This window comes from Streptomyces sp. NBC_01707, from assembly GCF_041438805.1.
Classification (GTDB): Bacteria; Actinomycetota; Actinomycetes; order Streptomycetales; family Streptomycetaceae; genus Streptomyces.
This window is the reverse complement of sequence record NZ_CP109190.1, coordinates 4,301,351-4,416,693: the sequence shown is the minus strand read 5'-3', so window position 1 is coordinate 4,416,693 and position 115,343 is coordinate 4,301,351. Positions and strand designations below refer to the sequence as shown.

Annotated in this window: 97 protein-coding genes and 1 riboswitch (2 of these 98 running past the window's edge); of the genes, 57 read left to right on the top strand and 40 right to left on the bottom strand. The window is 70.9% G+C overall.

Annotated features, from left to right (window positions below):
* The 4 genes from OG963_RS19720 to OG963_RS19705 form a co-directional block, all read left to right on the top strand.
* On the top strand, window positions 1-61 hold the final stretch of the coding sequence (locus OG963_RS19720) for a response regulator transcription factor (protein ID WP_003948568.1). The gene continues 551 nt to the left of window position 1, outside the view; 61 of the gene's 612 nt are visible here — the last part of the coding sequence; its start codon lies off the left edge, out of view; it ends in the stop codon at window positions 59-61.
* A gap of 278 nt (window positions 62-339) precedes the next feature.
* Complete coding sequence (locus tag OG963_RS19715; protein ID WP_030084428.1) at window positions 340-915, top strand: sigma-70 family RNA polymerase sigma factor; 576 nt, start codon at window positions 340-342, stop codon at window positions 913-915.
* 139 nt (window positions 916-1,054) lie between these two features.
* Window positions 1,055-2,560: an IMP dehydrogenase gene (gene guaB, locus OG963_RS19710; protein ID WP_030914320.1), complete on the top strand. Its 1,506-nt coding sequence runs from the start codon at window positions 1,055-1,057 to the stop codon at window positions 2,558-2,560.
* A 115-nt stretch (window positions 2,561-2,675) separates the two neighbouring features.
* Window positions 2,676-3,800, top strand: coding sequence for a GuaB3 family IMP dehydrogenase-related protein (locus OG963_RS19705; RefSeq protein ID WP_030914322.1), 1,125 nt, complete (start codon window positions 2,676-2,678; stop codon window positions 3,798-3,800).
* A 76-nt stretch (window positions 3,801-3,876) separates the two neighbouring features.
* On the opposite strand, the gene OG963_RS19700 is transcribed toward OG963_RS19705, so the two are convergent.
* Both OG963_RS19700 and OG963_RS19695 read right to left on the bottom strand, forming a co-directional pair.
* Entirely contained in the window at window positions 3,877-4,467 is a 591-nt protein-coding gene (locus tag OG963_RS19700; protein ID WP_093773227.1) for a hypothetical protein, read from the bottom strand.
* A 111-nt stretch (window positions 4,468-4,578) separates the two neighbouring features.
* The gene (locus OG963_RS19695) at window positions 4,579-5,841 is read right to left on the bottom strand and encodes a nucleotide sugar dehydrogenase (RefSeq protein ID WP_030914328.1); all 1,263 of its coding nucleotides are present in this window, start codon (window positions 5,839-5,841) and stop codon (window positions 4,579-4,581) included.
* Window positions 5,842-6,089: 248 nt separating this feature from the next.
* Between OG963_RS19695 and OG963_RS19690 the strand changes: the two genes are divergently transcribed.
* Complete coding sequence (locus OG963_RS19690) at window positions 6,090-7,796, top strand: glycerol-3-phosphate dehydrogenase/oxidase (RefSeq protein WP_030914330.1); 1,707 nt, start codon at window positions 6,090-6,092, stop codon at window positions 7,794-7,796.
* Here the strand turns inward: OG963_RS19690 and OG963_RS19685 are convergent.
* Window positions 7,733-8,902 (bottom strand): serine hydrolase, encoded by a 1,170-nt coding sequence (locus OG963_RS19685; protein ID WP_093773225.1) that lies wholly within the window; start codon window positions 8,900-8,902, stop codon window positions 7,733-7,735. The two genes, OG963_RS19690 and OG963_RS19685, sit on opposite strands and share 64 nt — an antisense overlap.
* A 119-nt stretch (window positions 8,903-9,021) precedes the next feature.
* On the opposite strand from OG963_RS19685, the gene OG963_RS19680 reads away from it, so the two are divergent.
* The 5 genes from OG963_RS19680 (at window position 9,022) to OG963_RS19660 (ending at window position 19,320) form a co-directional block, all read left to right on the top strand.
* Window positions 9,022-11,010 (top strand): serine/threonine-protein kinase, encoded by a 1,989-nt coding sequence (locus tag OG963_RS19680; protein WP_371799290.1) that lies wholly within the window; start codon window positions 9,022-9,024, stop codon window positions 11,008-11,010.
* A gap of 168 nt (window positions 11,011-11,178) precedes the next feature.
* Window positions 11,179-13,899 (top strand): protein kinase, encoded by a 2,721-nt coding sequence (locus OG963_RS19675; protein ID WP_371799289.1) that lies wholly within the window; start codon window positions 11,179-11,181, stop codon window positions 13,897-13,899.
* A gap of 158 nt (window positions 13,900-14,057) precedes the next feature.
* On the top strand, window positions 14,058-15,662 hold the full coding sequence (locus tag OG963_RS19670) for a protein kinase (RefSeq protein WP_371800310.1): 1,605 nt from the start codon (window positions 14,058-14,060) through the stop codon (window positions 15,660-15,662).
* Between the two features lie 147 nt (window positions 15,663-15,809).
* Window positions 15,810-17,435: a succinic semialdehyde dehydrogenase gene (locus tag OG963_RS19665; RefSeq protein ID WP_093773219.1), complete on the top strand. Its 1,626-nt coding sequence runs from the start codon at window positions 15,810-15,812 to the stop codon at window positions 17,433-17,435.
* A 49-nt stretch (window positions 17,436-17,484) separates the two neighbouring features.
* Entirely contained in the window at window positions 17,485-19,320 is a 1,836-nt protein-coding gene (locus OG963_RS19660; protein WP_093773217.1) for a GMC oxidoreductase, read from the top strand.
* Window positions 19,321-19,397: 77 nt separating this feature from the next.
* On the opposite strand, the gene OG963_RS19655 is transcribed toward OG963_RS19660, so the two are convergent.
* Both OG963_RS19655 and OG963_RS19650 read right to left on the bottom strand, forming a co-directional pair.
* On the bottom strand, window positions 19,398-20,417 hold the full coding sequence (locus OG963_RS19655; RefSeq protein WP_371799288.1) for an LAETG motif-containing sortase-dependent surface protein: 1,020 nt from the start codon (window positions 20,415-20,417) through the stop codon (window positions 19,398-19,400).
* 826 nt (window positions 20,418-21,243) lie between these two features.
* Window positions 21,244-21,564 (bottom strand): chorismate mutase, encoded by a 321-nt coding sequence (locus tag OG963_RS19650; protein ID WP_093773213.1) that lies wholly within the window; start codon window positions 21,562-21,564, stop codon window positions 21,244-21,246.
* A 356-nt stretch (window positions 21,565-21,920) separates the two neighbouring features.
* Between OG963_RS19650 and guaA the strand changes: the two genes are divergently transcribed.
* The 5 genes from guaA to OG963_RS19625 all read left to right on the top strand — a co-directional run bounded on the left by guaA (window position 21,921) and on the right by OG963_RS19625 (window position 27,253).
* Window positions 21,921-23,516 (top strand): glutamine-hydrolyzing GMP synthase, encoded by a 1,596-nt coding sequence (guaA, locus tag OG963_RS19645; protein WP_030914355.1) that lies wholly within the window; start codon window positions 21,921-21,923, stop codon window positions 23,514-23,516.
* A gap of 115 nt (window positions 23,517-23,631) precedes the next feature.
* A complete protein-coding gene (locus OG963_RS19640) occupies window positions 23,632-24,387 on the top strand; it encodes a cyclopropane-fatty-acyl-phospholipid synthase family protein (RefSeq protein WP_093773211.1) in 756 nt (251 codons plus the stop codon).
* 94 nt (window positions 24,388-24,481) lie between these two features.
* Window positions 24,482-25,252: a class II aldolase/adducin family protein gene (locus OG963_RS19635; protein ID WP_093773209.1), complete on the top strand. Its 771-nt coding sequence runs from the start codon at window positions 24,482-24,484 to the stop codon at window positions 25,250-25,252.
* Window positions 25,253-25,365: 113 nt separating this feature from the next.
* Window positions 25,366-26,631 (top strand): hypothetical protein, encoded by a 1,266-nt coding sequence (locus OG963_RS19630; RefSeq protein ID WP_093773207.1) that lies wholly within the window; start codon window positions 25,366-25,368, stop codon window positions 26,629-26,631.
* A 112-nt stretch (window positions 26,632-26,743) separates the two neighbouring features.
* Window positions 26,744-27,253, top strand: a complete 510-nt coding sequence (locus OG963_RS19625; protein ID WP_093930842.1) for a DoxX family protein — start codon at window positions 26,744-26,746, stop codon at window positions 27,251-27,253.
* Here the strand turns inward: OG963_RS19625 and OG963_RS19620 are convergent.
* Together OG963_RS19620 and OG963_RS19615 are read right to left on the bottom strand one after the other, a co-directional pair.
* Window positions 27,160-27,423: a hypothetical protein gene (locus OG963_RS19620; RefSeq protein ID WP_319737070.1), complete on the bottom strand. Its 264-nt coding sequence runs from the start codon at window positions 27,421-27,423 to the stop codon at window positions 27,160-27,162. The genes OG963_RS19625 and OG963_RS19620 overlap by 94 nt on opposite strands.
* Window positions 27,410-28,723, bottom strand: a complete 1,314-nt coding sequence (locus OG963_RS19615) for a PspC domain-containing protein (protein WP_093773201.1) — start codon at window positions 28,721-28,723, stop codon at window positions 27,410-27,412. The genes OG963_RS19620 and OG963_RS19615 overlap by 14 nt, the downstream gene beginning before the upstream one ends.
* Window positions 28,724-28,904: 181 nt before the next feature.
* Between OG963_RS19615 and OG963_RS19610 the strand changes: the two genes are divergently transcribed.
* Both OG963_RS19610 and OG963_RS19605 read left to right on the top strand, forming a co-directional pair.
* Entirely contained in the window at window positions 28,905-30,203 is a 1,299-nt protein-coding gene (locus tag OG963_RS19610) for an ATP-binding protein (protein WP_030914374.1), read from the top strand.
* Complete coding sequence (locus OG963_RS19605) at window positions 30,187-30,882, top strand: response regulator transcription factor (protein WP_030914377.1); 696 nt, start codon at window positions 30,187-30,189, stop codon at window positions 30,880-30,882. The genes OG963_RS19610 and OG963_RS19605 overlap by 17 nt, the downstream gene beginning before the upstream one ends.
* A gap of 67 nt (window positions 30,883-30,949) precedes the next feature.
* On the opposite strand, the gene OG963_RS19600 is transcribed toward OG963_RS19605, so the two are convergent.
* The gene (locus tag OG963_RS19600; RefSeq protein WP_371799287.1) at window positions 30,950-31,711 is read right to left on the bottom strand and encodes a GNAT family N-acetyltransferase; all 762 of its coding nucleotides are present in this window, start codon (window positions 31,709-31,711) and stop codon (window positions 30,950-30,952) included.
* A gap of 56 nt (window positions 31,712-31,767) precedes the next feature.
* Entirely contained in the window at window positions 31,768-32,823 is a 1,056-nt protein-coding gene (locus OG963_RS19595) for an NlpC/P60 family protein (RefSeq protein WP_371799286.1), read from the bottom strand.
* A gap of 356 nt (window positions 32,824-33,179) precedes the next feature.
* On the opposite strand from OG963_RS19595, the gene OG963_RS19590 reads away from it, so the two are divergent.
* Complete coding sequence (locus OG963_RS19590; RefSeq protein WP_093773190.1) at window positions 33,180-33,533, top strand: hypothetical protein; 354 nt, start codon at window positions 33,180-33,182, stop codon at window positions 33,531-33,533.
* Between the two features lie 95 nt (window positions 33,534-33,628).
* Here the strand turns inward: OG963_RS19590 and OG963_RS19585 are convergent, their stop codons facing one another.
* Window positions 33,629-34,774 (bottom strand): C40 family peptidase, encoded by a 1,146-nt coding sequence (locus OG963_RS19585; RefSeq protein ID WP_371126348.1) that lies wholly within the window; start codon window positions 34,772-34,774, stop codon window positions 33,629-33,631.
* 7 nt (window positions 34,775-34,781) lie between these two features.
* Window positions 34,782-34,948, bottom strand: a riboswitch (cyclic di-AMP (ydaO/yuaA leader).
* A 258-nt stretch (window positions 34,949-35,206) separates the two neighbouring features.
* Here OG963_RS19585 and pcrA point away from each other — a divergent pair.
* On the top strand, window positions 35,207-37,660 hold the full coding sequence (pcrA, locus tag OG963_RS19580; protein WP_093773188.1) for a DNA helicase PcrA: 2,454 nt from the start codon (window positions 35,207-35,209) through the stop codon (window positions 37,658-37,660).
* A gap of 94 nt (window positions 37,661-37,754) precedes the next feature.
* On the opposite strand, the gene OG963_RS19575 is transcribed toward pcrA, so the two are convergent.
* On the bottom strand, window positions 37,755-39,257 hold the full coding sequence (locus OG963_RS19575) for a M23 family metallopeptidase (RefSeq protein WP_371799285.1): 1,503 nt from the start codon (window positions 39,255-39,257) through the stop codon (window positions 37,755-37,757).
* Window positions 39,258-39,550: 293 nt separating this feature from the next.
* Entirely contained in the window at window positions 39,551-40,423 is an 873-nt protein-coding gene (locus tag OG963_RS19570) for a triacylglycerol lipase (protein WP_093930869.1), read from the bottom strand.
* Window positions 40,424-40,776: 353 nt separating this feature from the next.
* Here OG963_RS19570 and OG963_RS19565 point away from each other — a divergent pair, with 353 nt between their 5' ends.
* Window positions 40,777-41,190 carry a cobalamin B12-binding domain-containing protein gene (locus OG963_RS19565; RefSeq protein ID WP_030914396.1) on the top strand — a complete coding sequence of 138 codons (414 nt, stop codon included), beginning with the start codon at window positions 40,777-40,779 and terminating at the stop codon, window positions 41,188-41,190.
* A 192-nt stretch (window positions 41,191-41,382) separates the two neighbouring features.
* Here the strand turns inward: OG963_RS19565 and OG963_RS19560 are convergent, their stop codons facing one another.
* Both OG963_RS19560 and OG963_RS19555 read right to left on the bottom strand, forming a co-directional pair.
* Complete coding sequence (locus OG963_RS19560; RefSeq protein ID WP_319737053.1) at window positions 41,383-42,999, bottom strand: DUF5691 domain-containing protein; 1,617 nt, start codon at window positions 42,997-42,999, stop codon at window positions 41,383-41,385.
* A 17-nt stretch (window positions 43,000-43,016) separates the two neighbouring features.
* Window positions 43,017-44,417 carry an SWIM zinc finger family protein gene (locus tag OG963_RS19555; protein ID WP_371799284.1) on the bottom strand — a complete coding sequence of 467 codons (1,401 nt, stop codon included), beginning with the start codon at window positions 44,415-44,417 and terminating at the stop codon, window positions 43,017-43,019.
* 128 nt (window positions 44,418-44,545) lie between these two features.
* Between OG963_RS19555 and OG963_RS19550 the strand changes: the two genes are divergently transcribed.
* The 7 genes from OG963_RS19550 (at window position 44,546) to sucD (ending at window position 54,198) form a co-directional block, all read left to right on the top strand.
* A complete protein-coding gene (locus tag OG963_RS19550; protein ID WP_371799283.1) occupies window positions 44,546-45,658 on the top strand; it encodes an AAA family ATPase in 1,113 nt (370 codons plus the stop codon).
* Window positions 45,655-48,042: a DUF5682 family protein gene (locus OG963_RS19545; protein WP_371799282.1), complete on the top strand. Its 2,388-nt coding sequence runs from the start codon at window positions 45,655-45,657 to the stop codon at window positions 48,040-48,042. The genes OG963_RS19550 and OG963_RS19545 overlap by 4 nt, the downstream gene beginning before the upstream one ends.
* Window positions 48,043-48,128: 86 nt before the next feature.
* Entirely contained in the window at window positions 48,129-49,271 is a 1,143-nt protein-coding gene (locus OG963_RS19540; protein WP_371800309.1) for a VWA domain-containing protein, read from the top strand.
* Window positions 49,272-49,374: 103 nt separating this feature from the next.
* Entirely contained in the window at window positions 49,375-50,427 is a 1,053-nt protein-coding gene (locus tag OG963_RS19535; protein WP_371799281.1) for a hypothetical protein, read from the top strand.
* A gap of 106 nt (window positions 50,428-50,533) precedes the next feature.
* Window positions 50,534-51,751: a hypothetical protein gene (locus tag OG963_RS19530; protein ID WP_371799280.1), complete on the top strand. Its 1,218-nt coding sequence runs from the start codon at window positions 50,534-50,536 to the stop codon at window positions 51,749-51,751.
* A 360-nt stretch (window positions 51,752-52,111) separates the two neighbouring features.
* A complete protein-coding gene (gene sucC, locus OG963_RS19525) occupies window positions 52,112-53,293 on the top strand; it encodes an ADP-forming succinate--CoA ligase subunit beta (protein ID WP_030914421.1) in 1,182 nt (393 codons plus the stop codon).
* Window positions 53,294-53,313: 20 nt separating this feature from the next.
* Entirely contained in the window at window positions 53,314-54,198 is an 885-nt protein-coding gene (gene sucD / locus OG963_RS19520) for a succinate--CoA ligase subunit alpha (protein WP_030914424.1), read from the top strand.
* A 127-nt stretch (window positions 54,199-54,325) separates the two neighbouring features.
* Here sucD and OG963_RS19515 read toward each other — a convergent pair whose 3' ends face one another.
* Complete coding sequence (locus tag OG963_RS19515) at window positions 54,326-55,243, bottom strand: DNA-directed RNA polymerase sigma-70 factor (RefSeq protein WP_371799279.1); 918 nt, start codon at window positions 55,241-55,243, stop codon at window positions 54,326-54,328.
* A gap of 229 nt (window positions 55,244-55,472) precedes the next feature.
* Here OG963_RS19515 and OG963_RS19510 point away from each other — a divergent pair, with 229 nt between their 5' ends.
* Window positions 55,473-57,170 (top strand): DUF6350 family protein, encoded by a 1,698-nt coding sequence (locus OG963_RS19510; protein WP_371800308.1) that lies wholly within the window; start codon window positions 55,473-55,475, stop codon window positions 57,168-57,170.
* Here OG963_RS19510 and OG963_RS19505 read toward each other — a convergent pair.
* Complete coding sequence (locus tag OG963_RS19505; RefSeq protein WP_093773170.1) at window positions 57,160-58,071, bottom strand: hypothetical protein; 912 nt, start codon at window positions 58,069-58,071, stop codon at window positions 57,160-57,162. The two genes, OG963_RS19510 and OG963_RS19505, sit on opposite strands and share 11 nt — an antisense overlap.
* A 358-nt stretch (window positions 58,072-58,429) precedes the next feature.
* Between OG963_RS19505 and purN the strand changes: the two genes are divergently transcribed.
* Both purN and purH read left to right on the top strand, forming a co-directional pair.
* Window positions 58,430-59,086: a phosphoribosylglycinamide formyltransferase gene (gene purN / locus OG963_RS19500; RefSeq protein WP_030914437.1), complete on the top strand. Its 657-nt coding sequence runs from the start codon at window positions 58,430-58,432 to the stop codon at window positions 59,084-59,086.
* Window positions 59,073-60,626 carry a bifunctional phosphoribosylaminoimidazolecarboxamide formyltransferase/IMP cyclohydrolase gene (gene purH, locus OG963_RS19495; protein WP_093773168.1) on the top strand — a complete coding sequence of 518 codons (1,554 nt, stop codon included), beginning with the start codon at window positions 59,073-59,075 and terminating at the stop codon, window positions 60,624-60,626. Before purN ends, purH begins: the two co-directional genes overlap by 14 nt.
* 195 nt (window positions 60,627-60,821) lie before the next feature.
* Here purH and OG963_RS19490 read toward each other — a convergent pair whose 3' ends face one another.
* Window positions 60,822-61,418 (bottom strand): hypothetical protein, encoded by a 597-nt coding sequence (locus tag OG963_RS19490; RefSeq protein ID WP_093773166.1) that lies wholly within the window; start codon window positions 61,416-61,418, stop codon window positions 60,822-60,824.
* Window positions 61,419-61,654: 236 nt separating this feature from the next.
* Between OG963_RS19490 and OG963_RS19485 the strand changes: the two genes are divergently transcribed.
* The 5 genes from OG963_RS19485 (at window position 61,655) to OG963_RS19465 (ending at window position 67,894) form a co-directional block, all read left to right on the top strand.
* On the top strand, window positions 61,655-62,533 hold the full coding sequence (locus tag OG963_RS19485; RefSeq protein ID WP_093773164.1) for a bifunctional methylenetetrahydrofolate dehydrogenase/methenyltetrahydrofolate cyclohydrolase: 879 nt from the start codon (window positions 61,655-61,657) through the stop codon (window positions 62,531-62,533).
* 29 nt (window positions 62,534-62,562) lie between these two features.
* Window positions 62,563-63,276 carry a DUF3017 domain-containing protein gene (locus tag OG963_RS19480; protein ID WP_362269653.1) on the top strand — a complete coding sequence of 238 codons (714 nt, stop codon included), beginning with the start codon at window positions 62,563-62,565 and terminating at the stop codon, window positions 63,274-63,276.
* Window positions 63,277-64,094: 818 nt separating this feature from the next.
* Window positions 64,095-65,207, top strand: coding sequence for a DUF2690 domain-containing protein (locus OG963_RS19475; RefSeq protein ID WP_319737033.1), 1,113 nt, complete (start codon window positions 64,095-64,097; stop codon window positions 65,205-65,207).
* A 178-nt stretch (window positions 65,208-65,385) separates the two neighbouring features.
* Window positions 65,386-66,375: a malate dehydrogenase gene (locus OG963_RS19470; RefSeq protein ID WP_030914454.1), complete on the top strand. Its 990-nt coding sequence runs from the start codon at window positions 65,386-65,388 to the stop codon at window positions 66,373-66,375.
* Between the two features lie 136 nt (window positions 66,376-66,511).
* Window positions 66,512-67,894: a B12-binding domain-containing radical SAM protein gene (locus OG963_RS19465; protein WP_319737029.1), complete on the top strand. Its 1,383-nt coding sequence runs from the start codon at window positions 66,512-66,514 to the stop codon at window positions 67,892-67,894.
* A gap of 27 nt (window positions 67,895-67,921) precedes the next feature.
* On the opposite strand, the gene OG963_RS19460 is transcribed toward OG963_RS19465, so the two are convergent.
* Window positions 67,922-68,650 (bottom strand): isocitrate lyase/phosphoenolpyruvate mutase family protein, encoded by a 729-nt coding sequence (locus OG963_RS19460; protein WP_371799278.1) that lies wholly within the window; start codon window positions 68,648-68,650, stop codon window positions 67,922-67,924.
* 74 nt (window positions 68,651-68,724) lie between these two features.
* Window positions 68,725-69,237, bottom strand: a complete 513-nt coding sequence (locus OG963_RS19455; protein ID WP_371799277.1) for a carboxymuconolactone decarboxylase family protein — start codon at window positions 69,235-69,237, stop codon at window positions 68,725-68,727.
* A 47-nt stretch (window positions 69,238-69,284) separates the two neighbouring features.
* Here OG963_RS19455 and OG963_RS19450 point away from each other — a divergent pair, with 47 nt between their 5' ends.
* The 3 genes from OG963_RS19450 to OG963_RS19440 all read left to right on the top strand — a co-directional run bounded on the left by OG963_RS19450 (window position 69,285) and on the right by OG963_RS19440 (window position 72,690).
* A complete protein-coding gene (locus OG963_RS19450) occupies window positions 69,285-70,691 on the top strand; it encodes a PLP-dependent aminotransferase family protein (RefSeq protein WP_093773152.1) in 1,407 nt (468 codons plus the stop codon).
* A gap of 517 nt (window positions 70,692-71,208) precedes the next feature.
* Complete coding sequence (locus OG963_RS19445) at window positions 71,209-71,484, top strand: hypothetical protein (protein WP_030914471.1); 276 nt, start codon at window positions 71,209-71,211, stop codon at window positions 71,482-71,484.
* 6 nt (window positions 71,485-71,490) lie between these two features.
* Entirely contained in the window at window positions 71,491-72,690 is a 1,200-nt protein-coding gene (locus OG963_RS19440) for a glutathionylspermidine synthase family protein (RefSeq protein WP_319324536.1), read from the top strand.
* A 51-nt stretch (window positions 72,691-72,741) separates the two neighbouring features.
* Here the strand turns inward: OG963_RS19440 and rocD are convergent, their stop codons facing one another.
* The 4 genes from rocD to OG963_RS19420 form a co-directional block, all read right to left on the bottom strand.
* A complete protein-coding gene (rocD, locus tag OG963_RS19435) occupies window positions 72,742-73,947 on the bottom strand; it encodes an ornithine--oxo-acid transaminase (RefSeq protein ID WP_030914478.1) in 1,206 nt (401 codons plus the stop codon).
* A gap of 112 nt (window positions 73,948-74,059) precedes the next feature.
* A complete protein-coding gene (locus tag OG963_RS19430) occupies window positions 74,060-74,812 on the bottom strand; it encodes a hypothetical protein (RefSeq protein WP_319324539.1) in 753 nt (250 codons plus the stop codon).
* Between the two features lie 217 nt (window positions 74,813-75,029).
* Window positions 75,030-75,884, bottom strand: coding sequence for a hypothetical protein (locus OG963_RS19425; protein WP_319324541.1), 855 nt, complete (start codon window positions 75,882-75,884; stop codon window positions 75,030-75,032).
* A complete protein-coding gene (locus OG963_RS19420; RefSeq protein WP_362269973.1) occupies window positions 75,877-76,491 on the bottom strand; it encodes a sigma-70 family RNA polymerase sigma factor in 615 nt (204 codons plus the stop codon). Before OG963_RS19420 ends, OG963_RS19425 begins: the two co-directional genes overlap by 8 nt.
* Window positions 76,492-76,723: 232 nt before the next feature.
* Here OG963_RS19420 and trpS point away from each other — a divergent pair, with 232 nt between their 5' ends.
* Together trpS and OG963_RS19410 are read left to right on the top strand one after the other, a co-directional pair.
* Window positions 76,724-77,737, top strand: a complete 1,014-nt coding sequence (gene trpS / locus OG963_RS19415; RefSeq protein ID WP_030914486.1) for a tryptophan--tRNA ligase — start codon at window positions 76,724-76,726, stop codon at window positions 77,735-77,737.
* Window positions 77,738-77,849: 112 nt separating this feature from the next.
* Window positions 77,850-78,440, top strand: coding sequence for a 2'-5' RNA ligase family protein (locus OG963_RS19410; protein WP_030914487.1), 591 nt, complete (start codon window positions 77,850-77,852; stop codon window positions 78,438-78,440).
* Window positions 78,441-78,496: 56 nt separating this feature from the next.
* On the opposite strand, the gene OG963_RS19405 is transcribed toward OG963_RS19410, so the two are convergent.
* Window positions 78,497-79,252, bottom strand: coding sequence for a decaprenylphospho-beta-D-erythro-pentofuranosid-2-ulose 2-reductase (locus OG963_RS19405; RefSeq protein ID WP_093773144.1), 756 nt, complete (start codon window positions 79,250-79,252; stop codon window positions 78,497-78,499).
* Window positions 79,253-79,331: 79 nt separating this feature from the next.
* Window positions 79,332-80,681, bottom strand: coding sequence for an FAD-binding oxidoreductase (locus tag OG963_RS19400; protein WP_093930826.1), 1,350 nt, complete (start codon window positions 80,679-80,681; stop codon window positions 79,332-79,334).
* 175 nt (window positions 80,682-80,856) lie between these two features.
* Between OG963_RS19400 and OG963_RS19395 the strand changes: the two genes are divergently transcribed.
* Window positions 80,857-81,786: a YihY/virulence factor BrkB family protein gene (locus OG963_RS19395; protein ID WP_093773140.1), complete on the top strand. Its 930-nt coding sequence runs from the start codon at window positions 80,857-80,859 to the stop codon at window positions 81,784-81,786.
* Here OG963_RS19395 and OG963_RS19390 read toward each other — a convergent pair.
* Window positions 81,734-83,005, bottom strand: coding sequence for a D-alanyl-D-alanine carboxypeptidase family protein (locus tag OG963_RS19390; protein WP_319324544.1), 1,272 nt, complete (start codon window positions 83,003-83,005; stop codon window positions 81,734-81,736). The genes OG963_RS19395 and OG963_RS19390 overlap by 53 nt on opposite strands.
* Before the next feature lie 121 nt (window positions 83,006-83,126).
* Here OG963_RS19390 and OG963_RS19385 point away from each other — a divergent pair, with 121 nt between their 5' ends.
* The 3 genes from OG963_RS19385 to OG963_RS19375 all read left to right on the top strand — a co-directional run bounded on the left by OG963_RS19385 (window position 83,127) and on the right by OG963_RS19375 (window position 86,569).
* Complete coding sequence (locus tag OG963_RS19385) at window positions 83,127-83,372, top strand: SCO4848 family membrane protein (protein WP_093773136.1); 246 nt, start codon at window positions 83,127-83,129, stop codon at window positions 83,370-83,372.
* A 73-nt stretch (window positions 83,373-83,445) separates the two neighbouring features.
* Entirely contained in the window at window positions 83,446-84,744 is a 1,299-nt protein-coding gene (locus OG963_RS19380; RefSeq protein ID WP_176902167.1) for a metallophosphoesterase, read from the top strand.
* 271 nt (window positions 84,745-85,015) lie between these two features.
* Window positions 85,016-86,569: an ABC transporter substrate-binding protein gene (locus OG963_RS19375; protein WP_093773132.1), complete on the top strand. Its 1,554-nt coding sequence runs from the start codon at window positions 85,016-85,018 to the stop codon at window positions 86,567-86,569.
* A 25-nt stretch (window positions 86,570-86,594) separates the two neighbouring features.
* Here the strand turns inward: OG963_RS19375 and OG963_RS19370 are convergent, their stop codons facing one another.
* From OG963_RS19370 to OG963_RS19355, 4 genes are all read right to left on the bottom strand, one after another.
* On the bottom strand, window positions 86,595-87,296 hold the full coding sequence (locus OG963_RS19370) for a TetR/AcrR family transcriptional regulator (protein ID WP_093773130.1): 702 nt from the start codon (window positions 87,294-87,296) through the stop codon (window positions 86,595-86,597).
* A gap of 37 nt (window positions 87,297-87,333) precedes the next feature.
* Window positions 87,334-87,774 carry a thiol-disulfide oxidoreductase DCC family protein gene (locus OG963_RS19365; RefSeq protein ID WP_093773423.1) on the bottom strand — a complete coding sequence of 147 codons (441 nt, stop codon included), beginning with the start codon at window positions 87,772-87,774 and terminating at the stop codon, window positions 87,334-87,336.
* Window positions 87,771-88,205 (bottom strand): hypothetical protein, encoded by a 435-nt coding sequence (locus OG963_RS19360; RefSeq protein ID WP_030914508.1) that lies wholly within the window; start codon window positions 88,203-88,205, stop codon window positions 87,771-87,773. The genes OG963_RS19365 and OG963_RS19360 overlap by 4 nt, the downstream gene beginning before the upstream one ends.
* A gap of 67 nt (window positions 88,206-88,272) precedes the next feature.
* Window positions 88,273-89,511 carry an MFS transporter gene (locus OG963_RS19355; protein WP_093930823.1) on the bottom strand — a complete coding sequence of 413 codons (1,239 nt, stop codon included), beginning with the start codon at window positions 89,509-89,511 and terminating at the stop codon, window positions 88,273-88,275.
* 88 nt (window positions 89,512-89,599) lie between these two features.
* On the opposite strand from OG963_RS19355, the gene OG963_RS19350 reads away from it, so the two are divergent.
* Entirely contained in the window at window positions 89,600-90,109 is a 510-nt protein-coding gene (locus OG963_RS19350) for a MarR family winged helix-turn-helix transcriptional regulator (protein ID WP_371799276.1), read from the top strand.
* A 100-nt stretch (window positions 90,110-90,209) separates the two neighbouring features.
* On the opposite strand, the gene OG963_RS19345 is transcribed toward OG963_RS19350, so the two are convergent.
* The 6 genes from OG963_RS19345 to OG963_RS19320 form a co-directional block, all read right to left on the bottom strand.
* Window positions 90,210-90,833 (bottom strand): hypothetical protein, encoded by a 624-nt coding sequence (locus tag OG963_RS19345; protein WP_093773126.1) that lies wholly within the window; start codon window positions 90,831-90,833, stop codon window positions 90,210-90,212.
* 180 nt (window positions 90,834-91,013) lie between these two features.
* Window positions 91,014-91,772 (bottom strand): succinate dehydrogenase iron-sulfur subunit, encoded by a 759-nt coding sequence (locus OG963_RS19340; RefSeq protein ID WP_030914518.1) that lies wholly within the window; start codon window positions 91,770-91,772, stop codon window positions 91,014-91,016.
* Window positions 91,772-93,532: a succinate dehydrogenase flavoprotein subunit gene (gene sdhA, locus OG963_RS19335; protein WP_093773124.1), complete on the bottom strand. Its 1,761-nt coding sequence runs from the start codon at window positions 93,530-93,532 to the stop codon at window positions 91,772-91,774. The genes OG963_RS19340 and sdhA overlap by 1 nt, the downstream gene beginning before the upstream one ends.
* Before the next feature lie 29 nt (window positions 93,533-93,561).
* Complete coding sequence (locus OG963_RS19330; RefSeq protein ID WP_030914525.1) at window positions 93,562-94,038, bottom strand: succinate dehydrogenase hydrophobic membrane anchor subunit; 477 nt, start codon at window positions 94,036-94,038, stop codon at window positions 93,562-93,564.
* A 5-nt stretch (window positions 94,039-94,043) separates the two neighbouring features.
* Window positions 94,044-94,424 carry a succinate dehydrogenase, cytochrome b556 subunit gene (gene sdhC / locus OG963_RS19325; protein ID WP_078852596.1) on the bottom strand — a complete coding sequence of 127 codons (381 nt, stop codon included), beginning with the start codon at window positions 94,422-94,424 and terminating at the stop codon, window positions 94,044-94,046.
* 264 nt (window positions 94,425-94,688) lie between these two features.
* The gene (locus tag OG963_RS19320) at window positions 94,689-95,222 is read right to left on the bottom strand and encodes a 2-oxo-4-hydroxy-4-carboxy-5-ureidoimidazoline decarboxylase (RefSeq protein ID WP_093930822.1); all 534 of its coding nucleotides are present in this window, start codon (window positions 95,220-95,222) and stop codon (window positions 94,689-94,691) included.
* A gap of 322 nt (window positions 95,223-95,544) precedes the next feature.
* Between OG963_RS19320 and OG963_RS19315 the strand changes: the two genes are divergently transcribed.
* From OG963_RS19315 to OG963_RS19295, 5 genes are all read left to right on the top strand, one after another.
* Window positions 95,545-97,146 (top strand): glycoside hydrolase family 20 protein, encoded by a 1,602-nt coding sequence (locus OG963_RS19315; RefSeq protein WP_093773120.1) that lies wholly within the window; start codon window positions 95,545-95,547, stop codon window positions 97,144-97,146.
* A gap of 214 nt (window positions 97,147-97,360) precedes the next feature.
* A complete protein-coding gene (locus OG963_RS19310) occupies window positions 97,361-98,059 on the top strand; it encodes a DUF4328 domain-containing protein (RefSeq protein WP_256328066.1) in 699 nt (232 codons plus the stop codon).
* A 169-nt stretch (window positions 98,060-98,228) separates the two neighbouring features.
* Window positions 98,229-98,807 (top strand): hypothetical protein, encoded by a 579-nt coding sequence (locus OG963_RS19305; protein WP_093773116.1) that lies wholly within the window; start codon window positions 98,229-98,231, stop codon window positions 98,805-98,807.
* Between the two features lie 298 nt (window positions 98,808-99,105).
* A complete protein-coding gene (locus OG963_RS19300; protein ID WP_030914539.1) occupies window positions 99,106-99,828 on the top strand; it encodes an RNA polymerase sigma factor in 723 nt (240 codons plus the stop codon).
* On the top strand, window positions 99,828-100,985 hold the full coding sequence (locus OG963_RS19295) for a hypothetical protein (protein WP_093773114.1): 1,158 nt from the start codon (window positions 99,828-99,830) through the stop codon (window positions 100,983-100,985). Before OG963_RS19300 ends, OG963_RS19295 begins: the two co-directional genes overlap by 1 nt.
* Before the next feature lie 188 nt (window positions 100,986-101,173).
* On the opposite strand, the gene OG963_RS19290 is transcribed toward OG963_RS19295, so the two are convergent.
* Window positions 101,174-102,073 carry a L,D-transpeptidase family protein gene (locus OG963_RS19290; protein ID WP_093773112.1) on the bottom strand — a complete coding sequence of 300 codons (900 nt, stop codon included), beginning with the start codon at window positions 102,071-102,073 and terminating at the stop codon, window positions 101,174-101,176.
* A gap of 222 nt (window positions 102,074-102,295) precedes the next feature.
* On the opposite strand from OG963_RS19290, the gene OG963_RS19285 reads away from it, so the two are divergent.
* The gene (locus OG963_RS19285) at window positions 102,296-103,876 is read left to right on the top strand and encodes a methylmalonyl-CoA mutase (protein ID WP_093773110.1); all 1,581 of its coding nucleotides are present in this window, start codon (window positions 102,296-102,298) and stop codon (window positions 103,874-103,876) included.
* Between the two features lie 72 nt (window positions 103,877-103,948).
* Window positions 103,949-104,626, top strand: a complete 678-nt coding sequence (gene leuE / locus OG963_RS19280) for a leucine efflux protein LeuE (RefSeq protein ID WP_093773421.1) — start codon at window positions 103,949-103,951, stop codon at window positions 104,624-104,626.
* A 148-nt stretch (window positions 104,627-104,774) separates the two neighbouring features.
* Here the strand turns inward: leuE and OG963_RS19275 are convergent, their stop codons facing one another.
* A complete protein-coding gene (locus tag OG963_RS19275; RefSeq protein WP_093930818.1) occupies window positions 104,775-106,208 on the bottom strand; it encodes an FAD-dependent monooxygenase in 1,434 nt (477 codons plus the stop codon).
* Window positions 106,209-106,246: 38 nt separating this feature from the next.
* Here OG963_RS19275 and OG963_RS19270 point away from each other — a divergent pair, with 38 nt between their 5' ends.
* The 3 genes from OG963_RS19270 to OG963_RS19260 all read left to right on the top strand — a co-directional run bounded on the left by OG963_RS19270 (window position 106,247) and on the right by OG963_RS19260 (window position 111,230).
* The gene (locus OG963_RS19270) at window positions 106,247-106,891 is read left to right on the top strand and encodes a TetR/AcrR family transcriptional regulator C-terminal domain-containing protein (protein WP_030914557.1); all 645 of its coding nucleotides are present in this window, start codon (window positions 106,247-106,249) and stop codon (window positions 106,889-106,891) included.
* A gap of 440 nt (window positions 106,892-107,331) precedes the next feature.
* Window positions 107,332-108,885, top strand: a complete 1,554-nt coding sequence (locus OG963_RS19265; RefSeq protein ID WP_371799275.1) for a hypothetical protein — start codon at window positions 107,332-107,334, stop codon at window positions 108,883-108,885.
* Complete coding sequence (locus OG963_RS19260) at window positions 108,882-111,230, top strand: glycosyltransferase (protein WP_093773106.1); 2,349 nt, start codon at window positions 108,882-108,884, stop codon at window positions 111,228-111,230. The genes OG963_RS19265 and OG963_RS19260 overlap by 4 nt, the downstream gene beginning before the upstream one ends.
* Window positions 111,231-111,377: 147 nt before the next feature.
* Here the strand turns inward: OG963_RS19260 and OG963_RS19255 are convergent, their stop codons facing one another.
* Both OG963_RS19255 and OG963_RS19250 read right to left on the bottom strand, forming a co-directional pair.
* Complete coding sequence (locus OG963_RS19255) at window positions 111,378-112,751, bottom strand: polysialyltransferase family glycosyltransferase (protein ID WP_093773104.1); 1,374 nt, start codon at window positions 112,749-112,751, stop codon at window positions 111,378-111,380.
* Window positions 112,748-113,731 (bottom strand): glycosyltransferase family 2 protein, encoded by a 984-nt coding sequence (locus OG963_RS19250; RefSeq protein ID WP_093773102.1) that lies wholly within the window; start codon window positions 113,729-113,731, stop codon window positions 112,748-112,750. The genes OG963_RS19255 and OG963_RS19250 overlap by 4 nt, the downstream gene beginning before the upstream one ends.
* A 209-nt stretch (window positions 113,732-113,940) precedes the next feature.
* On the opposite strand from OG963_RS19250, the gene OG963_RS19245 reads away from it, so the two are divergent.
* Both OG963_RS19245 and OG963_RS19240 read left to right on the top strand, forming a co-directional pair.
* A complete protein-coding gene (locus tag OG963_RS19245) occupies window positions 113,941-115,299 on the top strand; it encodes a DUF6716 putative glycosyltransferase (protein ID WP_234321980.1) in 1,359 nt (452 codons plus the stop codon).
* Window positions 115,300-115,319: 20 nt separating this feature from the next.
* Window positions 115,320-115,343, top strand: the start of a protein-coding gene (locus OG963_RS19240; protein WP_093773100.1) for an acylneuraminate cytidylyltransferase. It continues 1,221 nt past the right edge of the window; the window shows 24 of its 1,245 coding nt (coding positions 1-24); it begins with the start codon at window positions 115,320-115,322; its stop codon lies off the right edge, out of view.

Sequence of the window (115,343 nt, the reverse complement as noted above, 5' to 3'; positions counted from 1 at the left end):
CGGCGCCTCGGACCGGGCGCACGCCGTCGCGCTCGGCTTCCGCTGGGGCCTGGTGCGCTGATGACCGGCGATGACCGGTAGGCAGTGTCCCCCCGTCCGCCCTCCGGCGGACGGGGGGACGGGGATGCCGGACCGCGGACCGGGAGCCGGACCCCCGCGGTATGTGACGCTTCCCGGCCGATGCCGCATCCTTGAGATGTGGAGTTCCTCGGGAACGATTCGGTCGAGCGGAAGGGGAGGGCGCAGGACATGACTTCCGGCGCACCCGCTCATAACGCTTCGGTGCACAACTACGGACGCGGTGCCACGGATGAAGCGGCACCGAGGCACCATGGTCCGATGCGCGACGACGAGACCACGGTGATCGGTGCTCTGGTGCACCGTGCCGTCGACGGCGACGCGCAGGCCACCCATGATCTGCTGGCCCATGTCCATCCCCTCGCGCTGCGCTACTGCAGGTCCCGGCTGAACCGGCTGCCCGGTGATGCCCGCCACTTCGTGGAGGACCTGGCGCAGGAGGTCTGTGTCGCGGTGCTGATGGCGTTGCCGCGCTACAAGGACACCGGCAGACCCTTCGAAGCCTTTGTCTTCGCCATCGCCGGCCACAAGGTCGCCGATCTCCAGCGCGCCGCCATGCGGCACCCGGGATCGACCGCGGTGCCCTCCGACGAGATGCCGGAGCGGCCGGACGATTCGCTCGGGCCGGAGGAGCGCGCGCTGCTCAGCAGCGATGCCGCCTGGGCCAAGAAGCTCCTCGCCAACCTCCCGGAGAACCAGCGTGAGCTGCTCGTTCTGCGGGTCGCGGTCGGTCTGACCGCCGAGGAGACCGGGCAGATGCTCGGCATGTCGCCGGGTGCCGTCCGGGTCGCCCAGCACCGCGCGCTGAGCAGATTGCGGGCCCTCGCCGAGCAGTGAGCGGCACCGGCTTCACCCCGGAACGGAGTTCCGTACGAAGCTACAGAACCTCTAGGTGATCTTGCTCGTGGAATGAGACACCCCCGGAGGCCGTTAGCATGGACATCCGCACCGATCAAGGCCATTTGGGGAAGGTGTCATGACTGCAAACGTCGACGGAGTGCCCGAGAAATTCGCGACGCTCGGGCTGACATACGACGACGTGCTGCTGCTGCCCGGCGCGTCCGACATGGCGCCCGATCAGATCGACACTTCCTCGTACATCTCGAAGAACGTGCGGGTGAACATCCCGCTGCTGTCCGCCGCGATGGACAAGGTCACCGAGGCCCGCATGGCGATCGCCATGGCCCGCCAGGGTGGCGCCGGTGTGCTGCACCGCAATCTCTCCATCGCGGACCAGGCCAACCAGGTCGACCTGGTGAAGCGTTCCGAGTCCGGCATGGTCACCGACCCGATCACGGTGCACCCGGACGCGACTCTGCGCGACGCCGACGAGCTGTGCGCCAAGTTCCGCATCAGTGGCGTGCCGGTGACCGACGGGGCGGGCAAGCTCCTCGGCATCGTCACCAACCGTGACATGGCCTTCGAGGCGGACCGTTCGCGCCAGGTGCGCGAGGTCATGACGCCCATGCCACTCGTCACCGGCAAGGTCGGCATCTCCGGCGTGGACGCCATGGAGCTGCTGCGCCGCCACAAGATCGAGAAGCTTCCGCTGGTCGACGACGCCGGGGTCCTCAAGGGCCTCATCACCGTCAAGGACTTCGTCAAGGCGGAGAAGTACCCGAACGCCGCGAAGGACAAGGAAGGCCGGCTGCTGGTCGGAGCCGCCGTCGGCGTCGCGGGCGACGCCTTCGAGCGGGCCCAGGCACTCGTCGAGGCGGGCGTCGACTTCATCGTCGTCGACACCGCGCACGGCCACTCCCGTCTCGTCTCCGACATGGTCGCCAAGATCAAGTCGAACGCGGCGGGTGTCGACGTCATCGGCGGCAACATCGCCACCCGTGACGGCGCCCAGGCGCTGATCGACGCGGGCGTCGACGGCATCAAGGTGGGCGTCGGCCCCGGCTCCATCTGCACCACCCGCGTGGTCGCCGGCATCGGCGTTCCGCAGGTCACCGCGATCTACGAGGCGTCGCTCGCCGCCAAGGCGGCCGGTGTCCCGGTCATCGGCGACGGCGGCCTGCAGTACTCCGGAGACATCGCCAAGGCCCTGGTGGCCGGCGCGGACACCGTGATGCTCGGCTCGCTGCTGGCGGGCTGCGAGGAGTCCCCGGGCGAGCTGCTCTTCATCAACGGCAAGCAGTTCAAGTCGTACCGCGGCATGGGTTCGCTCGCCGCGATGCAGACGCGTGGCGACCGCAAGTCGTTCTCCAAGGACCGCTACTTCCAGGAGGGCGTCGCCTCCGACGAGAAGCTGGTCCCCGAGGGCATCGAGGGCCAGGTCCCGTACCGAGGCCCGCTCTCCGCGGTCGTCCACCAGCTCACCGGCGGTCTGCGCCAGTCGATGTTCTACGTCGGCGGCCGCACCGTCCCGGAGCTCCAGGCCAACGGCCGTTTCGTCCGGATCACCTCGGCGGGGCTCAAGGAGAGCCACCCGCACGACATCCAGATGACGGTCGAAGCGCCGAACTACAGCAGGAAGTAACGCAACAGAACAGGTGAGGGGCGGTCCGGGCGTACTGGGACCGCCCCTCACCTGTGTGTCGGGGATACTGGAAAACGCAGACAGTACGCCTAGGGAACTGAAAGGCCACACCATCGTGACTGAGATCGAGATCGGGCGCGGCAAGCGCGGCCGCCGGGCGTACGCCTTCGACGACATCGCCGTCGTGCCGAGCCGTCGCACCCGCGACCCGAAGGAGGTCTCGATCGCCTGGCAGATCGACGCCTACCGGTTCGAGCTGCCGTTCCTGGCCGCTCCGATGGACTCGGTGGTCTCCCCGCAGACCGCGATCCGGATCGGTGAGCTGGGTGGTCTCGGTGTCCTCAACCTCGAAGGCCTGTGGACCCGGCATGCCGACCCGCAGCCGCTCCTCGACGAGATCGCCGAGATGCCCGTGGAGTCGGCGACCCGCCGCCTCCAGGAGATCTACGCCGCGCCGATCCAGGAGGAGCTGATCGGGCAGCGCATCAAGGAGGTGCGCGACTCCGGCGTCGTCACCGCCGCCGCGCTCTCGCCGCAGCGCACCGCGCAGTTCTCCAAGGCCGTCGTCGACGCCGGCGTCGACATCTTCGTCATCCGCGGTACGACGGTCTCCGCCGAGCACGTCTCGGGCGCGGCCGAGCCGCTCAACCTCAAGCAGTTCATCTACGAGCTGGACGTCCCGGTGATCGTCGGCGGCTGTGCCACGTACACCGCGGCCCTGCACCTGATGCGTACCGGCGCGGCCGGTGTCCTCGTCGGCTTCGGCGGCGGCGCCGCGCACACCACGCGCAACGTCTTCGGCATCCAGGTCCCGATGGCGACCGCGGTCGCCGATGTGGCCGGGGCCCGCCGCGACTACATGGACGAGTCCGGTGGCCGGTATGTGCACGTGATCGCGGACGGTGGCGTCGGCTGGTCCGGCGACCTGCCGAAGGCCATCGCCTGCGGTGCCGACGCCGTGATGATGGGCTCCCCGCTGGCCCGTGCGACGGACGCGCCCGGTCGCGGCCGTCACTGGGGCATGGAGGCGGTCCACGAGGACGTGCCGCGCGGCAAGCTGGTGGACCTGGGCTCCGTCGGCACGACGGAGGAGGTCCTCACCGGCCCCTCGCACACTCCTGACGGCTCGATGAACATCTTCGGTGCACTGCGCCGGGCGATGGCGACGACGGGGTACAGCGACCTCAAGGAGTTCCAGCGCGTCGAGGTGACGGTGGCGGACTCGCAGCACCGCCGCTGATTTCTCTCGGACATACGGGAGGGCCCGGACCGCATGAGCGGTCCGGGCCCTCCCGTATGCGCGGCGTCGAAAGCGATCAGCCGGTGGCCTTCTTGGCGCTGGAGAACGCGGCGGCGGCGGCGATCGCGAAGAACAGGAACGTCAGCAGGTCGGAGTCGGCCTTCCACAGGTCGTTCAGCTCGCTGAAGTGGTCGAAGAAGATCTGGGAGACCGTGAGCGGTTCCTGCTTGCTGACGATGATCGCCTCACCGAGCAGTTGGCCTCCGTAGACGCCGACCAGCGCGAGCACCGCGCTGAGGACCGGCAGCACGGGGTTGCGGCCGCCGACCTTGCCCGCGGCGAGGCCGACGAGGAAGCCGACGCCCACGGCCGCGTAGCCGATCTCGTGCTTGGTGGCGCCGATGATCCCGCCGTAGACGCCGGCGGCGACGAGGGCGGCGACGACCGCTGCGAGCAGGCCGAGGGCCACGTTGTTGCGGGCGGGAGCCGCCGGGGTGAACGGCACGCCGCCGAACTGGCCGGGCTGGCCGGGCTGCTGACCGGCGAACGGGTTGCCGGTCGGGACGCCGGGCTGGCCCGGCTGCTGGGCGGCGAACGGATTGCCGCCGCCGGGCTGGGCGTCGTACGGCTGCTGGGGCTGGTTCGGCGGTGGCACGGGCTGACTCATGGTGCTGGATCCCCCCTGGGACGGAAGCGCACGACTGTGCGAGAAGTGACGCCGCAGGCTAGCAGCCGTCTCCGACACCGCCCACCGAAATCCCTGGGGGGACCGCCGCCCTCACAGTCGGTGCGCCGCTCCTGCCGGGGTGGCTCCCCGGGTGTCCAGGAGGAGTTGGGCCTTCACGGCGAGACCCTGGAGGTCGTACGTACGGTGGTGCTGGAGCAGCACCGTCAGGTCCGCGCTCGACGCCGCTTCGTACAGCGAGTCCGCGCGCGGCACCGGCAGTTCACGGACGCGCCAGTCCAGGACGTGCGGGTCGTGGTAGCCGATCTGCGCACCCATGTCCATCAGCCGGTTGGCGATCTCCCGGGCGGGGGAGGCCTCCTGGTCGGCCAGGTCCGGCTTGTAGGTGACGCCGAGAAGCAGGACCCGGGCGCCGCGGACGGACTTGCCGTGTTCGTTCAGCAGGGTGGCGCAGCGCTGGATCACGTAGCTCGGCATCCGGTCGTTGATCTCCTGGGCGAGCGAGACCATCCGCAGCGGGTGGCCGGGGGTGCGGCTGCTGTACGGGAGGAAGCCCGGGTCGACCGGAGGGCAGTGACCGCCGACGCCGGGGCCCGGACGGAACGGCTGGAAGCCGAACGGCTTGGTCTCGGCGCACCGGATGACGTCCCAGAGGTCGACGCCGAGGTCGTGGCAGAGCACCGCCATCTCGTTGACCAGCGCGATGTTGACGTGCCGGAAGTTGGTCTCCAGGACCTTCGTCATCTCGGCCTCGCGCGGCCCGCGGGCCCGTACGACCTTGTCGGTGAGCCGGCCGTAGAAGGTGGCGGCCGATTCGGTGCAGGCCGGGGTCAGGCCACCGATGACCTTGGGGGTGTTGCTGTAGACGTGGGTGCGGTTGCCGGGGTCGAGGCGGCTGGGGGAGCACGCGAGGTGGAAGTCGCGGCCTGCGCGCAGCCCCGATCCCTCTTCGAGGAGAGGGCGCACGAAGTTCTCGGTGGTGCCGGGGGGCACGGCCGATTCGAGCAGGACGGTGGTGTGCGGGCGCAGCCGGGCGGCGAGGGCGCGGGCCGCGTCGCCGACGGCGGCGAGGTCGAGGGTGCGGTCGGCGCCGAGGGGGGTTGGCGCGCAGATCACGGCGGTGCGGACCCGGCCGAGCTCGGCCGGGTCGGTGGTGGGCCGGAAGCCCCCCGAGAGCATCCGGCGGATCTCCGAAGCGGAGAGGGAGCCTTCGACGGGGGTGCGGCCGGCGGAGAGCTCGGCGAACGGGCGGGGGTCGGTGTCGTAACCGACGGTTTGGATACCGGCGGCTACCGCGGCTTGGGCGAGGGGCAGGCCGAGGTGACCGAGTCCGATGATGGCGAGGTCTGCGGGCATGTGGGTGGCCGTCCTTCCCTAAGACCATGAAGGCAGAAAGCGCAACCGCTGAGGGCAGTGCAATGTCACACTAGGCGTAAATATGACCTATATGTCGCATTGTGTGGCTCTCGTCGACCGGGTGTTGTCCACAGGCGGTGGCTGAAGTCGCGGACCGCGGACAGAATCGAGTGGTGGGCACGGGCACCCGACCCCGCGGTCGGACCGCATCCCTGTGCCGGACCACCCCGATCTACCGGGAGGCAGCAGTGAGGACAGCGACACTGGGACCCGCGGAGCGTGCCGAGGCGCTCGCCGCGCTGGCCGAGCGCGAACTGGACGTGCTGGTCGTGGGAGCGGGCGTGGTCGGCGCCGGGACGGCGCTGGATGCGGCCACGAGAGGACTCTCGACCGGGCTGGTCGAGGCGCGGGACTGGGCATCCGGCACGTCGAGCAGGTCGAGCAAGCTGATCCATGGCGGGCTGCGCTATCTGGAGATGCTCGACTTCGCGCTCGTGAGGGAGGCGCTGAAGGAGCGTGGGCTGCTGCTGGAGCGGCTGGCCCCGCACCTGGTGAAGCCCGTTCCGTTCCTCTATCCGCTGCAGCACAAGGGCTGGGAGAGGCTCTACGCCGGTTCGGGTGTCGCGCTGTACGACGCGATGTCGGTGTCGTCGGGCCACGGTCGCGGGCTGCCCGTGCACCGGCATCTCTCCCGCCGTCGCGCCCTGCAGGTCGCGCCCGCGCTCAAGAAGGACGCACTGGTCGGAGCGTTGCAGTACTACGACGCCCAGATGGACGACGCCCGCTACGTGGCGACACTGGTGCGTACGGCCGCCGGCTACGGCGCGCACGTGGCGAACCGGGCGCGGGTGATCGGCTTCCTGCGGGAGGGCGAGCGGGTCGTCGGCGCGCGGGTGGAGGACGTCGAGGCGGGCGGGGAGTACGAGGTCAGGGCCAAACAGGTGGTCAACGCCACGGGGGTGTGGACGGACGACACCCAGGCGCTGATAGGCGAGCGCGGACAGTTCCATGTCCGGGCGTCCAAGGGCATCCATCTGGTCGTCCCGAAGGACCGCATCCACTCCTCGACCGGTCTGATCCTGCGGACCGAGAAGTCCGTGCTGTTCGTGATCCCGTGGGGGCGCCACTGGATCGTCGGGACGACGGACACCGACTGGGACCTGGACAAGGCTCATCCGGCGGCGTCCAGCGCCGATATCGACTACTTGCTCGAACATGTCAATTCGGTCCTGACCACCCCTCTGACCAGGGACGACGTTCAAGGCGTCTATGCCGGGCTGCGCCCCCTGCTGGCCGGTGAGTCGGACGCGACCAGCAAGCTCTCGCGCGAGCACACGGTGGCGCATCCGCTGCCGGGGCTCGTGGTCGTCGCGGGCGGCAAATACACGACGTACCGGGTGATGGCGAAGGACGCCGTCGACGAGGCGGTCCACGGCCTCGACCAGCGGGTGGCGGACTGTGTCACGGAGGACATCCCGCTGCTGGGCGCGGAGGGGTACCGGGCCCTGTGGAACGCGCGGGCGAGGATAGCGGCCCGCACCGGGCTCCATGTCGCCCGAGTGGAGCACCTGCTGAACCGGTTCGGATCCATGACCGAGGAGATTCTCGAACTGATCGTCGCCGACCCTTCGCTCGGCGAGCCGCTGCCCGCGGCGGACGACTACCTGAAGGCCGAGATCGTCTACGCCGCCTCGCACGAGGGGGCTCGCCACCTCGACGACGTGCTGACGCGTCGGACCCGGATCTCCATCGAGACCTTCGACCGGGGCACCCTCAGCGCGAGGCTCTGCGCGGAGCTGATGGGGCCGGTGCTGGGGTGGAACAAGAGCCAGATCGAGCGGGAGGTCGAGCACTACGAGAAGCGGGTGCAGGCGGAGCGGGAGTCGCAGCGTCAGCCGGACGACCAGACGGCGGACGCGGCGCGGCTCGGCGCACCGGACATCGTGCCGGTCTGATCCGGCCCGCGGCCGGGCCGTGACGTACCGGACAGCCCCTGGTGAGGCCGGCAGAACTCGGCTTCGAGAAGGGCCGGTTCGAGCGTCGGATCGGACAGGCTGTCCGTGTTGATGCGGAACGTCAGGGTGTGCCGCCCGTCGCGGGTGGCGGCCGTGCGGACGTAACTGCCCGCTATATGACCGTTGTGGCCCCAGACGGTGGTACCGCAGGAGAGCTTCTGCGGGTAGACGCCCATGCCGTAGATGCCGTCCGCCGTACCGGTGTTCAGCAGGGTGTCCAGCTGGGCGGGCGGGAGCAGGCGCCCGCCCAGCAGGGCGGCGTAGAAGCGGTTCAGGTCGGCGAGTGTGGAGATGAGTTCGCCCGCGGCGCCGGCGGTGCGCGGGTCGAGGGAGGTGACATCGTGAAGGCTGCCGTCGGCCGGGTCGCGCGAGTAGCCGCGGCCGTGCGGTGCGGGCAGCGCGGTGCGGGCGCCGGGGAGCGACGTGCCGGTGAGGTGGAGGGGGTTGATGATGCGGCGGCGGATCTCGGTGGCGTAGCTGTGTCCGGTGACGTGCTGAATGACGAGGCCGAGCAGGACGTAATTGGTGTTGGAGTAGGCGAAACCGCCGGTGGTGTTCGTGGGGCGGTGCGCGATGGCCGCACGCACGGCGGCGGTGGCGGTGGCGGGGTGGGCGTTCGTGTCGGCCGTGTAGTTGTAGAGGCCGCTGGTGTGGGTGAGCAGGGCGCGCAGGGTGATGCGGCGCCCGTCGTTGCCGTGTCCGCGGACCAGTCCCGCCAGATGCCGGTCCACGGTGTCCGATAGTCGCAGCTTGTGTTCCCGGGCGAGTTGGAGGACGACCGTGGCGACAAAGGTCTTGGTGATGCTGCCTGCCCGGAACCGGTCCTGCCGTCGGATGCCGGGGCCCGTCGAGCGGTAGGTGTCGTACGGCGCGGCGGAGGCTCGCTGGGCCAGAAGGGCCGCTGTCGGAGCGCCGCCCTGGGCGACGAGCCGGGGAAGGTAGGAGGCTGCGGGAGTCAGATGTGGTTCGCTGGGCAGGCTCGCCGTTCCGAGGCCGAGCAGCGTTATCACCAACGGGGTGATGAGCAGCGACCTGATAATCGGCATGGCAGGGAGTCCCTTCCTCCGGCCACATCATGACGGACCACGGACCCGGCACCATGACCGGTCCCGGGGTGAGGGACAATGAACGCTCTGCCAGGGCGGGTTGATCGCAGAGGGGACGCATGTCGGAGGCGGAGCAGGCACGGGAGCCCCAACGGGACACGGATGGACGTCTCCTTGCGGGTAGGTACCGGCTCGGGGAGGTGCTGGGCCGGGGCGGTATGGGCACGGTCTGGCGTGCCGTCGACGAGACGCTGGGCCGCACGGTGGCGGTCAAGGAGCTGCGGTTCCCGTCGGCCATCGACGACGACGAGAAGCGCCGGCTGATCACTCGCACGCTGCGCGAGGCGAAGGCGATCGCAAGGATCCGCAACAACGGCGCGGTGACGGTCTACGACGTGGTCGACGAGGACGACCGGCCGTGGATCGTGATGGAACTGATCGAGGGCAAGTCGCTGGCCGAGGTGGTGCGCGAGGACGGTGTGCTGACGCCGAAGCGCGCGGCCGAGGTCGGCCTTGCCATCCTCGACGTGCTGCGTCTGGCGCACCGCGAGGGCATTCTGCACCGCGATGTGAAGCCGTCCAACGTGCTGATCTCCGAGGACGGCCGGGTCGTGCTGACCGACTTCGGCATCGCACAGGTCGAGGGCGACCCGTCCGTCACCTCGACGGGCATGCTCGTCGGCGCCCCCTCGTACATCTCGCCGGAACGCGCCCGCGGGCACAAGCCCGGACCGCCCGCAGACCTGTGGTCGCTCGGCGGACTGCTGTACGCGAGCGTCGAGGGCAGCCCGCCGTACGACAAGGGATCGGCGATCGCGACACTGACCGCGGTGATGACCGAGCCGCTCGACCCGCCGAAGAACGCGGGTCCGCTGGAGGAGGTCATCTACGGCCTGCTCGCCAGGGACCCGGAGCAACGGCTCGACGACGCGGGCGCGCGAGCCCTGCTCAACGATGTGATCCACGCGGCCGACAAGCCCGCCCCTGTGGTGCCCCCGCCGGCCGACTCCACCCAGGTGATGGCGCTGCCCGGCCGTGTCGCCGCCCCCCGGAGCAAGGGGGCGTCGAAGCTCGGGGAGGCCGGCGAGGTCGCGCGTGATCGCCTGCGCGGCGCGTTGCGCTCCGTGCGTAACGCGAAGGCGGCGCCCGCCGCCGGTGCGGGTGTGGCTGTTGCCACCTCGGCATCCACTCCTGCCGCCCCGCCGGCGCCGCGGAGCGCTCCGTCGGCTCCGGCCCGTCCCACGGCTTCGCCGGCCTCCGCCGCCGGTGGCGTACCCCCGCAGCGTCCGGGCGGGTCGTCGAACGGGCCGGTCCGGGCGTCCATCACGGACGTGGTGCCCCGCCGCACCCTGGCGATCATCGCGGTCGTCATCGTGCTCGCCGTGCTCGGCACGATCCTTGCGCTCTCGCTCGGCGGGGATGACAAGGACAACGGGAGCAGCGGCTCCGCCAAGGGGGGCACCTCCGCCTCGGCGGGCGGCGCCTCGGCCGACACGGACAAGGGCGACGCAAGCGGCAAGGACCAGGGTCAGGACCCGGGCAACGATCAGGGCAAGGACAAGGGCGAGAGCAAGGGCAAGGGCAAGGACGACGACTCGGGCAAGGGGTCGGACGACTCAGGGACCGGGAGTTCGAAGGCCGGCGACGTGCTGCCCGACGGGTACAGGACGGTCACCAACAAGCAGTTCCACTTCACGATGGCGATGCCCAAGAACTTCACGCGCTACAAGATCGCGGGCAGTAACTCGGGTCAGATCTACGCCGTCGACGGCGGATTCCCGCGCGTCCAGATCGACTACAACAGCTCTCCCGGGAACGACGCCGCTGCCGCCTGGAACGCCGCGAGGGGCGCGGTCGCGGCCAGCAGCGACGGCTACCGGCACATCGGGATAAAGAAGGTCGAGTTCAACGGCTACCCGACCGTCGCCGACTGGGAGTTCGAGCGTACGCAGCAAGGTCAGCGGATCCGGGTGCTGAACCGCGGTTTCCGGGCCGACGACACGCACGGCTACTCGATCATGATCAGCTGTAAGGCGAGCGAGTGGAACGGCAAGGAGTGCCGGACGCTGCGCGAGACGGCCTTCGCCACGTTCAAGCCCAAGGACTGAGCGCCGGGTTGCGGCGACCTGCCGCACGGTCGGCACTTGCCACGTATTGTGAGAGCTTGAGAACCGTACGCAGCCGAATGCATAGGTCAATTGCACGCTAAGTGACCGTAATTGACGGGTTGGTACGGGGTTCGTGGCCGGGGGGACAGCGCGCTCTGGGGAGGCGTCGTGGACGACTATGCGGGTCGGGTGCTTGCCGACCGCTACCGCCTGCCGCTGCCTCCGTCGGACGAGTACGAACTGGTCGAGACCCGGGCGTTCGACACGGCCAGCGGCCAGGAAGTCCTGGTGCGTCAGCTGCCGTTGCCGGAGGTCGTGGACGCCGAGGTGCTCGACGCCGACGGGCTGCCCTCGACGGCCCGTCGGACCACCGGGCGTGCGGTGCGCCGGTCCACGGACCCCGCGGTCCGGCGCGCGATAGAGGCCGCGCAGGCCGCCGCCCAGGTGCCCGACCATCCGAGGCTCGACCAGGTCTTCGATGTGTTCGCCGAGGACGGGTCGCTCTGGATCGTGAGTGAACTGGTCGCGGCCCGCCCGCTGGCCGCGCTGCTCGCCGAGCGGCCGCTGAATCCGTACCGGGCCGCCGAGATCGGCTCCGATGTGCTGACGGCCCTGCGGGTGCTGCACGCGCACGGCTGGACCCACCGGAACATCACCGTCCGGACGGTGCTGATCTGCGACGACGGACGCGTCGTGCTGACCGGCCTGGCGGCCGGGGCGGCGGAGGAGGCGCTGTGCGGGTACGTGCCGACGCCGCAGCCCGACGACGAGGGGTACGGGCAGCCCGGGGTCGAGTCGGGCCCGACCGGTCCGTACGTTCCGCCCGTCGCGTCGCTGCCGCCCGCCGGTCCGTCCGGGATCGCCGGGCCGGGCGAGGCCGTCGGCCGTCCGGTCGAGTCCGTCGATCCGGTCGGGTTGCCGGCCTCGCGCCACCCCGTCGGTGAGTTGGAGGCAGTACGGCGACCGCCGGACCCGGACGTTCACGGCGCGGGCAGCGCCGCGGAGTTGCGGGCCGCACGCGCCGGAGCCATCGCCGCCTACCGGGCGGGCACCCGCGCCGCCGCACGCGTCAGCGAGGAGCGGCGACAGGCCGGGACGAGTGGGCCGGCGGATGCGGATGCGGAAGCGGAGGAGACCGGCATCCTTCCCGTCCAGCGCCCTGGACGGCCCGACACCGGCCGGGTGCAGCCGACGGGCGGCTGGGGCCCCACCGCCGGCGACCCGTACGACGACGAGGGCGACGACGAGGGCGCCGAAGAGGACGACAACGAGTACGGCATGCCGTACGGCAGCGACAGAGGCGACGACGGCAACGGCGGTCACCGTGGGCAGGGGCCACCCGGCCGGCGGATGCATCTGACCGGCACCTGGGGCGACGGCGCCGACTTCGGGCGCCCCGTTCCCGCCGGAGGCTCCAACGAGGACGCCCTGCGCGCCGACGCCCGGCGCCACGGCACCACCTCCGCACCGGAACTCCGGCACCAGCAGCCCCGGCAGATCACCTCCGGCCGCTGGGACGACATCGTCGCCGGTGACCGGGGGAGTTCCGCCTACCGCGGCCCCGCCACCACCCTGGCCGCCGAGCGCGCCCGGCAGACCCGGATCGCCGTCGTCGGTGCCGTCACCGAGCGCTGGGCACCCGAGCAGGCCGGACCGGTCCACGAGAACTGGCAGTTGGCGCCGCCCATCGGCCCCGCCACCGACCTGTGGGCGCTCGGCGCCCTGCTCTACCGCGCCGTCCAGGGCCATGCCCCGTACCCCGAGGAGAGCGCGGCCGAGCTCGTCCAGATGGTCTGCGGGGAGCCGCCCGCCTTCGCCGAGGAGTGCGGTCCGCTGCGCCCCGTCGTCGAGTCGCTGCTGCGCCAGGACCCCACCGAGCGACCGGACTTCGAGGAACTGCGCGGCTGGCTGCGCTCTCTCGTACGGTCGGCGCCCGAACCCGAGGCCGGTCTCGACGTCGTGCCCCTGCCGTCCGTCGACGACACCCGGCTGCCCGTCGTGCGCCGCCGGGGCGAGCTGGTCCGTAAGCGCCGTGGCCGCCTGGGCGGCGCCTCGGCGCACGGCCGCCACCGCCAGACGAGGGAGCGGACCGACCGGTATGAGCGGCCACGGGCGGAGAGGGCGCCCAGGGCCCCGCGTGAGCCCAAGGCGTTGCGCACCCCGCCCCGTCCGCGACAGGGTGACGGGCGCGCGCCGCGGCGGCTCGGGCGGCTGCTGCTCGTGCTGATCCTGCTGGCCCTGGCCGCGGCCATCGCGTACGCCGTGATGTTCATGCCCAAGGCCGGCACCGGATCCGACTCGAAGGGATCGGGCCCGGCCGCCACGGACACGGGCGCCCCCGGCACGTCCGACGGGAAGTCGCCGTCGCAGTCGCCCCGGTCGTCGCGGTCGCCCGGCACCCAGAAGCCGCAGACCAGCCGCTCCGCCGTCGCGCTCGCGCCCGGATACACCCTGCGCAAGGACGAGGAGGGCTTCGAGGTCGGCGTGCTGAAGGGCTGGCAGCGCAGCTCCGTCGACGCGGACCGGCAGATACGGTACGGCAGCGACGGGTTCAGTCTGCTGGTCGTGCCGGGGCGCGACACCGTGCGGGCCCACGGCGGCGATCCGCTGGTCTACCAGCGTGACAAGGAGCCGGAGTTGCAGCCCTTCCGGGACTCCAGCTGGTCCTCGGCGACAGGGCTGCGCCGTATCGACGTCGGCCGACAGGCCATGGCGGAGGGCCAGTTCACCTGGCAGGACGACACCGGGCGCGAGGTGTACGTCCGCAATCTCGCGATGATTGTCGACGGTCGCTACCACGTGCTCCAGGTGATCGGTCCGGACAGCGAGCGCGACAAGGTGACGGCCATCTACGAACAGGCCATCGCCTCCTACCGCGTGACTTCCTGAACCGCCGGCCGGAACGCAGCGGGCCGGGCGACAAGCATCACAGTGAGGTCTCGTGAGCGATGCGAGGTTCCGTGCCGTACCTCCCCTCCGTAACCTGGCAGCCGAAGGAAACGGGGCGGGGGCAAGTGGACCGATCACAGGAAACGGGCGCGGGGCTGGTGCTGGCCGGAAGGTACCGGCTCGGCGAAGTCCTCGGGCGCGGAGGCATGGGCAAGGTCTGGCGTGCCCACGACGAGGTGCTGCACCGCACGGTGGCCGTCAAGGAGTTGACCGCCGGGCTGTACGTCGCGGAGGCCGACCGGGTCGTGCTGCATGCACGTACCCAGAAGGAGGCCCGGGCGGCGGCCCGCATCACCCACCCCGGCGTCGTCACCGTCCATGACGTGGTCGAGTACGACAACCGGCCCTGGATCGTCATGCAGTACGTCGACGGGCCGTCACTCGCCGACGCCGCCAAGGAGAGTGGCGACATCGCGCCGCGCGAGGCGGCCAGGATCGGCCTCCATGTCCTCGGCGCCCTGCGCGCCGCGCACGGCGCCGGTGTGCTGCACCGGGACGTGAAGCCCGCCAACGTACTCCTCGCCCGTGACGGTCAGGTGCTGCTCACCGACTTCGGGATCGCCGCGATAGAGGGCGACTCGACGATCACCAGAACCGGTGAACTGGTCGGGTCCATCGACTATCTGGCGCCCGAACGGGTACGGGGCGGCGACCCTGGCCCCGCGTCCGACCTCTGGTCACTCGGCGCCACGCTCTACACCGCGGTCGAGGGGTGTTCGCCCTTCCGCCGTACGTCCCCGATCTCCACCATGCAGGCCGTCGTCACCGAGGAACCGCCGCCGCCCGCCCGGGCCGGGGCGCTCGCACCGGTGATCACCGCACTGCTCCGCAAGGACCCGGCGGACCGGCCGTCGGCGGCCGAGACGGAGCGGATGCTGCTTCAGGCGATGGAGGGCCGCGAGCCCCGGGCGGCGCAGGCGTACGTCCCGACCCAGCGGGTGTCCGAGGAAGCCCTGCGTTCCATGGGTCCGGACGGCACGGTCGGCACCGTGGCGGAATCACGCGTCACCGTCCCGCAGTTCACGGCCACACCGGCGCCCCGCAGCAGCCGCGGTCGTTGGCGCACGGCGATCCTGGTCGTCGCCCTCGCCGCACTGGTCGGTGGCGGCGCCGGGCTGGCCGCGATGAAGTACGGCGACAACTCGGGGCCGGATTCCACCCGCAGCGGTTCGGCGCCCGGCAGCAGCACTTCGCCGCGGCCCTCGGCCGAGGCATCGAAGAGCGCGCCGTCCACCGCGGTCGTGCCCGACGGCTGGCACCGGGTGAACGACCCTGAGGGGTTCAGCCTGGTCGTCCCCGACGGCTGGAAGCGCCGGGCGGACGGCCAGAACGTCGACTACACCCCGGACAACGGCAACCACTACATCCGGATCAGCGCCGACCCGGAGCCCGACTTCGAGAACTCGTACATGCACATGCTCAACCTGGAGAGGGACCTCACCCAGCGGCTGCCCGGGTACGAGCGCAGGACCCTCCACTCCAACTACTACCGCGACCGGCCGGGCTCCCTCTGGGAGTTCACCTGGACCGAGTCCAAGGACCACCCGGGTCCGCGTCACGCGATCGACCAGATGTACTACGCGGAGGAGGGCGGCCCGGAGTACGCGCTGTACATGACGGGTCCGGCCGACGACTGGGATGCCACCCGGGACCGGTTCGACACGATGCTGCGCGGCTGGCGCGCACCGGCCGGCACCGGCTGAGGCCGTAGGGATTCCACTCACCGCAAACCGCAGTAGCTCCCTGATCAGGGGCTTTGTTGCCAGTGATCACTGGCTCGTTTGTGGGGAGTGTGAAAACCTATTACCGACGGGTACCCAAAGCGGGTGGCTGGACATACCCTCGCCCTCATGACGGACTCGACGGACTCGCAGGCATCTGCCGCCCCCCTCGGCACCAATCCCGTGGCCGCCGCCCCCGCGGGCGTGCGCACGGCCGCCGATGTGGTGACACCCGAGGTGATCGCCCAGCTGACCCGTGGTGTCGTCGGCTCCGGCCGTACCGCGAACCACACCCCGTTCACCGGGGAGAAGCTGGCCGATCTGCCCGAGTCCACACCCGAGGACGTCGCGACCGCCTTCGAGCGGGCCCGCGCCGCCCAGCCCGCCTGGGCCGCCACTCCCGTCCGGACCCGGGCCGCCGTCCTCCTCCGCTTCCACGACCTCGTGCTCGAGCGGCAGGCCGAGGTCCTCGACCTCATCCAGCTGGAGACCGGCAAGGCCCGGCTGCACGCCCACGAGGAGGTGCAGGCGGTCGCCGTCTCCGCCCGGCACTACGGGCGCAGGGCGTCCTCGTATCTGAAGCCGAAGCGGCACACCGGTGTCGTACCGACGCTGACCAAGGTCACCGAGCTGCGCCAGCCGCGCGGGGTCATCGGCCAGATCGCGCCGTGGAACTACCCGTTCGAGCTCTCCGTCGGCGACGCTCTGCCCGCGTTCGTCTCCGGCAACGCGCTCGTGATGAAGCCCGACACGGAGACCGCGCTGACCGCGCTCTGGGCCCGTGACCTGCTGATCGAGGCCGGGCTGCCCGCCGAGGTGTTCCAGATCGTCCTCGGTGACGGACCGGTCGTCGGGCCCGAGGTCGTCAAGCACGCCGACTACGTCTCGTTCACCGGCTCCACCCGTACCGGCCGCGAGGTCGCCCAGGGGGCCGCCGCCCGTCTGGTCGGCGTCTCGCTGGAGCTCGGCGGCAAGAACGCCATGCTGGTCCTCGAGGACGCCGACGTGGAGAAGGCCGCCGCCGGCGCCGTCCGCGCCTGCTTCTCCTCCGCCGGACAGCTCTGCATCTCCATCGAGCGGCTGTACGTCCATGAGTCGGTCGCCGACGACTTCGTGGAGCGGTTCGCCACCCGCACGAAGGCCATGCGGCTCGGCAACTCCCTCGCCTACGGCGCCGACATGGGTTCGCTCGTCGGCGAGCGCCAGCTGGAGACCGTCACCCAGCATGTCGCGGAGGCCGTCGAGAAGGGCGCCACGCTCGTCGCCGGCGGTGTCGCCCGCCCCGACATCGGCCCGCTGTTCTACGAGCCGACCATCCTCGACGGCGTCGAGGCGCCGATGGCCGTCTGCACCCAGGAGACCTTCGGCCCGGTCGTCTCCATCTACCGCTTCTCCGACGAGGACGAGGTCGTCGCCCTCGCCAACGCCACCCCGTACGGCCTGAACTCCAGCGTGTGGACCAAGGACTCCAAGCGCGGTCACCAGGTCGCCGCCCGGCTGCGCACCGGCACGGTCAACATCAACGAGGGGTACGCACCCGCGTACGGCAGCGTGCAGTCCCCGATGGGCGGCATGAAGGACTCCGGTCTCGGCCGGCGGCACGGCTCCGAGGGCATCCTCAAGTACACCGAGGCCCAGACCGTCGCCCAGCAGCGGCTGATCCCGCTCGCCCCGTCCTTCGGGATGGACGACGAGAAGTACGCGGCGTTCATGAGCCGCAGCCTGAAGGCGATGAAGGCGTTCCGCCTGCGCTGACCCCCGTAACACAGCGGCACCTTCTGCCCTTTTCGTACCGAGGAGAGCCATGTCCCAGGACAGCCCTGCCCAGAATCAGGCCGAACCGGTCGGCGAGACCGATGACGACGCGGCGTACGACTACGACGTCCTTGTCGTCGGCTCGGGCTTCGGCGGCGCGGTGTCGGCCCTGCGGCTGACCGAGAAGGGATATCGGGTCGGGGTCCTGGAGGCGGGCCGCCGCTTCACCCCCGGCACCCTCCCCAAGAGCTCCTGGGACATCAAGAACTACCTGTGGGCCCCCGCACTGGGGCTCTTCGGCATCCAGCGTGTACATCTGCTCGGCAATGTGATGGTGCTCGCCGGGGCGGGTGTCGGCGGCGGCTCGCTCAACTACGCCAACACGCTGTACGTACCCCCGGCGCCGTTCTTCGAGGACCGGCAGTGGGCGGACATCACCGACTGGCAGGACGAGCTGGCCCCGTACTACGACCAGGCGAAGCGGATGCTCGGAGTCCGGCTCAACCCGACGATGACCCCGTCCGACGTCCATCTGAAGGCGACCGCGCAGGCCATGGGGGTCGGCGACACCTTCCATCTCGCCCCGGTCGGCGTCTTCTTCGGCGACGGCAAGGACGCCGACGGTACGGCGAGGGTGAAGCCCGGTGAAACGGTCGCCGACCCGTACTTCGGCGGCGCGGGACCCGCCCGCAAGGCCTGCACCGAGTGCGGCGAATGCATGACGGGCTGCCGTCACGGCGCGAAGAACACCCTCAACGAGAACTACCTCCACCTCGCCGAGAAGGCCGGAGCGGTCATCCACCCGATGACCTCCGTGGTCGCGATCACGGACGACCCCGAGGGCGGTTACCACGTCACCACCGTCCCGACGGACCGCCGCAGGAAGGGCACGCCGACGCTGCTGCGCGCCCGCGAGGTGGTCGTCGCGGCGGGCACGTACGGCACCCAGACCCTCCTCCACACGATGAGGGACCAAGGGCTGCTGCCCCGGCTGTCGCCGCGGCTCGGTGAGCTGACCCGTACCAACTCCGAGGCGCTCGTGGGCTCGCAGACCAGCGACCGCCGCTACCGCAAGAAGCACGGCACCGCGAAGGCCGACTTCACCCAGGGCGTCGCCATCACCTCGTCGATCCACCCCGACGAGAACACCCACATCGAGCCGGTCCGCTACGGCAAGGGCTCCAACGCCATGGGCGCGATGTCGATCCTGCAGGTGCCGTACGGCAGCCGCCGGGTGCTGGGCTGGTTCGGCAGCATGGCCAGGCACCCGGTTCTCGCCGTGCGGTCGCTCTCCAACCGGCGCTGGTCGGAGCGGACCATCATCGGCCTCGTCATGCAGTCGCTGGACAACTCCCTGACGACGTACCGCAAGCCGGGCGGTATCGGAAAGGGTCTGCTCACCGCTCGCCAGGGGCACGGCGCACCCAACCCGACCCAGATCGAGGAGGCGACGCGCAGCGCCTCGCTGCTCGCCGAGGAGATCAACGGCTTCGCCGGGTCGAACGTCGGCGAACTCATGGGCACCCCGCTCACCGCGCACTTCCTCGGTGGGTGCCCGATCGGTGCCGGTGCCGAGGAAGGAGTCATCGACCCGTACCACCGGCTGTACGGGCACCCGGGCATCTCGGTCGTCGACGGCTCGGCGGTCTCCGCGAACCTCGGCGTCAACCCGTCGCTGACCATCACCGCACAGGCGGAGCGGGCCATGTCGTTCTGGCCCAACAAGGGTGAGGCGGACCCGCGTCCGGCGCAGGGCGAGGCGTACGAGCGGCTGGCCGCGGTCGAACCGAAGGCGCCGGCGGTGCCGAAGGAGGCCTTCGGCGCGCTGAAGCTGCCGTTCCTGGGCCTGCCCGCGGTCCCGCCGAGGAAGAGCGCCGGCAAGTAGGAGAGAAGCAGGGCAGCGGAAAGGGGCTGCACCCCCCTCCGAGTGCAGCCCCTCACGCCTACCGGTGATGTCGCCCGTTACGCGGCGGCGTCACCGTTCCTGCGGCGCCGCACGACGAACATCGCACCGGCACCGAGCACTACGGCCGCGCCGCCCACGAGGGCGAACATCGGCACTGCGGAGGACGAACCGGTCTCGGCGAGCGTGCCGGAGACGTTGCCCGTCGTGTTGGAGGACGGCGACTCGGCCGGGACCGGGGCGGTCCCGCCGGTCTGCGGCGTCGAACCGCTGCCGCCGGACTTCACGATCCGGAACCTGTACGCGACGTCGCTGACGCCCACGCAGTCCTTGTCACCGACGTACAGACCGGCGCCGAGGGTGAAACCGGCGCCGACCGGGGCGGTCGACTGCACATTGATGCGGAGCGGGAGATCGACCTCGTAGCCGGCCTGGATCTCCTCGGACTGACCGACCCAACCGACCGCGCGGCCGTCCTCGCTGAGGTCCTCCCACGTCTTGGTCTTGGGGTCGAGAGCCTGGAGGCTGACCTGCTTCGACTTGAACAGGTCGTTGCCGGCCTCGTCGGAGGAGGCGCCCGCGAAGTAGTCGAGATCGCGCACGGTCGTCTTCGACGAGTTGTAGACGTTCATCGTGAACTTGTGCCAGCCGCTGCCGCGGGCGATCTTGCCGGGCAGGCCGTTGATCGAGATGTCCAGGGCGGACTTCTCGCACTCCGTCGGGCCCTCCGGGTCCTCGGACTCGGACGGGGTGCCCGACGGGGTCACGGAGCCGGACGGCGTGCCGGACGGGGTGGTGCTCCCGGAGGGAGTGGAGGATGCGTCCGCGGCGGGGTCGCCCGTCTCTCCCGCGGTCTCCTCGGTCTCCTCGGCGGGCGAGGAGGAGGTGCTCTCGGCGGGAGCGGTGGTGGTGACGTCGGCGGACGGAGTTTCGGTCTGAGCGGACTCGGTGGGCGCTGCAGACGTCGTCTCGGCCGCCGGCACCGTGTCGTCGGCGAACGCGACCGGGGCGGCCAGGATGGCAGCGGGGGCTATGACCGCGGTGGCTGCGGCCACCGCCATCGCGCGGCGAAGCTTCATGAAAGACCTCGAATGTCCGGTGTACCGCTTGGGCTGCGGTACGGATGCGGGGACAGGCCTTTCGCGTGGTGGAGTCACGGGTGGGGCCGTTGTTCTGCATGCATGACCTGTGGCCCGGGGTAATGGTTGTCCGGATACTCACAAAATCCTTATGTGACGCCTGTCACGCCTGTCTCTGAGGCCCCTCCGGTACCTGTGGGTGCGTCGCCATCGCACTGCCGGCGCGACGGCCTCCTGCGCCTTCAGGAGCCGGCGGCCGAGAAGGACCCACGACATGGCAAGGGCCCCGCGATCCGTTAACCGGTCCGTGGGGCCCTCGTCGATCAGGGCGGACGTCAGGGCGGTGCCGGTGACGTCGGTGCCGAGAAGTGATGCCGGGGGAGTGCCGAAGTGTGAGGTGCATCGGATTCCGCACCAAGCCGTACGGGGCGCGCCGAAGTGGCGTCGGCCCAGGTCAAGGGTGGTGCGATACGAGGGAGGACATGCCTATGACGGCGTGCTGGGCGGGTTGCATGCGGTGCGGCCGTTTCGCCCGGATACGGTCGGCTCCGGGCGTCCCCGAAGCCGACCGTTCTTGGGGTGACCGGGCTGCTGTCCCCTGCCGACCGGTCACGCACGCTGGAGCGCGGTCCCACGGCGTACCTGCAGTACGCCACACGCTCCAGCGGAGCCACGCGTGGTTTCTTCGAAAGCCGCCCCTGGCTGGCACGGACACCGGGACCAACGAAGTCACCGTGCGCCCGGTCACGCGCCGTACGGGTGAGAGTCGGCCCGAACGCAGATACGCCCGTACAGTCCCGTGGCCGGTGCGGCAGCCTCACAGGTCTCACACGCGGCCGCGGCACAGCTCCAGCAGCGTCATGGCGAGCGAGGTGCCGGGCTTGCCGAGCGCGTCCCGGTACTGGCCGAGGATCTCCATCTCACGGGAGAGGTTGACCCGGCGGCCGCCGGAGGTGACCCGGGCCTCCTGGATGACGGCCGAGACGGCCATCCGTTCCTGGACGAGCCCGATGATCCGGTCGTCCAGTGAATCGATGCGCTCCCGGGCTCCGGCGATCAGTTCGGCGGCCTCGTCGGTGTGCGCACCGGTCTTCTCGGTGGGGGTCTTCTCGGCGAGCTTCTTCGCGGCGACGGCGGTGCTGTTCATTCCGTGACTCCTGGTGTCCTGGTGGGGTGCGGCCCCCCGAAGCGATCGGACCCGGAATGCAGAACGCCCCGGGCCTGTCGGCCCGGGGCGCCTGGAACGTTGCTTGTCAGTGGCTCAAGCAGCACGACCATGGCAGCCGGCGGGCCGGGTGCCATAGGTAAAGACGTAGGTCGTGTGCTGAAGCATGAGGCCAGTATGGACCCGCCCCCGCCGGTGGTCCAACGCGACGCCCGGATGGTGAGACACCGTGGTGAGGGCGGCCGACGACCCCGTCCCTCCGGACGCGAACAAGGTCTCCCTCGCATCCCCGGTAGAATCGGGAGGACCGACCCCCCTTCACCGCCGGAAGGCCGCCCGTGCCAGCAGCACCCCCCGCCGCCCCCGACACCGCACCCGACGTGGTCCTTGTCGTCGACTTCGGCGCGCAGTACGCCCAGCTCATCGCCCGACGCGTCCGTGAGGCCCGGGTCTACAGCGAGATCGTCCCGTCCACGATGCCGGTGGCCGAGATGCTGGCCAAGAACCCCCGGGCGATCATCCTGTCCGGCGGCCCTTCCTCGGTGTACGCGGAGGGCGCGCCCAGCCTCGACCGCTCGCTGTTCGAGGCCGGGGTCCCGGTCTTCGGCATGTGCTACGGCTTCCAGCTGATGGCCACCACGCTCGGCGGCACCGTCGACGACAACGGTGCCCGTGAGTACGGTCGCACCCCGCTGACCGTCTCCAAGACCGGCTCCACGCTCTTCGAGGGCACGCCCGCCGAGCAGTCGGTGTGGATGTCGCACGGCGACGCCTGCTCCGCCGCCCCCGAGGGCTTCACCGTCACCGCGTCCACGGACGTCGTGCCGGTCGCCGCGTTCGAGAACGACGAGAAGAAGCTGTACGGCGTCCAGTACCACCCGGAGGTGCTGCACTCCACGCACGGCCAGCAGGTCCTGGAGCACTTCCTCTACCGCGGCGCGGGCATCGAGCCGACCTGGACCACGACCAACGTGGTCGAGGAGCAGATCGCACTGATCCGCGAGCAGGTCGGCACCAAGCGCGCCATCTGCGGCCTCTCCGGCGGCGTGGACTCCGCGGTCGCCGCAGCCCTCGTGCAGAAGGCCATCGGCTCCCAGCTGACCTGCGTGTACGTGGACCACGGTCTGATGCGCAAGGGTGAGACCGAACAGGTCGAGAAGGACTTCGTGGCCGCCACCGGCGTCCAGCTGAAGGTCGTCGACGCCGAGGAGCGGTTCCTGAAGGCGCTGGCCGGGGTCTCCGAGCCCGAGCAGAAGCGAAAGATCATCGGCCGCGAGTTCATCCGCGTCTTCGAGCAGGCCCAGGCCGAGCTCGTCGCCGAGGCGGGCGCGGCCGGCGAGGACGTCGCGTTCCTCGTGCAGGGCACGCTCTACCCCGACGTCGTGGAGTCCGGCGGCGGCACCGGCACCGCCAACATCAAGTCCCACCACAACGTGGGCGGTCTCCCCGACGACATCGAGTTCCAGCTCGTCGAGCCGCTGCGCCAGCTGTTCAAGGACGAGGTCCGGATGGTCGGCCAGGAGCTCGGCCTGCCGGAGGAGATCGTCCAGCGTCAGCCGTTCCCCGGCCCCGGCCTCGGTATCCGGATCGTCGGCGAGGTCACCAAGGACCGGCTCGACCTGCTGCGCGAGGCCGACGCCATCGCCCGGGAAGAGCTGACCGCGGCCGGACTCGACCGTGACATCTGGCAGTGCCCCGTGGTCCTCCTGGCCGATGTCCGCTCGGTCGGCGTCCAGGGCGACGGCCGCACCTACGGCCACCCGATCGTCCTGCGCCCGGTCTCCTCCGAGGACGCCATGACGGCCGACTGGTCGCGCCTGCCGTACGAGGTTCTGGCGAAGATCTCCACCCGCATCACGAACGAGGTCGCCGACGTCAACCGCGTCGTCCTCGACGTGACGAGCAAGCCGCCGGGCACCATCGAGTGGGAGTGACCCTCCCCGCAGGGTCAACGTGATGCCGTCGCTCATTCGTATGAGCGGCGGCATCGTCGTACCGGCTGGGAAAACCGATTGCACCGCCCGCACGTCCGTGCGAGGCTCCGCGACCATGTCTGCCGATCAGATCCGCCCGATCATCTCCGCGCCTCACAACTACCGACTCACCTGGAACACTCCGCTGTCGGAGGAACACGCCGCACAGTTGATCTCGGCCTGCGAACCCGCCCCCGGGGCGCGCATCGTGGACATCGGCAGCGGCTGGGGCGAACTGCTGATGCGACTGGTGGCATCGGCGCCCGGCAGCACCGGCGACGGTGTGGAGACCGACCTCGACGCGGTGGCACGCGGGCGGGCGCTCGCCGAGGAGCGGGGGCTCGCGGAGCGCGTGCGATTCCATGCGACGCCCGCCACCGAGTGGACCGAGAGCGGCTACGACCTGGCTGTGTCCATCGGTTCCGCCCATGCCTGGCCCGGCTCGACGGCTGAGGCGCTGAAGGCGCTGCGCGCAGCCGTCCGGCCCGGCGGACGGGTGCTGTACGGCGACGGCGTCTGGCTGCGGGAGCCGTCCCCCGCCGCACTCGCCGGCATCGGGGCCGAACCCGGAGACTTCGGTTCGCTGCTCGAATTGGTCAGGCTCGCCGAGTCCGTCGGGCTGCGCGCACTCCAGGTGACCGTCGCCGACCAGCGCGAATGGGACCTCTTCGAGTCGAACGGGCCGATCGGACGGGGCGAGCGCTGGGCGCTGGAGAACCCCGGACATCCGCTGTACGACGAGGTGATCGCCGAGGTCGACGCCCGCCGCACCGGCTACTACGACGGCTACCGCGGGGACTTCACCCTCGCCTACCTCGTGCTGAGCGCCTGACCGTTCCCGAATCGGTGCGTGATCGCTCTGGCCACCTGCGGCGACCGGCGGTAACTTCCGGTCCCGTACGCCCTGGGAGCCCCGAGGAGTCGCCATGCCCGAGCCCGCACCGATACCCGTGGAACAGCTGCAGTTCGCGATGCCGCCCGTCCATCAGTCGGTCGAGGAGGAACGCGCGTACCGCAAGGAGCGGCTGGCCGGGGCGCTGCGGCTGTTCGCGGCGTACGGGTACGAGGACGGCGTCTCCGGCCACATCACCGCGCGGGACCCGGAGTACACCGGCTGCTTCTGGGTCAACCCGTTCGGCGCCCCCTTCGAGGGACTCCTGCCGGACGAACTGATCCTGGTCAACGGTGACGGGCAGGTCGTCGAGGGGCGCCACCACGTCAACCAGGCGGCGTTCGCCGTCCATGCCCAGGTGCACCGGGCCCGCCCGGACGTCGTCGCCGTCGCGCACACGCACTCGCTGCACGGGCGGGCGCTGTCGGCGCTCGGTGAGTTCATCGAGCCGATCACCCAGGAGTCCTGCGCCTTCTACGAGGACCACGCGGTCTACCAGGCCTACACCGGGGTCGTCGTCGACGAGGAGGAAGGGCGGCGGATCGCGGCCGCGCTCGGCCCGCGCAAGGCGATCATCCTGCGCAACCACGGGCTGCTGACGGTCGGCGACTCGGTGGACGCGGCCGCCTGGTGGTTCGTCACGTTGGAGCGTTCCTGCCAGGTGCAGCTGACCGCGCGGGCGGCCGGGAAGCCGGTTCTGATCGAGCACCGGGAGGCGGTGGCCACCCGCGAACAGCTCGGCAGCGACCTGGTGGCCTGGATCAACTACCAGCCGATGTGGAAGAGGATCTCCCGAACATTCTGACGATCCGCGCGTCCCGGCGGCCCCGATGCGGGCCCGGCCCGTCCCGTACGGCACAATTCGCAGCAATCAGTGGTCAGTTGACAGTACGTGGGCGGGAAAGGGCGGCGTTCTCCGTGGCGTTGGACGAGGCACGACAAGGCACTCACGGTGGTGGCTGTACGTGCGGCGACTGCCCGCACGGAGCGCGCGAGGGACACCGGCGCGCGGTGGCCGCCTTCCTGGCCAAGCGGGACGAACTCGCGGCGGGCCAGGGGCTGCCGACCGGCGTCGCCCAGTCCGCGTCCGCGACCCGCCAGTGGGTCTCCGACGAGCTGACCGAGTCGGCCCGTACGGTCGCCGAGCGCAGCCGGGAGGCGGGCGACGCCTGGCTTCACCAGGTGTGGGTGCGCACCCTGGCCGTCGTCTGGGGAAGCGTCGCCCTGCTTGCCATCGGCGAAGCCGGCACCGCCATCGGTGCGGGCTGGTCGACGGCCCGTACCGCCGGTCTGGTCGCCGCGCTCGTCACCGCCGGACTGCTGACCGGGGCCGCCCGCCTCCACCGGGCCCGCGGCGGCGTCCTCGCCCCGCTGATCGGCGAGGACAACCGGCTCTCCACCTCCCGTGCGGTCGCCGTGGCCTGGGTGCTGCTCGCCGTCTTCTCCGTACTCGTCCTCGCCCTCCAGCTGGCGGGCGCCTCCGGCCACGCGGAGCGCGACGCGCTGATCGACGGTCTGGAGCTGGCGCGTGGCGCCGGGGTGCTGACCGCGCTGGCGCTGGTGTGCGCCATTGCCGTGGTGGTGCGCCGGGTGGTGACCGTACGCGCCCTCGCCGGACGTCTGCAGAAGCTGCGGGCCGACCGGCCGCGCGCCGCCGATCTGCTCACCGACGACTCCGGGCGGGGCAGTTTCACCGACGTGCAGTACGTGCTGGTGAGCGCCGTCGCCGTACTGTTCGCCGTGGTCCGGCTGGCCCGCCGGCCCGAGCAACTGCCCGATCTGCCGTGGGGGCTGGCCCTGCTGGTGGCCGTCTCGGCGGCGACGTACTTCGCGGGCAAGTACACGGAGGGCGGGCGTCCGGTCGTGCTGTCCGTCGTGCGGGCCCGGGAGCCCGGGGACCTGGACGCGCCGATCCGTACCGGCGACGACATCGAGATCCGCGGTGCAGGTTTCGTACCGCCCGGCTCCGGGGCCCCGGACCGGCTGGCCCGCGTGGTCGTCCGGATCGGCCGGGTCCATGTCCATGTCCCGCTGGTCCCGGTGCCGGGCGGCTTCGCCAACCCGGCCGACACCGTGCTCACCGTGCCGGTGCCGGTGGAGGTCGAACCGGGACTGGTGGACGTACAGGTCGTGACGGCCGCCGGGGTGGAGACGAATCGGGTCGAGATCGACGTCACGGACTGAACGGCCGACCGGAGCCCGGCCGATTGCGCCTGATCGAACCCTAGGGCTGGTGAGCAGCGCGTTCACCGCGTACGTATGGTCTGGTAACGGGTCGACGGAAGGCGGGGACACTATGCATGGGTACGGCACGAATACACGTGGTCTGGGCGAGACGAGGAGCCTGCGCGAGCTGGCACGGGAGCATGCGCTGCTGCCGCTGCGCATTTTTCTCGGCGTCACCTTCATCTATGCCGCGCTCGACAAACTGACGGACAGCGCCTTCTTCCGCGCCTCCGGGCCGGGCTCCGTCGGCGAGATGATGCACGCGGTACGCGACTCGTCCGCGATCCCGGCCCTCGTCGACCTCTCGCTGAAGAACCCCGGAGCCTTCGGGTACGCCATCGCCTTCGGTGAACTCGCCGTCGGCATCGGCACCCTGATCGGGCTGTGGGCGCGGCTCGCCGCACTCGGCGGGGCCCTGATCTCGCTGAGTCTGTGGCTGACCGTGAGCTGGCAGACCGATCCGTACTACTTCGGCAACGACCTGGCCTACCTCATGGCCTGGCTGCCGCTCGTGCTCGCCGGCGCCGCGTCGTTCTCCGTGGACGCCTTCTTCGCGTCGCGGCGGCGCCGCATCCGGTAGCTCACCCACGTCGTGGTGGCGGCCAGCCAGAGGCCGCCGACGAGCACCGGGAGGAAGAAGGTCCAAGGGGCGTCCCAGCGGCCCGCCGCGTCCGCCGCGTAGCCGGCCGCCAGGGCGAGCATCGCGACGCCCGCCACCGCGCGGCCCGGCCGGATCTCATGACGCAGCACGAGTGACCTCCACCTGTCCGATACCGACTTCCAGGTCCAGCTCGACCGTACCGGCCGGGGTGACTCCGGCCGACGGGGCGATCGTCCGGTGCTCGTTCTGTGCCGGACCGACGTCCACATCACCCGGGGGATCGGCCGGCAGCCGGATGTCCCCGAGTCCGGCCTCCGCCCGCACCCGGACCGTCACCGCCTTCGGCACCACGACAACCGCCCGGCCGGCGCCGACCCGTACCCGGGTGCTGACCGTGTCGCCCTTCGGGACCGGCACCTTCGTGAGGTCGAGCGTGCCGACTCCGGAGCCCAGTTCGTAGCGCGGCTGGACCGCGGCGACCGAGGCCGGGCGCCACTCCTCGCGCACCCACCGGGTGCTGATGTCCTTCGGCAGCACGGCCGCGCCCGCCAGCAGCACCGCCGTGATCACGGCCAGCAGCAGCGTGCCGAACCCGGTCCGGCCGAGGAACGTGCTGACCACCATGCCGGCACCGAACACGGCGAGCGCCGCGGCCAGACCGAACTGCAGGCTCGTACCGAGCGGATGGGTCTCCCAGCTGAAGCCCGTGGCCAGACCGCCCGCGATCAGCGCGAACAGAAAGACCAGGCCGCCGATCGAGTGCGGCCCCCGGTCCGCCCGCGCCCGTTCGGGCGCGCGGAACGGCGCGTCCGCCGTGGCCCTGCGGGGCCGTACCGTGCCCTCGTCGAGCACCGCGTCCGCCGGACCCCACAGATAGCCGGCGCCCACCGGCCCCGAGGTGCCGTCCTTGATGATCGGATCCCGCCACCAGGACGGGCCGGCCGGCGACGGCGGCGCCTTCACCTCCGGCGGCGCGTCCGCCGCCGCGTGTGCGGCCGCCGGATGCAGCGGGTCCTCGGGGGCCGTGGTCCTGCGGCGCCGCGTCCAGACACAGCAGCCGATGACCGCGAGTGTCAGCATCGCGGAGAACGCCAGCGTGCCGCCGTTGCCGAGCATGGAGAGGAAGAGCCCGCAGCCGATCAGCGCGAACAGCACCGCGATCAGCGACGCCCCCTCGACCCGGCCCGACAGAAGCCTGCGGGCCTCGTTCTCCTCCTCGCCCTCCAGCGGGATCAGCAGCCACGCGAAGCCGTAGAAGATCAGGCCCAGGCCACCGGTCACCGACAGGACACCGAGCACGATCCGGAAGATCACCGGGTCCACGTCGCAGTACCGGCCGAGCCCACCGCACACCCCGGCCACCACTTTCTGCCGCGAGCTGCGCTGCAGCTGCGGACCGGGTGCGGGGGGCGGCGCGACGCCGGGGGCGGCGTCCTGGGGAACGGTCATGGGTCCATGGTGACGGGCCGTGCGCTCCCGCGGCACCCGCGCCGACCCTGGCCGATCCCTGATATCGGCCGCGCCGGACCCTGAAGGGAGGCCCTCGGGCCTCCGCAGGACCGGCCGTCTCAGGGTCGAGTGGGGGCCGACCCTGATGCCGCCGATCACCCCGGCATGTGACGATCGGAGCATGCCAGCCGCCACGCCCCGAGCCGCAAGCTCTCTCAGCGCCGACCCGGAGGAGCCACCGCTGCGCAAGCTGTACCGCAGCGCCGACGGGCGGATGCTGGGCGGCGTCGCGCGCGGACTCGCCGGGCATCTCGGGCTGCCCGTCGCCTGGGTGCGGTTCGTCTTCCTCGGCCTGTTCTTCGCGGACGGCCTCGGCGCGCTGCTGTACGCCGTGTTCTGGATCGTCGTCCCGCTCGGTGTCGGCGGGGTCGAGACGCCGCGCTCCGTCTTCGAGACCGGCGCCGACGGCAGGCGCCGGCTCCGCAAGCCCGACAAGGGGCAGGTCTTCGCCCTCATAGCCCTGCTGATCGGCGCCGTCGTCTTCGTCGGCAACGTCGACATGGGCAGCAAGGCCGACCGGTACATCTGGCCGACGCTGCTGATCGGTGCGGGCTCCGTCCTGGTGTGGCGGCAGGCCGACAACGCCCGGCGGGCCCGCTGGATGGAGGTCGGCAGCCGCCGCCGGGTGCTGCATCTGGCCCGCGGGCTGGCCGGGGTCGCCCTGGTCGGCCTGGGTCTCGCCGGCTTCATGGTGGTACGCGGCTCCGCGGCTCAGCTCGGCAACGTCCTCACCGCGGCGATCGCCGTCCTCACCGGCATCGCTCTGCTGGCCGGCCCCTATCTCGTACGTATGACCCAGGACCTCTCCGAGGAACGCCTGATGCGTATCAGGGCCCAGGAGCGGGCCGAGGTCGCCGCCCATGTCCATGACTCCGTGCTGCACACCCTGACTCTGATCCAGCGCAACGCCGAGGACCCGGGCGAGGTCCGCAGACTGGCCCGCGCCCAGGAACGCGAACTGCGCAACTGGCTGTACAACCCCCAGGGCACCGGCAAGGACGAGGGCGACGAACCGGAGACCCTCGCCGAAGCGGTCAAGCGCGCCGCCGCAGAGGTCGAGGACAAGCACGGTGTCCCGCTGGAGGTCGTCGTCGTCGGCGACTGCCCGCTCGACGAGAAGCTCGCCGCCCAGATGCAGGCCGCCCGCGAGGCGATGGTCAACGCCGCGAAGTACGGTGGCGAGGGCGGCGCCGTGCAGGTCTACGCGGAGGTCGAGGGGCGTACGGTCTTCGTCTCGGTACGGGACCGGGGGCCGGGGTTCGATCCGGATTCCGTACCGGCGGACAGAATGGGCGTAAGAGAATCAATCATCGGCCGGATGCAGCGCAACGGCGGTACGGCGCGGCTGCGTTCGGTGCCCGGCGGGGGCACGGAAGTCGAGCTGGAGATGGAGAGGGCGAGCGATGACGGACACCACTGAGGCAACCGGGGGCCAGGAGCGCCGGGTACGGGTCGTGCTCGTCGACGATCACCGGATGTTCCGCACCGGGGTGCAGGCCGAGATCGGCCGTACCGAGGAGACCGGCGTCGAGGTCGTCGGCGAGGCCGCCGACGTCGACCAGGCGGTCACCGTCATCACGGCGACCCGCCCCGAGGTCGTTCTCCTCGACGTCCACCTGCCGGGCGGCGGCGGCGTCGAGGTGCTGCGCCGCTGCGCCCCGCTGATGGGCGCGGTCGAGAACCCGGTGCGCTTCCTGGCGCTGTCCGTCTCGGACGCCGCCGAGGATGTCATCGGCGTCATCCGCGGCGGCGCCCGCGGCTACGTCACCAAGACGATCACCGGCACCGACCTGATCGACTCGGTCTTCCGGGTCCAGGAGGGCGACGCGGTGTTCTCGCCCCGGCTGGCCGGCTTCGTCCTCGACGCGTTCGCCTCGACGGACGCGCCGCCGGTCGACGAGGACCTCGACCGGCTCACGCAGCGCGAGCGTGAGGTGCTGCGGCTGATCGCGCGCGGCTATGCGTACAAGGAGATCGCCAAGCAGCTGTTCATCTCGGTGAAGACGGTCGAGTCGCATGTCTCGGCGGTGCTGCGGAAGCTCCAGCTGTCGAACCGGCACGAGCTGACGCGGTGGGCGACGGCCCGACGGCTGGTCTGAACTCCGGAAGGGTCCCGGCGGGCGGGGACACCGGAGGCGTTCCTGCGGAGCCGGGACTCCGGAGTGTTCAGGCGGGGTCGAGCGAGATGTTCAGCTTCTCGCCGATCCTGCGGTATCCGATGCCCGCATAGATCCGTTCCACGTCGGCGTCGCCCGGCTCCAGCCACACCACCCGGCAGCCCCGCGCGAACGCGGTCGCGGTCAGATGCGCGGAGAGCGCGGCGCCGATGCCGCGGCGGCGGAACGCGTCGGCGACGGCGAGACCGGCCAGTTCGGTGAGGCCGTCGACGGGGACCGAGCAGCCGCCGACGCCCGCCGGCACGCCGTCCACGGTGGCGAGGGCCGCAACGCCGCCGCCCGCCGCCGCGTTGCGCAGCCAGGCCGCCTCGCCGCCCTCTGGTTCGCCCGTCCCGCCGTAGCCGTGGTGCTGTACGCGGGCGGCGGCGTCGAACTCCGCGTCGGTGGCCGGTTCGGTGATGACGAGGGCGTCCACCGGCTTCGGCGGCAGGAGGTCGGCGGGGGAGCAGGCCAGGATCGGGGCCCGGTTCTCGACGGTGAAACCGGCGGCGAGCAGCGCGGGTTCGACCGCGGGTGCCCCACCGGGCAGATACTCCAGACGCGGCATCCGGTCCCGTTCGCGGAACGCGGCGATCAGCGCCTGCACATCGGCCGCCGTCGGCTCGGCCCCCTGGTCCGGGATCGCGTAATTGGCGTACTTCAGCTGCCAGTCGGGGTTGTGGCGGACGGTGAACGGACCGATCCGGAGATGATCGGGGGAGCGCAGGGCGAGCGTACGGGTGTGACTCTGGACGTCCGCGTCCATGGGCATGTATGAGTCTCCTTCGACCGGTCCGGTGGGGACTCGGAGCTGCGGCAGCCGGGAGCCTATGCCACCCGGGTCGCTCCGGCGAAGGGCATTTCGTCGATCGGCGCGACGCGGACCGGTGCACCGGGGTGCGGCGCGTGGATCATCAAGCCGTCACCGATGTACAGGCCGACATGGCTGACGCCGGAGTAGAAGAAGACCAGGTCGCCCGGGGCGAGTTCGGTGCGGGAGATCCGCTCTCCGGCGTTGATCTGCGTGTACGTGGTGCGCGGGAGCGAGACGCCGGCGGAGCGCCAGGCCGCCTGGGTCAGCCCCGAGCAGTCGAACGAGGTCGGACCGGTCGCACCCCAGACGTACGGTTTGCCGAGCGCCCCGTAGGCGAACGCTACGGCCTCCGCGGCGCGGGCGTTGGGGGCGGCCTGCGCGGCGCCGGCGCGCCGGTCGCTGCGATCGGCGTGGCCGGCGGCGGAGCGTGCGGTGTCCCACTGCTCGTACGCGGCGCGCTGCGCGGGCGACAGGGTGTCCAGGAGCCGCTGGGCGTCGGCCAGTTTGGCCCTGACCGTCGTGCGGTGCTTCTTCAGTTCGGCCTGGCGGGTGCCCAGTGCCGCCAGTTCCTCCTTCGCCTCGGCGCGCAGCTGCGCGATCTCGGTGACCTGCCGCTGCACCTGGGAGACCTGGGTGGCCTGCCGGTCGACGATCCGGTCCACGTACGAGGCGCGTTGCAGGTACTCGTCGGGGTCGGAGGAGAGCGCCAGCTGTACGGCGGGGTCGATGCCGCCGGTGCGGTACTGCGCTGCGGCGAGCGAACCGAGTGCGTTGCGCGAGGCGTTGAGGCGTTCGGTCCTGCGGGCGGCCTCGTCGCGCAGTGCGCCGAGGGACTTGGTGGTGGCGGCCGCCTTCTCCTTCGCGCCGTTGTACTGCTCGGTGGCGACCTCCGCCTCGTGGTACAGCCGGTCCACCTTGGCCTTGACCTGAGCTGGTGTGGGCTGCGGATCGGCGTGTGCGGCACCCGGCAGGGCGGCGGCGGTTGCGGCCCCGGCGAACGCGAGGGTGGCTGCGGTGCGGGCAGCAGAGCCGGTACACGGGCGCTGCTTGGGTTTCCGATGCGCTGCCACGAGGGCGGGGCTCCTTGCTGTCGACTGCCCGTCGGGGCCTACCGGCGGGCCCGCGAAGGTCCGACGGCGACGCCGGCAGGGGGAGCCGCGCGCCGCCGGACTCTTCGGCGGGGTGACCGGGCCGCCGCCCGGGTACGGAGCGTCGGTGAAGCCGGCCACCTGGATAGGGACGCTAAACCCGGGGCACGAGGAAGAGTCGTAATGACGCCTATTGCCCGAATTTGGCGAGGCGATGCCATCAAGTGATCGGAGAAAACGCGCCAGAGTCAGGCAATTGGTACAAATATAAGTGAAACGCCAAGGAGCCCCCACCTCGCCGGAGAGCGGTGCTATGGCCCCGGCTAGGCTGCGGCCCCATGGACGTACTGATCAATGTCTTCGTCGCGCTGCACATCATCGGCATCGCCGCACTCCTGGGCGGCTTCCTGACCCAGATGAAGGCGATGGGGTCGGGCACGGCCCGCTTCGTCCCGGCGATGCTGCACGGGGCGCTGACCATGCTGGTCACCGGTATCGCACTGGTCGGGCTCAACCAGGCGGACGACCAGCCGGTCAACAACATCAAGATCGGTGTGAAGCTGGCGGTCCTGGTCGTGATCCTCGCGCTGGTGTACGTCAAGCGGGACGAGGAGAGGGTCGAGAAGGGCGTCTTCGCGGCGGTCGGCGGGCTGACGGTCGCCAACATCTTCATCGCGACGCTCTGGACCTGAGCCGGCCGCTGCCGCCCGGGCCGGTCCCTGTCCTTCATGGCGCGAGCCCCCACCGGATCCTTCCGGCGGGGGCCCGTCGCCGTCCGGGGCCGTGGCTACCCGGGCCGCACGCTGCCGTAGATCGGCATGTAGTAGATCGATTCCTCGCGGACGTTCGCGCCCGGCTTCGGCGCGTGGATCATCATGCCGTCGCCCTTGTAGATGCCGACGTGGCTGATGTCGTCGTAGAAGAAGACGAGGTCGCCCGGCTGCAGATCCGCCGTCGCGATCCGCGTGCCGATCTTCACCTGGTCCCAGGTGGTACGGGGTATGTCGACGCCCGCCGCCTTCCAGGCGGCCTGGGTCAGCCCCGAGCAGTCGTACGACGACGGGCCCGTCGCGCCCCAGACGTACGGCTTGCCCAACTGGGCGCGGGCGAAGGCGAGGACCTTGTCGGCCTTCGTGGTGGCGCTGCTGTCCGATCCGGTCCCGGTCCCTGTGTCACCGCCGGATCCGGCCTGGTTCGCGGCCTCCTCGGCCTTGCGGTCCGCCTCCGCCTTGGCGGCCGCCTGCTGACGGGCCAGCTCCTCGGCCTTGCGCTTGGCCTCCGCCTCCTTCTTCCGCTCCAGCGCCGCGAGCCGCGCCTTCTCCTCGGCCGTCAGCTTCGACAGCATCGCGCGGGCCTCGCCCAACTTCTTCTGGACGTTCTCCTTGCTGGTCCGCAGCGTGGCCTGCGACTCGGTGAGCGTCTCCAGACTCTTCGCCGCCTCGGTGCGCTTCTTCGACGCCGCGGCCTGCTGCGTACGGAAGTCCGTGACCGCCTTCTGCTGCCGGCCCGCCATCCGGGCCATCAGCTGGTTCTCGTCGAAGTACGACTGCGGGTCGTCGGCCAGGAAGAATGTGGCGCTCGGCGCGATGGAGCCGGTGCGGTACTGCGCCGCCGCGTAGTTGCCGAGCGCCCTGCGCGCATCGTTCAGCTTGTCGGCACGCTTCGCGACGTCGTCCAGCAGCGCGTCGACCTTGCCCCGCTGCGCGGCGGAGGCCTCCTTCGCCTGGTTGTACTGCTGGGTCGCGGTGCCCGCCTGCCGGTAGAGGTCGTCGACCTTCTTCTGCACGTCCTCGATGCTGGGCTTCGGCGAGGCCGGGGCGGCCGTGGCGCTCTGTGTGGAGAGCAGGGTCACACCCGCCAGGGCGGCCGTCGTGAGCCCGACGGCGGGCGTGGTGGAGCGCATCCGGGTGCGCGGTTTGCGATGCGACGCCAAGGCCGGCATCTCCTTCCGTGGACCGCCTACCGGGTTAGCTGTCGGGTTCGGGCGGAACGGAAGGCTGCCCTACGGTCCGGATGTGGAGATATGGACCGATTCACCCCGGTGATGCATGTGGGTCCCCGGTTCCGAACTCCCGCGAGGGCAGCCCGGATTCGGCGTGGGCGCCCGCTCGGCGTGGTTCGCCTCAGGGGGTACGGGCCGCCCGATCGAGCACGCTAGCCAACCCGTGGTGCCGCTGTGAAGGTTGATGTTCGATATGCCCGATACATTTTCGTGACCTTGTCGGCGGAGCCGGGGATGCGGGCCGGGCCGCCCCCTCTTCCTCTACGCGGTGTGGGCGCACGCTCTCCCTGTGTGCCCGTGCGCCGGGTGCGGTTCGCCATGCGGCCGCACGGTGTCGGTGCGGCGGCCTAGACTCGTCAAGCGATGAGCAGCCTCTTTGACGACAGCTTCCTGGCCGGCCTCCAGCACTCGGAGGAAGAGCCCCCGCCGCCCCCCGAGGACTCCGCACCCGAAGCGGTGCCGGAGGATCTCTTCGCGGGCGTGTTCGACGCGCCCCCGCCGCCCAGGGACGCGTACTACCGGGACGGCGCCCACCGCCCCGTCATCGACGCCGCCGCCCTGCTCGACGGGTTGAACACCGAGCAGCGTGCCGCCGTCGTGCACGCGGGGTCGCCGCTGCTCATCGTCGCCGGGGCCGGCTCCGGCAAGACCCGGGTGCTCACCCACCGCATCGCCCATCTGCTGGCCGAGCGCGGGGTGCATCCCGGCCAGATCCTGGCGATCACCTTCACCAACAAGGCCGCGGGCGAGATGAAGGAGCGCGTCGAGCAGCTCGTCGGACCGCGCGCCAACGCCATGTGGGTCATGACGTTCCACAGCGCGTGCGTGCGGATCCTGCGCCGTGAGTCGAAGAAGCTCGGCTTCACCTCGTCGTTCTCGATCTACGACGCCGCCGACTCCAAGCGGCTGATGGCCCTGGTCTGCCGCGATCTGGACCTCGATCCGAAGCGCTTCCCGCCGAAGTCGTTCACGGCGAAGGTCTCGAACCTGAAGAACGAGCTGATCGACGAGGAGACCTTCGCCGGGCAGGCCGCGGACGGCTTCGAGAAGACGCTCGCCCAGGCCTACGCGATGTACCAGTCCCGGCTGCGCGAGGCCAACGCACTGGACTTCGACGACATCATCATGACGACGGTCCATCTGCTCCAGGCGTTCCCGGATGTCGCCGAGCACTACCGCCGCCGCTTCCGGCACGTCCTCGTGGACGAGTACCAGGACACCAACCACGCGCAGTACACGCTCGTACGCGAACTGGTGGGCCCGGCCGGACCGGCCGACGCCCCCGCCGAGCTGTGTGTCGTGGGTGACGCGGACCAGTCGATCTACGCCTTCCGCGGCGCGACCATCCGCAACATCCTCCAGTTCGAGGAGGACTACCCGAACGCGACGACGATCCTGCTGGAGCAGAACTACCGCTCCACGCAGACGATCCTCTCCGCGGCCAACGCGGTCATCGAACGCAACGAGAGCCGCCGCCCCAAGAACCTCTGGACGAACGCGGGCGAGGGTGCCCGGATCACCGGCTATGTCGCCGACACCGAGCACGACGAGGCGCAGTTCGTCGCCGACGAGATCGACCGGCTGACCGACGCGGGCGACGCCAAGGCGGGCGATGTCGCCATCTTCTACCGGACGAACGCGCAGTCCCGCGTCTTCGAAGAGATCTTCATCCGCGTCGGCCTGCCCTACAAGGTCGTCGGCGGCGTGCGCTTCTACGAGCGCAAGGAGGTCCGGGACATCCTGGCCTACCTCCGGGTCCTCGCCAACCCCGAGGACACCGTCCCGCTGCGCCGCATTCTGAACGTGCCGAAGCGCGGCATCGGCGACCGCGCCGAGGCGATGATCGACGCCCTGTCGCTGCGCGAGAAGATCACGTTCCCGCAGGCACTGCGCCGCGTCGACGAGGCGTACGGCATGGCGGCCCGCTCGGCCAACGCCGTCAAGCGGTTCAACACGTTGATGGAGGAGCTGCGCACGATCGTCGAGTCGGGCGCGGGCCCCGCCGTGGTGCTGGAGGCGGTCCTGGAGCGGACCGGCTATCTCGCGGAACTCCAGGCGTCCACCGACCCGCAGGACGAGACCCGCATCGAGAACCTTCAGGAACTCGCCGCCGTCGCGCTCGAGTTCGAGCAGGAGCGGGGGGAGGCCGACGCAGGGGAAGGCGCGAGTGCGGGCACGCTCGCCGAATTCCTGGAGAAGGTCGCGCTCGTCGCCGACTCCGACCAGATTCCCGACGAGGACACGGACGGCTCCGGCGTCATCACGCTGATGACGCTGCACACCGCGAAGGGCCTCGAATTCCCCGTGGTGTTCCTGACCGGCATGGAGGACGGCGTCTTCCCGCACATGCGCGCGCTGGGACAGGTCAAGGAGTTGGAGGAGGAGCGGCGCCTCGCCTACGTCGGGATCACCCGGGCCCGTGAGCGGCTCTATCTGACCCGGGCGGCGATGCGCAGTGCGTGGGGGCAGCCCTCGTACAACCCGCCGTCGCGGTTCCTCGAGGAGATTCCGGACCAGCATCTGCAGTGGAAGCGGACCGGACCGATGGCGGCCCCGGCCGGACCGACGTCGGGGATCACGTCGTCGCTGTCCTCGTCGCGCTCGCGCTCGGGCCCCTCGGGTTTCGCGACCCGGCGCACCTCGGACAAGCCGACGATCACGCTGGTGGTCGGGGACCGGGTCACGCACGACCAGTTCGGGCTCGGCACGGTGACGGCGGTCGAGGGGGTCGGCGACCAGGCGAAGGCGACGGTCGACTTCGGGGACGAACGGCCGAAGAAGCTGCTGCTGCGGTACGCGCCGGTGGAGAAGCTCTAGGACGCCCCTGGGGGCACCAGCGGCGGTGGCGGGCGCGGAGTGCCTGCCACCGGGAGGGTGCCTGCCACCTCTCGCCGTGGACCCTCGCGGCTGCTCAGGTCGGGTCGAGGCCGTGGCTGCGGAGCCAGGGCAGCGGGTCTATGGCCGCGCCGCCACCGGGCCGGACCTCGAAGTGCAGGTGCGGGCCTGTGGAGTTCCCGGAGTTCCCGGAGTATGCGATGACGTCACCGGCCTTGACCGGGCCCGAGCGGATCTTGGTGCTGCTGAGGTGGCAGTACCAGGTCTCGGTGCCGTCGGCCGTGGTGACGATGGCCATGTTCCCGTAGGCGCTGTTCCACTGGGTGCGTACGGTGCCGTCCGTCGCGGCCATCACCGGAGTGCCGTACGAGACGGGGAAGTCGATGCCCGTGTGCACGGACATCCAGTTGACGCCTGCCTGGCCGAAGTAGGCGCTGAGGCCGTGCTGCGCGACGGGCAGGAGGAACTTGGGCCGCAGAGCCTCCTTGCGCGCGGCCTCCTCCTCGCGCTTCTTCTTCTCGGCCGCCTGCCGTTCCTTCAGGTCGATGCGCTCCTGGGTACGGCTGGCGCGGTCGGCGAAGTTCTCCGCGTCGGCGCTGAGGTTGGCGAGCTGGGTGTCCAGCTTGTTGTTGGCGGCGACCGGCTTGACGGTGCCGGGGTCGGCGGCCGCCATCGACATGGTGTCGTCCTTCTCCTCGCCGCTGCCGAGCCCGCCGACGGAGGCGGCGGCGATACCGGCGACGCTCATCACGCAGGCGGAGGGAACGGCGACGGTGAGGAGTGCGGAACGCTTCGCGGGGGTGCGACGCCGACTGCGGCTGGCGCCACGGGTGCTGGGGCGGCTCACGGGACGGGGGACGTCGCCCTCGCTGCGGCCCGACGCGCGGTCCGTGTCGAGGCCGTCGCTGTTCTCGCGGTCGTCGTCGATGTCGGTGGTGCCGGCCAGGTCCGTGTCGGGCAGGCTGAACTCGGCGGTGCGGTAGGGCTCGTACGGGTCGTAGGAGCCCTGGTCCGCGTACGACTCGTACGACTCATGCGCCTCGTACGACTCCTGGGCGCCGTGGGCGGTCTGTTCGGGTTCGTACGACTCCTGCGCGGTGTGCGCAGTTTGCTGATCGTGCTCGGGCGTGGCGCCGGTGTTCCAGGCGGTGGCGTCGTACGCGCCGGTGTCGTAGGCGGCCGTCCCGGCTGTCGCCCACTGGCCTTCCTGATACCAGCCGTTGGCGTCCCACTGGCCCGACGAATCCGGGGCGCCGCCCTGTGCGGGAATGCCGCCGGCGTCCGGCGTCCAGGTCGCGGTGGTGGCGTACTGCTGCGGCTGCTGGGTCCCGTACGCGACATAGGGGTCGTACGCGGCGGTCTGATGCGCGCCCGTGTCCCACTGGGTCGAGTCGTACTGGCCGCTGTATCCGGCCTGTCCGGTGCCGTAACCGCCGTCGTAGCCACCGTTGTAGCCGGTGGTGTCGTACGTGCCGTCGTAACTGCCCGGGAGGGAGCCGAAGAGCGGGTCGTTGTCGAAGCTGCCTGTGGAGTGGCTGTCGTAACCGACATACCCGGCGTGGGGGTGCTGGTCGTTCACCAACTTCTCTCTCGCCTCGGCAGCAGGACCTGGGGTCTGGGTCCGGTGGGGGATCCCAGGGGGAAAGCAGTGGCCGCGACTGTACCCGCCGGTATGCGACGCCGACAATCTTCGTCAGGTTTTGGCCGCTCAGGAAACGGGCAATCGGCCGCCTTTCGACGGACTGTGCACAGAGCTTTGGCTCTATGTTCGAAACGCGTTCTATTTGTGGGCCTGTCCTGGACGCCCGGAGAGCGGGTGGGTGGCCCTCGTCGCGGCGTGGCGGCCTTGCGTGGTGAGGGTTCCGGTCCTCCTCAGGCCACCGACGCGGTACCCGCGAGGCCGGGAGCCGCTTCCGGGGACTCGAGCGCCTGGCGGATCCCGGCGGCGACCGCAGGGTGGACCGGCAGTGCGAGATGACCGATCCCGCTGACACGTACGTTCTGGGCATCGAGGTCCGGATGGTCGATGCAGGCCGCCTCGGCCGGGACGATCACCTGGTCCAGCTCGCTCCAGAAACTCACGAACCGGGTCCGGCAGCCGGGCGCGGGCCGGCGCAGTTCCTCGATCGGGGCGGAACCGCTGCGCATCTGGCGCACGATCGGATGCGCACTGGCCATCGGGGCGACGGCCGTGCCGCCGTGCGGGGTGCCGAGAGTGACCAGGGTGCGGACCCGTCGGTCACCGCCGAGTCGCTGCACGTAGTAGCGGGCTATCAGGCCACCGAGGCTGTGTCCGACGATGTCGACCTCGTGGTGCCCGGTGCGGCCGCAGATCTCCTCGACGTGCCGGCCGAGCAGCTCGGCGGCGGTGCGGATGTCGCAGGTCAGCGGCGAGTAGTTGAGGGACTCCAGGTGGTGCCAGCCGTGCCGGGTGAGGGAGCGGCGCAGCAGCACGAAGACGGAGCGGTTGTCGATGAACCCGTGGAGCAGGACGACGGGCGGCCGGTCGGGACTCTCGACGGGAAGGGCAGCGGTACCGGCCGGTGCGGTGGACGGCTCGAAGGGGGGCTCGGGCGGGCGCGCGGGGTCCCGCCGCTCGTCGGTGATGCCCGCGGGGTACAGGAGGACATGCCCGGCGAGCACGATCAGCTCCAGTGCTGTGGCCCTCAGCAGCGCCGATGACAGCCAGGTGCGGCGCAGGCACGGCTCGCGCAGCATCGACGGAAGGAAAGGCAGGACCTTCATGACCCTCATGGCCGACCTCCTGCTCGGCGCACGGGGAGGCGGCTCCGGTCCCCGTATGCCCTCGTGGGCGCCGTGGCAGAGGTGTCGCGGGGGCTGGTCGGGCCCCTGGTGCCGTACCGCCGTGCCGTGCGGCTGGCGGCGCGGTGGTACGGCGACCTCGTAGCGGCTCCCCTGGCGTCCGTCCCGCGCGGCGGGTGTGCCGCGTGATGCGGGAACGGAGCCTGGCGAACATGTCCCAGGTGTGATTTCCCCCTCCCGGTCCACCGCGAAACGGCGGGTTGCGGGATGCTGTCGATAACGTTCGTTCACATCCCTGGCCCTTTCAGGCACGGGAGACGCATGTGGAGGCAGTGATGGGTGTGACCGGTCCGATCCGTGTGGTGGTGGCCAAGCCGGGCCTCGACGGCCATGACCGCGGCGCCAAGGTGATCGCGCGGGCACTGCGCGACGCCGGTATGGAGGTCATCTACACCGGGCTCCACCAGACGCCCGAGCAGATCGTGGACACCGCGATCCAGGAGGACGCCGACGCGATCGGCCTCTCGATCCTCTCCGGCGCGCACAACACGCTCTTCGCCAAGGTGATCGAGCTGCTCAAGGAGCGCGACGCGGAGGACATCAAGGTGTTCGGCGGCGGCATCATTCCGGAGGCGGACATCGCGCCGCTGAAGGAACAGGGCGTCGCGGCGATCTTCACCCCGGGGGCGACGACCGCGTCGATCGTCGACTGGGTGAATGCGAACGTCCGCCAGCCCGCAGAAGCCTGACCCGGCAGCGGGCGGTCCGGGCCCGCCCCGGCCGGGTCGACGCCCGCCCGGCCCGCCTGTCGCCTTTCCGCGGCACGCGGTCCGGCGGCCCTGTGTCCTGAGGAGAGAGACCGTGCCCGCGGTCCTGAGGAGAGATCCCTGGCCCGCGCGCCCCACGCGAACCCCTCGCCCTCCCGGCCGCAGCAGCCCCGCCTACGCGGTCTCCGCCCCCAGCTCCTCATCCATCACCGCGCGCAGCCGCAGCGTGGAGACCAGGCGCCGGAACGCCTCCGACCAGTAGCCGGCCGCGCCCGGTGACGCGTCTTCCGGCTCGTCCGGGGTGGTCGTGAGGACCTCCAGGCGGCCCGCCTCCGCCGGATTCAGGCAGCGCTCGGCCAGCCCCATGACGCCGCTGAAGCTCCACGGGTAACTACCGGCGTCGCGGGCGATGTCGAGCGCGTCGACGACCGATCTGCCGAGCGGCGCCGCCCAGGGGACCGGGCAGACGCCCAGGAGCTGGAACGCCTCCGACAGACCGTGCGCGGCCACGAAATCGGCCACCCACGCGGCCCGTTCCGCGCCGGGCAGCGTGGCGAGGAGCTTCGACCGCTCGGCGAGCGACGCCGTACCGGGCCCGTTCGACGGGGGGAGCGAAGCGGCACCGAGCAGGGCGCGCGCCCACTCCGGGTCGCGCTGCCGCACCGCCGCCCGGCACCAGGCGGCGCGCAGCTCCTCGCCCCAGCCGTCGGCGACGGGCAGGGCGACGATCTCCTGCGCCGTACGCCCGCCGAACCTCGCCGGCCAGACGGACAGCGGGGTCGCCTCCACCAACTGGCCGAGCCACCAGGATCGTTCGCCCCGCCCGGACGGCGGCACCGCCACGACGCCGTCGCGCTGCATCGCGGCGTCGCATTCGTGCGGGGCCTCCACGGCGACGGCCGCGGCGCCCACTGTCAGGTCAGGGTTCACGCACGACGAAGCGCGGGCCGCCATCCGCCCGGCCAGCGCCGACTCCGGCAGTGCGGACAGCAGTTCGGCGGCAGTCGCGCGCACATTGCGGCTGCGGTCGGAGAGGGCCTGCTCCAGGAAGGGTTCGTCCGCGGCGGACAGCCCGGCACGCAACGAGTCCAGGAACATCAGCCGGTCCTCGGCGCGCTCCGTCGACCACGTGCTGGTCAGCAGCGCGAGTGCACCACCCGGATCGTGTGCCCGTACGGCCCCGAGGAGGGCGACGCGCTCGGCGAACAGGCCCTCCTCCCACAGCCGGTGCACCGCATCGTCGTCGGTCACATCGGGCAGCAGCGCGCTTCCCGGCGAGCCGCGCAGCGCGAACTTCCACTCGGGGTTCAGCCCGGCCAGCCACAGCCCGCGCGGACCGGCGAACGCCAGAGCCTGCGGCCGCAGGTCGGTACGTGCCCGGGCCGCGTCCAGCAGGGGTGGCAGCAGCGACGCCGGGGCCCGGAAACCACGACGATCGGCGGCGGCCAGCCACTGCGGGATCAGCTCCGTGAGATCGGGCGCCGTGCCGCGTCGGCCGCCCCCGCCGCTCGGCGCCGACCGGTCGGCGAGCAGCTGGGCGAGCCTTCGGCGCGCGGCGGGCGGCAGGGGTGGCCGCGGGTCGGCGGGCGCCGTCCCGGGACGGGCGGCCGCAGTCGCGGGCCGCAGCCCTGCTCTGCGTCGCACCGTGTGCAGAGCCGCCTCATCCAGCAGCGTGATCGGCCCCGGCGCGGCTCCCGCCGGGAGCGGCCGGCGGTCGGTGCCGAGCAGCGCCGATGTGACGAGCTCTTCCCATGCGGTGGTCGTACCGGGCATCGGTTCGGTGGCGGGCATCGGTCCTCCTCCAGGGGTCAGATGAGCGGCACGGTCTCGGCCGCACCGTCGTCGCAGCTGTCGGCCCAGGCCGCGAGCGGGTCGAAGCCGCGGTGGCCGCATTCGCCGAAGACCGTGACCGGAGCGCCTCCGGAAATCGCCACGAGCTTCCACAGACCGGGCCGGGACAGTGCCGACGGGGCGACGGGCAGGGCCGTATCGTCTGCCGGGTCCACCAGCTGCCAGCCGTCGCCCGACGGCACCGGTATGACCGCGCGCAGGGTGACCGGCCAGGACTCCAGCCAGGGGTCTTCCCGAAGGGCGCGTCCGTAAGCGGCGACCGCGGCCGTCGTCGTGGAGCCCGGCGGGGGGGTGCCGGTCGGTACCGGCGCACCGAACTGCCCGCCCAGTTCCGCCCTCAGCTGCCCGGCCCCTCGATACGGCGTGAGCTCGGCGTCGATGGAGACGCCCACCGGCAGGGCCTGACCTGGGGAGCGTCCGGCCGCCCCGAAGGACAGCAGCAGTGCGGTGCGGCCCGAGTCCCTTCCGTACAGCCAGATCCGCCGCGTGACGATCTTGCCGTCCGGGGTGTCGTACTGGGCGAGGACCAGCCAGTGGTCGCGGACCGGTGGGCCATCCGCGGAGGCCGTCAGCCCCACCCGCGTGCGGACCGTCGCCGCCAGCGGCTCCGGCAGTCGGGCGATGCCCAGCCACGCGGTGTCCAGCAGATGCAGCAGCGCGCACTCCTCCAGAAGCCGCACCGGCCACCCGGGACCGGACGCCGGGATGGCCCCCAACTCCCTTACCCGTCCCGCCAGTCCCGGTGCCTGCGCGTCCACCATGCGGGCCGCCGTCTCCTCCCACAGCCCGTACCCCGACTGATCGGTCGCCGCCAGGCCTCCGCGCAGCAGATCCGTCAGCCGCTGCTCCAACTCCTGCGCACCGCCGGTGATCCGCTCGGCCCGGCGCTCGGCCCGGCGCCTCGCGGCCGCCGGATCGGCGGAGCCCGTACCGGCGCCGACCGTGCCGTCCCCGGCCCGGTCGGTCTTCTGCGGCGCCCGGCTGCGACGGCCGTCCAGCCACTCCCCTGCCCAGTCCGGCACCTCCGCCGGTCCGAGCGCCGCCTCGTCCGACGCCCAGAGCAGCAGCAGCCCCAGCGCGTGCTTGCACGGGAACTTCCGGCTGGGGCAGCTGCACTTGTATGCGGGGCCGGTCGTGTCGACCACCGTCCGGTACGGCTTGCTCCCGCTTCCCTTGCACAGCCCCCACACCGAACCCGATGCGTCGCAGCCCGCGCCGGACCATGGACCGGCCGAACCGAGCCTGCCGCCGGCCTTGCGTGACGCCTCGTCAGGAGCCAGTGCCAGGACCTGCTCCACCGTCCAGCGCACCACCGGAGCAGCGGTGCGCAAGGGTTCTCCCCCGTGAGTTAGCAGCATGGCAACGACGGTAGGGCGGGGCACTGACAATCGCTCCGACCTGCGGAAAGGCCGTGGGAACGACCGACTGTCAGTGGCATGGTGCACGGTGGGAACCACATCCGGTCGACCGATCTGGAGGGGGATCCATGACCGTGTCCGAAACCACCGCCGGCATCCGCGCAGAGGCTCTGCGCCCGCATGCCGAGGACGCTTTCGCCGACGAGCTGAAGGCGCTCGCGGCCGCCGACGACCGCCCGCGGCCCGAGCGTTGGAAGCTGTCGCCCTGGGCCGTGGCCACCTATCTGCTCGGCGACGTCCTGCCGGACGGGGCAGTGATCACACCCAAATATGTGGGCCCGCGCCGCCTCGTCGAGGTAGCCGTGACGACGCTCGCCACCGACCGTGCCCTGTTGCTCCTCGGCGTTCCCGGCACCGCCAAGACATGGGTCTCCGAGCATCTCGCGGCTGCAGTCAGCGGCGACTCGACGCTGCTGGTCCAGGGCACTGCGGGCACGCCCGAGGAGGCCGTGCGTTACGGGTGGAACTACGCGCAGTTGCTGGCGCACGGGCCCAGCCGCGACGCACTGGTGCCCAGCCCTCTGATGCGTGCGATGTCCGAGGGCATGACCGCGCGGATCGAGGAGCTCACCCGTATCCCTGCCGATGTGCAGGACTCGCTCATCACGATCCTGTCGGAGAAGACGCTTCCGCTCCCCGAGCTCGGCCAGGAGGTCCAGGCCGTCCGCGGGTTCAACGTCATCGCGACGGCCAACGACCGCGACCGAGGGGTCAACGAGCTGTCCAGCGCCCTGCGCCGCCGGTTCAACACGGTCGTGCTGCCGCTGCCCGCCACGCCCGACGCGGAGGTCGACATCGTGTCCCGGCGCGTCGACCAGATCGGGCGCTCGCTCGACCTGCCGGCCGCCCCCGACGGCATGGCCGAGATCCGCCGCGTGGTCACGGTCTTCCGTGAACTGCGCGACGGTGTCACGACCGACGGCCGCACCAAGCTCAAGTCCCCTTCGGGCACGCTCTCGACGGCCGAGGCCATCTCCGTCGTCACCAACGGCCTGGCGCTCGCCGCCCACTTCGGCGACGGAGTGCTGCGCCCCGGCGATGTCGCGGCCGGCATCCTCGGCGCCGTCGTCCGGGACCCTGCGGCGGACCGGGTGGTCTGGCAGGAGTACCTGGAGACGGTGGTCCGCGAGCGGGACGGCTGGAAGGACTTCTACCGCGCCTGCCGCGAGGTCTCCGCGTGACCGGGGCCGCGCCCACCGGGCCGCTGCTGCTCGGGATCCGGCACCACGGTCCCGGATCGGCCCGCGCGGTCCGTGCGGCGCTGGACGCCGCCGGACCTCGGGCCGTCCTCATCGAGGGGCCGCCCGAGGCCGACGCACTGCTGCCGCTCGCCGCCGACGAGCGGATGCGACCACCGGTGGCGTTGCTCGCCCACGCGGTGGACGACCCGGGCCGGGCGGCGTTCTGGCCGCTCGCAGAGTTCTCGCCCGAGTGGGTCGCGATCCGCTGGGCGCTCCGCCACGACGTGCCCGTCCGTTTCATCGACCTGCCTGCGGCGCACTCCCTGGCCATGACGGACTCCTCGGCCCCGGGTGCGGACCACGACGAGGAACAGGGGCGAGCGGGCGACGCCGGCGGCGCGGTGGTCGCACCTCCGATCGATCCCATCGGGGTCCTTGCCGAGGCCGCCGGGTACGACGACCCCGAGCGCTGGTGGGAGGACGTCGTCGAGCACCGCACACCGGACGGGCGGCTCGTGGACCCGCGGGCCCCGTTCGCCGCCCTCGGCGAGGCGATGACGGCGTTGCGCGAGGTGTACGGGGACGGCGGGCACCCCCGCGACGCCGTCCGCGAGGCATACATGCGGATCCGACTTCGCGCTGCACGGAGGGAGTTCGGGGACGACGTGGTCGTCGTCTGCGGAGCCTGGCATGTGCCCGCGCTCGGAGCGAGGACGACCGTCAGCGCCGACAGGGCCCTTCTCAAGGGGCTGCCCAAGGTCAAGACCGAGATGACCTGGGTTCCCTGGACCCATCGGCGGCTCGCCCGGCACAGCGGTTACGGGGCGGGGATCGACTCGCCCGGTTGGTACGGACACCTCTTCGGCGCCCCCGACCGGCCGATCGAACGGTGGATGACCAAGGTCGCCGGACTCCTGCGCGACGAGGACCGGTTCGTGTCGTCCGCCCATGTCATCGAGGCTGTGCGGCTCGCAGGAACCCTCGCGGCTCTGCGTGGCCGACCGCTCCCCGGGCTGAGCGAGACGACCGACGCGATCCGGGCCGTGATGTGCGAGGGCTCGGACGTGCCGCTCGCGCTCGTACAGGACCGGCTCATCGTCGGCGAGACGCTCGGAGAGGTGCCGGACACCGCCCCCGCCGTGCCGTTGCAGCGCGACCTCGACCGGCTCCAGCGCACGCTGCGGCTCAAACCGGAGGCGCTGGAGCGCGAGTTGGAGCTCGATCTCCGCAAGGACACGGATGCGGCGCGCAGCCGCCTGTTGCACCGGCTCCGGCTCCTCGCCGTCGGATGGGGCGAACCGGCCGCCGGCCGGGGGAGCACCGGCACGTTCAGGGAGAGCTGGCGGCTGCGCTGGGAGCCCGAGCTGTACGTACAGGTCGCCGAGGCCGGGATCTGGGGCACCACCGTGCTGACCGCCGCGACCGCCAAAGCGGAATCGGAGGCCGTGTCGGCGACCGCGCTCGCCGAGGTCACCGCGCTCGCCGAGTGCTGCCTCCTCGCCGAACTGCCCGACGCGCTGCCCGTCGTGATGCGGGCGCTCGCCGACCGGGCCGCGCTCGACTCCGACGTCGGCCACCTCGCCGACGCGCTGCCCGCCCTGGCCCGGACCCTGCGGTACGGGGACGTGCGGTCCACGGACACAGCGGCGCTCGGTGAGGTCGCGGCCGGGCTCGCCGAGCGGATCTGCGTCGGACTGCCGCCCGCTTGTACCGGACTGGACGCCGACGGCGCGGCCGAACTGCGCCGCCAGGTGGACGGGGTGCACACCGCGATCGGGCTGCTCGCCGGTGCGGTACCGGCGGACGGGCTCCGCGAGCGCTGGACGGCCGTGCTGCACAAGCTGGCCGCCCGGGACACCGTCGCCGGCGTCATCCGTGGCCGGGCGGCCCGGCTGCTGCTCGACGAGGGGCGCCTCGAAGAGGACGAGGCGGCACGGCTGATGGGCCTCGCCCTGTTGCCCGGCACACCTCCGGCCGAAGCCGCGGCCTGGATCGAGGGCTTCGTCGGCGGGGCCGGTGGGGGCGGCATGCTCCTCGTCCACGACGAGCGGCTGCTCGGCCTGGTCGACGCCTGGCTGGCCGGAGTCCCCGCGGACACGTTCACCGATGTACTGCCGCTGCTGCGCCGTACTTTCTCGGCCTACGAACCGGGCGTAAGGCGCACGCTGGGCGAGCTCGTACGCCGCGGCCCGGCCACCGGCGGGCCGGCCGGGACCGTCACCGGCACGACAGCCCCCGGATTCGGTCCCGCCCTCGACGAGGACCGGGCGAAGGCGGTGGTGCCCGTACTGCGGCTGCTGCTGGGGCTGGACGACGGGGACGCCGGAGGGACCGACGCGGACACCGTCGACAACGCAATGGAACCGCTGGGGGCAACAGGATGAAGACGGTGACGGACACAGGAACATCGAGGACCGGGGCAGGGGCCGGACGCGGCGCGGTGGACGGCGAACGGCTGCGGCGCTGGCGCATGGTGCTCGGCGGGGACAGCGCCGAGAGCACCGGCTGCACCCTCGCCGGACGGGATGCCGCGATGGACGGCGCACTGAACGCGCTGTACGGCGGCGGAGGCGGGCCCGGCGGCCGGGGCGGGAGCGACCGCTCAGCCGGACTCGGCGGCTCCGCTCCCTCCGTCGCCCGCTGGCTCGGCGACATCCGTACGTACTTTCCGAGCTCCGTCGTCCAGGTCATGCAGCGCGATGCGATCGAACGGCTGGGTCTGTCCGCGCTGCTGCTGGAGCCGGAGATGCTGGAGGCCGTCGAGGCGGACGTCCATCTCGTCGGAACGCTGCTCTCGCTCAACAAGGCCATGCCCGAGACGACGAAGGAGACGGCACGAGCGGTCGTACGCAAGGTCGTCGACGACCTGGAGAGGCGGCTCGCCACCCGTACGAGGGCCACGCTCACCGGCGCGCTCGACCGCTCGGCGAAGATCAACAGACCCCGCCACCGCGACATCGACTGGGACCGCACCATCCGGGCCAACCTCAAGAACTACCTGCCGCTCCCCGGCGGGGACGGAGCCGGGACGGTCGTCCCCGAACGACTCATCGGTTACGGGCGGGCAGCGCAGGCGGTGAAGAAGGACGTCATCCTCTGCATCGACCAGTCGGGATCGATGGCGGCTTCCGTCGTCTACGCCTCCGTCTTCGGCGCGGTACTCGCCTCCATGCGGACGCTGCGGACCAGGCTCGTCGTCTTCGACACGGCCGTCGTCGACCTCACGGACCAGCTCGACGACCCCGTCGACGTGCTCTTCGGCACCCAGCTCGGCGGTGGCACCGACATCAACCGGGCACTCGCCTACTGCCAGTCCAGGATCACCCGCCCGGCCGAGACGGTCGTCGTCCTCATCAGCGACCTCTACGAGGGCGGTATCCGCAACGAGATGCTGAAGCGCGTCGCCGCGATGAAGGCCTCCGGTGTGCAGTTCGTGACGCTGCTCGCCCTGTCCGACGAGGGTGCGCCCGCCTACGACCGTGAACACGCGGCGGCGCTCGGCGCACTGGGCGCACCGGCGTTCGCGTGCACCCCGGATCTCTTCCCGGAGGTGATGGCCGCGGCGCTGGAGAAGAGGCCACTGCCCATACCGGACAAGCAGACCCATCAGTAACAAGGGACTTGCGTCAACCCGGGAGGGTCGTGCAAGCATCGTCCCGTCGTCCGCGGAGGACTGCGTTCCGCACTCCGCGCCATCTGGGAGGGCTCACTCCGACGTGACCGCTGCAGTTGTTCGTCCTGTCGCCGACCCGCGCCCGGTGCGCGGAGCGGTCGGCCGGCGCGCGCTGCAGGTGGTGCTGTTCCTCGGCGGACTGCTGGCCCTCGGCCTCGTCTTCGGAGCCGAGGCACACGCGGCGCAGGCACCCGTACCGTCGCTTCCCGCCGCAGGGGCGGCAGTTGTGAACGGGGCAGGGGCGCAGGACAGGGCCGTCGAGGTGGCAGCCGAGCCCGTGGGCGTCCCGGACGCCGCACCGGCGACGGGGGTCCCGGACGCCTCGGCCCCGGTGGCGTCACACGTTCCGGCCGCAGAGCCTTCGGGCGCGCCGGCTGCTGAAGTGCACGCCGGGCCGAGGGGCGCTTCCACCGCCGCATCCGCCACTTCGCCTTCCAGGGCCTCCACGGCTTCCAGCACCTCTGCGTCCGCCGTGCCGGTCTCCGCCACCTCCGCCACGACCTCCGTCGCCACCGACTCCGGGACGACCGTCGCCCGTGCCCGGTCGGTCGTCGGGACGACGCGGGACACCGTCCGGTACCTCGCCCGGCCCGTGGGCGAGCTGGTCGAGGGTGTCGGCACGGCCGTCGACAGCGCTGCCGGAGTGCTCCCGGAGGTGTGGGCGCTGCCCGCCCGGCTGCTGCTTCCGCTCACCGTCGTCGAGCCCTCTGCCGAGGGGCGTCCGGGCCATGGTTCCACCGGCGGTGGCGCCGCGCGCGCCGCCGCACCCGCACCACGTCCGGTCTGCGGGTACACCTCTGAAGCCGGCCAGGCACGGCAGTTCGCCGCCCTGCCGAACGGCACCTCCGCGAGCGGGACGGACAGCCGAGTACCCGCGCCGCGGTACGGGCCGGCGCCCGAGCGGGCCCCCCTCGATCCCCGTGGTGGCTTCGTACACCCCTCCATCACCGAGGCCCACGGGCCACGCGGCGGCGAACAGCACGCGGTTCCGTTCGCGGCCGGTGCCCCCTGCGGGCTCGTCCGCGGTGCCGGTCTTCCGGCGACCGTCGCCCCGATGCGCGACAGGTCCGGCGACATCCTCGAATTCCCCGGCTAGGGCAGGCCGTTCCCCCGCCTCGACCTGCCGCGCGGGGGCGGAACAGGTCTGCCCGCCGTCCGGACGACTCCGGACCGCCGAAACGTATTCGAAGGATCTGACACACATGCACCAGAACATCCGCCGTTCCATAGCAGTCGCCGCAACGGCCACCGGAATGTGGGCCCTCGGGACCGCCGTAGCCAGTGCGGACGAGCTGCCTGTCTCCGTTCCGCTCTCCACCCCCGACGACGCCGCCGACGTCGTCGACGGGGTCGCGGAGCTCAAGGACACCGTGCGGACGGAGACCGCCGGGGCGAAGGCAGCTGCCGAGGTCGTGGTCGCGCAGGCGACGTCCGGCCCGGGCGCCAAGGCCGCTGGGCAGGTCGACCGCGTCACGGGCGGCCTCGAGCACCAGTCCGCCGGAGTCGCGGGCAAGCTCACGGGCGCCGTCGACCGCGCCGACGGCGTGGACGTCCACGGCGCACGGGCCGTGCACGACCTGTCCGGACTGTCCGGCACAACCGCCCTGCAGGACCTGCAGGGCCTTCCCGGCTACGACGTCCCGGCCGCGCCCGACGCGCCGATCGACTACCTCTTCGGCCCGATCGAGCAGATCCCCGGCTATGTGCGGAGCACCGCCGACGGCGCCGGGACCACCGCGCAGGGCACCGTCCAGGACGCGGCCCAGGGTGCTCTCACCGAGGCCGGGCCGGTCGTCGGTCAGACCTCCGACGCCGTGCTCCCGCCCATCGCCGCCGAGGCGGTCTCCGCGGTGCTGCCGGTCGTCGACCAGGCGCTCGGAGACGTCGGCACCCTGGTCCAGGGTGTGGTCTCCGAGGTCGCTCCGTTCGCCGACGGTGTCGTCGAGCAGGCCGCCCTGCCGTTCGTGCACGGCGTCACGGCCGAGGTCCGGCCGCTGACGTACGGCGCGGTCGGCGCGGTCCAGCCGTTCGCCGGGGGTGTGGTCTCCGACGTGCAGCCGTTCGCCGGGAGTGTCGTCTCCGAGGTGCAGCCGTTCGCCGGGGCAGTCGTCTCCGACGTGCAGCCGTTCGCGGGAGGTGTCGTCTCCGGGGCGCAGCCGTTGGCCCAAGGACTGACCGGGGACGCGGTCGCCCCGTTCGCACAGGGTGTCGCGACCCAGGTGATGCCGCTGGCGCAGGGTGTCGGCGCGCGGGTGCAGCCGTTCGCGGGCGGCCTCGTTGGCACGGCAGGCGGTGACGCGCGCCCGGCCGTCGACAACGTGGCGCACGGTGCGCGGGGTCTGACATCGGTCGCCCCCGACTTCGTCACCGACGCGGTGCCGTCCTTCACCGCTCCGGAGTACCGGGCCCAGGGGGTCTGAGACCTCTCGGACCGCTGAGGGCGGTCCCCGGCCCGTCGCCGGGCGGTTCCCCGTCGTGTTCGGACCACTCCGTCCGGACCACGGGCACCGCCCGGCCCCGGATCCCCTCGCCCCACCACCGCTCACGTGCCGTTTTGTCCACTGCGACCCGGCTACCAGCACGATCTGTGACCGTAATCACCGCCCAGGTGTGAGCTGCGATTTAGGGTCCTGTGGAGCTCGGGGATAACCTGCGGGATGGACATGCCGCGTATCCGGACACCGTGTGCGCTTTCCTTGTGACAGAGCAGTCACGTTGCCCCTCGCGGCACGCCCACGCAGAAAACGAACCGCGAGACCACTGAAAAGGGACGGACGCGCGTGGACCTGTTCGAGTACCAGGCGAGGGACCTCTTCGCCAAGCACGGTGTACCGGTGCTGGCCGGTGAAGTCATTGACACGCCTGAGGCAGCCCGCGAGGCGACCGAGCGGCTGGGCGGCAAGTCTGTCGTCAAGGCGCAGGTGAAGGTCGGCGGCCGCGGCAAGGCCGGCGGCGTCAAGCTGGCCGCCACCCCCGACGAGGCGGTCGCCCGTGCGACCGACATCCTCGGCATGGACATCAAGGGCCACACGGTCCACAAGGTGATGATCGCCGAGACCGCGCCGGAGATTCTTGAGGAGTACTACGTCTCGTACCTCCTCGACCGCACCAACCGCACCTTCCTGGCCATGGCCTCGGTGCAGGGTGGCATGGACATCGAGGAGGTCGCGGAGAAGACCCCCGAGGCCCTCGCGAAGGTCCCGGTCGACTCCAACGCCGGAGTCACGATCGAGAAGGCCCGCGAGATCGTCGCCCAGGCGAAGTTCCCGGCCGAGGTGGCCGAGAAGGTCGCCGAGGTCATGGTGACGCTGTGGGACACCTTCGTCGCCGAGGACGCGCTCCTCGTCGAGGTCAACCCGCTCGCCAAGGTCGCCTCCGGCGACATCCTGGCGCTGGACGGCAAGGTGTCTCTCGACGAGAACGCCGACTTCCGTCAGCCCGGCCACGAGGCCCTCGAGGACAAGGCCGCGGCCAACCCGCTCGAGGCCGCCGCCAAGGCCAAGAACCTCAACTACGTCAAGCTCGACGGCGAGGTCGGCATCATCGGTAACGGTGCCGGTCTGGTCATGTCGACCCTGGACGTCGTCGCGTACGCCGGTGAGAACCACGGCAACGTGAAGCCCGCCAACTTCCTCGACATCGGTGGCGGCGCCTCCGCAGAGGTCATGGCGAACGGCCTCGAGATCATCCTCGGCGACCCGGACGTCAAGTCCGTCTTCGTCAACGTCTTCGGTGGCATCACCGCGTGCGACGAGGTCGCCAACGGCATCGTCCAGGCTCTGGCGCTTCTGAAGTCGAAGGGCGAAGAGGTCACCAAGCCGCTGGTCGTGCGGCTCGACGGCAACAACGCGGAGCTGGGTCGCAAGATCCTTTCCGACGCCAACCACCCGCTCGTGCAGCGCGTGGACACCATGGACGGTGCGGCCGACAAGGCCGCTGAGCTCGCCGCGGCTGCGAAGTAAGGACGAGGGACTCCAACACCATGGCTATCTTCCTCACCAAGGACAGCAAGGTCATCGTCCAGGGGATGACCGGTGCCACCGGCATGAAGCACACCAAGCTCATGCTCGCCGACGGCACCAACATCGTCGGCGGCGTGAACCCGCGCAAGGCCGGCACGACCGTCGACTTCGACGGCACCGAGGTACCGGTCTTCGGCTCCGTCGCCGAGGCGATGGAGAAGACCGGCGCGAACGTGTCCGTCCTCTTCGTGCCGCCGGCCTTCGCCAAGGCCGCCGTCGTCGAGGCGATCGACGCCGAGATCCCCCTCGCCGTCGTGATCACCGAGGGCATCGCCGTCCACGACTCGGCCGCCTTCTGGGCGTACGCCGGCTCGAAGGGCAACAAGACCCGGATCATCGGCCCGAACTGCCCCGGTCTGATCACCCCCGGCCAGTCCAACGCCGGCATCATCCCGGGCGACATCACCAAGCCCGGCCGCATCGGTCTCGTGTCGAAGTCCGGCACGCTGACCTACCAGATGATGTACGAGCTCCGTGACATCGGCTTCTCGTCCGCCGTCGGCATCGGTGGCGACCCGGTCATCGGCACGACGCACATCGACGCCCTCGAGGCGTTCGAGGCCGACCCCGAGACCGACCTGATCGTCATGATCGGCGAGATCGGTGGCGACGCCGAGGAGCGTGCGGCGGACTTCATCGCGAAGAACGTCACCAAGCCGGTCGTCGGTTACGTCGCGGGCTTCACCGCCCCCGAGGGCAAGACCATGGGCCACGCCGGCGCCATCGTCTCCGGCTCCTCCGGCACCGCCCAGGCGAAGAAGGAGGCCCTCGAGGCCGCCGGCGTCAAGGTCGGCAAGACGCCGACCGAGACCGCCAAACTGGCGCGCGAGATCCTCGGCGCCTGACAGCTGCGTCGCAGCTGATCCGTCGTATCGCTGATACTGCGTGTACTGCGCGGGCCCGTACCCCTCTTGAGGGGTACGGGCCCGCGCCGTTTCGATCCGGGTCCGGTCCGGGTGTGACGCGAGTCGGTCACCGTAGTTCCGGGACGAGCCGCGCAGGGCCGTGAACGAGCTCGTCGTCGAGCTTCCTCCGCATCTCCAGGTCCTGTGTCGTCAGCCGCTGCGGACCACCGCGGGGCGGCACGCCCCCGACCTGCTCAGCGGGCGACGGCGGTGCCTCGTACCGCGGCGGAGCGGTCACCATGGTGAGCCCGGCGAGGCCGACGAGCACCGCGGTGAGGGCGATGGCCGCCTGCGTCCAGAGTCTGGCCTTGTTCTCGCTGCTGGTGCGGACCGCGTGGGGAGTGAGCAGCGCGGCCACAGGCTGGGCATGGGCGAGCGTGCCCAGCTGTTCGTGCAGCAGCGCGGACTCCTCGGCGGCCGAGAGCGGGATCGCAGAGTCGTCGGGCATCCGCTCGGTGACCGCGGCCCGCGCCGTCACCAGCCTGCCCGCCGCCGCCGCAGTGCTCGCCTCCGTCTCCGCCGCGGTATCCGGCAGGCCCAGGCCGACACCGTCGTGGAGCACCAGGGTGCGCCGGTACGCCGGAGGCAGGTCGAGCAGCGCGTCGAGCAGGGCGCGCGAGCCGGGGTCGGCTGCCGACTGGGGGTCGGGGTGGCGGTGGGCGCGGCGCAGCCGGTGCCAGGGCGACATCGCGTACTCGTACGCGGCCGCCCGCACCCAGCCGGCCGGATCCCGGTCGACCGCCACCTCGGGCCATCGCTGCCAGGCCTGCTCGAAGGCCCGCTCGACGGATTCCTTGGCGAGGTTCCGGCGACCGGTCAGCAGATATGTCTGCCGGAAGAGGGCGGTGGCGAGGCCTACGTAGAGGGCATCGAATGCATCGGCCGGGGTGGGGCCGGGCGGAGCCGAGTCCTCGGGGGCTGTGGGGGCGGAGGGGACGGGTGGGGTGGGCTGGTCCCCGGTGGTGCCGGGGTCGGTCGGGGCCATGGTGGTGCTCCCGGTGGCTTGGGTTCGGGCGGCCGGAGGCTGCGTAACTCCTGGGAGGAGGGCAGCGGGGAAGGGGTGGCCGCATCGGAGGCGCTGTGAGTCATGAAGGCCCCCTGGCGGACCCACGCTGGGCCAATAAGTACATAAACGTATATTGAGCGACACAGCGGCTATTCGCCCGTTACACGAAAAAAGTGCGTGCCATTGGGAGCATTGCGATGTGACCCAAATGACCGAGCGCACCCCGTCGTTGTCGGCTGAGCAGGGCCGGTCCGCCGTGCTGGCCTCCACCTTTCTGCGGGGCATGCTTGCCGGAGGGCTCGGGCTCGGTTCGCTGGCTGTGCTCGTCATGATGGTGTGGATCAGCTCCCCGGCCTCCGACAGCGGCCCCGGCGGCGCCCTCCATGCGGCAGCGGGGATCTGGCTGCTGGCGCAGGGCGCCGAACTGGTCAGGACCGACACCCTCAGCGGAGCCCCCGCCCCCGTCGGTGTTGTCCCGCTGCTGCTCACCGCGGTGCTGTTGTGGCTGGTGCATCGGGCCGCCCGCGATGTGATGGAGCCCGACGACGAGGGGCGCACCCCGCCCTCGGCCGGGAGCGTCTTCTGCCTGGTGACGGGCGGATATCTGCTGGTCGTGGTGGTTGTCGCGTTCTATGCGAAGAGCGGCTCGATGGCTGCGCGGCCGTCTTCGCTCCTGTTCCCGCTGGTTCCCGCGGTGGCCGGTGCGGCGGGAGCGGGGGTGTGGACGGCGGCCGGGCGTCCCATCGCGCCACCGTCCTGGGCGCCGATGCGGCTGCACGAGGCGATGGCGCGGACCCGGTTCGCGGGGCGGGCGAAGGCGGTGCTCCGGGCGGCGGCGGCCGGGACGGCAGTGCTGCTGGGCGGCGGCGCGCTGCTGGTCGCGGCATCGCTGGTGTGGCATGCGGAGCAGCTGCAGGCATCGTTCCTGGGGCTCTCCGGCGACTGGGCGGGCCGGTCCGCGGTGCTGCTGCTGGCGATGGCGCTCGTGCCGAACGCGGCGGTGTGGGGTGCCGCCTATGGGCTCGGGCCCGGCTTCGCACTCGGTACGGCGTCCACGGTCACCCCCCTCGCCTTCACCGGGCGACCGGCGCTGCCGGACTTCCCCCTGCTGGCAGCGGTTCCGGCGCACGGCCCCGGGACGGTCCTGAACTGGGCGGCCGTGGCGGTGCCGGTAGCGGCCGGGGTGGCGATCGCCCGGTTCACCGGACGTGACATGGAGGCGTGCAGTCCGTGGGAGACCGCGCTGACGGCTGCCCTGGCGGCGGTGGGATGCGGTGTCGGGACGGCGGCGCTGGCCGCGGCGGCGGGTGGACCGATGGGTACCGGGGCGCTGGCCGAGTTCGGCCCGGTCTGGTGGCTCACGGGGGTGGCGGCGCCGGCGTGGACGGCACTGATCGGTGTCCCCGGGGCGCTGCTGCTGAGGGCTTGGCGGATGCGGCAGCACCGCAGCGGCGGGAGCGGGGGAGGGGAGGTCGGGTCGGTGCTCGACTTCCTGGCCTATGCGGACGTTTCGGAGCAGCGGCGGAGCGGTCCGCGGTGGTGGCGCAGGCGTGGTGGCGAGGATGCGGCCGAGGCGTCGGAGCCGGGACCCGGCACCGGAGCGGGCGCGGAATCCGGAACCCCGACCGGATCCCCGGCCGGGGGCGGTTTTGTACCCGTGTCCCCGCCTTCGCCGCCCGCGACGTCCGCGTCCGTGCCCGGGGCGTCCTCCTGGTACCAGGAGGACGCCGGCGCCGTGCCGTACGACTTTCTGCCGACGGACCCGTGGCACGAGCGGACGTCCGGGGATTCCCCCTGGAACTCCGGCGGTTCCCTGTCGGTATCACTCTCCGAGGACCCCGGGACGCCGTCGGCCCGGCCTCCGGAGGCCGGGCCGACGGACAGTCCGGAAAGCGCTAGTTCTTGACGCCGAAGAACGGCTCCAGCGGCTTCGGCAGCAGGTCGTTGCAGGCCAGCTGTCCGGACTTGGTGAGGGCGTCGTTCACGCATGTGTAGTAGTCGCGGTAGACCAGCTGCACCGTGAACGTCATTGCGACGATCGAGAGCGCGAGCAGCGCCGTGACGAGACCGCTGACCGCAGCGGTCGTCTGCGGCCTGCCCTGGCCCTGTGCGTACGGGGCGGCGGTCCCGGCTCCAGGTGCCTGTCCCCGGACCGGAGCGGAACCGGAGGCGGAACCCGCACGGGCAGCCCCGTCGGCGTTCTCCGTGGCCGTTGCGGTCTTCGGCTTGGCGCGCAGCGAGCTGATCGACCAGTACACGGCGAGTGCGCCGAGCAGCAGGGCGATCTCCGGGAAGTCGAAGATCGCGAAGAAGAATGCCCACATGCCGGAGAGCAGCGCGTAGCGGGCGCGCCGCTGGGCGGGGTCGGTCGGGTCCCAGCGCAGCCCGCCGGGGCCGCCCTCGGGCCCGCCCTGGCCACCTGGGCCGTTCGGGCCGCCCTGGCCGCCCGGACGGCCGCCGAAGCCGCCGCTCTGGCGGCCCGGCTGGTGGCTGCTCCACTGGCTGCCCCAGACCGGCCGGTCGTCGGACGAGCCGCCCTCGGGCGATCCCTCACCGTTCCCGTTCGAACCCTCGTCCCCGCCCCCGTTCGCGCCGTGCGACGGGTGGCGCGGCCGCCACGGCTGGTCGGGGCGGTTCTCCGGCGGGGCGGCGAAGGGGTTGTCGTCCTTCTTGTTCGAGGAATCCGACGAATCCGAAGGATCCGAGGACGAGGAGGAGCCCGTCGGGGACTGGCGTTCCCGCAGCAGCAGTGAGGTCCGCTCGGGCAGCGGGAGGCGGAAGGCGGTGCGGCGGCGTCGGTCCGGCATATGGTGAACGTCTTCCCCATCTCGTCATTTCCGCCCTGACGGACGGTTCGCTGTCCCCTGACGCTACCTCCCGGCCAGGAGGGGCCGAAAGCTGGGAGCGCGACGCCGGAGGCCGATATCTGCCGCCCGGACCCACTCCCCGTGTGATCTCCCCCTCGATCTCCCTTGGATCTCCCCTGGGATCCGGCCCTTCACCCCCGTCCCGTGGGGGTCCCCCGATGTGCCGGTATCGTTGCTGACGGTCGGCTCCTTCGTAGAGTTCCCCGTATCGAGGGGCGCGATTCTTTCGTACGACCCTACAAATAACGACCCCGCAAACAGCGTCGCTCTGCTTCACCACGCGAGAAAGGGCCCAGCCGTGGCCTCCCCGCCCCCCTCCGCCGCTCCGGCTCGCCTGGTCGTGCTGGTATCCGGTTCCGGTACGAACCTCCAAGCCCTGCTCGATGCGATCGGCGACGACCCCGCGGGCTTCGGCGCCCAGGTCGTCGCGGTCGGCGCCGACCGCGACGGCATCGTCGGTCTGGAACGGGCGGAGCGCGCCGGGCTGCCGACCTTCGTCTGCAAGGTGAAGGACTACGCCACCCGCGAGGAGTGGGACGCGGCGCTCGCCGCCGCCACTGCCGCGCACCATCCGGACCTCGTGGTGTCCGCCGGCTTCATGAAGATCGTGGGCAAGCGGTTCCTCGCCGAGTTCGGCGGCCGGTTCGTCAACACCCACCCTGCCCTGCTCCCCAGCTTTCCCGGTGCCCACGGGGTGCGTGACGCCCTCGCGTACGGCGCGAAGGTCACCGGGTGCACCGTCCACTTCGTCGACGACGGCGTCGACACCGGTCCGATCATCGCGCAGGGCGTGGTCGAGGTGACCGAAGAGGACACGCCGGAGGGCGAAGCCGCTCTCCATGAACGCATCAAGGAAGTCGAGCGCAAGCTGCTCGTCGAGGTCGTGGGGCGGCTCGCCCGTAACGGCTATCGCATTGAGGGACGAAAGGTTCATCTCGGTCATGTCGGTGAATAAGCCCATCCGCCGCGCCCTGGTCAGTGTCTACGACAAGACGGGGCTCGAAGACCTCGCCCGCGGTCTGCACGAGGCGGGCGTCGAGCTCGTCTCCACCGGCTCGACCGCCGGGAGGATCGCCGCCGCCGGTGTGCCGGTCACCAAGGTCGAGGAGCTCACCGGCTTCCCCGAGTGCCTCGACGGCCGTGTCAAGACGCTGCACCCGCGCGTGCACGCCGGCATCCTGGCCGACCTGCGCCTGGACGCCCACCGCGAGCAGCTCGCCGAGCTCGGTGTCGAGCCCTTCGACCTCGTCGTCGTCAACCTGTACCCGTTCAAGGAGACCGTCGCCTCCGGCGCCTCCGCCGACGAGTGCGTGGAGCAGATCGACATCGGCGGCCCGTCGATGGTCCGCGCCGCGGCCAAGAACCACCCGTCCGTGGCCGTCGTCACGAGCCCCGACCGCTACGCCGACGTCCTGGCCGCGGTCGAGGCGGGCGGCTTCGACCTGACGACCCGCAAGCGGCTCGCCGCCGAGGCGTTCCAGCACACGGCCGCGTACGACGTCGCCGTCGCCTCCTGGTTCGCGGACGACTACGCCGCCGCCGACGACACGGGCTTCCCCGACTTCTTCGGTGCGACGTACGAGCGCAGCAACGTCCTGCGGTACGGCGAGAACCCGCACCAGCCCGCCGCGCTCTACACCTCCGGCACCGGCGGCCTGGCCGAGGCGGAGCAGCTGCACGGCAAGGAGATGTCGTACAACAACTACACGGACACGGACGCCGCGCGCCGTGCCGCGTACGACCATGCCGAGCCGTGCGTCGCGATCATCAAGCACGCCAACCCGTGCGGCATCGCGATCGCCGACGACGTCGCCGAGGCGCACCGCAACGCGCACGCCTGCGACCCGCTGTCGGCCTTCGGCGGCGTCATCGCCGTCAACCGTCCGGTGACCGTCGCCATGGCCGAGCAGGTCGCGGAGATCTTCACCGAGGTCATCGTCGCCCCGGCGTACGAGGACGGCGCGGTCGAGATCCTCGCCCGCAAGAAGAACATCCGCGTGCTGCGCTGCCCCGACGCCCCGACCTCCACGGTCGAGGTCAAGCCGATCGACGGCGGCGCGCTGCTCCAGGTCACCGACCGGCTCCAGGCCGAAGGCGACGACCCGGCCAACTGGACCCTCGCCACCGGTGAGGCGCTCTCCGAGGACGAGCTCGCCGAGCTCGCCTTCGCCTGGAAGGCCTGCCGCGCGGTCAAGTCCAACGCGATCCTGCTCGCCAAGGGCGGCGCCTCGGTCGGCGTCGGCATGGGACAGGTCAACCGCGTCGACTCCGCGAAGCTCGCCGTCGAGCGGGCGGGCGAGGAGCGTGCACGCGGTGCGTACGCCGCTTCGGACGCGTTCTTCCCGTTCCCGGACGGTCTGGAGATCCTGACCGCGGCCGGCATCAAGGCCGTGGCCCAGCCCGGTGGTTCGGTCCGTGACGAGCTGGTCGTCGAAGCCGCGAAGAAGGCGGGCGTGACGATGTACTTCACGGGTACGCGGCACTTCTTCCACTGAGCCGTGTGAACGTACGGGCGGCGTGAACGAACGCCGACGGCGTTTCCCGGAACCGGTCTCCGGGAGGCACCCTCGGGTTCCGACGCCGTGCCCGGAGCGACGGTCGGCACCCGGAAAACGCCGAAGGCCGTGAACCCACGCGCGTGCGGGTTCACGGCCTTCCGGTTCCCCTGCGGGAACGCCAGACCGGCAGGTTCAGTACTGCGGCTGCTGCTGACGGTTGAACCAGGCGCTGCCGTCGGCCCGCGCCACGAAGACGATGACCAGGATCGACAGAACCGTGTGGACGAGGCCGACCACGATGAACGGGTAGATGCCGAGCAGCGCGGTGATCGAACCGAAGACGATGGCGGTGATGCGGATCCCGTTGCCGCCCTTGCCGAACTTCGCGGCGAGGAACACGGCCAGGACGCCCCACAGCAGCACGAGGACCGAGAGGCCCCACAGTGCTCCGCCGGAGTAGTCGGCGAGCTGCTGGAACTGGACGTCGTCCTGGAGCGTCGCGTCGTTCTTGGCGGCGTTCACGGCCACGGCGCTGAGGACGAAGAGGATCGCGCCGATGAGCTGCAGGCCGCCGATCACGTAGAGCATGACGCGGGCGGCCTTGACGCCGCCCGGCATCTCCAGCGGGCCCCCGCCGAAGCCTGCGGCGCCGAACTGCGGGACGGGCGGAGCCGCGGGGTAGCCGTAGCCCTGCTGGGGCACGCCCTGCGGGGCCTGCTGGGGGTAGCCGTAGCCCGGCTGCCCGCCCGGCTGCTGGCCGTAGGGGTTGTTCGGGTCGCCGTTGCTCATGGCGAAATTCCTCCGTTGCGAAAGTGCGGGGACGACGCGGTCCGGGCGGAGGAATCGTGCGCAATCAGAACGGCCTGTCCCCCCGACACTGCCCGCGTACTGCGCGGCTCATCGTCGTCTTGACGTCGGCTTTTTGTCCAGTCGATTGCCGTATGTGTTGTGCAAGCGCAATCTGACGGCCACCGTGGGGACCCAGAATTGGTATGCGGGTGGGGTCATCCGCGAGGATGGGCACCATGACTGCCCAGATTCTCGATGGCAAGGCCACCGCAGCCGCGATCAAGTCCGATCTGACCGTCCGCGTGGCGGCCCTCAAGGCGCAGGGCATCACCCCTGGCCTGGGAACCCTGCTCGTCGGGGACGACCCGGGCAGCAGGTGGTACGTGAACGGCAAGCACCGCGACTGCGCGCAGGTCGGCATCGGCTCCATCCAGCGCGAACTCCCCGACACCGCCACCCAGGAGGAGATCGAGGACGTCGTACGGGAGCTCAACGACAACCCCGACTGCACGGGATACATCGTGCAGCTTCCTCTCCCCAAGGGCATCGACACCAACCGTGTCCTGGAACTGATGGATCCGGCCAAGGACGCCGACGGTCTGCACCCGATGAACCTCGGCCGGCTCGTCCTCAACGAGGCGGGCCCGCTGCCGTGCACCCCGCAGGGCGTGGTCCAGCTGCTCCGCCACCACGACGTCGAGATCAACGGGGCGCACGTCGTGGTCGTCGGCCGCGGTGTCACCATCGGCCGCTCGATCCCGCTGCTGCTGACCCGTAAGTCCGAGAACGCCACCGTCACCCAGTGCCACACCGGCACGCGTGATCTCGCCGCGCAGCTCAAGCAGGCCGACATCATCGTCGCCGCCGCGGGTTCGCCGCACATCATCAGGCCCGAGTACGTGAAGCCGGGCGCGGCCGTGCTCGACGTCGGCGTCAGCCGGGACGAGGAGGGGAAGATCGTCGGCGATGTGCACCCCGGGGTGGCCGAGGTCGCCGCGTGGATCTCCCCGAACCCGGGCGGTGTCGGCCCGATGACCCGTGCCCAGCTGCTCGTCAACGTGGTGGAAGCGGCCGAGCGCGATGCGGCCGCCGCGGCTTCCGTCTCCGCCGACTGAGCCGACCGACCTGATCCGGAAGGAACCCCATGGGTGCTGGTACGAGTCCGGCCGACCCGGCCGCCGCGGCGGACCGGGCGATTCCGGTGCCGCCGGGCGGAGTCGCGCGCGGTGCGGATGAGCGTGCCGAGGACGTGCCGGGCGAGGGTGTGAGCGCTGCGGGCGAGGGTCCCGGTGCCGCGCGCCCGGACGCCGGGCCCGCGGGCGAAGAGGCTACGGATGCCGAAGCCGCGGATGGCGAGACCGCTGCAGAGGCGACGGCCGAGGACGCGGGCGCCGGCTCCGGCGGCAGCGATGCCGCCGACGGCGAACCCGCACCCGGCGATGGCCCGGGTGTCGAGCCCCGCCCGTCGCGACGGTTCCCCTCGTTCACCCGGGACACCGCGCGCCCCGAGGGCGGCGGCAGGGCGGCGTCCGGGGACGCGCCCGCCCCGGCCCGCCAGTGGCCGCTGCTCGCCGTGCTCTGCACGGCCGGGATCGGCCTGCTGATCGTCGCCGTCAACCCGTTCGCCCAGGCCTTCAGGATCGGCACGATACTGATCGGCGTCGCCCTCATCGGTGGAGCCGTGCTGCGCTGCGTGGTTCCCTCGGTGGGCATGCTGGCGGTCCGTTCCCGGTTCACCGACCTGGTGACGTACGGACTGCTCGGCGTTCTGATCGTGCTGCTCGCACTCGTGGCACAGCCCAAGCCGTGGCTGGACGTACCGTTCCTGGAGCACGCGGTCCGCTTCACGATCCGCTGACTCCCGTACGGCGCCGAGCAGGTCCAGGACGCCACGTACTCCTCGTAGCGCCGAACCGGCCCCCCTCGCACCCGTTCCCGGTGCGAGGGGGGCCGCGGCTTTTGCGCAACTGACCGTGGTCATCGGTTTCGCACCGCCGAGGTGCGTCCGCGGCGAGTCATCCACGACTTCGCGCGGACCTCGTTTTGTGACGTCCGGTCCGACGCCGTCGCGCGGGGCTTCGGCTCGCTCGGCCTGATGACGCCGGTCCTCGTGCCGCCCGACACGGCTGAGCACGGAACAGTTCCTGGACACGCCGGCCGTCGGCCTCCGGAAGGAGACGGCATCCCGCCGAGTTCTGCCGGAAGTTCTGCCTGGCCCCGGCCCGGCGGGCTTCTGCGCGGCGGCCTTCCGCCCAACAGGTGGTGTCCGCCCCCTCCCCCGATGAGGGACGGACACCTGTGGCCGGGGCCCACAGGAGCGGAAAAGCTCCGGAAAGTGGTGACTTGAGCGGCCTTGCCCCGGCCTGGATCCAGCCTTGTCGACGAGGAACGACGGTTCAAGGGAACCAGGTGGCCTGTGGCACGGAAGTGACCATTCCACCACCGTGTGATCGCCGCGCAACGGCGGCGGACCGGCACGGCAACGCAGGGCAGGGGGCGCGCGGCGGTACGAGCCGACCCCCCGAATGATTCGGTGCGCTCTCTCTCCAGGAACTGGCCGCCCGCCTTTGCGCATCCTGCTGGGTAGTCCGGAACGGTAGACCGCCGTACCGGGACGAGGGGGGAACGACAGAGCGGGGTACATCAGGCACGTTCGGGGGAACTGAGGGGGAAGTAATGCCTCGTTGGAAGGCACTGCCGGAGGAACTCGACCCACAGGTGCGGGAGTTCGCCGGTCAGCTTCGCAGACTCGTCGATCGCAGTGGTCTGGGCATCGCCGCGGTCGCTGACCGCACGGGCTACAGCAAGACGTCGTGGGAGCGCTATCTGAACGGTCGGCTGCTCGCCCCCAAGGGGGCGATCGTCGCTCTCGCCGACGTCACGGGTACCGATCAGGTGTATCTGACGACCATGTGGGAGCTGGCGGAGCGGGCCTGGAGCCGCGCCGAGATGCGCCACGACATGACGATGGAGGGCATTCGGATCGCCCAGGCGCGTGCGGCGCTCGGCGAGTTCGGGCCGAGCCCGGTGGGACACGACGGGAGCCACCGCTCCGCCGGAGCCGTCAGCGGCACGGGCATCGGTACAGCCACGGACCCCGGCACAGGCCGGGACGGGCGCGACAGGGGCCGCGCACCGTCCGTACCGATGCAACGCGGGACCGCCCCGCACGTGCCGCAGCAGTCACAGGCGCTCCCGGGGGCCGGTCACGCAGACGCATACGGACCCGCTGCAGCGGGGCGGCCGCCGCAGCCACAACACGCCGGCGGTCCGCGGAAGCCGGTGGACCGCCGCAAGGCGACCGTGTTCCTGGCCGGCGTGGTGGGCGTGCTGATGGTGGCAGCCGCCGCCTTGCTCCTGACCGGCCCGGACGGTCACGACAACGACAGGAAGGACGCGGCCACCCCGTCGGCGTCGCCGAGCCCGAGCGCGCCCCTGCCGGACGGCGTCGGGTGCGGCGGCACCGACTGCACGGGGAAGGATCCGGAGGACATGGGGTGCGGCGGCAGGTTCGCCCGTACGGCCGCAAGCGTCACGGTCGGCGGACGTCTTGTCGAGGTGCGCTACAGCGAGACGTGTGCCGCGGCGTGGGCCCGGATCACCAGGGCCGCCCCGGGCGACACGGTCCGGATCGCCGCAGGCGGGGCCGCGGGTCAGCACGGCGCGGTGGACGCCGGCACGGACATGGACGCGTACACCCCCATGGTCGCCGTCAAGAAGGCCGCCGACGCCAGGGCCTGCGCGACGCTCGCGTCCGGGACGAAGGAGTGCACCGACGCCGACGGATGAGACACGATCGCGGTGAGCGGTCCGTGACCGGTTGTGTGCGGTGCCACAGGGGGCCGGGCGGCCGGGAGGTTGCGGGTCGGATAGCCTGATCGCTGGATATCTCTTCACATCAAGATTCAGGGGATATCCAGCACCAGGGGCAGGGACCCCCACCGCCAGCTGTCTAACGGAGATCGCCATGACCCGCACTCCCGTGAATGTCACCGTGACCGGCGCAGCCGGCCAGATCGGCTACGCGCTGCTCTTCCGCATCGCCTCCGGCCACCTGCTCGGCCCGGACGTGCCGGTCAACCTGCGTCTCCTGGAGATCCCGCAGGGTCTGAAGGCCGCCGAGGGCACCGCGATGGAGCTCGACGACTGCGCCTTCCCGCTGCTGCGCAACATCGAGATCACGGACGACGCCAACGTCGGCTTCGCCGGTGCGAACGTCGCCCTGCTCGTCGGCGCCCGCCCCCGTACGAAGGGCATGGAGCGCGGCGACCTGCTCTCCGCCAACGGCGGCATCTTCAAGCCGCAGGGCAAGGCGATCAACGACAACGCCGCGGACGACATCAAGGTCCTCGTCGTCGGCAACCCGGCCAACACCAACGCGCTCATCGCGCAGGCCGCCGCCCCGGACGTACCGGCCGAGCGCTTCACCGCGATGACCCGCCTGGACCACAACCGCGCGATCTCGCAGCTGGCCGCCAAGACCGGCGCCGCCGTCTCCGACATCAAGAAGCTGACGATCTGGGGCAACCACTCGGCGACCCAGTACCCGGACATCTTCCACGCGGAGGTGGCCGGCAAGAACGCCGCCGAGCTCGTCAACGACGAGGCGTGGCTGGCCGACACCTTCATCCCGACCGTCGCCAAGCGCGGCGCGGCGATCATCGAGGCCCGTGGCGCGTCCTCGGCCGCCTCGGCCGCCAACGCCGCCATCGACCACGTGTACACCTGGGTCAACGGCACCGCCCCCGGCGACTGGACCTCGATGGGCATCCCGTCGGACGGCTCCTACGGTGTGCCCGAGGGCCTCATCTCGTCCTTCCCGGTCACCACGAAGGACGGCAAGTACGAGATCGTCCAGGGCCTGGACATCAACGAGTTCTCCCGCACGCGTATCGACGCGTCGGTGCAGGAGCTCGCCGAGGAGCGCGACGCGGTTCGCGAGCTCGGTCTGATCTGATCCGTACGCCTCCTGGCGCGTACCTCACCGCCCCCGGCAGCACTCGCTGCCGGGGGCGGCTGCGTTCGCACCTGGCCGCCGGCGGGAACGGCCGTGAGCGGGAACTGCGGATACGGGTTGTGCCGTCTGGGCTGTCATGCGCGTGACGATGATTCTTCCGGCCCTGACCGAGGCGACCAGCCCGCTCTTCCGGCCGATCAAGTACTCGCTCTTCCCACCGCTCGGCCTGGCGACCCTCGCCGGCTACCTGGACCCGGACGACGAGGTGACGCTCCTCGACGAGCACGTCGAACGGGTCGACATCGAGTCGCTCGACAGCCCCGATCTGCTGGTCGTCCAGCCGTACATCACCTCCGCCCGGCGCAGCTACGAGATAGCCGACCACTTCCGTGCCCGGGGCGTCCACGTCGCCATGGGCGGCCTCCATGTGACCTCGCTCCCGGACGAGGCGGCGGCGCACGCGGACACGATCTTCACCGGGCCGGGGGAGGACACCTGGCCGCTGTTCCTGAAGGAGTTCCGGGACGGTGCGCCGGGCCGTCGGTACGACTCCACACTGCGCACCCTGGCCGGACTGCCGCCCGTACGACGGGACCTGATCAAACGGAACCTGTATCTGGTGCCCAACTCGATCGTCGTCTCGCGCGGTTGCCCGCACCACTGCGACTTCTGCTACAAGGACGCGTTCTTCGAGGGCGGCAAGTCCTTCTACACCCAGGCCGTGGACGACGCTCTCGCCGAGATCGAGCGGCTGCCCGGCAGGCACCTGTACTTCCTCGACGATCATCTGCTCGGCAACCGGCGCTTCGCCGAGGCGCTCTTCGACGGGATGGCCGGAACGGGACGGCTCTGGCAGGCGGCCGGCACCGTGAAGTCCGTACTCCAGCCGGACCTGCTGGAGCGGGCCGTGGACGCGGGGCTGCGCAGCCTGTTCGTCGGCTTCGAGACCGTCAACAGCGCGAATCTCGCCGAACGCCGCAAGGACCAGAACATCGGCAAGGACTACGCGGCCGCCGTCCGCCGGCTCCATGGCGCCGGTGTCATGGTCAACGCCAGCTTTGTCTTCGGCCTCGACCACGACGGCCCGGACGTCTTCGACCGGACGGTGGAGTGGGCCGTCGAACAGGGCATCGAGACGGCCACCTTTCACATCATGACGCCGTATCCGTCCACCGGCCTGTGGAAGCAGATGGAGGCCGAGGACCGGATCGTCCACCGGGACTGGGATCTCTACGACACCCGCCATGTCGTCCACCGTCCGAAGGGAATGACCTCGCGTCAGCTGGAGGACGGTTATTGGCGTGCGTACCGCGACTTCTACCGTTGGTCGAACATCTGGCGCGGTTCGGCCGCACAGCCGGGCACGCACGAGCGGCTGAGGCACCTGGCGTACGCGGGCGGCTGGAAGAAGTTCGAACCCGCCTGGGACGCCCTGATCCGCTCCCGCAACGTGGTGCGGGCCATGCCGGCTCTGGAACGGACCCTGGCCGCGTTCGGGGGCAGACAGGCCCACGGCTAGGGCCTGGCGGGCTCGGTGTGCGGGAGGCTACAGCGCGTGCAACCGGTCGACGATCCGGCGGACGGCTGCCATGGCCTGGCGCTGCAGCCCTGGACCGAACGTGATGCGGGTGGCGCCCAGTTCGCCGAGGCGGCGCGGGGTCGGGCCGTCCGGCAGGGCGAAGACGTTGAGCGGCGCCGGGATGGCGGCGGCCAGGCGCGGAAGGGACTCGGGCGGGGCGGCGATCGGGTAGACGCAGTCCGCACCGGCTGCCGCGTACAGCCGGGCGCGGGCGATCGTCTCCGTCTCCGGGTCGATGCCGTCCGGGACGCCGTGCACGTACGTATCGACGCGAGCGTTGACGAAGAGCTGGTCGCCCGCGACCGTGCGTACCTCCGCCAGCCGGTCCGCCTGCCGTTGCGGGTCCTCCAGGACGCCGTCGGCCGAGTCCTCCAGGTTGCAGCCGACCGCACCCGTGTCGAGGAGCCGCTCCACGAGTTCCTTCGGCGGCAGCCCGTAACCGGCCTCGATGTCCGCCGAGACGGGTACGGGAACGGCGCGCGCGATCCGGGCCACGGCCGCGAACATCTCGGCGACGGGTGTCGCCCCGTCCTCGTACCCGAGCGAGGCCGCGACCCCGGCGCTCGGCGTGGCGAGCGCCGGGAAGCCGGCGTCGGCGAAGACACGGGCGCTCGCGGCGTCCCACGGACCGGGGAGGACCAGCGGGTCTCCGGGGGTACGGCTGTGGTGCAGGTGACGGAAGACGGAGACGGTCATCGCGGGGCTCCCGGGAGGGGCGAGGCGGAGGAGGGCCGGTGCGGCGGCCGGGCGGCGATGCTGCCCGGCCCGGGTCAGTGCTTCCTGTCGCTGGGAGCGTAGTGGCCGGGGACCATGCGAGTGGAGACGGCGAACCGGTTCCAGGCGTTGATCACCGTGATGGCGGCGATCAGCTGGGCCAGCTCGGCCTCGTCGAAGTGCTTTGCGGCCCTCTCGTACACGTCATCCGGCACGAAACCGTCGGTCAGGACCGTCACGGCCTCCGTGAGCTCGATCGCCGCGATCTCCTTCTCCGTGTAGAAGTGACGCGACTCCTCCCACGCGCTGAGCTGGACGATCCGCTCGATCGACTCGCCCGCCGCGAGCGCGTCCTTGGTGTGCATGTCGAGGCAGAACGCGCAGTGGTTGAGCTGCGAGGAACGGATCTTCACCAGCTCGGCGAGGATCGGGTCCAGGCCCTTACCGGATGCTGCCTCCAGCCGGACCATGGCCTTGAAGACATCGGGGGCGAGCTCGGCCCACTGCATGCGGGGGCTGTGTTCGGGGCCGTAGCCGGAGGTCGGGCGGTTGTGATCGTTCGTCGTCATGGGTGCGACGCTACGAGGCATATGGCGCAGGAGTATGGTCCATTTCCATGATGGATCCGTGGGCCACTTTCGGGGCCGACCTGCACATCGACCCGGCGGGCGCGGCGGGGCTGCGGGCCGGGCTGATGAACGCGCTGCGAGAGGCCGTACGGACCGGGCGGCTGACGCCCGGGACCCGGCTGCCGTCGTCCCGCACGCTCGCCGCCGACCTGGGGATCGCCCGGAACACCGTGGCGGACGCCTACGCCGAGCTGGTCGCCGAGGGCTGGCTCACCGCCCGGCAGGGTTCGGGCACCCGGGTCGCGCAACGGGCCGAGCCGCGTCGACCGGCTGCGGCGGCCCGGCGCTCCCGGCCGGTGCGGCGCCGGCCCGCCTACACCCTGATGCCCGGCTCGCCCGATCTGTCGACGTTCCCGCGCGCCGACTGGCTCAAGGCGGCCCGGCGTGCCCTGACCGCCGCGCCCAACGAGGCCTTCGGGTACGGCGATCCGCGCGGGCGCATCGAGCTGCGCACCGCACTGGCCGGCTATCTGGCGCGGGCCCGCGGGGTGTACGCGGCCCCGGAGCGGATCGTGATCTGTTCCGGCTTCCTCCACGGGCTGATGCTGATGGGGAAGGTGTTGCGGAAGCGGCGGGTGCGGGAGGTGGCTGTCGAGTCGTACGGACTGGATGCGCACTGGAACCAGCTAGCGGACGCTGGCCTGCGCACGCCCTGCCTGCCGCTCGACGGACTCGGCTCCCGGACCGGGGAGCTGATCGGGATGCGAGGGGTGGGCGCGGTGCTGATGACCCCCGCGCATCAGTTCCCCACAGGGGTGTCGCTCCATCCCGACCGGCGGGCCGCAGCCGTCGACTGGGCACGGGGTGCGGGCGGTCTGATCCTGGAGGACGACTACGACGGCGAGTTCCGCTACGACAGGCAGCCGGTCGGCGCGCTTCAGGGCCTCGACCCGGAACGGGTCGTCTACATGGGGACGGCCAGCAAGTCCTTGGCGCCGGGGCTTCGACTGGCCTGGATGGTGCTGCCGCAGGAACTCGTGAAGGACGTGGCCGAGGTGAAGGGCGAGATCGACTGGATGTCGAGCACCCTGGACCAGCTGACGCTCGCGGAGTTCATCGAGTCCGGTGCGTACGACCGTCATGTGCGCTCGATGAGGCTGCGCTACCGACGGCGCCGCGACCAGCTCGTCGCGGCGCTGGCCGAACAAGCCCCAGGGCTGCGGATCAGTGGGATCGCCGCCGGTCTGCACGCCGTCCTCGAACTCCCTGACGGCGGCGAGCGATCGGTGATCCAGGCCGCGGCCTTCCAGGGGCTGGCCCTGGAAGGCATGGCCCGGTTCCGGCATGCGGACGCGGAGGCAGGAACCGACGCACTGGTCATCAGCTACGGCGCCCCGACCGACAGCGCCTGGGCAGGCGCCCTGGAAGCGCTCTGCCGGGCGCTGTCGCAGTAGGCGGGACCCCGGCCGGCGTCCGCGCCCGTGCCCGCACCCGTCATCCGCACGTGCCCTGGCGTCGGGCATCCGTGTGCTCCGTCGTCGCGACCTGGACAGCCCCGCAACCGTGTCCCCGTCTCCGTCCCCGCCCCGGCCCCCGCCCCAGGGTGCGCGGTCTCGCGGGCCGCCGTCCGGCTGCCGGGCCGATCGGCGGGCAACCGACGAAGTCGAAGCCGCCGAGCGCGTGTCCGGCCGTACAGCGGCAGAGCGGCACTGCCGCACCGCGGGCGGCGACAGCGCCGGATCGACGCCCGCTCCGGCCCTGGCCCCGCGACGGCCCACGTGGCAACGGCGGCCTGGACAACGAAGGCCCTACCGAGGCACACCGCGGAAGCGGGTGCGCAGATCGGCTCAAAGAGCACATGCGGACTCCACGGCGCGGTCTGCACCGCACCCGGTTCCCGCCTCCCCGGGCGGCCATCTAATCTGACGGTCGGTCCCACGGCCGGAACGCAACGATGGGGGAGACGGAAGCATGGCCAAGCGCAGGGTGAGGTCGAGCACGGTGGTGCTCGGTTCCATGGGGGTTCTCGCGGCGGCGATCACCTCGTGCGGATCGGAGCCGGACAAGCGGTGCGTGGACCCGGTGACCCACTCCAAGCTGCCGAGTTACGAGTGCAAGAGCAGCAGCGGCCACGGCACCTACTACTACGGCGGCAGCTCCAAGGGCGGCAAGGTCCAGGGCGGCAGTTTCGACAAGTCCGCCGTCGATCGCGGCGGCTTCGGCTGCTCAGGTACGGGCGGCGGCTGACCGGTCATGGAACGCCGCACCACCGAACCGCGCCCCGGCTGGCAGGAGATCGTCGAGGAGCAGGGGATCGTCTATCCGCTGACCCGCTACCCGGACGGATCGCTGCGCCCCTACTGGGACGAGAGCGCGTACTACGTCTTCTCGCTGCCCGAGGTCGAGGCGCTGGAGGACGTGGTCGAGGAACTGCACACGATGTGCCTGGCCGCGGCCGCGCACATCGTCGAGCAGGACCGCTTCGCCGACCTCGGCATCACCGACCGGCGACTGGCCGCTCTGATCACCGAGTCGTGGCGGCGCCGCGCCGAACTTCCGTCCCTGTACGGCCGGTTCGACCTGCGCTACGACGGAACAGGCCCGGCGAAGATGCTGGAGTACAACGCCGACACCCCCACTTCACTCGTGGAGGCGGCCAGTGCCCAGTGGTTCTGGATGGAGGACCGCTTCCCGGACGCCGACCAGTGGAACTCCCTTCATGAACGTCTCGTCGCGGCATGGAAGCGGCAGGCCGCGCTGCTGCCACCGGGACCGCTGCATTTCGCCCACTCCGAGGGGGACGAGCTCGGCGAGGACCTGATGACGGTCGCGTATCTCCGCGAGACCGCCGAACAGGCCGGCATCGACACGGAGGCGCTCTCCGTGGAAAAGATCGGCTGGGACCGGCTGACCGGACGGTTCGTCGACGATCGGCTCCGTTTCATCCGTAGCTGCTTCAAGCTCTACCCGTGGGAGTGGCTGGCGACCGATCGTTTCGGCCCCCACGTCCTGGACACCCTCGACAACGGCGGCGGCACGGGCACCACCTGCTGGATCGAGCCCGCCTGGAAGATGCTCCTCTCCAACAAGGCGCTGCTGGCCATCCTCTGGGAGCTCTATCCGGGTCACCCGAATCTGCTGGCCTCCTATCTCGACGGTCCTCGCGAACTGGCCGGGGACGGGAACGGAGGCGGTGGCACCGGCTATGTCGCCAAGCCGCTGCTCGGCCGTGAGGGTGCCGGCGTCACGATCCATGAGCCCGGAACTCCCGTGGTGATACGGGACGAGCCGTGCTGCTACCAGGAGCTGGCCCCGCTGCCGGACTTCGACGGCAACCGGGTCGTGCTGGGCGCCTGGGTCGTCGAGGACGAGTCCGCGGGGCTCGGCATCCGGGAATCGGCGGGGCTGGTGACGGACGAGTACGCGCGTTTCCTGCCCCACGTCATCCTGTAGCGACACCGCGTCGGGGGCCGGGGCGACCAGGCCCCCGACGGTGCGGCGGCGTCAGCCGCGCAGTACCTCCCGCAGTTGCTCCAGGCCCCAGTCCAGGTCCTCCTTGCTGATCACCAGGGGCGGGGCGATCCGGATCGTCGAACCGTGGGTGTCCTTGACCAGCACCCGGCGGTCCATCAGCTTCTCGGAGATCTCCCGGCCCGTGCCGTGACCCGGGGCGATGTCGATTCCCGCCCACAGCCCGCGGCCGCGCACCGTCTCCACCGCGCCGCCACCCACCAGCAGCCCCAGCTCCTGGTGGAGGTGGTCGCCCAACTCGGCGGCCCGCTGCTGGAACTCACCGGTGCGCAGCATCGCGATGACCTCCAGCGCGACCGCACAGGCGAGAGGGTTGCCGCCGAACGTCGAGCCGTGTTCACCCGGCCGGTACACCCCGAGCACCGCGGCCGACGAGACCACGGCCGACACCGGCACCACGCCACCGCCCAGTGCCTTGCCGAGCACATACATGTCCGGCACGACACCCTCGTGCTCGCAGGCGAAGGTCCTGCCCGTCCGGCCCAGACCCGACTGGATCTCGTCCGCGATGAAGAGCACATCCCGCTCGCGGGTCAGCTCGCGCACCCGTGGGAGGTAGCCGGGCGGCGGCACCAGTACCCCGGCCTCGCCCTGGATCGGCTCCATCAGCACCGCCACGGTGTTGTCCGTCATCGCCGCACGCAGCGCGGTCAGGTCCCCGTACGGCACGATCTCGAACCCCGGCGTGTACGGGCCGAAGTCCGTCCGCGCCTCCTGGTCGGTGGAGAAGCTGATGATGGTCGTCGTCCGGCCGTGGAAGTTGTTCGACGCAACGATGATCTTCGCCATGCCGTCCGGGACGCCCTTCACCCGGTAACCCCACTTGCGGGCGGTCTTCACCGCGGTCTCCACGGCCTCCGCCCCGGTGTTCATGGGCAGCACCATCTCCATGCCGCACAACTCGGCGAGCTGCGTACAGAAGTCGGCGAACCGGTCGTGATGGAAGGCGCGCGAGGTCAGGGTCACCCGGTCCAGCTGTGCCTTGGCCGCCTCGATCAGGCGTCGGTTGCCATGGCCGAAGTTGAGCGCCGAGTAGCCCGCGAGCATGTCGAGGTAGCGCCGCCCTTCGACATCGGTCATCCAGGCGCCTTCCGCCGAGGCGACGACGACCGGCAGCGGATGGTAGTTGTGCGCGCTGTGCGCCTCGGCGGAGGCGATGGCGGTTTCCGTGGTCGACACGGGATCTCCGTTCGTCGTGCGGCGTGGGCTGGGGTGGTGCCCACTTTGTATCGTCGGTCGGATCTCCGGGGAGGAAACCTTCAATCCATGGCGCGCCCGTGAGATACCGCAGTCAGAGGTCCAGGAGTTCCTGCCGTGGGCCGCTCTCGCGGCCGCCCCAGCCGCCGCCTCCGCCGCCGCCCCAGCCGCCGCCTTCTCCGCCGTCACCGCGCCGCCGGGCTGCCAGCGGGCGCAGGGCCAGAGCGAGCGCCGCGCCCGCCACCAGCCCGGGCACGGCCCACCACACGCCGTCGAAGCGCCCGGCGGATCCGGAGGCCTTGGCGGTGTCCGCGGCAGCGGACGGGGAAGTCTCCGGTTCCGATGCGAGGCCGGCCAGCGGGTCCATCGGGGCGGACATCTTCTTGTTCTCCCAGGCCTGCGGGAACAACCTCGCGTACGCGTCCTGGTTGTTCGTCTTCCCCATCAGCCCGAGCTCCGTGAACAGCTTGACCAGCCGCGCCGGATTTTTCGCCCGGTGCCAGTACCCGCGGAAGGTGTAGGGGACCTCGGACGCCGTGTGTATCCATATGGTGTCCGGATCGTCGCCCGGGAAGACGCGGTCGGTCCGCATCGGCTCCAGATCCAGGACCATCCACGTCACATTGATCTGCCGGGTCCCCATCGCCGCGTCCATGCTCTGCGGCCGCTGCTTGGCGCCCTTTCCGGCCGGGCCCAGCAGGGCCTCCAGCTCGGCATATCTCGGATCCGAGACGCTGAGTGCGGTCGCCTTCCCGCTGTCGGGCGAGGAGACGAGCACGGTCGTCGATCCGCCTGCCACCGCACTCGGCGCGAGGCAGAGACTCAGCCCCCACACCACCGCCAGCACCGCCGAGCTCCGCAGGAACCGAGCCCCCGGCCGCCGCCCGAACCGGCCCTTCTGCCGCCGCCACGAACGCGGCCCTAGCGTCAACACGCTTCCTGGCTTTCCCACGACGTCCCCTTTGCCCTGTCGCACTGTGCGTTACGGCCCGTCCGTATCGCGTCACTTCTGGTACACCGCTCGAGCCCCGCAGGTTCCACTCCGGCGCCTTCCGATCCCAGGCCTATCGATCGCCCGCCCGTCCGAGCGTGGACCTGGCGACCGCGCGGGCCCGCTCCCGCACGTCCAGGCCCTCCAGCCGCAGTGTCAGCCGATCTTCCTCGACCCACAACAGGGTGGGGCCGGCCGTCCGTTGGGACCGCGTCCAGCGGGTGCCGTCCCGGTCGACCATGCCGAAGCTCAGCACATGCGGCTGCGCGAACCAGAGCCCGCCCACCGGGCTGCCGCGGCCGTCGTCGAGCGTCAGCCACTCCGGCTGTTCCCGCACCTGTTTCATGAAGTACGGATCGAGTCGCGACAAGAACTCGTCGAGCCGTACCGTCCGCCCGTTCTCCCGCCAGCACAGGGTGACCATGGACCGGCCCTCCGGCAGTCCGGTCACGGCCACCGCCTCCGGTGCGCCGAGCGCGGGCGGTACGACCGGCCGGAAACCCGACCGCCGCGCCGCCTCCGACAGCGTCACCGGGGTGTCGCAGCCCGGCACCGCCGGACCCGGCCGCTCCGGAGCCGGCGTGGACGGGTCGTACCGCACCTCGACCCCGCCGAAGTCGAACCAGTCCGCGACCGTCGCCCGCACCGGAGGTGTCAGTACCACCACGACCAGGACCCCCGAGAGGGCCGCGGCCAACAGGCGGGCCCGCCTCCGCACCCACGCTCCGGCCCGCTTCAGCCGCCCCGGAGGAACGGGCACGGGCACCGGGACCGCCTCCGCGACGATCTGCGCCAGCACCCGCTCCGCCATCGTCAGCCCGGCGCCCCCGGGATCCCGCGCCGGCACATCCATCCCGCGCCCCAGTGCCAGCAGCTCCGCCCGCAGGCGCGCCCGGTCACCGCGACGCCCCCGCTCCGTGTCACTCATGCCCCTCACCCCCTCCCGCCCCTCGCCTGTCCGCCCCTCGCCTGTCCGTCCCTCGCCTGTCCGTCCCTCGACCGTCCGTGGTCGTCCCGAGCTTCTTCTCCAGCTTTCGCAGGGCGCGGTTCAGCCGGGACTTCACCGTTCCCCGTGGCCAGCCCAGGGCCTGTGCCGTCTCCGCCTCGTCCATCTCCAGCAGGTAGCGGTACGTGACGACCCGACGATGGTCTTCGCCCAGCTCGTCGAGCGCGGCCGTCAGCAGCGTCCGGCGCTCCTCCGCGAGCGCCGCCACCGCCGGATCCGCCGACTCCGGTATCGCCGGATCGGCGCCCCGCAACATCGCCTCGCGCCCGGCCACCGCTCGCGCCCGGCCCACCGACCGGACCGTGTTCCTCGTCTCGTTCACCACGATCCGCAGCAGCCACGGCCGGAATGCCGCCCCCTCCCGGAAGCCCCCCAGCGACTGGTACGCCTTCAAGAAAGCCGACTGCACCACATCCTCCGCGTCGGCCCCCGCTCCGAAGGCGACCGCGGCCCGCAGGGCGACGCCCGTGTGGGCGCGCACGAGCTGCGCGTATGCCTCCGCCTCCCCGGCGCGCACACGAGCGATCACCGCGGCCTCGTCCTCGGCGGGCGCTCTCGCCGCCGCTTCGGCCCGAGTCCCGGCCTGCTGTCCGGCCCACCCCTCGACCTGCCCCTCGGCACGCCCGGGAGCGCGGTCCGTACCCCCGTCGTCGACGGCGCGGCCCCCCTCCCGGCCCCTCCGCAGGGCCCCCTCCTGCGTCCTCACACCTTTCTTACACCGGCTGCCGGAGATCGGTTCCGTACCTGAGACAATGAGTTTCATGGCCTCTGAACGCCCCCGCGTGCTCTCCGGAATCCAGCCCACCGCAGGCTCGTTCCACCTCGGCAACTACCTCGGTGCGGTCCGCCAGTGGGTGGCGCTGCAGGAGTCCCACGACGCCTTCTACATGGTCGTGGACCTGCATGCGATCACCGTTCCGCAGGATCCCGTCGAGCTTCGCGCGAACACCCGGCTCGCCGCCGCCCAGCTGCTCGCCGCAGGACTCGACCCGGAACGCTGCACGCTCTTCGTGCAGAGCCATGTCCCGGAGCACGCCCAGCTCGGCTGGGTGATGAACTGCCTCACGGGCTTCGGCGAGGCATCCCGGATGACGCAGTTCAAGGACAAGTCCGCGAAGCAGGGCGCCGACCGGGCCACCGTAGGCCTCTTCACCTACCCGGTCCTCCAGGTCGCGGACATCCTGCTGTACCAGGCCAACCAGGTCCCGGTCGGCGAGGACCAGCGTCAGCACATCGAGCTCACCCGCGACCTCGCCGAGCGCTTCAACGGCCGGTTCGGTGAGACCTTCACCGTCCCGGACCCGTACATCCTCAAGGAGACGGCGAAGATCTTCGACCTTCAGGACCCGTCGTCCAAGATGAGCAAGTCGGCGGCCACCCCGAAGGGGCTGATCAACCTCCTCGACGAGCCGAAGGCCACGGCGAAGAAGGTCAGGAGCGCGGTCACCGACACGGACACGGTCATCCGCTTCGACCCCGCCGAGAAGCCGGGCGTCAGCAACCTCCTGACCATCTACTCCACCCTCACCGGATCGGGTGTCGCGGATCTGGAGCAGAAGTACGAGGGCAAGGGCTACGGTGCGTTGAAGACCGACCTCGCAGAGGTCATGGTCGAGTTCGTCACACCGTTCCGGACCCGCACGCAGGAGTATCTTGACGACCCCGAGTCGCTGGACTCGATCCTGGCCAAGGGCGCGGAGAAGGCCCGAGCGGTGGCCGCCGAGACCCTGGCGCTGACCTACGACCGGATGGGCTTTCTGCCCGCGAAGCACTGAGTCCAAGGACCCTGGCGGGACGGTGGCCGCAGGCGGCACACTGGCGACGGGAGACCGACTCCGGTGACGGCGCGCAGCCGGCCATCGACCTTCGAAGATTGAGGAGAACGACGTGGGGACCGTAACGCTCGGCGTTTCGATCGCGGTCCCGGAGCCCTACGGCAGCCTGCTCCAAGAGCGGCGCGCGAGCTTCGGGGACCCTGCCGCGTACGGCATTCCCACCCACGTCACCCTTCTCCCGCCGACCGAGGCCGAGGCGGCCGACCTGCCCGCGGTCGAACGGCATCTCGCCCGGATCGCGACCGGCGGCCGCCCCTTTCCGATGCGGCTGTCCGGGACGGGGACCTTCCGCCCCCTGTCGCCGGTCGTCTACGTCCAGGTCGTCGAGGGCGCGTCGGCGTGTGCCTGGCTGCAGAAGCGGGTGCGGGACGCGTCCGGCCCCCTGATGCGCGACCTGCAGTTCCCTTACCACCCGCATGTGACCGTGGCGCACGGCATCGCCGAGGAGGCGATGGACCGGGCGTACGCGGAGCTCTCCGACTACGAGGCGTCCTGGACCTGCGGTTCCTTCGCGCTGTACGAGCAGGGTGCGGATGCGGTCTGGCGCAAGATCAACGAGTTTCCGTTCGGGGCGGAGGGCTCTGCTCCCGCGGTACCCGCACAGGGCGGCTGCTCCGTGGACGAGCCGTCCCTGCAGCCCTGAGGCCGCAGGTGCCGGCCGACCGCGCTGCCGCGGTCTGCCGGGCGTGACCGCGCCGCTCAGACCGGAAGACGCCGGAACAGCGGCCTCGGCACATGGCGCAGTGCCGACATCACGACCCGCAGCGCTCCCGGCACCCACACCGTCTCCGAGCGGCGCCGCAGCCCCGTCACGATCGCGTCCGCGACCGCCTCCGGGGTCGTCGCGAGCGGTGCCCCGGCCGTCCCCGCCGTCGTGCCCGACCGTACGGAGCCGGGACGCACGACCATCACGTGCACCCCGGTGCCGTGCAGGGCGTCGCCCAGCCCCTGGGCGAACGCGTCCAGTCCCGCCTTGCTCGATCCGTAGATGAAGTCGGCGCGGCGGGCCCGCTCGCCCGCCACCGAGGACAGCACCACCAGCGATCCGTGACCCTGCTCCTGCAGTGCGCCGGCGCACACCAGACCGGCGGAGACCGCCCCCGTGTAGTTGGTCTGGGCGACCCGTACCGCGGAGAGCGGTTCCTCCTCGTCGCGCTCCTGGTCCCCGAGGATGCCGAACGCGAGCAGCACCATGTCGATGTCGCCCTCGGTGAAGATCTTGCCGAGGGCGGTCTCGTGGGACTCGGAGTCCAGGGCGTCGAAGTCGACGGTACGGACGTACGCGCCCAGGGCGCGCAGTTCCGCCGCGGCCGACTCCAGCCCGGGCGAGGGGCGTCCGGCCAGCCAGACCGTGCGGGTGCGGCGGGCGATCAGTCGGCGCGCGGTCGCCAGCCCGATCCGGGACGTGCCACCGAGCAGGAGCAGGGACTGCGGGGCACCGAAGGCGTCCTTCACGAAAACACTCCTGACGGGGGCGGCGGACCGCGAGTTGGTGAGAGGCGGGGGAAGGAGAGCCGGTGGGCGTGGCACGGGCTCAGAGCGCGAGGCGGCGGGAGAGGTCCGAGCGGAACGCCCCGTCCGGGTCCAGTTCCGCGCGCAGCGCCCGGAATTCGGACAGTCGTGGATACATGACGGCCATCGTCTCGGGGCGCAGCCTGGAGTCCTTCGCCAGGCTGACGCGGCCGCCCGCCGCCGCCACCTCCTCGTCCAGCCCGTCGAGGAAGCGGGCCAGGCCCGGCAGGGCGGCAGGCAGATCGAGGGCGAGCGTCCAGCCCGGCATCGGGAAGGACAGCCAGCCCGGATCACCGTCCCCGAAGCGCTTGAGCACGGCGAGGAACGACGGGCAGCGGCGCTGCGAGATCCGCCGGACGATCCGGCGCAACGCTTCCTCCTGTCCGTGTCCGACGACGAACTGGTACCGCACGAAGCCGCCGCGGCCGTAGACGCGGTTCCAGTGCGGTACGGCGTCCAGCAGGTGGAAGTACGTGGACAGCTTCTGGAGTTCACCGGTGCGGAACTTGGGGGCTCTGCGGTACCAGAGCTCGTTGAACAGGGCGGCCGAGGTACGGCCGAGCAGTCCGTCCGGTACGAACGCGGGCGCCGCGGGCAGCCGGCCCGGGCGGAACACGAGCGGTGTGCGCCGGTCGCGCGCCGGGAGCGCATGCAGGGGTGCGTGCTCCCCGCGGGTGAGGACGGCGCGCCCGGTCGCCCGGCCGCGGGCGAGGAGGTCGATCCAGGCGGCCGAGTAGCGGTAGCGGTGGTCGGAGGCGGTGAGCCGGGCCATCAAGTCGTCCAGATCGACGGCCCGTTCGGTGTCGACCGACATGAGTGACGTCGCGACGGGGTGGAACTGGAGCGTGGCCGACAGGATCACCCCGGTCAGTCCCAGGCCGCCCGCGGTCGCGTCGAAGAGGCGGGTGCCGGGCCGCACCGTCCGGATCGAGCCGTCGGCGGTGAGCACCTCCATGGCCCGTACGTGCCGGGAGAACGAGCCGGAGACGTGCTGGTTCCTGCCGTGGATGTCGGCGCCGATCGCGCCGCCCACCGTGACGTAACGGGTCCCGGGGGTGACCGGCACGAACCAGCCGAGCGGCAGCAGTACTTCCATCAGCCGGTGCAGGCTCACGCCCGCGTCGCACACCACCAGGCCGACCGCGGCGTCGACGGTGCGGATCCGGTTCAGCGCGGTCATGTCGAGTACGGAGCCGCCCGCGTTCTGCGCCGCGTCGCCGTAGGCCCGGCCGAGGCCGCGGGCGATGGAACCACGGGGTCCGCAGCCGCGTACCGCGATCGACGCCTCCTCGTACGTACGGGGACGGAACCGCAGCGCGGTCGTCGGGGCGGTGCGGCCCCAGCCGGTCAGGGACACGGTGTCGACGGACATGATGGTGACCGTATCGCCAGGGAAAACACCTTTGAGGGATTTGTTACAACACTCACCGAAATGGGTGTTTGGAAGGGCGTCATCCACTCAGGATGCGAACCGTCAGCCGCCTACCGGAAGAGTGCGGTGAGGGCCGCCCACCGGTTTTTCGCGCCCAGGAGGGTACGCGCACGTCATGGACTGGCTGAAGAAACTCCCCGTCGTCGGGCCACCCGTCTCGTGGCTGATGACGACGCACGCCTGGCGCTCGTACGAAACGCTCGACCGGGTCCACTGGGCCAGGCTCGCCGCCGCGATCACCTTCATCAGCTTCCTCGCGCTCTTCCCGCTGATCGCGGTCGGCGCGGCGGTCGGCGCGGCGATGCTCTCCACCGAGCAGTTGCACAAGATCGAGGACAAGGTCGCCGAGCAGGTGCCCGGCATCTCCGACCAGCTCGGCATCGCGGGTCTGGTGGCCCACGCGGGGACGGTCGGGCTGGTCGCCGGTGTGCTGCTGCTCCTCACCGGCGTCGGCTGGATCGGTGCGATGCGCGGCTGTCTGCGCGCGGTCTGGGAGATGGACGACGTGGACCAGGGCAACCCGGTCGTCCGTAAGCTCAAGGACGCCGGACTGCTGGTCGGCCTCGGCGGGGCGGCGCTCGTCACCCTCACCGCCTCCACGGCCGGCTCCACCGCGGTCGGCTGGACCGCTCGGCTGGTGGGCATCTCCGACCGGGGGGCCGGCGGGGTGCTGCTGCAGATCGCAGCCCTGTTGGTGGCCGCCCTGGCCGGCTTCCTGCTGCTGCTCTATCTGCTGACCCTGCTGCCCGGCGTCCAGCCGCCGCACCGCCGGCTGGTCACGGCCGCGGTGATCGGCGCGATCGGCTTCGAACTCCTCAAGCTGCTGCTCGGCAGTTATATGAAGAGCGTCGCGTCGAAGAGCATGTACGGCGCCTTCGGCGTGCCGGTCGCCCTCCTGCTCTGGATCAACTTCACCGCGAAACTGCTGCTGTTCTGCGCCGCCTGGACGGCGACGCCGAGCAGGCGGCGGACGAAGGAGGGCGCCGGGGACGTCAGCGGCGAGGAAGGCGGCGCACCAGGTCCGGCAGCGGCCAGCGCCGGTTGACCAGGAAGACCCCGCCGGCCAGCAGCACCAGGACTCCGCCGACGATCGCGAGCGCGATCCCGACCCCGCTGGAGCCCGCCGCGGCCGTCTTGGTGGTGCCCGAACCGTGCTTGCCCTTGTTCGCCGCGCCGTTGGCGCCGGTCGTGCTCTGTCCGCCGCCCGATTCCGTGCCCTTGCCCGTTCCCGTCTCCGCCGACTTCGGGGGGACCAGTTCACCGACCGGGGTCACCTTGCCGGCCGCGTCGAAGCCCCAGTCGAGCAGGCTCGCGGCCTCCTTGTAGACGGCGTGACTCTCGTGGGACTTCGGGTTCATGACGGTGACGAGCAGCACCTTGCCGTTGCGCTCGGCGACACCGGTGAAGGTGTTGCCCGCGTGAGTGGTGTAGCCGTTCTTGACGCCCGCGATGCCCTTGTACGGCTCGACGCCGACGTCACCGGTGAGCAGCCGGTTGGTGTTCTGGATCTGGAAGGCCTCGCGCTTCTTGCCGGCCTTCTTCTCGCCGGGGAATTCGGCCGTGGCAGTCGAGCAGTACTCGCGGAAGTCCTCCTTCTGCAGTCCGCTGCGGGCGAACAGCGTGAGGTCGTACGCGCTGGAGACCTGGCCGGGGGCGTCGTAGCCGTCGGGCGACACCACGTGTGTGTCGAGGGCCTGCAGCTCCTCGGCGTGCGCCTGCATGGCGGTGACGGTCTTGGGGACGCCGCCGTACATCGAGGACAGCACATGCACCGCGTCGTTGCCGGAACGCAGGAAGACGCCGAGCCACAGGTCGTGGACCGTGTACGTCAGGCGCTCCTTGACGCCGACCAGGCTGCTGCCCTCACCGACGTCGGCGAGATCCTTGTTCGTCACCTTGTGCGTCAGGGTCTTCGGCTGGAGCTCGGGCGCGTCCATGACCGTGTCCGCGAACAGCATCTTCAGGGTGGAGGCCGGGGGCAGCCGCCAGTGCGAGTTGTGGGAGGCGAGCACCTCGCCGCTCTCCGCGTCCGCGACGATCCAGGACCGTCCGGTGAGGTCCTTCGGCAGCACCGGCGCGTCCGGCCCGAGATCGACCTGGGTGCCGACGAGGCCGAGCCGCCCGCCGCCCACCTTCGACATCGGGGCGGTCGGCTTCGGGTCGTCGGTGGTGTCCTTGCTGACCGCTGACGCGGGGCCGACGACAAAGGTGGACAGCAGAACGGCGGAGGTGACCGTCAACACGGTCTTTTTCAGAGCAGGCACGGTCGGAAACGTACAGGCAGATGATGTGCAGGGGGATGCGGACCGCCGGACCGGCCAACCGGACCGCCAGGACAGCCCACCCCGAGCGGCCCGGCCGGAGCGCGGTGGCGATACTGGATTCATGAAGCTCACCCGTCCCATCTCCTGGTTCCTGCTCGCCTTCGGGGTGTGGAGCTGGTGCATTTGGGTCACTTTCGCCAAGAATCTATGGAAAGACGGCAGTGGACTTGCCTTCGACGACGCGGGTGACCCGACTGCCTACTTCTGGGTGCATCTGCTGCTCGCCATCACGTCCTTTCTTCTGGGGACGGCGGTCGGTCTGATCGGGTTGCGCGGACTCAGGGCTCTGCGCCACGAACGTGCATAACCGGCCGCACTGCGACCGGACATAGGCGTACGAAACACAGACGTGCGGAACCGGAGTGGGAGCGCAAGTGGCAGTGGTCTTCGTTCTGGTGGCGGTCGCGGTCCTCGCGCTGCTGGTCGGTGTGCACCGCTATGTCTGGCGTCGTCTTGTCGGTGACACGACGGCGCCGGGCAGCGCGCTGCGCCGGGCGGGCACCGTGGCGGCCTGGCTGCTGCCCCTGCTGAGCATCGGCGCTCTGGTCTCCGGGCGCGCCGGCGCGCCGTTCGGGCTGCAGCAGACGCTGGCCTGGCCGGGCTTCCTCTGGCTGGCGGCGCTGCTGTATCTGACGCTCGCTCTGCTGGTGGGTGAGGCGGTACGGCCGGTTCTGCGGCGGGTGCTTGCCCGCCGCGCGGCGGATGGCGGGACTGCCGACAGGGCCGGTGCCGCCGCCGGGGGCGATGCGGCTGAAATGGGCTCATCTCCTGCTGAAGTGACCGCGAGTGGGACGCCCGCGGCCCCGGCCACCCTCGTCGTCGAAGCCCCCGCCCCGCCGTCGGCGGCCGTACATCCGTCCCGTCGCCTGTTCGTGGCGCGGGCCGTAGGGGGCGCCGCGGCCGTCGCCGGGCTCGGGACCGTCGGATACGGCACGTACGGCGTGCTCCGCGGCCCGCGCGTCAAGCGGGTCACCGTCCCGCTCGCCAAGCTTCCCCGGTCCGCGCACGGTTTCCGGATCGCCGTCGTCAGCGACATCCACCTCGGCCCCATCCTGGGCCGCGCCCACACCCAGCGGATCGTCGACACGATCAACCGCACCCAGCCCGATCTGATCGCTGTCGTCGGCGATCTCGTGGACGGAACCGTCGCCGACCTCGGCCCGGCTGCCGAACCGCTGGCGGGCCTGACCGCCCGTCACGGGGCGTTCTTCGTCACCGGTAATCACGAGTATTTCTCCGGCGCGGCCCAATGGGTCGATCACGTAAGGGAATTGGGTCTTCACCCGCTGGAGAACGCGCGGGTCGAGACAGCCGGATTCGATCTGGCCGGGGTCAACGACATCGCCGGGGAGAGTGAGGGACAGGGACCCGATTTCGAGCGCGCCCTCGGCGACCGGGACCGTGCCCGCGCCTCCGTCCTCCTCGCCCACCAGCCCGTGGTCATCGACGACGCGGTCGCGTACGGGGTGGACCTCCAGCTCTCCGGCCACACCCACGGCGGCCAGCTCTGGCCGGGCAACTACCTTGCCGAACTGGCCAACCCCACGGTCGCCGGACTCGAACGCTACGGCGACACCCAGCTGTACGTCTCACGGGGCGCGGGCGCCTGGGGTCCGCCGGTTCGGGTCGGCGCACCCTCCGACATCACCGTCGTGCAGCTCGCCTCCCGACACGCCTAGTCGCGGACGGAGTCCACCGGTCACCGCACAGCCGCACCGCACCGATGCGCCGCGGGACCGCGCCGGCAACTGCCCCGCACAACCACACAGCACCTCCATCTTTTTCGGCCGTTCGGCCCGTCGGAGGTTTCAACTGCCAAAGAGTTGGCTAAGTGGTGCGGGTTTCCTCTTCCAGATGTGAAAATCGTGTGATTGGCTGAGTTCGCGCATGTGGTGATGTGCGTTTCTGAGCACATCTGCCCGGGTGGGGCTGGTAAGGGAGAGCACGGCAATGCGGTCGATCCGGGTACGGATTCTCGCGATTTTCGCGGTTTTGGTCATCGCAGGCGTCGGTGCCTGGCAGTTGCTTCCCTCGGACGAGGTGAAGAAGGACCCGATCACGGTCGGCACGACGGACGAAGTGACCTCACTCGACCCCGCAGGTGCCTACGACGCCGGTTCCTGGGCGATGTACAGCAACATCTACCAGTCCCTCATGACGTTCAAGTCCGGGGCGATCGTCCCCGAGCCGGACGCCGCCGAGAGCTGTGGGTTCATCGGCCAGAAGCTGCAGACATACCAGTGCAAGCTGCGTGACGATCTGACCTTCTCCAGCGGCCGGAAGGTCACCGCCGCCGATGTGGAGTACTCCATCGAGCGCATGATGCGGATCAAGACGGACGTCGGCCCGTCGGTGCTGTTCCCCAGCCTGAAGAACGTGGTGTCCGAAGGCCGCACGATCACCTTCAACCTCTCCTCGCGTGACGCGACCTTCCCGCAGAAGCTCGCCACCGGGGCCGGTTCGATCGTCGACCGCGACCAGTACCCGGCGGACAAGCTCCGCACCGGGAACACGGTCGACGGCTCGGGGCCGTACATCCTGAAGTCGTACGTGCCGGGCGCCGAGGCCGAACTGGTCCCGAACCCCAAGTACAAGGGCGCACTGAAGAAGACCGGAGTCGCGGTCGACGTCCGCTACTACAAGCAGTCGGACGATCTCCTGGCGGCCTGGAAGTCCGGACAGATCGATGTGACGCACCGTCAGCTGCCGCCCGCCACGCTCGCCGAGCTCAACCCCGGTGACCCCGACAAGCACATCACCGAGGCGGACAGCGCCGAGATCCGCAACCTGGTGTTCAACGTGCGGCCCGGGGCTCCGCTCGCCAACAAGAAGGTCCGGCAGGCCATCGCGTCGATCATCGACCGCGGGCCGCTGGTGACGGACGTCTACAAGGGCACCGTCGAGCCGCTCTACTCGCTGATCCCTCAGGGCTACATCGGGCACAGCACACCGTTCTTCGACGACTACCCGACGCCCGACCCGGCGCGCGCCAGGAAGCTGATGGAGGAGGCCGGGGTACAGATCCCGCTGCACATCAACTTCGCCTACCGCGCCGACGACGCGTACACCAAGGAGACCGCCGAGCTGCGCCGCCAGCTGGAGGCGGACGGACTGTTCAAGGTCTCGGTCAAGGCCGTGGAATGGCAGGCCTTCCAGAAGGGGTACGCGGCGGGCAAGTACGACGCCTACACCGTCGGATGGCTGCCCGACTACCCGGACCCCGACACATTCAGCCAGCCGCTCGTCGGCCGCGACACCAGCCTTCACAACGGCTACACCAGCAAGAAGATGGACCAGCTGATCTCGGCCACGCTGCAGTACAGCGACCGCGGCCGCACCGCGGGGGACTTCAAGGACCTTCAGGCCCTGGTCAGCGAGGACGTGCCGCTCGTACCGCTGTGGCAGAAGAAGGACTACGTCGTCAGCACGACCGAAGTCTCCGGCTCGCAGTACCTGTCGGACGGCACGGGCATCTGGCGGCTGTGGGAACTCAACTGGATCTAAGTGCTGTCCCGGGGTCCGCGGCCGGTCACCCGGCGGTCCCGGGCAGGAACTCCCTCAGCACGTCGTGGACCTGACGCACGAGCGGTCGCAGCACCCGGAACCGGGAGAGCGCGATCGCTCGTGCGCCGATCGGGGCGGTGCGTTCGACGAGACGGCGGCTGCGCTCGGCGCCCTCCGTCCGGTCGTACACCCAGAACAGCACCAGACCCATCTGTATCAGCCACATCAACTGCGGCAGTTCTTCCGTCATGTCGGGGTCGGTCTTGGTGCTGGAGCCGGCCAGGCACCGTTCGTGAATGGAGATCGCCGCCTCCCGGGCCGCGACCGACTCCTTCGAAAACGGGGAGAGGGGGCTTTCCGGGTCGGCGGCGTTCTTGAAGAACTGGGCGGCGAAGCGGTGGTACGGCTCGGCCACGTCGAGCCAGCAGAGCAGCACTCCGCGGATGCGTACGGCCAGGTCCTTGTCACCGGCCAGGATCGGCTGGACCGCCGCCTCGTGCTCGGCGGCGAGCCGGTCGTAGAAGCCCTGGACGAGGTGTTCCTTGCCGGCGAAGTAGTAGTAGGCGTTTCCGACGGAAACCCCGGCCTCCTGCGCGATGGCCCGCATCGTCGTCTTGTCGTAACCGCGTTCCTCGAAGAGCCGGAGCGCAGTTTCGAGGATGAGTGTGCGGGTCTGCTCGCTCTTGGGAGCCTTGACTTCCTTCACGTCCTTCACTTCCTTCACCACGCCCCCGAGGGTATCCGCCCGGACCGGGGATGTGCGCCTAGCCTTCGAGGTCCGGGACCTGGCAGGCCTCGTCCCCGGGCTCGCAGGGCGCGGCCGTCACCGACCGGTACTTCGCGGCGGCCAGCACCGACGCCCGGGCGAACGGCAGACCCGCCGGGGTGGCCAGCCAGTGGGCCTTGGGCCGGTGCTCGGCCAGCGCCCAGAGACAGACGATCCAGGCGGAGGTCCCGCGGTAGATCTGCCCCCGGTCGCCGATCACGGTGATCTCGGAGAGCGTTCCGGTGTGGTCGAGTCCGGGGAATCGGCGCCGCGCCTCCTCGGAGGCCGCCGGGACGAGATCGAGCGGGACGAGCTGACGCTGCTTCATCAGCCAGTGGCGCACATGGACGCAGAGCGAGCACTGCGCGTCGTAGAGCACGGTGAGCCGTTCGACGGGCGTCCGCCGCCCGTCGAACGGGGCCGTGACCTGTCCGGTCACCGGCCGGTGGCGGGTGCGGCCCACGGGCCTTGGCCGGTGGGGCCCGTCCAGCCCTGCGGCGGTACGGGCGGGGTCTGCTCGCGCTCCATCAGACCGCGGCGGCGGATCTTGTTGAGTACGTAGACGTTCCCGAGGTGCATCACTCCGAGGACGAGCAGGACGACGCCGACCTTCACCGAGAGCGCCTCGAAGAGCCCGCGGGCGTCGGCGACCGCGTCGGAGTTCTTCAGGTACAGGGTGACGAAGCCCAGGTTGACGAGGTAGAAGCCGACCACCAGCAGGTGGTTGACGGCGTCGGCGAGCTTTTCGTTTCCGTGCAGGACGTCGGCGAGGAAGACCTTGCCGTTTCGGCTCAGTGTGCGGGCGACCCAGACGGTGAGTGCCACGCTGATCAGCAGGTAGATGACGTACGCGACAACAGTGAGGTCCATGCCCCACCCTCCCTTGAACGCGTTCAAAAGCTGTTGTCATGGACTGTAGACCTGTATTTGAACATGTTCAAGCCGGTACTCCGGGGTGATCCTCCCGTGCGCTCCCGGACTTCGCGGCCGGCGCCCTGAAGTGCCGTACGCCCGGCACTGCCGCGGTGGCCAGACAGGCCGCACCGACAGCCACCGCGGCGACGGCGAGCGGGACTTCGGCCCCCCAGGCCGAGGCGGCGAGCGGGGCCAGGGCGTAGCCGAGCGGCATCGCGGCGAGGGAGAGCAGCCAGTCGTACGACGTCACGCGGGCCAGTGCGTGGGCGGGTACGGCGGACTGGACGGAGGTGTCCCAGACCGGGCCGAGGAAGCCGAGACCCGCCTGTGCGATCCCGTACGCGGCGATGGTCAGTGCGGCCGGAGCGCCCGCAGCGAGGAGTCCGAGCGGGAGCGCGTAGGTGGCGAGTCCCAGGTTGGCGACCAGGACCGGGCGGCGTGGGCGGGCGCGGCCGGCCAGCAGTGAGCCGAGCAGCAGGCCGATCGCACCGGTCTGGAGCAGTGCGATCCAGACGGTCTTGCCGCCCATCTCCCGTACGGCGAGGGCCGGGCCCAGGGTCATCAGCACGGCTGCCGCGCCGTTCCAGGCCGCGTGGGCGATCAGGCTCGTCCAGTACCAGTCGCGGCTGCGGACCTCGCCCCAGCCCTCCTTGAGGTCGCTGAGCACCGACCGGTGCGGGATCGGCACGTGCCGGACCTTGATGGCGGACAGCAGTGCGGCGCTCACCGCGAAGCTCGCGGCGTCCAGCACGAAGGCCCAGCCCGGACCTGCGGTGAGGATCAGGGTTCCCCCGAGCGCGGGGCCGGCTACCCGGGTCGCACTGTTCACGACGGCCATCAGGGAGTTGGCGCGCAGGAGTGCCGGCGCTTCCACGGTTCCGATGATCAGCGGCGACGAGGTGGGCATGGCGAACGCGCTCGCCGCCCCGCCGATCGCCTCGGCGACGGCGATCTGCCACAGCTGGGGGGCGCCGGAGAGCAGCTCCAGCCCGACGAAGAGCTGGGTCGCGCACCGTACGAGATCCGTGGTGAGTGCGACCGTACGGGCGTTGAAGCGGTCGCCGACGACGCCGCCGAGCGGCAGCAGGATCAGCCGGGGCACCATCGCGCACGCCAGGACCAGAGCGAGCGCGGCGGTCGAGCCGGTGGCCAGATAGACGGCGAGCGAGAGTGCGGTGGGGATGGCGGCGTCGCCGAGGAGGGAGAGGGTGCGTCCGATGAAGAGCAGGCGGAAGGCGCGCGTACGCAGGGGATGCGGCATGCGCAGGAATCTATTTCGACACCGAACTATTCGTCAACGAAATATCAGGTACCGAAGTATGTCGAGGCTCCGGGCGTACCCTTTCCTCATGGAGCGAAGCGACTGGACCGACGGACATGTGGAGCGGTGGAAGCCCGTGCTTCCCGACCTCGATCCCGATGTCGAGGGTGCGGTGACCCGCATGAAGAAGCTGTCGGTCCATCTGCGCCGGGTACGCGAACAGTCCCTGGTCGACTTCGACCTGGACCGCCAGGAGTTCGACACGCTCCACAAGCTCGCCGGCCGCGGCGGAAGGGCGGCCCCCTCCGAGCTCGCCGCCGACCTCGACCTGGCCCCCGCCTCCGTCACCGGCCGGCTGGACGCGCTCGAGCGGCGCGGCTTCGTGCGTCGTACGCCGTCGACCACGGACCGGCGACGGGTCAACGTGGAACTCACCGAGGAGGGTCGCTCGACCTGGCTCGGCGCGATGGACTTCCTCGGCCATGAGGAGTACCGGCTGCTCGGCGTCCTCGACCCGGACGAACGCACCCTGCTCAACGACATGTTGCGGCGCATCATGTTCGTCGCGGAGGACCGGGACGACGCCCGGTGGGACTGATGCCGACGGGGGCCACGCTGCCCGAACGGCTCCGCGTCGCAACGCCGGCAGGGGCGTTGCCGTTGCCCGGCCCCGCCCCCGTTCCCCCGCGTACTGATCGTCAGATGCTCATCGAACGCGCCGTGTTGATCTGGGCCATCACCATCTGGAAGGTCTCCGGGCCCGTCGCCGCGATCATCGTCGAATGGTGCCGGCCACCGCTGGTCACCGAGACCTGGATGAAGCCGGTCGTCTTCTTCTCCTTCATCAGGAGGAAGAGCAGCCCGATCAGGCAGAGCAGGGCGAAGATGATCGCGAGCACGATCGCGACCGTCGGGATCTTCTCCTCGGTGCGCGACATGTCGGTGGCCGTCCACACCGCGCCCTTGAGAGGCATCGTGCCGGACGGCGTCACGATCGAGTCGTTCATGACGGTGATGTCACCGAACGACAGCATCGGCGCACTGCCGCCGGGACCCGGACCCTGCTGCGGCGGGAAGCCGTAACCGGGCAGGGGCGGCTGGACGGCCGGCTGGTTCGCGTTCGGGTAGCCGTAACCGGGGCCCTGCTGGGCCGCGGAGTCGGGCAGCTGCTGCGGGTAGCCGTACGTCGGCGTACCCGCGCCGGGCGTGCCCGCACCCGGGTAGCCGTACCCCTGGGCGTCCGGGACGGTGGGCGGATTGCCCGGCTGCTGGGGAGGTCCCCACTTGCCTGAGTCGTCCGCGTACGGATTCGGATCGCTCAACGTTCCCCGCTCTCGATCAAGCTTGTGCGCCCCGCGCCTTGCTGCGCCGGGGGCGGCGAACCGGTGTCCGGTTCCGCACGACCGTACCGTCAAGGCCCGAGGAGCGCAGCAAGAGGCCCCGCTTCCCGCGGCGTTGACGCGGAAAGCGGGGCCTCCAGTGCAACTGGCGCAGCCGAAGGGTCAGAAGCGACGCGTGATCAGGGCGCGCTTCACTTCCTGGATCGCCTTGGTGACCTCGATACCACGCGGGCAGGCGTCCGTGCAGTTGAAGGTCGTGCGGCAACGCCACACACCGTCACGGTCGTTGAGGATCTCCAGGCGCTGCTCGCCGCCCTCGTCGCGCGAGTCGAAGATGAAGCGGTGTGCGTTGACGATCGCCGCCGGGCCGAAGTACTGGCCGTCGTTCCAGAAGACCGGGCACGACGAGGTGCACGCGGCGCACAGGATGCACTTGGTGGTGTCGTCGAACCGCTCGCGGTCCTCGGCGGACTGCAGACGCTCGCGCGTCGGCTCGTTCCCCTTGGTGATGAGGAACGGCATGACATCACGGTAGGCCTGGAAGAACGGGTCCATGTCGACCACGAGGTCCTTGAGGACCGTGAGGCCCTTGATGGCCTCGACCGTGATCGGCTTCTCCGGGTTGATGTCCTTGATCAGCGTCTTGCAGGCGAGCCTGTTCTTGCCGTTGATCCGCATCGCGTCGGAGCCGCAGATGCCGTGCGCGCAGGAGCGACGGAACGTCAGCGTGCCGTCGACGTCCCACTTGATCTTGTGAAGGGCGTCGAGAACACGCTCCTTCGGGTCGATCTCGATCTGGAAGTCCTGCCACTGGGCCTCGTCGGAGACCTCGGGGTTGAAGCGGCGGATCCGGAAGGTGACCGTGATGTACGGGGAGGCGGCGGACTCCGCCTCCACCTTGTCCAGAGTCGGGGTTGCCATCAGTACTTACGCTCCATCGGCTGGTAGCGGGTCTGGACGACCGGCTTGTAGTCGAGCCGGATCGACTCGGTGCCGTCGTCGGCGACCTCGCGGTACGCCATGGTGTGGCGCATGAAGTTGACGTCGTCGCGGTTCGGGTAGTCCTCGCGGTAGTGACCGCCGCGGGACTCCTTGCGGGCCAGCGCGGAGGTCGCCATGACCTCGGCCAGGTCGAGCAGGTTGCCCAGCTCGATGGCCTCCAGGAGGTCCGTGTTGAACCGCTTGCCCTTGTCCTGGATGGACACGTTCAGGTAGCGCTTGCGCAGCTCGGCGATCTTGTCGACGGCCGTCTTGATGGTCTGCTCGGTACGGAACACCATCACATTGGCGTCCATGCACTCCTGCAGCTCCAGACGGAGCGTCGCGACCCGCTCGGAGCCCGTCGAGTTGCGCAGCCGTTCGACCTGGTCGACGACCAGCTGCGCCGGGTTCTCGGGAAGCTCGACGAAGTCGTTCTTCGCGGAGTACTCGGCGGCGGCGATGCCCGACCGGCGTCCGAAGACATTGATGTCGAGCAGCGAGTTGGTGCCCAGACGGTTGGCGCCGTGCACGGAGACGCACGCGACCTCGCCCGCGGCGTACAGGCCCGGGACGACGGTGGTGTTGTCGGCCAGCACCTCGCCCTGGACGTTGGTCGGGATGCCGCCCATGGCGTAGTGCGCGGTCGGCTGGATCGGGATCGGGTCCGTGTAGGGCTCGATACCGAGGTACGTGCGCGCGAACTCGGTGATGTCCGGGAGCTTCGCGTCCAGCTGCTCCGGCGGCAGGTGCGTGAGGTCGAGGTAGACGTGGTCGCCCTCGGGACCGCAGCCGCGGCCCTCACGGATCTCCGTGTAGATGGAGCGGGACACGACGTCACGGGACGCGAGGTCCTTCATGACGGGCGCGTACTTCTCCATGAAGCGCTCGCCGTCCTTGTTGCGGAGGATGCCGCCCTCACCACGAGCGCCCTCCGTCAGCAGGATGCCCATGCGCCAGATGCCCGTCGGGTGGAACTGGAAGAACTCCATGTCCTCCAGCGGCAGACCGCGGCGGTACGCGGCGGCCTGGCCGTCACCGGTCAGGGTGTGGGCGTTCGACGTCACCTTGAAGAACTTGCCGGTGCCGCCGGAGGCGAAGATGATCGCCTTCGCCTGGAAGACGTGGATCTCGCCGGTCGCCAGCTCGTACGCGACGACGCCCGCGGACTTCTTCAGCCCGGTCTCGGGGTCCTCCTGCAGCAGCAGGTCCAGGACGTAGAACTCGTTGAAGAACTCCACGCCCTCCTTGACGCAGTTCTGGTACAGCGTCTGGAGGATCATGTGGCCGGTGCGGTCCGAGGCGTAGCAGGACCGGCGGACCGGGGCCTCGCCGTGGTTACGGCTGTGGCCGCCGAAGCGACGCTGGTCGATCTTGCCCTCGGGCGTGCGGTTGAACGGCAGGCCCATCTTCTCCAGGTCGAGAACGGAGTCGATGGCCTCCTTCGCCAGGATCTCGGCGGCGTCCTGGTCGACCAGGTAGTCACCACCCTTGATCGTGTCGAAGGTGTGCCACTCCCAGTTGTCCTCCTCCACGTTGGCGAGCGCGGCGGCCATGCCGCCCTGCGCGGCGCCCGTGTGGGAGCGGGTCGGGTACAGCTTCGTGAGCACGGCGGTACGGCTGCGCTTCGTCGACTCGATGGCCGCACGCATGCCGGCGCCGCCGGCGCCGACGATGACGGTGTCGTACTTGTGGATCTGCATGATTTCCTCTGGTCCCTCTGGCCCGGCGCCTAGCGGATGTTCGGGTCGAAGGTGAAGATCACCAGCGTGCCCAGCAGGACGGTGAACACCGTGGCGGTGTACAGGAGCATCTTCAGCCAGAAGCGGGTGTTGTCCCGTTCGGCGTAGTCGTTGATGACCGTACGGAGGCCGTTGGCACCGTGGAGCATGGCCAGCCACAGCATCGCCAGGTCCCAGACCTGCCAGAACGGCGAGGCCCAGCGGCCCGCCACGAAGGCGAAGCCGATCTTGGAGACGCCGCCGTCCAGCACGAGCTGGATCAGCAGGTGGCCGATGACCAGGACGACGAGAACGATGCCCGACAGGCGCATGAAGAGCCAGGCGTACATCTCGAAGTTGGTGCGCGAAGCCTTGGGGCTCTTGCCCGTCCGCTTGCGCGGGGGCTCGATGACCGGGGCCGGGTGGTCGACGTCGTAGAGGCTGACGCCTTCGACGGAGCCGATCGCGGCGGAGGACTCGGTGGACATTGGCCTCAGCTCCCGAAGACTTCGCGTACGGCGTGGCCGAGGACGGGGTACAGCGCCCCGACCATCAGCACGACCCAGATGCCCACGGCGGACCAGAGCATCTGCTTCTGGTAGCGCGGGCCCTTGGCCCAGAAGTCCACGGCGACGATGCGGAGACCGTTCAGCGCGTGGAAGAGAATCGCGGCCACCAGGCCGTATTCGAGGAGCGCGACGATCGGCGTCTTGTACGTGGCCACGACGTCGTCGTAGGCCTCGGGGGAGACGCGGACGAGAGCGGTGTCCAGGACGTGTACGAACAGGAAGAAGAAAATGAGGACACCGGTGACTCGATGAGCCACCCAGGACCACATGCCTTCCCGGCCGCGGTACAGCGTTCCAGCCGGCACGGAAGAACCCTCCGGGAGCGGGGATTGGGGTCGGCCGGCTTGACTGTCGGTCTGACCCGGCCGGGTACGGTCCACCGGCCCCGGCCATCGTAGCGACGGTTTGTCGGTTCGTTCGCGCGGGGGCCTCTGGTGTGATCAAAGTGGCAATCAAACAGGCACGGACGGGCTAGGGCCTCTCGTTCGGATCACGCCGGGCGCGCGGGGTCCGGGACGCACGGTGCTCCAGCCTGATCCGAAGGAAGGGCCCTGGGGTCTGCCCGGCCTTCAGGGCGTGTCCGCCGGGTCCTTCTCCGTGTCCGTCATCAGATCGATGATGCGGCCCCGCGCCAGTCTGCGCATCTCGTCGGCCGTGACCACCCGCTCCTCGTCCGGCTCGTGGCCCAGCCTGGCCCGGATGCCGGCCAGCACCTGGTCCGGGTGCTCGGGAGGCAGGAAGGCGTCCAGGCAGATCACGAAGACATGGCCGAAGCGGCACTCGTAGGCGGCATGAGCGGCGCTCAGCGCAAGATGTGCGGACGGGGGTGCGGCGTGGTGCAATCCGGGGGAGTCCTCGGCGGCGAGCGCCTCGGCGAGATCGGCCGGAGCCATGTCGTACCCCGCCTCGTCGGCTGCGGCGAGCAATGCGCCCAGATCGGGATACGGGCGGTGGGCGGCCAGCCGCTGTGCCCAGCGGCGGCTGCCGCAGCAGCCGAGCAGGGCGGCTTCCGCGGCGGCGGGTGATGCGGTGTTGAACCGGTCGAACCCGCGGGAGGGGGCGCCGACGCGGGCCGGGGCCGGACGGCTGTTCTGGACGGGCATGGTGGGCCGGACGTCGTGGTGTGGCGGTGGTTCGGGGAGGCCGGCGTGGGACTCGCTGGGCCTGGACAGCGTGAGCTCCTCGGATCATCGGCATCTGTGACCCTGGCGTGGTGGGACGGAAAGAGACCAGGGGATGCAGGGTGAGGGAGAGACGAATGTGATCCAACGCTAGCGAGGCTGGGTAACGGCCGTCCGAAGGATGCGCGAATATCACCCGGAAGTGAGAGTTTCGGAACGCTCGATGGACGAATCCCCGAGGAGAATGCCCGGCTATCTCCACGCTTTTACCCGATTGCCCCCCTATACCGGAGGTTTCTGACCGATGTCGCCCTCACGCGGTGCGCTCGTGGCCGGCGCCGCCCTCACCGTGGCAGCCGCGGTGACGATCGTCGTCGTCTGGCCGGACGCATCCGACACCGGACGCCGGGGAGGGACGGCCGTGGCCAGCACGCCGTCGCACACCTCCCCGTCGCCGACCCGCAGCTACCCGCTCTCCACCGCACCCCGCACCATCCCCGCCGTACGCGAACACATCCCCGCCCGGGGCCCCGGCTGGCAGCCGGGGCCGGACAGCTCCGTCGTGATCGGCGACGGCAGCGGGGCGCTCGCGGACGAGGGGCAGCTGCTCGCCAAGGAGCTGAAGATCAGTTACCGGGGTGCCGTGCCCGCCCGTTCGGGCGATGTCGAGCTGGCCCTCGGAACCCCCGGCAAGGGTGCGCCCGAGTCGTACACCCTGAGGACCCACGACGGGAGGGTCACCATCACCGGCCCCGACCAGGCGGGTGTCTTCTACGGAACCCGCACCCTCAAACAGTCGCTGCGCGCCGACGGCACCATGCCCGAGGGGGAGGTGCGCGACCGCCCCGACCGGCCGCAGCGCGGGCTCAACCTCGACATCGCGCGCAAGTACTACAGCGTGGGCTGGATCGAGGACCGGCTGCGCGAGATGGCCGACCTCAAGCTCAACCAGCTGGGCCTGCACTTCTCCGACGACCAGGCATTCCGGATCCAGTCCGACACCCACCCCGAGATCGTGTCGCCCGAACATCTCACCAAGGCGGAGGTCCGCCAGATCCTCGCCCTCGCGGGCCGGCTGCACATCGACGTGGTCCCCGAGATCGACTCCCCGGGCCATCTCGGCGCCGTCCTGCGCGCCCACCCCGAACTCCAGCTGCGCAACACCGCGGGCGTGCGCTCGACCGGGTCGATCGACATCTCCCGTCCCGATGCGGCGAAACTCATCGACCAGCTGATCGGCGAGTTCGCGGAGCTCTTCGGCGGTAGGTACTGGCATCTCGGCGGCGACGAATACCGGGCGCTGACGGTCCAGAACCCCGCCGCCTCGTACCCGCAGCTGCAGCGCGCCGCCCAGCTGAAGTACGGCTCGGCGGCCGGCATCAAGGACCTCGCCACCGGATGGCTCAACGACCGGGCGGCGGTGGTGCGCCCGCACGGCCTGCAGCCGAAGGCCTGGAACGACGGCTTCTTCCGCGACGGAATCGTCCGGGCCGACAAGGACATCGAGGTCGAGTACTGGACGGGAAAGGAGTACGGCGCCCGGCCGCCGGAGGAGTACCTGAGTGAGGGCCGCAAGGTGGTGAACCTCAACGACGAGTTCCTCTACTACGTGCTCGGCCAGCCCAACGCGTTCGTCTACCCGACGGGGAAGCGGATCTACGAGCAGTGGACGCCGCTCGTCCTGCGCGGCACCCAGCCGGTCCCGGCCCGCTACTCGGGTCAGATCCTGGGCGGCCGGTTCGCGGTGTGGGGCGACCTGCCGCAGGCGCAGACCCCGGCGCAGGTGGCGGCGGGGATCCGGATGCCGCTGCGGGCCACGGCCCAGAAGCTCTGGGATCCGAGGAAGCCGGCGCTGAGCTGGGGTCAGTTCCAGGCGCTCGCCGGGGCGATCGACAAGACGGGCTGAGCGGGCCGTACCGGATGTCGATGGACATCACGGTGGGCCAGGGCTACATTCCGCTTGCCGTGCGCTCCGGGGGTGGAGACGCGCGTTCTTGCGAAAGAATTCAGAACCCTGGGGGGTCCCCTTCATGCTGTGCTCAACCTGCCGTATCAGACCGCCGGTCACCGCGGAGGGGTTCTGCATCCTGTGCGCCGGGCCTGCCGGGGCGTCGGCGCCGATGCCTGCGGCCCCGTCCTTCGCGTCGCCGCAGCGGCTGCTGCGCTCACCCGACGGGCTCGCGAAGGCCGTCGTCATCCTGCTCGTGGTCGCTGCCGTGTCCGACCTGCTCGCCGTGCTCGCGGGGCTGAACGTCCGCAGCCTGCTCGGCGACGCGCTGGACAACGGCTTCGCGACGTTCGACGACGCCGAGGCGGATCGTGCCGACAACCTGTACATGGCCTCAGGAGTCCTCCAGCTCCTGGTGATGCTGGCCACCGGCGTCGTCTTCATCCTCTGGTTCCGGCGGGTGCGGCTGAACGCCGAGGTGTTCGACGCGAGCATGCAGCCGATGAAGCCCGGATGGGCGGTCGGCGCGTGGTTCGTCCCGTTCGCCAACCTGGTCATGCCGCAGCGGATCGCGAGCGGCATCTGGGCCGCGAGCGCCCAGACCCATACCGACGGCAGCTGGCGCACGGTTTCCACGACTCCGCTCAATCTGTGGTGGGGGGCCTGGGTCTGCTCGTCGGTCTTCTCCCGGTACGCCTCCCAGCAGTACATGAAGGCGGAGGAGGCACAGGAGGTCATGGACGCGGCCGGCCGGATGCTGGCCGCCGATGCGCTTGGCATCGTGGCGGCGGTGTTCGCGATCCTCTTCGTGCGCAAACTGACCCGGATGCAGGGGGAGCGGGCGGCGCTGGGTGTGTATCCGCTCAGCTGAGGACGAACCGGTTGAGGCTCAGTGGGGGACGAACCCCCCTTAGGGGGTGCTATTTCAGACTCCAGCAGTGACGATTTTGAGCCATTCGACGCTGTAAGCGGTATGCGGCAGCGGGAAGTGCCGCGTCCCCGTGCACCCGTACGGGGACAGGCCGACGGGGGAGAAGCCGATGAGCCTGCTGGAACTGATCGCCGCCGCGGACGAGCGGGCACTGGCCGCGAGCGGAATCGCCTGCCTCGACCGATGCCTGCCGCAGCCCGCGGAGGGCGCCGACCCCGACCCCCTGCGTCCGCTCTGGGCGGGCTGCGCCGACCGTGACGAATGGCCGGATCGTCTGGCCGAAGCCCGCGCGGTGCTGAACGACCTGCCGTCCGGGGCGGACGGGACGGTGCCGGCGATACGGAAGCTGCTCGGCGATGCGCCTGCGGAGCGGACGGATCCGGGGCTGCGGGCCTGGGCGGATGCCTGCTCGCTGCTGGCCCTGCAGGTCCACCTCGGGCAGGACGCGGCGCCCGCTGCCGGGGACGATCTGCTGCGGCGCTGCCGCGAGGACGGTCCGGCGGGGGCCGGGCCGCTGGTCGCCGGGGAGGTGGGCCGGCAGATCCGGATCCTGGAGATGCTGGCCGAGTCGGCGGGGGCTTCCCCTGCGGGGGCCGGCCTGCGCCAGGCATTGGACGTCTCGACCGAGGGACAGCGGGTGCTCCGTGCGGCGACGTCGCGGCGGGCGCGCGGGCGCGGGCCTGCCTGATCGATCCCGCTCGATCGACGGAGTGCCGCACACACTCAAGAAGTTGACGAGGACGACCGGGGCCGCCACCCCCCACAGGAGAGGCCCCGGTCGTCTTCCGCGGGGCCGCAGGACGACCCCGTACTCATCTCAGCGCCGCGACTGCGTTTTCTGTCACACCGCACGGTGCCCGTGAAATGTTGCGGGTTGTACAAGTCATGGACGTGGCCCCCGCGAAGGACGTAGCGTGCTGAGTCGCGCAGGGTGGCGCGGCAGTGGTGACCAGCTGCGATTCAGGACAGCAGGGCAGGTTGAGGGAGTGCTGGGGGACGACGCGGAGCTGACCGCCGCGGTGCTCGCGGCACAGGACGGGGACGAAGACGCTTTCCGTACTGTGTACCGCGCAGTGCAGCCGCGGCTGCTGGGTTACATACGGACGTTGGTGGGGGAGCCGGACGCCGAGGACGTGGCGTCCGAGTCCTGGCTGCAGATCGCGCGGGACCTCGACCGGTTCAGCGGCGACGCCGACCGGTTCCGGGGGTGGGCGGCGCGTATAGCCCGTAACCGCGCCCTCGATCATCTGAGGATGCGCGGCAGACGCCCCGCGGTCGGTGGCGACGAGACGGAGCTGTCCGAGAAGCCGGCCGAATCCGACACCGCCGACGAGGCGATGGAGGCCCTGGCCACCGGCCGTACCATGTCCCTCATCGCCCAGCTGCCGCAGGATCAGGCCGAGGCCGTGGTGCTGCGTGTGGTGGTCGGCCTGGACGCGAAGAGTGCGGCGCAGACGCTCGGCAAGCGACCGGGGGCGGTTCGTACGGCTGCGCACCGCGGGCTGAAACGGCTGGCGGAACTACTCCATGCCGACAGCGGCGAGACCGGCACGAACGGCGACGGGCGCGGTGTTTCCCACCCGCACGGGAGCGCGGCAGGTCAGGCGGCGGAGCTCGATGCCGTACCCGCGCAGCGTGTCTCGCGCACCGGACTGACGGCGTCCGCCGGTGTGACGCATTCGCGTCCGTGGACGCAGAGGAACATGTGATGGCCGACGAACAGCACGAATGGCTTGACAAGGACGCCGCGGAGAGATTGCTCCGCGGTGAACCGGTCGATCCCGTCGACGGCCACGCGCGTACCGAGGCCGCACGGCTCATGGCCGCGCTGGCCGCCGCCCGCGGAGCCCGGCCGGCCGACGGCGAACTGCCGGGTGAGGCCGCCGCGCTGGCCGCCTTCCGTGCAGTCCCGCGTGCCGCCCGTACGTGGGCACGGTCCGAGACGCAGTCGGCGCAGGCGGCGGGGCACGCCGCACGGAGCAGCGAGCCGGAGCAGACGGGGCAGCCAGGACCAGGTGCGCAACCGGGAGTGCCCGAGACGCTCGGAGCGATCCGCATCGGCCCCGCCTCCTCCGCCCGGTCCTCCTCGTGCTTCTCCGCCCGCTCCGGCGGCGACATGCGTCCCCGGCGCTGGAGACGGCCCCTCCGCTTCGGTCTCGCCGCTTCCCTCGCGGGCTTCGCGCTCGGTGGGGTCGCCGTCGCCGCGGGTACGGGCGTGCTTCCGGGGCCGTTCGGTGGGCACGCCGACCCGCTGCCCGCCTCCTCCGTATCGGCGCCCGCCTCCCCGGGGGAGCTGGGATCCGGGCCCACGTCCGACAGGACGCCCGTCCCGCCGGCGGTTTCCCCGGGCCCGGACACCTCCCCCGACCCCGCCGCGCCGTCCACCCCCGGCGACGGAACCCGCAGGGGCGACGACGGTGCGAACGACCAGGACGGTCGAGGCGGTACGGAAGGCGACGGTCACGGGGACGACGTCGACGCCGCTCCCCGTTCCGTTGGCGGGACCGCCCGCGACAGCACCTCCGGCGGCGGCCGGGACGGCACGTCCGGCAAATGGCTGGGCCGGACCGTCAGGGCCTGCCGCGACTACCGCGACGGCGACCTCGACGCCGACCGCAGGCGCCGCCTCGTAGTGATGGCCAGGGGCGCCGGCAACCTGGACCGGTTCTGCAAGCGCGTCCTGGAGCGGCCCGACGGCGACGGCGGTTACGCGCAGGAGGGCAGCGGCGACGGCGGCGGATACGGCGAGGTCACGGGAGACGACGGTCCGGACGCGGTCCGGTCGCTCTGGTTCAAACCCGCCACTCCACCGCCGTCGGCCCCTGCGCTCCCGGCCGTCCCGGGCGGCGCTGCGGCCACTCGCTGAGCCGCGCCGGCCGCTCCGCTGCCACCGGGTGTGACATTTTCTGAGCCGTCGGCGCAGTACAGAGTGAGCCGACTGGTCATCGGCAGCGCACAGAGCCGGGGTTCCCCCCGTACCTTCGGCTCAGCGCACCTGGCGCGGGCGGGACACGTTCCCCCGGTCCCGCCCGCGCCCCCTTCCCCACTTCGCCCTCACCAGTAGATGACGACCTTGTCGCCGGTGCGGACCTGGTCGAAGAGTGCGGCGATCTTCCCCTCGTCCCGGACGTTCACGCACCCGTGCGAGGCGCCGCTGTAGCCTCGGGCCGCGAAGTCCGCCGAGTAGTGCACGGCTTGGCCGCCGCTGAAGAACATCGCGTACGGCATGGCCGTGTGGTAGATCGTCGACACATGGTGCCGGGACTTCCAGTAGATGGAGAAGGTGCCCTCGCGGGTCGGCGTGTACTGCGAGCCGAACCGTACGTCCATCGTCGAGACGACACGGCCGTCGATCATCCAGGACAGGGTCCGGCTGTTCTTGCTGATGCAGAGCACCCGGCCGGTGAGGCAGCGCTCGTCGGGTGCGGCGACGGGGCGGGAGGTCGGCGGGTTCAGCTCGGCGGCCGTCGGCTTCCGGGTCATGGCGAGCAGCTTCTGCCAGGTGAGCGTGTCCGTCCTGCCGGTACGGGACAGTCCGCGCTTGCCCTGGAAGGACTGCACGGCGGCGACGGTGAGGGTGCCGTAGTAACCGGTGGGAGTACGGCCGAAATGACCGATCTGCCGGAGCCGGGCCTGCAGTTCCCGTACCTGCTTGCCCTGGGAGCCGGTCGCCATCAGCGTCTTCCCCTGCGGGTCGGGCTTCGGCGTGGCGGACGGTGTCGGTGAGGCCGTCGGCTTCGAGGCGGCCGCGGCGGGTTTGGCGTCGTCGGTCGCCGGGGCGGAGGCCTTCGGCGGTGACGACGTGGCCGCCGGAGACCCGTTGGCGGGCTGCGCCTTGCAGCCCGCGGTGGTGGCGGTCAGAGCGAGGAGGACGACGGCAGCCACCGCTGCGCCGCCCGGGTGCCTTGCTGTCCGGCCGATCGTTCCTGCACCGTGCCCGATTCTGTGTGTCATCCTCGGCCCCCTGCTTCCTTCGGTATCTGTTGGGACGGATTCCCGCTCTGCTCGGTTGCCAAAGCCCGCGCATGATGGTGAGTGCGGTGGGGAAGGCCCGTAGGACGCACCTTGTGAGCAAGGTCCCAGCCCGTGCCTCTCCATCGGTCGCACGCCCGCCGCTACAGTCCGTCGCGAGGGTCGTTGGTTACCAGTAAGTAGCTCCAGCGGGAGGCACAGCAGATGACGCGCGAGTCGGAGTCGGGACTGCCCATCGAGCCGGTGTACGGGCCGGACGCACTCGACGGGTGGAACGCCGACGACAAACTGGGCGAGCCGGGCGCCTACCCCTTCACCCGCGGTGTCTACCCGTCGATGTACACCGGCCGGCCGTGGACGATGCGTCAGTACGCCGGGTTCGGCACGGCCTCCGAATCGAACGCCCGCTACAAGCAGCTGATCGCCAACGGCACGATGGGCCTGTCCGTCGCCTTCGACCTGCCCACCCAGATGGGCCATGACTCCGACGCGCCGATCGCGTCGGGAGAGGTCGGCAAGGTCGGGGTGGCGATCGACTCGGTCGAGGACATGCGGGTCCTGTTCGGCGGGATCCCGCTCGACAAGGTCTCCACATCGATGACGATCAACGCGCCCGCCGCGCTGCTCCTCCTCATGTACCAGCTGGTCGGCGAGGAGCAGGGCGTTCCGGCCGACCGGCTGACCGGCACCGTCCAGAACGATGTCCTGAAGGAGTACATCGCCCGCGGCACGTACATCTTCCCGCCCAAGCCGTCGCTGCGGCTGATCGCCGACATCTTCAAGTACTGCAAGGCCGAGATCCCGAAGTGGAACACCATCTCGATCTCCGGCTACCACATGGCGGAGGCCGGTGCCTCGCCCGCGCAGGAGATCGCGTTCACTCTCGCGGACGGCATCGAGTACGTCCGTACCGCCGTCGCGGCCGGTATGGACGTCGACGACTTCGCCCCGCGCCTCTCCTTCTTCTTCGTCGCCCGTACGACGATCCTCGAAGAGGTCGCCAAGTTCCGCGCCGCCCGCCGGATCTGGGCCCGGGTGATGAAGGAGGAGTTCGGTGCGAAGAACCCCAAGTCGTTGATGCTGCGCTTCCACACCCAGACCGCCGGCGTCCAGCTGACCGCCCAGCAGCCCGAGGTCAACCTGGTGCGCGTCGCCGTCCAGGGGCTCGGCGCGGTTCTCGGCGGTACGCAGTCGCTGCACACCAACTCGTTCGACGAGGCGATCGCGCTGCCGACCGACAAGTCCGCGCGACTGGCCCTGCGTACCCAGCAGGTCCTGGCGTACGAGACGGACGTCACGGCCACCGTCGACCCGTTCGCCGGTTCGTACGTCGTCGAATCGATGACGGATGCCGTCGAAGCCGAGGCCAGGGACCTCATGCTCAAGGTCGAGGACATGGGCGGGGCGGTCAACGCGATCGAGCGCGGCTTCCAGAAGAGCGAGATCGAGCGCAGCGCCTACCGGATCGCCCAGGAGACGGACAGCGGGGAGCGCGTCGTCGTCGGCGTCAACCGCTTCCAGCTCGACGAGGAGGAGCCGTACGAGCCGCTCCGCGTCGACCCGGCGATCGAGGCTCAGCAGGCGGCCCGGCTGGCGAAGCTGCGGGCCGAGCGCGACCAGGGCGCGGTCGACGAGGCGTTGGGCCGGTTGAAGAAGGCGGCCGAGGGGACGGACAACGTCCTCTACCCGATGAAGGACGCACTGGCGGCGCGGGCGACGGTCGGTGAGGTGTGCAACGCGCTGCGGGAGGTGTGGGGGACGTACGTGCCGACGGACGCGTTCTGATCCGTCCGGACGGGCACCGGGCAGGAACACCACCCGAGGAGGGTGTCGTACCCGCGTGCGACACTCGTCCTCATGCTGGGTGTCACTGATCTTCCGACCTACCTCGTCGGCCTCGTGCTGATCGTTCTGCTGCCGGGGCCGAATTCGCTGTACGTGCTCTCCGTCGCCGCCCGCCGCGGTGTGCGGACCGGGTATGTGGCGGCGGCCGGTGTGTGGACCGGTGACACGGTGCTGATGACACTGTCCGCGCTCGGCGCCGCCTCCCTGCTGCAGACCACGCCGGTGCTCTTCGCCATCGTCAAGTACGCGGGCGCGGGCTATCTGACCTGGCTGGCGATCGGCATGCTGCGGGCCGCGGTGTCCATGTGGCGCGAGCGGCACCGGCAGATCGCCGAGCTGACCGACGAAGCGGCCGGGTCGGACGGGGCGAAGGCGGCGGCCGGGGCGGTGGAGCGGCCGTACCGACGGGCGCTGGTGGTGAGCCTCTTCAACCCGAAGGCGATCCTGTTCCTGATCTCCTTCTTCGTGCAGTTCGTCGACCCCGGGTACGCCTATCCGGCGCTGTCGTTCCTGCTGCTGGGCACACTCCTGCAGATCGCCAGCTTCCTCTACCTGTCGACGCTGATATTCGGCGGCACCCGGCTGTCCGCCGCGTTCCGCCGCCGCAAGCGGCTGTCGGCGGGCGCGACTTCGGCTGCCGGTGTGCTGTTCCTCGGTTTCGCGGCGAAGCTCTCGTTCAGCAGCGTGTGAGGCGGGCGGCCCGGTTCACCGGTGCCGCGCGTCGTCGCCCACGTCGCGGATCATGTGCCGCAGGAGTTCGAGGGCGCGCATGTACTCCTCGTCGCGCGTCCCCCGGCGGGTCCCGCGCCCGCACCTCCACGGCCTCGGACGCGGGAACTCAGACGGGCTCGAGGCCGAGGCCGAGCGGTGCCAGATATGAGCCGAGCCTCGAGACGTCCTCGCCCGCCCAGCCGATGTAGCCGTCGGGGCGGATGAGGAACAGGCCCTTCCCGTACGCCTCGTAGGCGTCGGTGCGGTGGACGTGGACCGCGGCGCTCGACGAACCGTCGAACGCTGGGGGTTCCGTGTCCGCGCCGACGATCAGCAGCGTGAAGTGCGGTCCCCGGAACACGTCGAAGAGCCGTCGGCCGTCCCCGGCCGGTCCGTCCGGGGCCCGGTCGCCCGCCACCAGCGCGCCCGCACGGCCGGCCGACAGCGGGCCCTCGCGGTAGCCGAGCCCCAACTGCTGGGCTGCCGCACCGCGCTCCTGTTCACCGCGGTGGATGCGGGTGGAGAGCCCCAGCATGTCGGCCGCCACCGGCCGCCGCTCCGCTTCATAACTGTCGAGCAGCGCGACCGGCGCGCCGTGCCGCAACACCTGGCCGAGTTTCCAGCCCAGGTTGTACGCGTCCTGGACGCTGGTGTTGAGCCCCTGTCCGCCCGCCGGGGAGTGGACATGGGCGGCGTCGCCCGCCAGGAAGACGCGGCCCTCCCGGAACCGGTCGGCCAGCGCGGCGCGCGGCCGGAAGTCGGAGGACCAGCGCACCTCGGTGATGTCGTGGGCGTCGAGATGGGTGCGGGCGGCGACCAGAGCGCGTACACCCTCGACGGAGGTGTCCGGCTCGCCCTCCTTGAACTGCGCCACCAGCTGGAAGTCCGCCGTGCCGGGCAGCGGGCAGAGGGTGACGAAGCCCGCGTCACTCATCACGACGTGCCAGTTGAGCCGGTCGAGAGTGTCCCCGGCGACCCGGACGTCGGCGACCAGCATCGGCGCCGGGTCCACGGTCTCACCGGTCATGGCGACGGCGAGCGCGCGCCGGACCGTACTCCGGCCGCCGTCCGCCGCGACCAGGTAGGAGGCGCGCACCGGGCCGGTGGTCAGGTGCGCCGTGACACCTTCCGTGTCCTGGTCGAGTCCGGTGAGCGCGGTCGAGAAGGCGACCTCGCCGCCCAGCTCGCGCAGACGTGCCAGCAGGATCTCCTGCGTGCGCCACTGCGGCATCATCCACGGCTCCCCGTAGGGCTCGGCCTCTGTCGGCGCCGCCCGGCGGAACATGTCGTGCTCACCCTGGCGCCGCCCGTCCTGCCAGACCATGCCGACCGGTGCCGGGCCGCCGTGCGTGCGCACCGCGTCACCGACTCCGAGATCGTCGAGGACCTCACGTGTGCGCGGCTGGATGCCCTTGCCACGAGAGCCGGGGAAGAGCGCGGGCGCCTGCTCGACGAGGACGGCACGCACGCCGCGGCGGGCCAGGTCGCAGGCGAGCGCGAGGCCGCAGGGGCCGGCGCCGACGATCAGCACCTCGGTTTCCTTAACGCTGTTAAGTTCCATGGTGGGGAGTGTGTGCTTAACGCTGTTAAATTGTCAAGGTGGGTACGACGAAGATCGACCGGGCGCGGGTGGCCGACACCGCGCTGCGGCTACTGAACGAAGTGGGCCTCGACGGGCTCACCCTGCGCGCCATCGCCAAGGAGCTGGACGTCAAGGCGCCCGCGCTCTACTGGCACTTCAAAGACAAGCAGGCACTGCTCGACGAGATGGCCACGGTGATGTACCGCCGGATGCTCGTCGAGGATCTGCCGGGCCCGGCCCCGGATCGCTGGCAGGACCAGCTGGTCGCGTACCACGGCGCCCTGCGCGCCGCGCTGCTGCGATACCGGGACGGGGCGAAGGTGTACGGCGGTGCGAGGTTCACCGGCACCGAACATGCCGACGGCCTGGAGGCCCATCTGCGGACCATGGTCGACGCCGGCTTCGAACTCTGGCAGGCCGTCCGAGCGGGCACCACCGCGTACGCGTACACGATGGGCTTCGTCAGCGAGGAGCAGGGCGTCCGCCCGATGCCGGACGAACGGCGGGACGGCTACGACATCGGCGAGCGCGCCGAGCGGATGGCGCAGTACCCGCTCGCCGCCGCGGCCGGCGCCGAGATCTTCGCCCACTACGAGGAACGGTTCGAGGACGGCCTGCGGCTGATCGTCGCGGGGATCGAGGCACGGTACGGGGTGCGCTGATCGCGGGTCGGGCCGGGCGGCCCGACCCGCCGCCCAGCGATCGGCGCAGCAGTGGGGCGCACCGGCGACCAGCCGTAGTCCGTCCAGGGGGCGCAGCGGGGGTGTGAGTGCCGGCCGGCGGTCCGGGCCGTCCAGGGGCTGCGGTGAGGACGGGGCCGGCACCGGCGCCGGTGCGGCAGGAGCCCGCTCGACGGTCCTCGCGGGACATCCGGAGTGACGGTCGCGGCCTTCGCTTCCCGCGGCGGTGTAGGGACGGCCCTCCGGGCGCTCCGAAGTCCCGAAACGGACGAGAGGGGAGCAGTTTTCCGTGCTGACAGGGCGAGTTCATCTTGCGGCCGTTCAGGTTTCTTAGCGTGCTACGGAACCTCAAACGGTTGCCGAACATTTGTACCCCTCCATATGCCCCCTTCCCCCCACGGGCATCAGACGCTTGGAGCGCCATGACGAAAGCCCGCACCCGTTGGCCACGGCAGCGTGACGCGGAGGACTCGCTCCCGCCCGAGGGCGGTACGACCCATCTCGCCACCGTCCAGCCGACGGAACTGGAGACCTGCCTGCGCGCCTGCGCCGCGCACAGCGGGAAGCTGGTCGCCGGGCTCGACCGGCGGCGTACGGCGCTCGCGGAGGCCCTGCGGAATCTGCTGGCCACCCATGCCGGCATGGAGCAGACGTCCTCCGGGGGCTCCCCGATCCCGCTGCTGCGGCGCACCGCCAAGGCCGGTTGGGGTTCTGCTCTGGTGCTCGGCGACAAGCTGCTCGACCCGCTGCTCGCGGTCGGCAACAAGGCGCTGGACTGCGGTTACGAGGACGAGCTGAAGCTCGCGATCCTCATCACGGACACCGTGCTCACGCAGCGCAAGCGCTCCCGGGCGGGCTGGCGGCTGCGGGCCCGGACCCTGGAGGCGATGGGCGCGGAGACCGCCGCAGTCGAGGCGTACGAGCACTACCTCGACCTCACCGACGAGGACGGCTTCGGGGTCGCGGCGAAGACGGCCGGGCTGCGCGTGGGCGCGGAGCGCCAGAGCGAGCTGCTGCGGAAGCTGGAGCGCGACTGCCCCGAGGCCGCGGCCTTCGTCGGCCGGTCCGTCACCGACTCCTGGGCCGAGGGCCTGGAACTGCACGGGCGAGGAGCCTGGAACGAGGCACGGCCCCGGCTGATCGGCGCACTTCTGACCCAGGAACGGGCCGGCGCGCCGGTGCCGGAGATCCAGGAGGCCCTGGCCCAGTACCTCGGCCTCGCGCTGGAGGTCAGCGGCGCGGCGGGCAGCGGCGGCAGCACCCGCGGGAACACGGGTACCGGCGACCTCGCCCTCCTCACGGACCTCATCGCGCTCTACGCCGAGCAGCGCCGGACCCGGATGCGCGGCCCGATCGCCGACCCCACCTTCGGCGGCGTCGAATGGACCACGCTCGGCGAGTTCCGTAACCGCATCGCGGGCAAGTCGATCTGCCTGATCGCCAACTCGCAGCGTGTCGGCACCGGCTCGATGGGCGCCGAGATCGACGCGTACGACCTGGTCGTCCGCTTCAACTCGTACAAGATCGACCCGTCGGCGACCGGCAAGCGCACCGACATCCACGCCACCATCCACAAGCACGGATTCAACTGGGACCAGAAGGTCCACACCCGGCTGGTCTTCGGTGGCACCTCCGGCGACTGGAAGTACTCGCTGCGCAACCGGCTGGTGCCGGGCGCCCAGCAGTACCTCGGCGACGAATCGCTGCGCTGGCCGCTGCGCGACATCGGCAAGGTCGGCGCGGATGTCTGGCCCGCCATCCCCACCAGCGGCTTCAACATGCTGTGGCTGCTGGACTACCTGGACGTCAGCACGCAGCTCGACCTGATCGGCTTCGACTTCTACGAGAGCGGCGCCTACCGGCTGCCCGCAGCGATGAAGATGCCCATCACCTCCGTGCACGAGTACACCAGCGAAAAGGCGTGGGTCATGGAACGCGCCCAGAGCGTCACCGATATGAGGATCCGACTGCGATGACGACGACGCACACCACGACCGCCGCGCCCGTACCCCAGGCCCCCGCCCCCGCGAACACACTCACCGGCAAGCGCCGCGTCGCCTTCGCGAGCTTCGTGGACGAGAACTATCTGCCCGGCTTCCTCGCCCTGCTGCGCAGCCTCGCCCTGTCCAACCCGGCGGTCTGCGAGGACTTCATCGTCCTGCACGACGGGCTGCGCCCCGCCTCCGTCGCACAGATCCGGGCGCTGCACCCGCGCATCGACTTCCGCCGGGTCGACGCCGCGCACTACGACACGTACGCCAAGGGCGACCAGGACAACTACCTGGTGCGCAAGGCGTACTTCATCCTCGATGTCTTCCGGGTGCGCGACTACGACACCGTGATCACCCTGGACACCGACATGGTGGTCCTCGGCGATCTGGGCGAGCTTCTGAAGCTTCGCGACGGGCTTGCCGCCGTTCCGCAGTTCTTCTACGGGCAGCACAAGCTCAACAGCGGGCTGCTGGTCATCCAGCGCGAGTATCTGAGCGACGAGTTCTGCGCGAAGATCGACGAGGTCGGCCGCAAGGGCACGTACGAACTCGACAAGCACGACCAGGGCATCCTGAACGCCGTGCTCGACGGTGACTTCGTGCAGCTCGACGCCCGCTACAACTTCGTCAAGCGGCGGCTCTCCGGCGACCTCCCGGTGCCCGACACCACCGCGATCCTGCACTTCACCGGCCGGCACAAGCCCTGGCAGGGCGGCGAGGCCGGCTACGGGCAGGCCGAGGACCGCTGGCGCGAGTTCGAGCTGTCCGACGCCGAGTTCCACGCCGCGTACCTGGCGCTGCCCGGTGCGAAGCACCACGACCTGCTGGTGCACTACGGCACCGCGCACGTCCGGCGCACCGCCGACCCCGAGAATGCCCGCCGGGTCGCCGCCGCGCACATCGGCGCCGGTGAGTACCAGGAGGCGGCCGACCTGCTCGGCGGGGTCCGGATCCCCGTCGACGAGGCCTGGCCGCACGAGGTGCTCGGCCACGCGCTGATGAGCGTCTCGCGCTACGAGGAGGCCCGCGCCCAGCTCCTGCTGGCCAGCGCCGCCCCCAACCGGGCCGCGACCGCCTTCTCGCGCCTTGCCCAGATCGCCTGGATCCACGGCGACGACGCCACCGCCGAGCAGTACGCCCTCGAAGGGCTCGGCGTCGACCCGACCCACCGGGCGAGCCGACTGATGTACAAGCGCACCAAGGACGTCGAGGTCCCCGCCGAGGGACCGGCCGCCGAGCAGCTCGCGCACGTCGCCTTCTACATGGACCGACAGGGCAACGCCGGGGACAAGCTGCTCCCGGAGAGCGTCCGGCTGGCCTTCGGCCGCGACACCGGCCCGGCCCGCTGGCACTCCGTCCACGCGCACCGGCTCTTCGACGAGGCCGCACTGGAACGGGTCAACGCCCGCCGCGGACTGGTCATCGGCGGCGGTGGCCTCTTCATCCCGGACACCGCGCCGAACGGCAACAGCGGCTGGCAGTGGAACGTCCCCGACGAACTGCTGGAGCGGATCGACGTACCCGTCATGGTGTACGCGGTCGGGTTCAACGCCTTCGACGGCCAGGCGTACGGTCACGGCCGGGACCGGTTCCTCTCCTCGCTGCGGAAGCTGGTGGAGCGCGCCTCGTTCTTCGGGCTGCGCAACCACGGCTCGATCGAGAAGGTCCGCGAGCTGCTGCCGACGTCGCTGCACGACAAGGTCCGCTTCCAGCCCTGCCCGACCACGGTGACCCGGCAGCTGGTGGACGGCTGGACCGACCCCGTACAGCGCGAGAACACGGTGCTGATCAACGCCGCGTACGACCGCTCGGGGCTCCGCTTCGGCCACGACTACGCGCACTTCCTCGCCGAGATGGCCACCGCGGTGAAGGAGCTCGGCAAGCGTGCCGAGGTGCAGTGCGTGGCCCACTCGCTGGACGACGAGCGCATCGCGTTCGACCTGCGTCGCGAGCACGGCATCTCGCTGCCGGTGATCCCGATGTACGACTTCGAGAACGACGAGATCCGGTCCACGTACGCCCGGACCAAGCTGGTCATCGGGATGCGCGGGCACGCGGGCATGATCCCGTTCGGCTGCGGTACGCCGATCATCAGCCTGATCTCGCACCCGAAGATGGCGTACTTCCTGTCCGACATCGAGCGGCCCGAGTGGGGCATCTCCGTCCATGACCGGCACCTCGGGGCACGGCTCGTGGAGCGGGCGGCCGGGCTGCTGGACGACCACGCGGCGGCGGTGGCCGATGTGCACGGGCGGCAGCAGGAACTGTGGAAGGTCACCGAGGCGAACGCGGCGGACCTCCGGGTGATCCAGGGAGGCGTGCGCGTCTGACGACACGACGAAGGGGGCGGGGTGCCGACCGGGCACCCCGCCCCCTTCGTCATTCCGTCGACCGCCGGGCGGGCTCGAGGCCCGCCCGGCGATCGACGGCAGTGGCCCCGGTCAGACCGGCCGGGCCTCCGATGGCCGCGCGGCCACCTACCGTCGCACAACCCTCCGCAACGACTTCGCCCGCCGCGCGACCCTGCGCACCGCGGCATTCCGCGGCAGGAACGCGAACTGCGAGGGAACCCCGCCGGGCAGTCCCAGCGACGTCAGCCGCTTGCGCTTGAAGTAGCGCCAGGTCGTGGCTGTGAGATGGGCGGAGAGATACCGCTCAGCCGCCGACCGCAGCTGCGGATAGATCTTCGGCTGCATCGTGAAGCCGACCGCGGTGATCAGTTCGTTCAACTCGGCCGGCGCCACCGCAACGGGTTGCGTGGCCGTTCCCCGGCCGCCGAGGTCCGGCACCACCGCGTCCACCAGCGTGACCGGGACCCGGTTGCTGTTCTCGAACGGGGACAGCCGCTCCAGCAACGTCTCCGTACCGACCCGTGCCACCGGCAGTCCGTAGAACGTGGACGCCGTGAGCAGCGCGGTCGAGAAGCAGCCGACGACCAGCGCCGGCCGCATCCGCTGGTACAGCACCTCGGCGAGTACCGGCGCGGTCAGTACCCCCGAGTCCAGCACGGTCAGTTCCGCGCCGAGTTTCGCCGCCTCCGTCTCCATGGCCTGCGACCACCGGGCCGGGGCCGTCGGATGCGGCTTGAACACCAGACGGGTGTGGCCGAGTCCGACCGCGCCGCGCATCATCCGCAGGTGCAGTTCCTCCTCCTCCGCCGCGCTGATCAGGCCGAGCGCGGAGAGGTACTGGCCCAGCAGCAGTGCGGGCGCGTCCACGGACGGCACGCTCGCCGCGACATCGTGGGCGTCGCCCAGTTCACCGAGCACCTTGAGGAACGCCTCGGTCGGCACGATCTGCGACGTCACGCCGAACTCCGTGAGCAGCAACGGCTTCAGCCCCGGCACGAGGTCGAGGTGGAGCAGCCGCCGCACCCGGGTACCGACCAGCGGGTCGATCTTGTTCCTGGTCGGGCCGTAGCTCATCAGCCCGTCCGCGTACACATCGATCGGTACGCCGGTGAAGATCTCGGCGATCGCCATCGCCGGGTTGACCTGGATCGACTCGATGGCGAGCTCGATGTCGTCGTCGCCGAGTCCCCAAGCGAGGCGCAGATGCCGTTCCCACAGCGGTACGTCGTCGGGGCGCGGGGCCCAGCCGCTCGGATGGTGGGGGGCGATGGTCGCGTTCCAGGACACGATGTCGTCGAACCGGCCGCGCAGCGCGTCGAACCCGGGCATCGCGTCGACGGCGGGCGTCGTCTCCGGGATCGCCGCGTTGTTGGAGACGAGCAGGATGCGGCGGTCGGCGTCCGCGAAGACTCCCGCGTCCAGGGCGGCGGCGAGCGTGGCCGCGCCGTAGAGGGTGGAGGCGAAGAAGATCTGTGTCGTACGGGTCCGGCTGCTGCTCATGCGGCCGCCACCTCCTTCGCGGTGGCGGGCCGGCGGCGCAGCCGGCGCAGCAGGGTCGCGCGCTGCAGGTCCATCGAGTCGAGGGCGTCGTCCAGCACGTCCTGCGGCATCCGCTTGAGCGCTCCGGCGCTCATCGATTTCAGGGCACGGGCCACAGAAGGTTCGAACCTTTCCATCGAACTCATGTGATGCGAAATGATCGCGCAATAGGTACGGACCGCCTTCGGCAGGAGTGCCTGCGCGTCGCGGTCCGTCGCTGTTTCCCGTACGACTTGGTCGAATGAGCGAATGAAATCGAGCTGGCGCACGTCGCCGATCTGGGTCAGTGACGAGGCGACGCCACGCCGGTAGAAAATGCCGAGAAGCCCCAGCACCGCAAAGGAATCCGCCTCGCGGTGCAGCCGCCAGATCCACGGCCGGTCCTCGGCGGTGCGCAGACCGTCCGTGAAGTGCAGCAGCCCGCGGTCAAGGAGCCGGCGGTGGTAGAGGCCCGCCCAGGCGTACGGATAGTCGACCGAGGTGGTGCGACCGGCGGGCAGGATCGCGTCCCGCGGGTCCATGACCTCGCCCCTGCGGCCGTGCGGGACACGGTGGACCGTGCGGGTCCTGCCGTCGGCCTGGACATGGTCGGTACGGACGAAGTCGCAGCCCAGCGCCTCGGTACGGGCGAGCAGGTCGGCGTAGAAGCCGGGGGCCAGCCAGTCGTCGCCGTCGAGGAAGGCGAGGTACTCACCGCGGGCCGCGTCCAGACCGGTGTTCCGGGCGGTGGCCAGTCCGCCGTTCTGCTTGTGTCTGCGTACGACCACCCCCGGAATCTCGTCCTCGGCGCGGCGGAGTATGTCCGCGGTCCCGTCGGTCGAACAGTCGTCGACGAGGATGAATTCGAAGTCCTCGCGGGCGTTGGCCCGCAGGCTTCTCAGGGTGTCAGGGGCGTATGTCTGCACGTTGTAGAACGGCACGATGACGGAGAGCTTAACCACCCCTCACACGCTAGGGGGGCGCTCGTCATTTGCCCTGGCCCCAGGAGGGACGGCAGGTGAACGACGAATGTCGGAATGGTGAACCGGTCCGAATCCGAGCGGATTACGAGGCATTTGTGGAGCCGATTCGCCAACAGTCGGCGGGCTGTTAACCATCTGTTGCCGCCACGTTGGGCCGCCAATCGAAATGCCTTCCTAACTTCTTGGACGTGCCCCCACGTACCAGCAAGACGACGGCGCTCCGGGTAGCCGTACTCGCCGACTCGGACACCCGGTGGAAATGGGGCGCGCTCACCGCGCGCCGCCTGACCACCGGGGCCCCGGACGCGCCCCGGGCAGCGGATCGGCCGGTCGAGATCACCGGACTGCTGCTGCGCGGCCGTGCGACCCCGACCCCGCGCCAGCTCGCCGAGGTCGGCGACGTCGGGATCGAGACCGGCCGGGTGCGCGAGGTGACGGCCGTCGAGTTCCTGGACACCGTGCGGAACGAGGGGTACGACCTGGTGGTCCTCGCCCTGGTCGGCGGCGCCGTCCAGGCGATGCTGCACGGTCTCGCCGCCCTGCGGTCGGCCGCCAGACCCGTCGTCGTCACCGGCTATGTCGGTGTCGTCTACGAGAAGCTCGCCGACGGGCTGCTGCTGCGACACGGGGCGGACGTCGTCCTCGCCAACTCCCGACACGACGCGGAGCGTTTCCGCGCGGTGTACGAGGGAGTGGGCGCCGACGCCTCGGCCGTCACGGAGGCCGCACTGCCGTTCCTCGGCGGCGCGCCCCATCGGCGGCAGGAGGGCCGTGACACGGTCGTGTTCGCAGCGCAGCCCTCGGTACCGGCCTCCCGAGCCGACCGGACGTACCTGCTGCGCCGGCTCGTCGAGCACGCCAGGCTGCACCCCGACCGCGAGGTGCTGCTGAAGCTGCGCTCCAAGCCGGGTGAGCACACCACGCACATCGAAGAACTTCCGTACCAGCGGCTCGCGGCGAAGCTTCCCGGCGGGCTGCCGCCCAACTTCAGCCTGGTGTACGGGCACATGGGCGAGGTCCTCGACCGAACCGACCTGCTGGTCACGGTCTCCTCGACCGCCGCGCTGGAGTCCCTGCACCGGCGCATCCCGACCGCGATCCTCACCGACCTCGGCGTCCGCGAGACCCTCGGCAACCACCACTTCATCGGCTCGGGTCTGCTCACCTCGTGGGACCGGCTCGACGGCGGCTCCCACCCGGAGCCCGACGAGAAGTGGCTGGCCGGTCAGGGCGTCGCCGCCGACGGCACGTACGACACGGCCTACGACACCGCCCGCGCCCGCGTCGACGCACTGCTGGCCGAGCACCGCCTTCCCGACCTCACTCCGTACTACACACCCGCCACCGCCCCCGGCTACCTCCCCGGCATCCTCGCCCGCCACCACCTGGCCCCGGACGGGCACCCGCTGCCGGGCGCGGCGGCGCCGCGCGAGACCGGCGGGGTGCGGGGCGCGGTCCGCGACGCCGTCCGGGAGGCCGCGCGGGGGGCGTACCGGCAGGGAGTCCAGCGGGTCGCCCCCGTGATCCGGCGGATGGGTGAACTGTGAACACCACTTCAGGAGCAGAGATGACCCCGACCCCGACCGTGCTC

Bases quoted from the DNA above. Each gene is read 5' to 3' on its own strand.
- guaB (WP_030914320.1), top strand. From the start codon at position 1,055: ATGACTGCAAACGTCGACGGAGTGCCCGAGAAATTCGCGACGCTCGGG.
- OG963_RS19475 (WP_319737033.1), top strand. From the start codon at position 64,095: ATGCCTCGTTGGAAGGCACTGCCGGAGGAACTCGACCCACAGGTGCGG.
- OG963_RS19445 (WP_030914471.1), top strand. From the start codon at position 71,209: ATGGCCAAGCGCAGGGTGAGGTCGAGCACGGTGGTGCTCGGTTCCATG.
- OG963_RS19385 (WP_093773136.1), top strand. From the start codon at position 83,127: ATGAAGCTCACCCGTCCCATCTCCTGGTTCCTGCTCGCCTTCGGGGTG.
- OG963_RS19625 (WP_093930842.1), top strand. From the start codon at position 26,744: ATGCATGGGTACGGCACGAATACACGTGGTCTGGGCGAGACGAGGAGC.
- OG963_RS19400 (WP_093930826.1), bottom strand. From the start codon at position 80,681: ATGTCCGTCGACACCGTGTCCCTGACCGGCTGGGGCCGCACCGCCCCG.
- OG963_RS19660 (WP_093773217.1), top strand. From the start codon at position 17,485: ATGTCCCAGGACAGCCCTGCCCAGAATCAGGCCGAACCGGTCGGCGAG.
- OG963_RS19640 (WP_093773211.1), top strand. From the start codon at position 23,632: ATGTCTGCCGATCAGATCCGCCCGATCATCTCCGCGCCTCACAACTAC.
- OG963_RS19465 (WP_319737029.1), top strand. From the start codon at position 66,512: ATGCGCGTGACGATGATTCTTCCGGCCCTGACCGAGGCGACCAGCCCG.
- OG963_RS19655 (WP_371799288.1), bottom strand. From the start codon at position 20,417: ATGAAGCTTCGCCGCGCGATGGCGGTGGCCGCAGCCACCGCGGTCATA.
- OG963_RS19490 (WP_093773166.1), bottom strand. From the start codon at position 61,418: ATGAGCAACGGCGACCCGAACAACCCCTACGGCCAGCAGCCGGGCGGG.
- OG963_RS19635 (WP_093773209.1), top strand. From the start codon at position 24,482: ATGCCCGAGCCCGCACCGATACCCGTGGAACAGCTGCAGTTCGCGATG.
- OG963_RS19460 (WP_371799278.1), bottom strand. From the start codon at position 68,650: ATGACCGTCTCCGTCTTCCGTCACCTGCACCACAGCCGTACCCCCGGA.
- OG963_RS19285 (WP_093773110.1), top strand. From the start codon at position 102,296: ATGACGCGCGAGTCGGAGTCGGGACTGCCCATCGAGCCGGTGTACGGG.
- OG963_RS19550 (WP_371799283.1), top strand. From the start codon at position 44,546: ATGACCGTGTCCGAAACCACCGCCGGCATCCGCGCAGAGGCTCTGCGC.
- OG963_RS19455 (WP_371799277.1), bottom strand. From the start codon at position 69,237: ATGACGACGAACGATCACAACCGCCCGACCTCCGGCTACGGCCCCGAA.
- OG963_RS19260 (WP_093773106.1), top strand. From the start codon at position 108,882: ATGACGACGACGCACACCACGACCGCCGCGCCCGTACCCCAGGCCCCC.
- OG963_RS19375 (WP_093773132.1), top strand. From the start codon at position 85,016: ATGCGGTCGATCCGGGTACGGATTCTCGCGATTTTCGCGGTTTTGGTC.
- OG963_RS19650 (WP_093773213.1), bottom strand. From the start codon at position 21,564: ATGAACAGCACCGCCGTCGCCGCGAAGAAGCTCGCCGAGAAGACCCCC.
- OG963_RS19570 (WP_093930869.1), bottom strand. From the start codon at position 40,423: ATGAAGGTCCTGCCTTTCCTTCCGTCGATGCTGCGCGAGCCGTGCCTG.
- OG963_RS19680 (WP_371799290.1), top strand. From the start codon at position 9,022: ATGTCGGAGGCGGAGCAGGCACGGGAGCCCCAACGGGACACGGATGGA.
- OG963_RS19425 (WP_319324541.1), bottom strand. From the start codon at position 75,884: ATGAGTGACACGGAGCGGGGGCGTCGCGGTGACCGGGCGCGCCTGCGG.
- OG963_RS19515 (WP_371799279.1), bottom strand. From the start codon at position 55,243: ATGGCCCCGACCGACCCCGGCACCACCGGGGACCAGCCCACCCCACCC.
- OG963_RS19295 (WP_093773114.1), top strand. From the start codon at position 99,828: ATGGCCGACGAACAGCACGAATGGCTTGACAAGGACGCCGCGGAGAGA.
- OG963_RS19695 (WP_030914328.1), bottom strand. From the start codon at position 5,841: ATGCCCGCAGACCTCGCCATCATCGGACTCGGTCACCTCGGCCTGCCC.
- OG963_RS19315 (WP_093773120.1), top strand. From the start codon at position 95,545: ATGTCGCCCTCACGCGGTGCGCTCGTGGCCGGCGCCGCCCTCACCGTG.
- OG963_RS19255 (WP_093773104.1), bottom strand. From the start codon at position 112,751: ATGAGCAGCAGCCGGACCCGTACGACACAGATCTTCTTCGCCTCCACC.
- OG963_RS19290 (WP_093773112.1), bottom strand. From the start codon at position 102,073: ATGACACACAGAATCGGGCACGGTGCAGGAACGATCGGCCGGACAGCA.
- OG963_RS19440 (WP_319324536.1), top strand. From the start codon at position 71,491: ATGGAACGCCGCACCACCGAACCGCGCCCCGGCTGGCAGGAGATCGTC.
- OG963_RS19265 (WP_371799275.1), top strand. From the start codon at position 107,332: ATGACGAAAGCCCGCACCCGTTGGCCACGGCAGCGTGACGCGGAGGAC.
- OG963_RS19330 (WP_030914525.1), bottom strand. From the start codon at position 94,038: ATGTCCACCGAGTCCTCCGCCGCGATCGGCTCCGTCGAAGGCGTCAGC.
- OG963_RS19555 (WP_371799284.1), bottom strand. From the start codon at position 44,417: ATGCTGCTAACTCACGGGGGAGAACCCTTGCGCACCGCTGCTCCGGTG.
- trpS (WP_030914486.1), top strand. From the start codon at position 76,724: ATGGCCTCTGAACGCCCCCGCGTGCTCTCCGGAATCCAGCCCACCGCA.
- OG963_RS19355 (WP_093930823.1), bottom strand. From the start codon at position 89,511: ATGCCGCATCCCCTGCGTACGCGCGCCTTCCGCCTGCTCTTCATCGGA.
- OG963_RS19340 (WP_030914518.1), bottom strand. From the start codon at position 91,772: ATGGCAACCCCGACTCTGGACAAGGTGGAGGCGGAGTCCGCCGCCTCC.
- OG963_RS19395 (WP_093773140.1), top strand. From the start codon at position 80,857: ATGGACTGGCTGAAGAAACTCCCCGTCGTCGGGCCACCCGTCTCGTGG.
- OG963_RS19560 (WP_319737053.1), bottom strand. From the start codon at position 42,999: ATGCCCGCCACCGAACCGATGCCCGGTACGACCACCGCATGGGAAGAG.
- OG963_RS19530 (WP_371799280.1), top strand. From the start codon at position 50,534: ATGCACCAGAACATCCGCCGTTCCATAGCAGTCGCCGCAACGGCCACC.
- OG963_RS19590 (WP_093773190.1), top strand. From the start codon at position 33,180: ATGGACGTACTGATCAATGTCTTCGTCGCGCTGCACATCATCGGCATC.
- OG963_RS19510 (WP_371800308.1), top strand. From the start codon at position 55,473: ATGACCGAGCGCACCCCGTCGTTGTCGGCTGAGCAGGGCCGGTCCGCC.
- OG963_RS19605 (WP_030914377.1), top strand. From the start codon at position 30,187: ATGACGGACACCACTGAGGCAACCGGGGGCCAGGAGCGCCGGGTACGG.
- OG963_RS19350 (WP_371799276.1), top strand. From the start codon at position 89,600: ATGGAGCGAAGCGACTGGACCGACGGACATGTGGAGCGGTGGAAGCCC.
- OG963_RS19310 (WP_256328066.1), top strand. From the start codon at position 97,361: ATGCCTGCGGCCCCGTCCTTCGCGTCGCCGCAGCGGCTGCTGCGCTCA.
- OG963_RS19715 (WP_030084428.1), top strand. From the start codon at position 340: ATGCGCGACGACGAGACCACGGTGATCGGTGCTCTGGTGCACCGTGCC.
- OG963_RS19360 (WP_030914508.1), bottom strand. From the start codon at position 88,205: ATGGACCTCACTGTTGTCGCGTACGTCATCTACCTGCTGATCAGCGTG.
- OG963_RS19685 (WP_093773225.1), bottom strand. From the start codon at position 8,902: ATGCCGATTATCAGGTCGCTGCTCATCACCCCGTTGGTGATAACGCTG.
- OG963_RS19470 (WP_030914454.1), top strand. From the start codon at position 65,386: ATGACCCGCACTCCCGTGAATGTCACCGTGACCGGCGCAGCCGGCCAG.
- OG963_RS19600 (WP_371799287.1), bottom strand. From the start codon at position 31,711: ATGCCCATGGACGCGGACGTCCAGAGTCACACCCGTACGCTCGCCCTG.
- OG963_RS19450 (WP_093773152.1), top strand. From the start codon at position 69,285: ATGATGGATCCGTGGGCCACTTTCGGGGCCGACCTGCACATCGACCCG.
- OG963_RS19305 (WP_093773116.1), top strand. From the start codon at position 98,229: ATGAGCCTGCTGGAACTGATCGCCGCCGCGGACGAGCGGGCACTGGCC.
- OG963_RS19615 (WP_093773201.1), bottom strand. From the start codon at position 28,723: ATGACCGTTCCCCAGGACGCCGCCCCCGGCGTCGCGCCGCCCCCCGCA.
- OG963_RS19275 (WP_093930818.1), bottom strand. From the start codon at position 106,208: ATGGAACTTAACAGCGTTAAGGAAACCGAGGTGCTGATCGTCGGCGCC.
- leuE (WP_093773421.1), top strand. From the start codon at position 103,949: ATGCTGGGTGTCACTGATCTTCCGACCTACCTCGTCGGCCTCGTGCTG.
- OG963_RS19700 (WP_093773227.1), bottom strand. From the start codon at position 4,467: ATGAGTCAGCCCGTGCCACCGCCGAACCAGCCCCAGCAGCCGTACGAC.
- purH (WP_093773168.1), top strand. From the start codon at position 59,073: ATGTCGGTGAATAAGCCCATCCGCCGCGCCCTGGTCAGTGTCTACGAC.
- sdhA (WP_093773124.1), bottom strand. From the start codon at position 93,532: ATGCAGATCCACAAGTACGACACCGTCATCGTCGGCGCCGGCGGCGCC.
- OG963_RS19320 (WP_093930822.1), bottom strand. From the start codon at position 95,222: ATGCCCGTCCAGAACAGCCGTCCGGCCCCGGCCCGCGTCGGCGCCCCC.
- pcrA (WP_093773188.1), top strand. From the start codon at position 35,207: ATGAGCAGCCTCTTTGACGACAGCTTCCTGGCCGGCCTCCAGCACTCG.
- OG963_RS19540 (WP_371800309.1), top strand. From the start codon at position 48,129: ATGGTGCTCGGCGGGGACAGCGCCGAGAGCACCGGCTGCACCCTCGCC.
- sucD (WP_030914424.1), top strand. From the start codon at position 53,314: ATGGCTATCTTCCTCACCAAGGACAGCAAGGTCATCGTCCAGGGGATG.
- OG963_RS19565 (WP_030914396.1), top strand. From the start codon at position 40,777: ATGGGTGTGACCGGTCCGATCCGTGTGGTGGTGGCCAAGCCGGGCCTC.
- OG963_RS19485 (WP_093773164.1), top strand. From the start codon at position 61,655: ATGACTGCCCAGATTCTCGATGGCAAGGCCACCGCAGCCGCGATCAAG.
- OG963_RS19665 (WP_093773219.1), top strand. From the start codon at position 15,810: ATGACGGACTCGACGGACTCGCAGGCATCTGCCGCCCCCCTCGGCACC.
- OG963_RS19480 (WP_362269653.1), top strand. From the start codon at position 62,563: ATGGGTGCTGGTACGAGTCCGGCCGACCCGGCCGCCGCGGCGGACCGG.
- OG963_RS19505 (WP_093773170.1), bottom strand. From the start codon at position 58,071: ATGCCGGACCGACGCCGCCGCACCGCCTTCCGCCTCCCGCTGCCCGAG.
- OG963_RS19610 (WP_030914374.1), top strand. From the start codon at position 28,905: ATGCCAGCCGCCACGCCCCGAGCCGCAAGCTCTCTCAGCGCCGACCCG.